The sequence below is a fragment of the Ferrovibrio sp. genome, assembly GCF_964218355.1.
Taxonomy (GTDB): Bacteria; Pseudomonadota; Alphaproteobacteria; order Ferrovibrionales; family Ferrovibrionaceae; genus Ferrovibrio.
Genome location: NZ_CAXPMC010000019.1, coordinates 57,672 through 169,835, shown reverse-complemented (window position 1 = coordinate 169,835; position 112,164 = coordinate 57,672). Strand labels below are relative to the sequence as shown.

The window sequence follows — 112,164 nt, the reverse complement described above, 5'->3', positions numbered from 1 at the left end:
TCGGACAGGGTCTGTGGATGAGTTTTTTGCGCGGCCGGAAATCGCTGCTGCAACACCGACTTAGACAGGCGACTTACCCCCAGCGAAAATCCGGTGGATAATGTCCCGTCAACAGAAATCTGGGACTGGAAGTGTGGCGCCGCTTGGCTGTTAATGCCGCCCCGCCACGTCGCGATGCCATAAAACTGTCGCCGCGCCGTCACGGACCGCCTGACACGAAGCTCGAACCGGGAAGAAATCCGCCATGGCCGTGGTGAGCCCTTTCTCAACACCCTCCGCCAACGACCAGGCCACCGCTTCCGGCACCCCCGAACCCAGCTTCCGCATCCAGCCCCATAACCTCGATGCCGAGCAGGAGCTGCTGGGCGCCATCCTCGTCAACAACGACGCGGCGATGAAGGTGTCGGGCTTCCTGCTGGCGACGCATTTCTTCCACGAGGCCCATCGCCGCATCTACGAGGCGGCCCTGACCCTGATCGAGCGCGGCGAAATCGCCAATCCGGTCACCCTGAAGGCCTATTTCGAGCGCGACGAGGTGATCGCCAAGGCCGGCGGCCCGGCCTATCTGGCCCGGCTGGCCGCCGCCGCCACCACGGTGATCAACGCCGAGGATTACGCCAAGGTGATCCATGACCTGGCGCTGCGCCGCGAACTGATCAGCATCGGCGAAGACATGGTCAACCGCGCCTACGACCCCAAGGTCGAGGAGCCCGCCACCGACCAGGTCGAGGAAACCGAGCAGCGGCTGTTCAAGCTGGCCGACGAGGGCCGCTCGGATGGCGGTTTCGTCTCGTTCCGCGATTCGATCCGCCAGTCGATCGAATCCGTGCAGTCGGCCTGGCAGAAAGGCGGCCTCAGCGGCGTGACCACCGGCCTGAAGGACATGGACCGCATGCTCGGCGGCATGCATGCCTCGGACCTGATCATCCTTGCCGGCCGCCCCTCGATGGGCAAGACGGCGCTGGTCACCAACATGGCCTTCAATGCCGCCAAGAAGTATTTCGAGACCGATGGCGCCGAGGGCGCGCCGGTTGCCTTCTTCAGCCTGGAAATGTCGGCCGAGCAGCTCGCCACCCGTATTCTCTCGGAGCAGACCCGCATCCAGTCGGAACGGCTGCGCCGCGGTGAGATCACCGACGACGAATTCACCCGCGAGATCGTGCCCAAGAGCCGGCTGCTGGAACAGATCCCCTTCTTCATCGACGATACCGGCGCGATTTCCATCGCGCTGCTGCGCAGCCGCGCCCGCCGGCTGAAACGCACCCACAATATCGGCATGATCGTGGTCGACTATCTGCAGCTGGTGCGCGGTGCCAATTCGCGCCGCAACGACAACCGCGTGCAGGAAATCTCCGAGGTCACCCAGGCGCTGAAGGCGCTGGCCAAGGACCTGAACGTGCCGGTGATCGCCCTCTCCCAGCTCAGCCGCGCGGTGGAAAGCCGCGACGACAAGCGGCCGCAGCTGTCGGACCTGCGTGAATCGGGCGCCATCGAGCAGGATGCCGACGTCGTCATGTTCGTGTTCCGCGAGGAGTATTACGAGATGCGCAAGCAGCCCTCCGAGGGCACGCCCGAGCATGTCGCCTGGCAGGAAAAGATGGACCGCATCCAGAACCTGGCCGAGGTGATCATCGGCAAGCAGCGTCACGGCCCGATCGGCCGCGTGGTCCTGCATTTCGAGAGCGCCTTCACCCGCTTCGGCGACCATGTCGCCGCCGACCACCTGCCGGAAGCCTACTGAGCCGGCACGCATCCCTCCGGTTGTTCCTGCCCTGCCCGACCGCCTGCCCCCTGCCGGAAGCCCCGTTTTCCCAAGGGTTTACATTTCATAAGGTTACCGGAAACACACTCCCGTAGGCGGCTGCGAAACAATACCAATTTGCTCATCCAACCAGCGGCGCCACACGGCGCCCCGAACCGGAGTGAGCGTCATGGGCATCCTGAACAACCTGAAAATCGGTACCCGCATCGCCATCGTGCTGCTGATTGCGGCGCTGGGCATCGGTGCCGTCGGTGCAATCGGCTACGATGCCGTCACCACCCTGTCGGCCAAGACCTACGAACTGAAGAGTGTGGCCCGGCGCTCGATCTACGCCCTGAAGATCGACGGGCTGGTCAACGCCGTGGTGATGGATTCCCGCGGCGTCTACATGTCGAAGGACAGCGAGGCCGCCGCCCGCTTCGCCAAGGGTATGACCGCCAGCCTCGCCGAGATGGAGAAGCTGATCCCGCAATACGAGGCCACCATCCCGCCCGAGCGCCGCGCCGCCTTTGCCGAGCGCCGCCAGGTCATGGAGGATTTCATCAAGTTCCGGCGCGAGACCGCCCGGCTCGGCACCGAGGTCAGCCCGGCCGCCGCCAACGAGCAGGGCAACAACGAAGCCAACCGCGCCAACCGCAAGGCACTGAACGACTCGCTGGAAGAGGCTGCCCGGCGCAACGATGCCGGCATTGACCGGATTTTCGCCGAGATCGAGGCCTTTGCTGCCTACGAGATTCCCCTGCTGATCACCCTGTCCGTCAGCGCCATCGCCATCTCGGTCGGCCTGGGTTTTGCCATCGCCTTCCTGACCATCAGCCGTCCGATCAACCGCCTGGCCGGCACCATGCAGAACCTTGCCGACGGCAACACTGCCACCGCCATCGACGGCACCGCCCGCAAGGACGAGATCGGCACCATGGCCAAGACCGTGCAGGTGTTCAAGGACAACATGATCGCCCGCGAGAAGGCCGAGGCCGATATTGCCGAGCAGCGCCGCACGGCCGAGGAGCAGCGCGCCGCCCGCGAGACGCGCGAGCGCAAGGCCATCGAGGAGATCTCCGCGCTCTGCGACAAGGCTGCCGCCGGCGATCTGGACACCCGCCTGAACGAAACCGACAAGGAAGGGTTCCTGCTGACCATCAGCCAGCGGCTGAACGGCCTGACCGGCATGCTGCAGAACATCACCGGCGAACTCGCCACGGTGACCGGCGGCATGGCCCAGGGCGACCTGACCCGCAAGGTCACCGGCAGCTACCAGGGCGTGTTCGGCAACCTGAAGGACGGCGTCAACGGCATGTCCGACAAGCTGCGTGACTTCGCCGGCAAGCTGAACGAGAGCGCCGCCGCGGTGCGCGATGCCTCGGCGGAAATCTCGACCGGCAGTCAGGACCTGGCGCAGCGCACGGAAAGCCAGGCTGCCTCGATCGAGGAGACGGCCGCCTCCATGCACGAGATCACCACCACGGTGAAGCAGAATGCCGACAACGCCCAGGCCGCCAGCCAGCTGGCAAGCGTGGCCCGCGACGCTGCCGACAAGGGCGGCCATGTGATGGGCGACGTGGTCACGGCGATGAACCAGATCGAGGGTTCGGCCGGCAAGATCAGCGACATCGTCGGCCTGATCGACGAAATCGCCTTCCAGACCAACCTGCTGGCGCTGAACGCCTCGGTCGAGGCAGCCCGTGCCGGCGAGGCCGGCAAGGGCTTTGCGGTGGTGGCCCAGGAAGTGCGGGCTCTCGCGCAGCGTTCGGCCAATGCGTCGAAGGACATCAAGGCGCTGATCACCCAGTCGAACGGCCAGGTCCGCGAGGGCGGCAAGCTGGTCGGCCAAGCCGGGGAGACACTCACCGAGATCGTCGGCGCCGTGAAAAAGGTCTCGGACATCGTCGCCGAGATCGCCGCGGCCAGCCGCGAGCAGGCCACCGGCCTCGAGCAGATCAACACCGCGGTCGGCTCGATGGACGAGATGACCCAGCGCAACGGCGCCCTGGTGGAAGAGACCTCGGCCTCGGCCCAGGCCTTGTCCGAACAGGCGGGCCAGTTGGCCCAGCTGGTCGGCTTCTTCCGCACCGGCAATACCGGCAAACCGGCTGCCGCGACCCGCACGGCCGAGGTCACGCCGCTGCGCCCCGGCCCGGCCAAGGCCCAGCCGCAGGGTGCGGCGAAGGCGAAACCGGCCCCGGCCATGAAGCAGACCGGCCAGACCGCGCCGGCCGCCGATGCCGACTGGCGGGAATTCTGAGCCATGGACCGCTACGACGCACTGCTGATCAATGTCGGCGACCAGAGTTACGCCCTGCCGCTGCTGAAGATCCAGGAAATCCGCGGCTGGTCGCCGGTATCGCCACTGCCGAACACCGATCCGAGCTGCCTCGGCATCATCAATCTGCGCGGCAATGTGCTGCCGGTCTTCGATGCCCGCCGCATCCTCGGCAAGCCGACCCCGGAACCGACGGCCCAGAACGTGATCGTGGTTGCCACCGTGCATGGCAAGCCGGTCGGCCTGCTGGTCGACAGCGTGTCGGACATCGTGTCGGTCGACGGCAGCACGGTCACCCGGCCGGACGAAACCGACAACTGGTCGTCGCGTCTGGTGGATGGCATCGCCAATGTCGACGACCGGCTGGTCCCGCTGCTGTCTCTGGACAGTATCGCCGGCGATTCCATGCCGGCCCTGCCCGACAGCACCGGCGACCTGCCCGAACTGACCGGCGACGGCGCCTAGGCCCTGCCGCGCAGGAAAGCCGGCCGCCTCCCGTGAGAATGTGGCGAGGGCGGTGCAGCAGCAGGCTGCACCGCCCCGCCGCCTCACCCGAAGGAGACCGCCATGATCAAATCCCGTCCGTTGCTTGCCGCCGCCCTGATGGCGACCTCGCTGGGCACTGCCGGCCTCGCCGCCGGCCTGCCCTCCGCCCAGGCCCAGCCCGCCCGGGCCCAGTCTTCGCCGGCCGCTGATGCGCAGCCCGGCCAGCCCGCACGCCCCCATGCGAACCGCGCCATGCCCGGGCAGTTCATCGAAGGCCGCATCGCCTTCCTGCAGACCGAACTGAAGCTGACCGCCACGCAGCAGCCGCTGTTCGACCGGCTGGCCGGCGAGATGCGCGCCGGCGCCAAAGACATGCAGGCGCGCATGACAGCCGTCCGCGCCGACCGGCCGGACAGCTCGGTCGAGCGGATGGAACGCCGCACCATGCTCATGAAGGCCGCCCTCGCCGACAGCGAGCGCTTTCTCGCCGCCTACAAGCCGCTCTACGGCGCCCTGTCGCCGGAGCAGCGGAAGACCGCCGACCTGCTTTTCGCCCGCATGGGCGGCGGCATGGGCAGCATGATGGGCGGCCCCGGCCACGACATGCGCAAGCACTGATCGCCGGCATCGACCGGCGGCGGGGCCGCGTCCCGCGTGGCCCCGCCTGTTCCGGCCTGCTAGCGCCGCCGCAATTCGGCCAGCAGGATGCCGCCGATCACCAGCACCAGCGCCACGACATGGAATGGTGCCAGCACCTCGCCGAGGATCAGCATGGCGAAGCCGGCACCGAACAGCGGCATCAGGTTGGTGAACAACCCGGCCCGGCCGGCGCCGATCAGCTCGACGGCACGGATGAAAAAGATCTGCGACAGCAGCGACGGAAAGATCGCCACGAAGACCAGCACCAGCCAGCCCTTCCAGCTCGGCCAGAAGAACTCGCCGGCAGCGATCTCGACGCCCAGCAGCAGGATCGACGAGATCGCCGCGGCCGGCGCCATCGCGGCGAAGAAGACCAGGCTGGGCACCGCCGGCCGGCTGCGCAGCAGCACCGAATAGCCGGCATAGAGAATGGTGGCGATCAGGATCAGGATGTCGCCGCGATTGACGCTGAGATTCACCAGCGTCGACAGATCGCCCTTCGCCGCCGTGATCACCACCCCGGCCATCGACACGATCATGCCGACCCATTGCAGCGGCAGCACGCGCTGGCCGAACATCAGCAGCGCGCCGGCGAAGATCAGCGCCGGCATGGCGGCGTTGATGATGCTGATATTGATGGCGGTGGTGGTATGCGCCGACCAGTAAAGCAGCGTGTTATAGGCCGTGTAGCCCAGCGTGCCCATCAGCGCCAGATAGCCGAGCCGCGGCCGCAGCACCGGCCAGTGCGCGCGCAGGCCGCGCCAGGTGAGCGAAAACATCAGGCTGGAGACCACCAGCCAGCGCAGGCAGGTCAGCGAGGCCGGCGAAATCTCGCCCACGGCCAGACGGCTGACCACCGAATGGCCGCCCCACATGGCCATGGTCAGCACCAGCAGCAGATAGGGGTTGCCGGACAGACGGCGGAATATCCTGCCGGTGGCGGGGGAAGAAACGGACTCGGACATCAAACCCTCGGACGAGTCGCCGTGGCTGCCTGCCGGCAGCCGCCGCAACGGTGACAATCGCCCTCTTCCGTGGCCTATCCCCACATGACCCCAATCTGGCGCCAAGGGCCGGAAACCGCAAGCCCGAAGGATTTCAGGCCTGTTCCTTTGCCGGCGGCTGGGCTAAACAGCGGCCATGACGGAATTCGGCGACCAGGCGATTCTCAGCATCGACCTCGACGCGCTGGTCGCCAACTGGCGCCGCCTTGCGGCGATGGCGCCGGGCAGTGAATGCGCCGGCATCCTGAAGGCCGATGCCTATGGCACCGGCGCGGCGATGGCCGGCCCCGCCCTCTGGCGGGCCGGATGCCGCCGGTTCTTCGTTGCCCATACCACCGAGGCGCTGGACCTGCGCAAGGTGCTGCCCGATGCCGCGATCCATATCCTGCATGGTCCGGCGCCCGGCGCGGAGCCCGACATCGCGGCGGCCGGCCTCAGCCCCGTCCTGTCCACGCCCGGCCAGATCGCCGCCTGGGCGGCGGAGGCCCGGCGGCTCGGCCGCGCCCTGCCCGCGGCCCTGCATATCGACACCGGCATGAACCGGCTCGGCCTGACCGATGCCGAGGCCGCAGCCGTCGCCGACGATCCGTCCCGCCTGGAAGGCATCGCGCTGGACTTCGTGATGACCCATCTCGCCTGCGCCGAGGAAGCGGACAACCCGCACAATCCCGCCCAGCGCGACCGCTTCGCGGCCTGGCGGGCCCGTTTCCCGGGACTGAAGGGCAGCCTGACCAACTCCGCCGGCATCTTCCTCGGCACCGGCTATCACCACGACATCCTGCGCCCGGGAATCGGGTTATACGGGGCCAATCCGCTGGGCCCGGGCGACACACCCCGCCACAGGGCCGCGCGGATGTCGGAAGTGGTTCACCTGCAAGGGAAAATCCTCCAGGTCCGTTCCGTTGACAGGGGCCAGACCGTTGGCTACGGTGCCGGCTATATCGTTGAAAAACCGAGCCGAATTGCCACCGTGGCGGTCGGTTACGCAGACGGGTTCTCTCGTGCGCTCTCCGGTCGGGGCAGCGCCGTCATCAGGGGTCGGCAGGGCCATGTCAGAGTTCCTCTCGCGGGTCGGGTCTCCATGGATCTGATCACGCTGGACGTCTCCGCGCTTGCGCCGGAAGACTGCCTGCCGGGCACCGCCGTCAGCCTGCTGGGCGGCGGCGTCGATATCGACGACCAGGCCGAAGCCGCACGCACCAACGCCTATGAGCTGCTGACCCAGCTCGGCCACCGCTACCGCCGCATCTATGCCGGTACGGGCGCCACGGGGGCCGGCGCATGAACCCGGTTGCCGTCGTCGGCCGCGTCTTCCTCGATTTCCTCGCCGCCATCGGCCGGGTCTCGCTGTTCACCTTCAACGGCGTGCGCCATGCCTTCGCGCCACCGGTCTATCTGCGGCTGATCGGCCGGCAGATGATGGTGATCGGCTATTACTCGCTGCCGGTGGTCGGCCTGACCGCGCTGTTCACCGGCATGGTGCTGGCGCTGCAGATCTATCTCGGCTCGTCGCGCCTGAATGCGGAAAGCGCGGTGGCGTGGATCGTCGTGCTGGGCATCACCCGCGAGCTCGGCCCGGTGCTGGGCGGCCTGATGGTCGCCGGCCGGGTTGCCTCGGCCATGGCCGCCGAAATCGGCACGATGCGGGTGACCGAACAGATCGACGCGCTGACCACCCTGTCGACCAACCCCTACAAATACCTGGTGGCGCCGCGCATGATTGCCGGCGTGGTCACCCTGCCGGCCCTGATCCTGGTGGCCGACATCATCGGCGTGATGGGCGGCTATCTGGTCAGCACCCAGAAGCTCGGTTTCAACCAGGCGATCTATCTGAAGAACACCTACGACTTCCTCGAGGCGACCGACGTGATCTCCGGCCTGGTGAAGGCTTCGGTTTTCGGCTTCATCATCGCACTGATGGGCTGCTATCACGGCTTCCATTCGAAGGGCGGCGCCCAGGGCGTCGGCCGCGCCACCACCGATGCCGTCGTCTCGGCCTCGATCCTGATCCTCGTGGCGAACTACTTCGTCACCGAACTCTTCTTCTCGGGCAAATGAGCAGCGACGCCAAGATAGCCCTGAAGGGCGTGCACAAGCGCTTCGGCAAGAAGGTGGTGCTGGACGGCATCGACCTCGAAGTGCCGCGCGGCAAATCGCTGGTGGTGATCGGCGGCTCGGGCACCGGCAAGTCGGTGATGCTGAAATGCGTGCTCGGCCTGATCCGCCCCGAACAGGGCCAGATCCTGATCGACGGTCAGGATTCGATGAAATTCAATGCCGGCCAGCGCGAGGCCGCCCTGCGCAAGTTCGGCATGCTGTTCCAGGGCTCTGCCCTGTTCGACAGCCTGAAGGTCTGGGAAAACGTCGCCTTCGGCCTGATCCAGGGCCGCAACATGGCACGCGACCAGGCCCGGCAGATCGCACTCGACAAACTGGGCCAGGTCGGGCTGGGCCCCGAGGTCGGCGAATTGTCGCCGGCCGAGCTGTCGGGTGGCATGCAGAAGCGCGTTGCCCTTGCCCGCGCCATCGCCGCCGAGCCGGAGATCATCTTCTTCGACGAGCCGACCACCGGCCTCGACCCGATCATGGCCGACGTCATCAACAACCTGATCGTCTCCTGCGTGCAGAAGCTGGGCGCCACCACGCTGAGCATCACCCACGACATGGCCAGCGCGCGCAAGATCGCCGACTACATCGCGATGATCTACAAGGGCCGCATCATCTGGCAGGGCCCGGCGGCCGATGTCGACCATTCCGGCAACGACTATGTCGACCAGTTCATTCATGGTCGCGCCGAGGGCCCGATCAAGATGGAAGTGCTGAAGCCGTAAATGGCACGGGAGTCGGCATCCTTTGTCTGCCAGTCCTGCGGCGCCGCCTACCGCAAATGGCAGGGCCGCTGCGATGCCTGCGGCGAGTGGAACACCCTGGCCGAGGAAGCCCCGAAGACCGCCGTTCCCAAGGGGCTGTCTTCCGGCAGGGGCAAGGCAATCAGTTTTGCCAGCCTCAGCGGCCAGCCCGACAGCGTGGCGCGGAATCTCACCGGCATTGCCGAATTCGACCGCGTGCTGGGCGGCGGGCTGGTGCCGGGCTCGGCCATCCTGATCGGCGGCGATCCCGGCATCGGCAAATCCACCCTGCTGCTGCAGGCGGTGGCCGTGCTGGCCCGCAAGGGCACCACGGCCCTCTATGTCTCCGGCGAAGAGGCCGTCGCCCAGATCGGCCTGCGCGCCCAGCGGCTGGGGCTCGCCGATGCGCCGGTCATGCTGGCAGCCGCCAATTCCCTGCGCGACATCCTCGCCGGTATCGATGCCGCCATGTCGCAGGCGAAAGGCGCCCCCTCGGTGATTGTGATCGATTCGATCCAGACCATTTTCGCCGACAATATCGAGAGCGCGCCCGGCACGGTGAACCAGGTGCGCGCCTGCGCCCATGAACTGATCCGGGTCGCCAAGCAGTCGAATGCCACCGTCTTCCTGGTCGGCCATGTCACCAAGGACGGCCAGATCGCCGGCCCGCGCGTGGTCGAGCATATGGTCGACACCGTGCTGTATTTCGAGGGCGAGCGCGGCCACCAGTTCCGCATCCTGCGCGCCGTGAAGAACCGCTTCGGCGCCACCGACGAGATCGGCGTGTTCAGCATGACCGATGGCGGCCTTTCGGAAGTGCCGAATCCCTCGGCCCTGTTCCTCGGCCGCTCCGACGCCGGAAAAGGCGAACCGGTGGCGGGCTCTGCCATTTTCGCGGGCATGGAAGGCACCCGGCCGCTGCTGGTCGAGATCCAGGCCCTGGTCGCCCCCTCGCCGCTGGCGACCCCGCGCCGCACCGTGGTCGGCTGGGATACCGGACGGCTGGCCATGGTGCTGGCCGTGCTGGACGCGCGCTGCGGGTTGCGCTACTCCGGCTGCGACGTCTACCTGAATGTCGCCGGGGGACTGAGAGTCGTCGAACCGGCCGCCGATCTGGCCGTTGCCGCCGCCCTGCTGTCGGCACTGGCCGATACCCCCGCCCCGGAGCGGACGGTGTTTTTCGGCGAGATCAGCCTCGCCGGCGAGGTGCGCCCGGTCAGCCAGGGCGAAGCGCGGCTGAAAGAGGCCGCCAAGCTGGGCTTCGAGCATGCGGTGATGCCGGCCGGGGCAAAGAGCAAGGTCAAGGGCATCGGAACGAGCGAGTTGATGCGCCTGAACGAACTGGTCGAACTGTTCCCCGCCGCCCGCGCCGCCGCGAAACGCGCCGCCGCCGGCCGCGACCGGTCCGGCTGGACCGGGGCGGAGGACTGAGGCATGTCCGCCCTGCCCGTCAACCCCGTCGACCTGGTGGTGATCGCCGTCCTGCTGCTGTCGGGCCTGCTGGCGCTGTTCCGCGGCTTCGTCAAGGAGGTGCTGGGCATCGCCGGCTGGGTGATCGCGGTGGCGGTGACCATCATGTTCTTCCCGGTTGCCGAAGGCATCGCCCGGTCCTATATCGACAACCTGTATCTGTACCTGATCGCGGCCGGCGCCGCCCTGTTCCTGCCGACCCTGATCCTGTGCTCGCTGGCAACCCACTGGATTTCCGAGCAGGTGCGTGCCTCGGCGGTTTCGGCCGTGGATCGCAGCCTCGGTTTCCTGTTCGGACTGGCCCGCGGTGCCCTGATCGTGGTGATCGCCTGGTGGGCGGCGGACCGCCTGATACCGCCGCCGACCCAGCCGGTCTGGCTGCTGGAGGCCCGCACCCGGCCGCTGGCGGTGCTGGGTTACACCTGGGGCATGGATCTGGTGATGCGGCAGCTCAGTCCCGGCCGGCCGGCGGAAAAGCCGGCGGTGCCGGCCCGCCAGACGGCCCCGGTGCCGACCTACCGGTCGCCGGACCAGCCGCAAAGACCGGCCGATGGCGCTGACTCGCCGCCGCAAACCGGCTATAAGACCGAGGAACGCCGGGGCATCGAAAGCCTGATCAAGGATCGGGACAAGCCTTGAAGCCGCAGCCGTCACCAGCCGGTTGCGCGATGGAGCCGCCAGGAATGCTGACCAATCCGTTCGACGACGACAAGCTGCATGAGGAATGCGGCATCTTCGGCATGTTCGGCTCGATCGATGCCGCCGCCAACACCGTGCTCGGCCTGCATGCCCTGCAGCATCGCGGCCAGGAGGCCGCCGGCATCGTCGCCTTCCACGAGGGCCGCTTCAACAGCCACCGGGCGCTGGGCCATGTGGCGCCGAACTTCTCGTCCGAGAAGGTGATCCGCGACCTGCCCGGCGACCGCGCCATCGGCCATGTGCGCTACTCCACCTCGGGCGGCACCCTGCTGCGCAACGTGCAGCCGATCTACGCCGATCTCGAGCTGGGCGGCATCGCGCTGGCCCATAACGGCAACCTGACCAATGCGCGGGCGATCCGCGACGACCTTGTTGCCAAGGGCAGCATCTTCCAGTCCACCATGGACACCGAGGTCATCACCCATCTGGTGGCACTGAGCCGCAAGACCAGCGTGGTCGACCGCATCGTCGACGCCCTGCTGCAGATCGAGGGCGCCTATGCGCTGGTGGCGCTGACGCCGAAGAAGCTGATCGGCGTGCGCGACCCCTGGGGCGTGCGGCCGCTGGTGCTGGGCAATCTCAAGGGGGCGCCGATCCTCGCCTCCGAAACCTGCGCACTCGATATCCTGGGGGCCGAGTTCGTGCGCGATGTCGAGCCTGGCGAACTGATCGTCATCGACGACGATGGCATCCATTCGCTGCATCCCTTCCCGAAGGTACCGCGCCGCTTCTGCATCTTCGAATACATCTATTTTGCCCGGCCGGATTCTCAGGTCGAGGGGCTCAGCGTCTACGAGGCGCGCAAGCGCATCGGTGCCGAACTGGCCCGCGAGAACGGCGTGCCGGCCGACGTGGTGATCCCGGTCCCCGACAGCGGCGTGCCGGCGGCCATCGGCTATGCCGCCGAGAGCGGCATCCCCTTCGAGCTCGGCATCATCCGCAACCACTATGTCGGCCGCACCTTCATCGAGCCGACCGACCAGATCCGCCATCTGGGCGTCAAGCTGAAGCACAATGCCAACCGCGCCTATATCGAGGGCAAGCGGGTGATCCTGGTGGACGATTCCATCGTGCGCGGCACCACCTCGACCAAGATCGTCGAGATGGTGCGCGAGGCCGGCGCAAAAGAGGTACACATGCGCATCGCCTCGCCGCCGACCACCCACAGCTGCTTCTACGGCGTCGACACGCCGGAGCGCAGCAAGCTGCTGGCAGCCACCCATACGGTCGAGGAGATGACAAAGTTCATCAAGGCCGACAGCCTTGCCTTCCTGTCCATGGACGGTCTCTACCGCGCCATGGGCCAGCCGGCCCGCGATGCAGCCAAACCGGCCTTCTGCGATGCCTGCTTCTCGGGCAGCTATCCGATCGGCCTGACCGACGAGGTGGCCCGCTCCACCCGCGGCCCGCGCCAGCTGACCCTGCTTGCCGAAACCGGCTAACAACACATACGGAAGTATCATGCGTCTGAAAGACCGGATTGCGCTGATCACCGGCGCCAGCCGCGGCATCGGTGCCGCCATCGCCAAGCGTTACGCTGCCGAGGGCGCCCATGTGGTCTGCGTTGCCCGCACCACCGGCGCGCTGGAGGAGCTGGACGACGAGATCAAGGCGCTGGGCGGCAGTGCCACGCTGGTGCCGCTCGACCTCGACAAGCCGCAGATGATCGACGGCCTTGCCGCGCCGCTGTTCGAGCGCTTCGGCCGCCTCGACATCGTGGTCGGCAATGCCGGCATGTTCGGCCGCATGACGCCGCTGCACCAGTTCCCGCCCGACCTGTGGGAGAAGGTGTTCCGCCTGAACGTGCATGCCAACCAGCGGCTGATCCGCGCGGTGCACCCGCTGCTGTTCGCCTCGCCGGCCGGCCGCGCCATCTTCGTCACCTCCACGGTGGCCCGCGACATCCGCGCCTACTGGGGTGCCTATGCCGCCTCGAAGGCGGCGCTGGAGGCCATGGTGCTGGGCTATGCCCGGGAATGCGAGCAGACCAGCATCCGGGTGAATCTGGTCAATCCGGGCGGCACCCGCACCAGGATGCGGGCCGAAGCCTTCCCGGGCGAGGACCCGGCCGCCCTGCCGGCACCGGAGGATATCGCCGAGGTCTTCGTCGCCCTGGCAGAGGCCGGCTGGCAGAAAAACGGCGAACTGGTGCAGGCCCGCACATTCTGCGGCATCGGGACCTGATCCGGGTCCGCGACCAGCCGCATGCGGATTAAAAACACCTGTGCAGTGTTGATTGTGGATTTTAACAAAATCATTTGCTGAACTGACGGCACCTGCCTATCCTGCCCGCAGGACTGATACGGGAGGAAGATCATGCCGCGTCGTGTCTCGCCCTGGGGCCTGGCCGCCATTCTGGCTGCAGCGACCCTGCCTGCCGCAGCCCAGCAGAAACCCACCACCCCCAGCGACACCGCCTTTGCGGCCCAGACCTGCAATGTCTGCCATGGCAGCCAGAGCTATGTCTCGCCGACCATGCCGCCGATCCATGGCGGCGACGCGGCGACGCTCCACCAGGCGCTGCTCGACTTCAAGACCGACAAACGCCCCTCCACCATCATGGGCCGCATTGCCCGCGGCTATTCCGACGAGCAGCTGAAGGCGCTCGCCGACTACCTGTCGAAGAACTGAAGGAGACGCGCCATGACCACGCCAACCTTCTCCCGCCGCCGCCTGCTGACCGCCGCCGCCTCCGGCGCTGCCGCCTTTGCACTGCCCCATATCGCCCGCGCCCAGACCCGCGGCCGGGTGGCGGTGATCGGCGGCGGCTTCGGCGGCGCCACCGCCGCCCGCTACATCAAGCAGTTCGACCCGTCGGTCGAGGTCACCCTGATCGACCGCGATGCCAGCTATATCACCTGCCCGTTCTCGAATTACGTGCTGGGCGGCATCCGCCAGATCGACGACATCACCCACCGCCGCACGCCGCTGCAGCAGCGCTACGGCGTCCGGCTGGTGCAGGCCGAGGCCGCCGCCATCGATGCCGCCCAGAAGCGCGTGCGCCTGCGCGATGGCAACCAGGTCAATTATGACCGGCTGGTGGTGGCTCCCGGCATCGAACTGAAATACGACGGCGTCCCGGGCTGGAGTGAGCAGGCCGCCAACACCGTGATGCCGCATGCCTGGAAGGCCGGGCCGCAGACCCTGCTGCTGCGTCGCCAGCTGGAAAGCATGGCCGATGGCGGCACGGTGATCGTCTGCCCGCCGGCCAATCCCTTCCGGTGTCCGCCCGGTCCTTATGAACGGGTCAGCATGATCGCCTGGTACCTGAAGACCCATAAGCCGAAATCGAAAATCCTGGTGCTCGACGCCAAGGACGCCTTCTCGAAACAGGGCCTGTTCATGCCCGGCTGGGAAAGCCAGTATCCCGGCATGATCACATGGATCGCCGGCAAGGATGGCGGCAGGGTCGAGAGCGTCGATCCGAAAGCCATGACCGTCACCACCGGCTTCGGCAAGGAGAAAGGCGCGGTGATCAACGTCATCCCGCCGCAATCGGCCGGCCGCATCGCGCTGGATGCCGGCCTCGCGGAAGCGAATGGCTGGTGTGCCGTCGAGCCAGACAGCTTCGCATCGAAGAAGGCCCGCGACGTCTATGTGCTGGGTGATGCCTCGATCGCCGGCGCGATGCCCAAATCCGGCACCGCGGCGAACAGCCAGGCCAAGGTGGTGGCAGCCAATGTCGTCGCCTCGCTGCGTGGCAGCACACCGCCGGCGGCGGTGTTCCACAATACCTGCTACAGTCTGGTGACGCCGGATTACGGCATTTCGGTCACCGACACCTACCGGGTCGGCCCGAACGGCGTTGCCGCCGTGCCCAATGCCGGCGGCGTGTCGCCCGCGAAAGCCGATGCCGCCCATCGCAAGGCCGAGGCCGAGCATACCGCCGGCTGGTATGCCGGCATCATCGCCGACAGTTTCGGCTGACCGGAGCCTGCCGCCCGCGACCAAGAAAAAACCCCGGAAGCCTTGCGGCTCCGGGGTGGGAGTTGGGGAACACGAGGGGTCGTCCCTCGACGCTGACCCCCGGTTTATGCCATGCCGCGGCGTTAACCGATGTGATCGCTGTCACAGGCCGCGCGAGAGATTACTTTCTGTTTTCCAATCATTTAGCTGACCCGTTCGACCGCCCTGACCGGCTCGTGTTCCAGCCGCCGGACCAGCCGGATCTGGAATCCGTCGGAGGGCCGCAGCCGCCGTTCCAGCTGCGCCTGGGCCGATTGCTGGGTGGTCGACTGGACCAGATAAAGCCTGCCTTTCTGCCATAATTCGGCGGGGTGGCCGTCTTCCGTCCCGGTCCCTTCAAAATCGTGGCGGACATGGAACTCCCAGACCGAGCCGCCCGGATCGAAATTCTCGGTGGGGGTGGCACGGAAGGCGAAAGGCAGGGGTTCGCCGGCATGCCGGCGGCGCATGGCTTCAAGATTGGCCTGCGCCCTGGCAAGGGTCTCCTTCGCCGCCGCGATCTCTTCCACCAGTTGCGCCGCCCGCTTCTCTGCCGATTCGATATTGTCCTGCATATACCGGTTGCCATCCGCGGCCTGCCGGGCGCGCGCTGCGGCGACCTGCCAGGCATCCCGGCCTTTCTCGTAAGCCAGGCCGCCCACCAGGGCGATCAGCGCAAAATTCGCTGCCAGCACCAGCAGATAGGCAAGAGATCCGAAATCAGGCATCGTCGATCTTCAGAAAACCGCGGAATTTCTGCAGCGACAGCAGCGATGCCTCATTGGAAAAGCGCTGGGCGCAAATCTGGCGGGCCGCGTCCTGGCTGACGCCCCAGATCACCAGCCGGGCGATGCGATAACCCTCGCTGTTGGTCGGCAGCGTGGCGAGGCCGCCGAACATCTCGTGGCCGCGATGCAGCAGGGCCTTGGCGTACCAGCCATCGCAATCGGCCGTCAGATGCCCGATCTCGAAGACCGTATGGTTTTCTGGATTCGCAAGGGCTGCCTCCGCCTTGCGCATGCGCTCATACTCGCGGGTGGCGGCAGACGCGCTGCTCTCGATGCTGGCCAGTTCCCTGGCCAGCCCCTCGGCCCGGCCGCCCCGCTCGTCATAAACCGCGCGGAGCGCCTGCTGGCGCTCGAGCAGTCCGTCGATGTTATGGCGGCGCGCACTGAACCGGCCGATGCCGCGGGCCGTCGCATCGCCCGCAATCCCGACAAACAGCATCAGCCCCAAGCCCGGCAGAATGGCAAAGGCCGCATCCAGAAAGGTCATGCGCACACGCCTCTGTTGCTAGTATCTCTTCTGAAATACTGCATCCGAGGATAGAGCAGTCCGCCCCGGGATGGAACCCCCGGCATGGGTTATTGTCGCAGCCGGCCATGGTCTTGCGCCAGATCAAGGCCATGGCCGGGAAAGCCTGCAGATTCCGGGGCATGAGCCCCGATGCCATCGCCCAGCCCTCCGCCTCCGTCGCGGAGCTTGCCGCCCTCGCCGCCGCGATCGGGCCGGTGCCGCGTTACACGTCCTACCCGACAGCTCCGCATTTCCGGCCGGTGGACCAGGATCGTCGCTGGCGCGAGTGGCTCGGCGCCGTCCCGGAAGGCAGCGCCTTCGCGCTGTATGTGCATGTACCCTTCTGCCGGCAGATGTGCTGGTACTGCGGCTGCCATACCCAGGTGACCAAGAGCGGCGAGACGCTGGCCCGCTACACCGAGCTGCTGACCCGCGAGATCGATCTGGTGGCTCAGTATCTGCCGGCGCGGGCGATGCTGAGCGGCCTGCATTTCGGCGGCGGTACGCCCGGCATCATCGGCGGCGACGGCCTGCAGCGCATCGCTGAACATCTTTACCGCCATTTCAGTCCCCGGCCCGGCGCCGAGATCGCCATCGAGCTGGACCCGCGTCATTGCGATGCCGGCCTGCTGCCCGGCCTGACCGCGCTCGGCATCAATCGCGCCAGCCTTGGCGTGCAGAGCCTCGATCCGCACGTGCAGGCCGCGATCAACCGCCGCCAGCCCTTCTCCGATCTGCAGCGCACCGCCGACCTGCTGCGCGATGCCGGCATTGCCTCGCTCAATCTCGACCTGATCTACGGCCTGCCACACCAGACGGTCGGCAACCTGCTGGAAACCGTCGAGCAGAGCCTGGTCCTCGATCCCGACCGGCTGGCGCTGTTCGGCTATGCCCATGTGCCATGGATGAAAGCGCATCAGGCCCGCATCGATGCTGCTGCCCTGCCCGGCACGCTGGATCGCTTCGGGCAGGAAGCTGCTGCCGCGCACTATCTGGTCAGTGCCGGGTTCCACCGCATCGGCCTCGACCACTTCGCTAGGGCCGGCGACCCGCTGGCGGTGAAAGCGGCCGCCGGCAGCCTGCACCGTAACTTCCAGGGCTACACCACCGAGACCGGCGAGGTGCTGCTGGGGTTCGGTCCGTCGGCGATCAGCACCCTGCCGCAGGGCTATGCCCAGAACACTCCTTCCGTCGCCTCCTGGCGCCAGGCAGTGCAGGCCGGGCGCCTGCCGGTGGCCCGCATGCGCGAACTGGATGGCAACGACCGGCTGCGCGGCAGCGTGATCGAACAGCTGATGTGCAATCTGACAGTCGATCTTGCCGCAGCCGCGCAGGTGGCCGGCGAAGATCCGGCCGTCTTCACCGAAGCCATCGGCAGGCTGGAACCGCTGCGGCAGCGGGGCCTGGTCGAGATCGGTCACTGGCGGGTGACCGTGCCGGAACGGGCACGCAGCCTGCTGCGGCAGGTCTGCGCTGCTTTCGATGCCTATCTCGGCCAGGCCGCGCCCGCGGCGCTGATCCCGCAGCATGCCGCTGCGTAAGCAGCATCACCGGGTTGCCTTCCGGCCCTGACTGCCCTTCATTGAGAGGTACGCCCCTTGCGGGCCGCCGTTTCCCGCATCCCTCCCGCCCACCAGACAGACGAGCCCATCATGACATCGCTGTTCGATCCCTGTCGCCTTGGCGACATCCCGCTGGCCAACCGTATCGTGATGGCGCCGCTGACCCGCAACCGTGCCGGCGCTGGCAACGTGCCGACCGCCCTGATGGCGGAGTATTACCGCCAGCGCGCCGATGCCGGCCTGATCGTTGCCGAAGCGACCCAGGTCTGCCCGGAAGGCCAGGGCTACCAGTCGACGCCGGGCATCCATTCACCGGAACAGGTCGAGGGCTGGAAGCCGGTGCCCCGTGCCGTACATGACCGCGGTGGCAGGATCTTCCTGCAGCTGTGGCATGTCGGCCGCATTTCCCATGTCGACCTGCAGCCGGGCGGCCAGGCGCCGGTGGCACCATCGGCGATCCGCGCGAAATCCAAGACCTTCGTCGGCGGCCAGTTCGTCGATGTCTCGGAACCGCGCGCGCTGGAACTCGACGAACTGCCTGGCATCGTCGCCGCTTACCGCAGGGGCGCGGCCAATGCGATTGCCGCCGGCTTCGACGGCGTCGAGATCCATGGCGCCAACGGCTACCTGCTGGACCAGTTCCTGCGCGACGGCACCAACCAGCGCACCGACGCCTATGGCGGCAGCATCGAGAACCGCGCCCGGCTGATGCTGGAAGTGGCGACCGCGATCACCGAGGAGATCGGCGCAGGCCGCACCGGCATCCGCCTGTCGCCGGTCACGCCCGCGAATGACGCCAGCGACAGCAACCCGCAGCCGGTGTTCAACCACGTGGTCGAACAGCTGGACCGCCTCAGCCTCGTCTATATCCATGTGATCGAGGGGGCCACCGGCGGCGACCGCAACATCGCCCCGTTCGATTACGGAGCTCTGCGCAGTCGCTTCCGCAATGCCTGGATGGTCAATAACGGCTATTCCCCGGAGATGGCCGAAGCGGCGCTGGCCGGTGGCCGGGCCGACCTTGTCGCTTTCGGCCGGCCTTTCATCAGCAATCCGGACCTGGTCGAGCGCCTGCGCCGCAAGGCCCCGCTGGCGGCCGGCAACCGCGCCACCTTCTACGGCGGTGGCGCCGAAGGCTATACGGACTACCCCACCCTGGAAGCGGCGGAATAACCATTCCCAGATCGGCGGTTGACAAGGATGGACACAACCCTGAAATAAAACGGTCACGATCCCGCGTTAAGGGATGCAGGCTGCTTTTACCGCCGTCCGTCGCCAGATCGCTCGAGTGTCCGCCGCAAAGGCCCAGCCCGTTCCCGTCCGGCAGGCGACCGGTTTTATGCCCGATCGGGAGGCCCCGCCGCATGGACTATTTCCGTCGTTTCAACTTCCTGATCTGTGCCCCCACCTTCGAGGCGGATGAACTGGAGGGCAACCGCCTCAAGCATATTGTCAGCGAGGTCGAGCGACTGGGTTTCGAGGTGGTCCGGGCCCGGCGCACCGAGGATGCCGAGCTGGCGATCCGCACCGATTCGGCCATCGGCTGCATGATCCTCGACTGGGGCAAGCGCGGCCCGGAAGGCCGGGCGGCGGCCCTGATCAATCTGGTGCGCCAGCGCGGCCTCGAGATGCCGATCGTCATCCTGGTCCGCCGCCAGCGCCTGGAAGACATCCCGGTCGAAGTGATGCGCGAGGTCGACGGCTACATCTTCCTGGCAGAAGAGACCCCGGAATTCATCGCCAAGAACCTGGTCAGCCGCCTCAAGCAGTATGCCGAGACCATGAAGACGCCGTTTTTCGGCGCCCTGGTGGATTATGCCGAGGAAGGCAACCAGCTGTGGACCTGCCCGGGCCACAATGGCGGCATCTTCTACGGCCGCAGCCCGATCGGCCGCATTTTCGTCGACCATCTCGGCGAGGCGATCTTCCGCGACGATCTCGACAATTCCGTGCTGGAACTCGGCGATCTTCTGACCCATGAGGGCCCGGCCCTGCAGGCCCAGAAGGAAGCCGCCAAGATTTTCGGCGCCGAACGCACCTACTTCGTGCTCAACGGCACCTCCGCATCGAACAAGATCGTGCTGCAGGCCCTGGTCGCCGAGGGCGATCTGGTGCTGTTCGACCGCAACAACCACAAGGCCGCCCATCATGGCGCCCTGCTGCTGGGCCAGGGTACCCCGATCTTCCTCGAAACCGACCGCAACGCCCATGGCCTGATCGGCCCGATCGACTACGAGGCGCTGGACGAAACGAAAATCCGCGAAAAGATCCGCAACCATCCGCTGGTCGCCGACAAGGATGCGTGGAAACGGGAACGCCCCTTCCGCGCCGCCGTCCTGCAGCAATGCACCTATGACGGCACCATCAACAACGCAAAGATGATCATCGAGCGGATCGGCCATCTCTGCGACTATATCGTGTTCGATGAGGCCTGGGCCGGCTTCATGAAATTCCACCCACTCTACCGCGACCGTTTTGCCATGGGACTGGAGGATCTCGGCGCCGGCCAGCCTGGCATCATTGCCACGCAATCGACCCACAAGCAGCTGGCCAGCTTCTCGCAGGCCTCGCAGATCCATGTGAAAGACAACCACATCAAGGGACAGGAACGGCGGATCGAGCATCGCCGCTTCAACGAATCCTTCCTGATCCACGCCTCGACCTCGCCCTTCTATCCCCTCTTCGCCTCGCTGGATGTGGGCGCGCAGATGATGAAAGGCCGATCCGGCATGGTGCTGTGGGACGACACCATCCGGCTCGGCATCGAGATCCGCAAGAAACTGCGGGCCATGCGCAAGGAATTCGAAACCAAGGAGGCCGATCCGGCACGCCAGTGGTTCTTCGACCCCTTCGTGCCTGACAGCGTGGCCCGCGCGGATGGCGAAACCCCGTGGGAAGACGTACCGACCGACGACCTGGCCCGCGATCCGGCCTGCTGGCGCCTGGAACCCGGCGCCGACTGGCATGGGTATCGCCATGTTGCTCCCGGTTATGCAATGACCGACCCGGCCAAGCTGACCGTGCTGACGCCGGGTTTCGACCGCCATACCGGCGCCTATGCGGATCACGGCATACCGGCGCCGGTGGTGGCGGAATTCCTGCGCGACTACCAGGTGGTGCCGGAGAAGAACGACCTCAACTCACTGCTGTTCCTGCTGACCCCGGGCGTGGAATCGAGCAAGGCCGGCACGCTGCTTTCGGCGCTGGCCTCGTTCAAGCGCTTCCATGACGACAATGTGCCGCTCGATGTGGCCATGCCGGAATTCGTTGCCCGCCGGCGCCAGCGCTACAGCGGGGTGCGTCTGCGTGATCTCTGCGCTGAAATGCACGCCTTCTACCGCGAGAATGCCGTCAGCACCCTGCAGCGCCAGCAGTTCCGTCCCGAGCATCTGCCGGCACCGGCGATGCTGCCCTACAAGGCGATGCAGCTGCTGACCCGCAACCGGGTGGATTACCTGCCGCTCAGCGAGATCGATGGCCGCATTGCCACCACGCTGATGCTGGTCTATCCGCCGGGCATCGCCACCATCCTGCCGGGCGAGCGCCTGGATGCGCGGGCAAAACCGATGCTGGATTACCTGAAGGTCTTCGAACGCGGCGCCAACCTCTTCCCCGGCTTCGAGAGCGAGGTCCAGGGCGTGTACCGCAAGGCCGAAGCCGATGGATCGGTGCGCTTCTACACCTATGTGGTGCGCGAATGAGCGCCGCTGCACCGGCCGCTCCGCAAAACCAGGCCGGTATCGTCATCCGGCCATCCACCGAACAGGATGTGCCGGCCATGCTGGACATCTACACCCACCATATCCGGCGCGGACTCGGTGATGTATCGCTGGAGGCCGCCGACCCCGACGACATCCGGAAACGGCGCAAGAACATGCTGGGCAAACGCCTGCCGCATCTGGCTGCCGAATGCGACGGCCGTATAGCGGGCTACGCTTATGCCGTACCCTTCCGCAAGCGGCCGGCCTACCGCTATACGGTCAAGCATTCCATCTATATCCACCCGGATTTTCTCGGCATCGGCATTGGCCGGCGCCTGCTGGCCGCATTGATGGAATCCTGCGCAGCCAGCGGCTATCGTCAGATGATCGGCTATGTCGACGCGTCCAATGCGCCGTCGATCCGCCTGCATGAATCGGCCGGTTTCCGCGAGGTCGGCCGGCTGCCGGCCGTCGGCTACAAGTTCGGGCGCTGGACCGACAGCATCCTGATGCAGATCGCCCTCGGTCCCGGCAGCAGCGAGCCGCCGGTTCCGCTGCCGCCGAAAAAGCCGGCGGCCCGGAATCCCTGACGCCTCAGTTGCCGTAGCGGTCGAGCGACAGCCCCTCGGTATCGACACCGGGCGTGCGGCCCGAAATGATGTCTGCGATCAGACGACCCGAGCCGGTCGACATCGTCCAGCCCAGCGTGCCATGGCCTGTATTGAGGAACAGGTTGTCAAAACGGGTGCGGCCGATGATCGGCGTGCCATCCGGAGTCATCGGCCGCAGACCGGCCCAGAACGTTGCCTGACCAAGATCGCCGCCCCCGGGGAACAGATCGCTCACCACGAAGTCCAGCGGTGCCTTGCGCCATTTGCGCAGGGTCAGGTCATAGCCGCTGAGTTCCGCCGTGCCGCCGACCCGGATCCGGTCGCCGAGCCGGGTGACCGCCACCTTGTAGGTCTCATCCATCACGGTCGATTCCGGGGCTCCCGCCGCGTCGGCCACCGGCACGGTGATCGAATAGCCCTTCACCGGATACACCGGCAGCCGCAGGCCGGCCGACTGCGCCAGCAGCGGCGAGTAGCTGCCCAGCGCCAGCAGATAGGCATCGGCGGTCAGCAGGCCGGCATCGGTGACCACGCCGGTGACGCCGGTACCGCCGCGCTGGATGGCGCGGATCGAGACGCCGAAGCGGAACTGGACGCCGAGCGCCTTCGCCATGTCGGCCAGTGCATTGGTGTATTTGAAACAGTCGCCGGTCTCGTCGCCCGGCAGCCGCAGACCACCGACAAACTTGTCGCGCACGCGGCCCAGTGCCGGCTCGGCGGCGATGCAGCCATCGCGGTCCAGGACGTCATAGGCAACGCCGAAACGGTCGAGCACGCGCGTATCCGCGCCGGCGCCGTCCAGCTGCTCCTGCCTGCGGAACAGCTGCAGCGTGCCCTTGCTGCGTTCATCATAGGCGATCCCCGTTTCGGCCCGCAATTCACGCAGGCAGTCGCGGCTGTATTCCGCCAGCCGCAACATGCGGCTCTTGTTCAGTTCGTAGCGGGCAGTGGTGCAGTTGGCCAGCACCTGCAGGCCCCAGATCCACATCGCGGGATCGATCTTCGGCCAGATCACCAGCGGCCGCCGTGCCATCATCAGCCACTTCAGTGCTTTCAGCGGCAGGCCGGGCGCGGCCCAGGGTGCCGAATAGCCGGGCGAGATCTCGCCGGCATTGCCGAAGCTGGTTTCCAGGGCCGGGCCGGGCTGGCGATCGATCACCGTCACATCGTGGCCGGCTTTCGCCAGGAAATAGGCGCTCGAGACACCGATGACGCCACTGCCGAGAACGAGAATCTTCACAGGCTGCTCCACGCGCTGGCCGACTGCCGGCAGAGCCGGCTGCAGCAACAGTTAGCCGGGATCACCGGCGTCAGCAAGGCGGGAGCCCCAGCCGGCCGGCAGCATGGCAGCCATGCACTGGCGGCAAGCTGTCCGACAGGCGCTCGGTGCACAGACCAATGACAGTGCGCCGCCTTTCGCGGCAGCCCCCTGCCCGTCTCGCGGGCATCTGGTCAGAAGCGGAAGAAACCGACCTGCTTGCGCAATTCGTCGGCCTGGGTCTCCATCGCATGGGCCGCTGCCGTGGTCTCCTCGACGAGGGCACCATTGCGCTGGGTCATCTCGTCCATGTCGGTGACGGCGCGGTTGACCTCGTCAAGGCTGACTGCCTGCTCGCTGCTGGCCGAGGCGATCTCGGCCACGATATCGGCCGCCTTCTTCACCGAGACAACGATATCCTCCAGCGCCTGGCCGGCAGACCGCACCAGTTCGGCACCGCTGCGTACCTTGGCATTGGATGTGGCGATCAGGGCCTTGATATCCCGCGAGGCATTGGCGCTGCGCTGGGCCAGTGCCCGCACCTCCTGCGCCACCACCGCAAAGCCCTTGCCGGCTTCGCCTGCGCGGGCGGCCTCGACGCTCGCATTCAGCGCCAGCAGATTGGTCTGGAAGGCAATCTCGTCGATCAGGCCGACGATATCGGCAATCTGCTGTGCGGAATTTTCGATCTCCCCGATTGCGGCGACCGCATCGGCAGTGATCCGTCCGCCGCTGTCGGCAGACTTGCGGGCCGCATCGGTCAGCTGGCTGGCCGAGCGGGCATTGTCGGCATTCTGTTTCACCGTTGCGGTGATCTCGTGCATCGAGGCAGCGGTTTCCTCGAGACTGGCGGCCTGCTGTTCGGTGCGGCTGGCCAAATCCGAGGCGCCGCTGGAAATCTCGCCGGCGGCGCCATGCACCACCTGTGCCGCCGAAGCGATCTGCCCCAGTATGTCCGACAGGCGCTCGGCGGTCTGGTTGGCGTTGGTCTGCATTTCGCGGAAGATTCCGGAAAAGTCGCCCTCCATGCGGCTGGCCAGGTCGCCATGCGCCAGCCCATCCAGCCTGGCATTCACGCGGTCGATCACCTGCGCAAAGGCATCCAGCAGGGTGTTCACCCCTTCGCCCAGGGTCTGCATCACCCCCTGCAGCGGCGCGGTATCGATACGGCGCGACAGGTCGCCATTGGCCGAGGCCGTCACCACCTGACCAACAGCGCGCTCGATCAGTTCTTCCTGGGCGGCGCGCTCGGCCTCGAAACGGCGACGCTCTTCCTCCACCTGCTGCTGCAGGCGTTCGTTCTGCCGGCCATTCTCGCGGAAGACCAGGATCGCTTCGGTCATGCGGCCGATCTCGTCACGACGCTTCGCCGCGGCCACTTCGACCTTCCAGTCGCGCTCCGACAGCCGGGCCATCACTTCGGTCAGCGAGAGAATCGGTTTCACCACCGTGCGGCCGACCACGGCCACCGCGACGAACCCCGCCCCGGCCAGGCTGGCCAGCGTGATGCAGACCAGCACGATCTGCGCCAGCGCCACCGCCTGCACCGCGGCAGCGGTGCCGGTGGCGGCGGTCGTGCGCATCTGCGCCACCAGTGCTTCGGCCTTGGTTTTCAGCTCGGCTGCCGCCGTACGGCTCTGTCCGAGCGCAGCATTGGCAATCAGCGAGGAACGCAGTTCACCGCGCCGCAGATCGAAAACGTTGTTCGAGCCTTGACCGAATTCGAGCAGAGCGGTTGCCGAAGCGGCCATATCCGCGATCGGCAGTTTCCGGCCGGCGCGGTCGAAATCCTGCCGGATCTGGCCATTGACCTTGACGAACTCGGCGCTGAGTGCGGCCAACTCCTCGTTACTGGCTGCCTGGGCCGCAACACTGAGAATGCCGACGACATGGTTGACCGCCGCAGATGCATCGAACAGGCTGCGGGCCGCCTCGCGCAACTCCTGGCCACCGCCCTGTCCGGACAACTGGTCGATGGCCTTGTCCAGCGCCGGGCCGGCCAGCTTCTCGAATTTCGCGAACTCGGTGGCGATATTCTTGCTGAGCGCCTGGCGCTGGTCCGCCCAGTTCAGCCGCGCCGTCACCGAGCGACCGATCTGCGCAATCCTTCCGGTCAGGAATTCCGCCGTCTCTTCAAGGCCGGCCATGGCCTGCGGATCGGCCTCGCGGGATTTCAGGTCCTCCAGCTTCTGCCGGAAGGCATCCTGGCTGGCCTTCAGCTCGGCAAGTACCTTGTCACGCTCCGCCTCGCTGCCCGAGGCGGCCAGCGCCGGCGCACCGGCCGCCAGTTCGGTGCTGCCGCCGGCCAGCGACAGGGCGGCGATAACGGCAGGAAAACTCCGGTCCGCAATCCCCGTGAATGTCTGCTGGGTCGAAATGAAGAAAGTGCCCGCAACGATATTGCTGGCGACCGTCATTGCGGTCAGCGCCAATACGGCGACTGTAAGCCTGCCCCGGATTCCCACGCCCCACCTGCTGGTTGTTATGGCCGTTTGCGTTTCCTCTTTGCCTTTTGTGCCATAAATCGCGCAGGGCGCCAACTGCGCGGCTAGCCGATATTCATCAGGCTGGCATTGCCGCCGGCTGCCGCGGTGTTGGTGCTGACGCTGCGTTCCGAGACCAGCCATTCCAGCGGATAGTCTTCCTCCCCCGCCTCCAGGCCGCCCGGACTGGCCCCGAAAACCGGCACGATCCTGCCCTCGGCTGCCGCCAGCTGGCCGGCCAGTTCCAGCAGCGCATCGCCATCGCCCTCGAACAGCACGGCTGCGGCCTCCGCGGCCGCTCCGGCGACACGGATATGCGGCTGCAGGACAGCCGGCAGGGCATCCAGCCGGCAGGGCAAAAGCGCGTCGCCATCGAGCAGCGCCTCATTGCCGGCGGCCAGGGCGGCACCGATCTGCAGCAGCAGTCCGGTCTGCGTCTGCGCGATGCAGCGCACCGGTCCGCGCGGACCGATGGCATACAGGTTCCGCTCGCCGGCCGGCCCCGGCAGTTCGGCAGTCATGCCACGGGGGCTGCGCTGCAGATAGGCACGACAGCGCGCGGCAATGGCATCATGGCCCTGTCCTTCCAGCCAGGCGATATAGGCGGTCGCCACAGGCTCTCCGGCGCCGATGCCCGTACGGGCCTCTCCAGGAAGCTCAAGGTCCGGCGGACAGGATGCCAGCAGACGCCGCAGGTAGAGCGGCCCGCCTGCCTTCGGTCCGGTGCCCGACAGGCCGTGGCCGCCGAAAGGCTGCACGCCCACCACGGCCCCGATCACGTTGCGGTTGACATAGATGTTGCCGGCCGAAATCCGCCGGGTGACTTCGGCAATCGTTTCATCGATGCGGCTGTGTACGCCGAAGGTGAGACCGTAGCCGGCCGCATTGATCTCTTCGACCAGCGCCCCGAGCCCGGTCCGTGAAAACCGGAGGATGTGCAGGACCGGGCCGAATATCTCGCGCCCGACATCAGCGAACCGCCCGACCTCGATCAGGGTCGGCGCCACGAAAGTCCCACGGCCTGTCTCCGGCGGCAGGTCCAGCTGCTCGACACGGAAGCCTTTCTCCTGCATCGCCGCGACATGGGCCTGGATCATGCGTTTCGCTTCGGCCGTGATCACCGGACCGATATCGACCGACAGCCGGTCGGGCGAACCGACCGACAATTCCCGCATGGCTCCCTTCAGCATTGCCAGCACGCGGTCGGCGACATCCGCCTGCAGGCACAGCACGCGCAAGGCCGAACAGCGCTGGCCAGCCGAGTCGAATGCCGATGCGATCACATCTGCCACCACCTGTTCGGGCAGGGCCGAGGAATCGACGATCATCGCGTTGAGGCCGCCGGTTTCGGCCACCAGCGGGATCGACCGCCCTCCGGGCGTGAGCCGGCCGGCAAGCCGGCGCTGGATCAGGCGGGCCACCGCCGTCGATCCTGTGAACAGCACGCCGCAGATACGTGCGTCGGCCACCAGCGCGGCACCGGTTTCCCCATCCCCCGGCAGCAGCTGGACGGCGCCGGGCGGGATACCGGCCTCGTGCAGGATTCGCACGGCCTGCGCGGCGATCAGCGGCGTCTCTTCCGCTGGCTTGGCCAGCACCACGTTGCCGGCCGCCAGTGCCGCAGCCACCTGGCCGGTGAAGATCGCCAGCGGAAAATTCCATGGACTGATGCAGGCGACGGGCCCGAGCGGCCGATGCGTGTCGTTGGAAAAACCTGCCGCCACCGCGCCGGCATAGTAGCGCAGGAAATCCACGGCCTCGCGCACTTCAGCAATCGCATTGGGCAGCGACTTTCCGGCCTCACGCACGATCAGGCCGAGCAGTCGCGGCATGCGGTCCTCCAGCAGATCGGCCGCACGCTGCAGGCAGGCCGCACGCTCCGCCGGCGGAGTTGCCTGCCAGATCGGGGCCTGGGCCACGGCCAGATCGACGGCCCTGCCCACCATCGCCGCATCGGCCGGCACCACATCGCCGACAATGTCGTCGTGCCGCGCCGGATTGCGGATCGGCAGTGCCGGACCCTCCGCCACGCCGTCGGCCAGCAGCGGGGCCGCCGAGAATGTCGTTTCGCCGGCCGTCAGCAGGGCGGCCGACAGCGAGGCCAGACGCTGCTCGTTCGAGAGGTCGAAACCGGCGGAATTCGGTCGGCCCCCGAGAATATCGCGTGGCAGGGCGATCTTCGGGTGCGGTGCCCCCAACGGCTGGATTGCCCGCGCCAGTTCGACCGGATCGGCCACCAGATCCTCCGGCGGCACATCCGGATCGGCAATCCGGTTGACGAAGGACGTATTGGCGCCGTTTTCCAGCAGACGCCGGACCAGATAGGCCAGCAGGGTCTCGTGGCTGCCGACCGGGGCGTAGATGCGGCAGGGCCGGTTCAGGTTCCCGCGGCCGACCACCTCTTCGTAGAGCGGTTCGCCCATGCCATGCAGGCACTGGAATTCGTACTGGCCGGCATAATAGTTGCCGCCGGCCATGGTATAGATGCTGGCTAGGGTCTGCGCGTTGTGGGTGGCGAATTGCGGATAGACCGCGTCCGGTGCCGCCAGCAGCTTGCGGGCGCAGGCCAGATACGACACGTCGGTATGCAGCTTGCGGGTGAAGACCGGGAATCCTTCCAGCCCGTCGACCTGGGCGCGCTTGATCTCGCTGTCCCAGTAGGCGCCCTTGACCAGGCGGATCATCAGGCGATGGCCGCTGCGCCGGGCCAGGTCGAGAAGCCAGTCGATCACGAAGGGGGCGCGCTTCTGGTAGGCCTGCACCACGAAACCGATGCCGTTCCAGCCGGCCAGGTCCGGATCGAAGCAGAGCGCTTCCAGCAGGTCGAGCGAGATTTCCAGCCGGTCGGCTTCCTCGGCATCGATATTGAGGCCGATATCATACTGCCGCGCCAGCAGGGTCAGGGCCTTCAGCCGCGGCAGCAATTCGCCCTGCACCCGTTCCAGGTTCGCCCGCGAATAACGCGGATGCAGGGCCGAGAGTTTCACGGAAATGCCCGGCCCCTCATAGATCCCGCGCCTTGCCGCCGCCTTGCCGATGGCGTGTATCGCCTGCTCGTATTCGCCGTAATACCGCGCGGCATCCGCAGCGGTGACCGCAGCCTCGCCCAGCATGTCGTAGGAATAGCGGAACCCCATCGCCTCGAAGCGGCGGCTGTTGGCCAGGGCCTCGGCGATGGTCTGTCCGGTGACGAACTGCTCCCCCATCATCCGCATGGCGATGTCGACGCCCCGGCGGATCAGCGGCTCGCCGCCTTTCGCGATCAGGCGGGTCAGCGCCGTGGACAGTCCGGCACCACTGCTGGTCGCCGCCAGCCGGCCGGTCACCAGCAGGCCCCAGGTGGCCGCATTGACGAACAGCGACGGGCTGTGGCCCAGATGCGCTTCCCAGTCGCCATGGCCGATCTTGTCGCGGATCAGGGCATCGCGGGTGGCGCGGTCGGGAATGCGCAGCAGGGCTTCGGCCAGGCACATCAGCGCCACGCCTTCCTGGCTGGACAGGGAATATTCATGGATCAGGCCTTCGACGCCGCCGCTCTGGCCCCTGGCCCGCAGCCGGCCGACCAGATCGAGGGCCAGCCGCCTGGCTTCCACCGCCTGCGCCGCCGGCAGCGCCGCCTGGGCCAGCAGCAGCGGCAGGCATTCCGGCTCCGGCCGGCGATAGGCCGCGGTGATCCTGGCCCGCAGCACGCTCTGCGGCTGGACACCCAGTGCGAAATCGAGAAAGGGGGCGGGCGGCCGGACAGGTTCCGGCAGCGGATTGGCCACACCGGCCGGGTCGCCGCGGCCCTCGTCCCCGGCGCCGGTAATATCCTCGCCGCGCTCGACCCGCTCCAGGATCGAAAAGATGCCCTGCTTGACCAGCCAGTGCGGGGTGCGTCCGAGCCGCTCGGCAGCAACCTTCAGCCGCCCCCGCAAGTCGTCGTCGATCTTCACGCCGATGGTAGTGGTGGCCATGGAATCCCTGCCCCGGGCTGCTGCCTCTGACAGCGGTGATACCCGGTTGCGCCAAAAGGCGCAACCCTATTCCCATAAAAGGCGCAACCCGTAGGATCACAACCGGCCGGCGCAGGCGCGCGGACCCGCCGGCGCTTCCGCGCAAGCAGGGCTAACTGACTGACCGGATGAGGGAATGGTGGGCGGTGAGAGGGTCGAACTCCCGACATCCTCGGTGTAAACGAGGCGCTCTACCACTGAGCTAACCGCCCGCGGCCGCATGCAGCGGCGAACCGGGGCTCTATAGCAGCCGCGCCCCTGCCGGGCAAGCCGGGCCGGCTTCAGGCAACCAGCGCCACGTCCAGCAGGATGGCACTGAAATGGCAGGCCGCGGCGGCCAGCACGAAGACATGCCAGATGGCGGTCTGGAAGGGCAGCCGCTCCCACAGATGGAAGATCACTCCGAGGCTGTAGAGCCCGCCGCCGGTCAGCAGCAGCACCAGCGCCGACAGCGATGCCCCCTCCAGCAGCGGATTGAAGGCGACCAGAATGGTCCAGCCGAGCAGCAGATAGACCGCCACCGACAGCCGTTCGAACCGGCCGGGCAGAAGCAGCTTCAGGGCTGCGCCGGCCAGCGCCACGCCCCAGACGAACAGGAATACGCCAAGGCCCCAGCCGCCACCGATCACGATCAGTGCGAAAGGCGAATAGGTGCCGGCGATCATCAGGAAGATCGCCGCATGGTCGAATCGTCGCAGCACCGCCTTCCAGCGGCCAGGGCCGGCCATGTTGTACCAGGCCGAGCAGCCCAGCATGGCCAGCAGGCCGAAACCGTACAGGCCGAGGCTGGTCAGACGCAGGCCATCCGCTTCCGGAATCGCGAAGATGGCGATGGCGATACAGGCGGCCAGACCGAAAGCGAGCCCGATGCCATGCACCACCGCATCGGCGATCCACTCGGCACGCCGCAGGACAGATTCAGGGCCGATTGGCGTCATGGCTTGCTCCGCATGTTTCCAGACCATCACGATCTGCCATGACGGCGTGGCCAAAACATGACAGCCACAGCCATGGGCCGTATATCCGCGTCAGTCCCGATGCTCGGAGGGGAAGCTGGCGCCCATCAGCCAGACCGCATGGCCATCGCGGGCCAGCACCGGCAGTGACATGGTTTCGAGGCTGCCGCTGAAATCCCCGGTGCGGAAACGGCCGGTCAGGAATAGCGGCCGCCCGCTCTGCGCCACCCGGTTGGACAGGCGGATGCAGAGCTCGGCCTCCTCGGGATCGAAATGCTGCGAGAAGGGCACATTGGTCACATCCTGGCCGAACAGCCAGGTGATCCGCGACCCCAGCAGGCGGTAGCGCCAGTCGCGACCGCCATCCAGAGGTTCGATCACGAAGCAATTGCCGAGGATACCGAGGCCGCCCAGGCGTTCGAAGCTGAAAAGATCGCGGGCCGGCAGCCCGTCGGCCGGCTTCAGGTCGAGCCAGAGCCGGTGCAGCGCGATGGCGCCTGCATGTACGGGCGCGGCGATCTCGACCAGCAGGTCACCCCCGGCCGGCTCGAGAACGGCCCGTGCGAACTGATCGAAACCGGACCCCATCTGCCTGTATCCCCGCCTGTCCGTGCGAACCGGATCAGATCATATTACGGTGCCCTGCGACACAAATATGACACCTGCGGCTGCCCGGCACCGGAAAACAGAGCGGCCGGCAGGAAATCTGCCGGCCGCCTGCATTCCGATACAGTTGCGGGTCAGCTGACGGCTTCCTTGAGCGTCTTGCCGGCCCGGAATTTCGGCTGTTTGGTCGGCGGCAGGTCGATGCGCTCGCCGGTGCGCGGATTGCGCCCCGGGCTGGCCGCACGGGTGCCGACAAAGAAACTGCCGAACCCAACGATGCGCACCTCGTCGCCGCGCCGCAGAGCCTCGGTGATCAGGCCGAAGACCGCCTCGACGGCACGCTCCGCCTGTTCCTTGCTGAGGCCGGTGGTATCGCGCACCTCGGCCATAAGGTCCTGTTTGTTCACGCCGCCATCCTCCGGAAAGCTGATCCGGTTGCCGTTATCAGTGTTTGACCACGCCTTCGCGGTCGGTTTCGCCCTCAGGCTCGACCACCGCCGGCTTTGTCAGATCGTCGACGTCATTCCACTCGATCGGGCTCAGTTCCGCCGTGAGGGCATGCTTGAGCACTTCCTCGCAGGTCGAGACCGGAATGATCTTCAGCCCCTTCTTCACATTGTCCGGGATCTCGACGAGATCCTTCTCGTTGTCCTTCGGGATCAGCACGGTCTTGATGCCGCCGCGATGGGCGGCCAGCAGCTTCTCCTTCAGGCCGCCGATCGGCAGCACGCGGCCACGCAGCGTGACCTCGCCGGTCATCGCCACATCCTTGCGCACCGGCACGCCGGTCAGCACCGACACGATCGAGGTGACCATGGCCACACCAGCCGAGGGGCCGTCCTTCGGCGTCGCCCCCTCGGGCACGTGGATATGGATGTCGCGCCGGTCGAACAGCGGCGGCTTGACGCCGAAGGCGACCGCGCGGCTGCGCACATAGGATCGTGCCGCCTGTACGGATTCCTGCATCACCTCGCCGAGCTTGCCGGTGATGGTCATGCGGCCCTTGCCCGGCAGCATCACCGCCTCGATCGACAGCAGTTCGCCGCCAACCTCGGTCCAGGCAAGGCCCGTGGTGGTGCCGACCAGGTCTTCCATCTCGGCTTCGCCGTAACGGAAGCGTCGCACGCCGGCATACTTGTCGAGATTCTTCGGCGTCACCTTGATCGACTTGACGCCCTTCGACAGGATTTCCTTCACCGCCTTGCGGGCCAGGTTGGCCAGTTCGCGCTCCAGCGAGCGCACGCCGGCCTCGCGGGTGTAATAGCGGACCAGATCGCGCAGGCCGTCGTCGGTGATCGACCACTCACCCTTCTTCAGACCGGCCGCCTTGATCTGCTTGTCGAGCAGGTGGCGCTTGCAGATTTCGATCTTCTCGTCCTCGGTGTAACCCGGGATGCGGATGATCTCCATGCGATCGAGCAGCGGCTGCGGCATGCGCAGGCTGTTCGCCGTGCAGATGAACATCACGTCCGACAGGTCGTAATCGACTTCGAGGTAATGATCGCTGAAGGTGCTGTTCTGCTCGGGGTCGAGCACTTCCAGCAGTGCCGAGGACGGATCGCCGCGGAAGTCCTGGCCCATCTTGTCGATCTCGTCGAGCAGGAAAAGCGGGTTGTTGGTCTTCGCCTTCTTCATCGACTGGACGACCTTACCGGGCATCGAGCCGATATAGGTGCGGCGATGACCGCGGATCTCGGCCTCGTCGCGCACGCCGCCCAGCGACACGCGCACGAAGTTGCGGCCGGTCGAGCGGGCAATCGACTTGCCGAGCGAGGTCTTGCCGACGCCGGGCGGGCCGACCAGGCACAGGATCGGCCCCTTCAGCTTGCCGGAGCGCTGCTGCACGGCGAGATATTCAAGGATGCGCTCCTTGACCTTCTCCAGACCGTAATGGTCGTCGTTCAGCACCTTCTCGGCGTTCCTGATATCCTTCTTGACCTTGCTGCGCTTGCCCCACGGAATCGACAGCATCCAGTCGAGATAGTTGCGGATGACCGTCGCCTCCGCCGACATCGGGCTCATCGAGCGCAGCTTCTTGACCTCGGCCAGCGCCTTCTCGCGCGCTTCCTTCGACAGCTTGGTCTTCTTGATGCGCAGTTCGATCTCGGCCACCTCGTCGCGGCCGTCCTCGCCCTCGCCCAGCTCCTTCTGGATCGCCTTGAGCTGTTCGTTGAGGTAATATTCGCGCTGGGTCTTCTCCATCTGGCGCTTCACGCGCGAGCGAATCTTCTTCTCGACCTGCAGCACGCCGATCTCGCCTTCCATCAGGGCGTAGACGCGCTCCAGCCGCTCGACCACCGAGGCGATCTCCAGCAGTTCCTGCTTGTCGCTGATCTTGATGGTCAGATGCGAGGCAACGGTATCCGCCAGCTTGGAGGGGTCGTCGATCTGGTTCAGCGAGACCAGCACCTCGGGCGGGATCTTCCGGTTCAGCTTCACATACTGCTCGAACTGGTTGATCACCGAGCGGGACAGCGCCTCCATCTCGCGCGCTTCGCCGGCATCCTCGTCGACCATCTCGGCCTGAACCTGGAAGAAATCCTGGTTCTCGACGAACTTGACGATCTTCGCACGCTGGCTGCCCTCGACCAGCACCTTGACGGTGCCATCGGGCAGGCGCAGCAGCTGCAGCACCGAGGCAACGGTGCCAACGGCGTGGATGTCATCAGGCTCCGGATTGTCCTGCCCGGCATTCTTCTGGGCGACCAGCAGGATCTGCTTGTCGTCCTTCATGACATCCTCGAGCGCCCGCACCGATTTCTCGCGGCCGACAAACAGCGGCACGATCATGTGCGGAAAGACGACGATGTCCCGCAGCGGCAGGACGGGGAAAGTCTGGGCACGGGGGGATGTGAACATGGCACTTTATCCTGGATGGGGCGCCGGAACCTGACATCAGCATTCCTTTGCCGCCTGATGCAATTAAGATGGGAATTCCGGGAAGGTCCGTCAAGGCATGCCCGGGCAACGCAAGGGCAACATCATGGGGCAAACCGAGTCGCAACCGGAGTCGCCGGGAAATATCACAGAGGCCGCGGGCATCCTGGAAATCGCCCTGCTCGACATCCGGCCGGGGCAGACCGCCAGGTTCACGCGAGCCATGGCCGAGGCGCTGCCGCTGATCCGCCGCCAGCCGGGCTGCCACGGCGCCAGCCTGCGGCCCTGTCTGGAAAACCCCCGGCGCTACCTGCTGCAGGTGTATTGGGCCAGATTAACCGATCATGATCCGGGTTTCCGCCAGTCGGCCGACTATCGCCGCTGGCGCGCATTACTGCACGGATTCTACGAGCCTTTTCCCACCGTCGAGCATTACGGGCCGCCCCTTTGAGCCGGGGCAGACCGCCGCTCTGGAAATCGCAGGAAATGTGACCGCCGTAACAGTGACGGCCGCAACAGCGACGTCAGGCCCTCAGGCGCTGACATCCTCCTGCTTGCGGTCGGCGTAGATATGCAGCGGCTTGGCCCGGCCCTCGACCACATCGGGCGAAATCACCACCTCCTCGACGCCGTTCATGTTCGGCAGATCGAACATCGGGTCGAGCAGGATGCTCTCCAGGATCGAGCGCAGGCCGCGGGCACCGGTCTTGCGGGCAATCGCCTTGCGGGCCACCGCGAAAACCGCCTCCTCCGAGAAGGTCAGCTTGACGTCTTCCATCTCGAACAGGCGCTGGTACTGCTTGATCAGGGCATTCTTCGGCTTGGTCAGGATGTCGACCAGCGCCGCCTCGTCCAGGTCATGCAGCGTCGCGATCACCGGCAGACGGCCGATGAATTCCGGGATCAGGCCGAATTTCAGCAGGTCATCCGGCTCGACCTCCGCCAGAATCTCGCCCGAGCGACGCTCGTCCGGGCCGCGCACATTGGCACCGAAGCCGATCGAGGTACCCTTGCCACGGCCGGCGATGATCTTCTCCAGCCCGGCAAAGGCGCCGCCGCAGATGAACAGGATGTTGGTGGTATCGACCTGCAGGAATTCCTGCTGCGGATGCTTGCGGCCGCCCTGCGGCGGCACGCTCGCCACCGTGCCTTCCATAATCTTCAGCAGAGCCTGCTGGACGCCCTCGCCCGACACGTCGCGGGTGATCGACGGGTTGTCGGACTTGCGGCTGATCTTGTCGACCTCGTCGATATAGACGATGCCGCGCTGCGCACGCTCGACATTGTAGTCGGCCGACTGCAGCAGCTTGAGAATGATGTTTTCGACATCCTCGCCCACGTAACCGGCTTCGGTCAGCGTGGTGGCGTCGGCCATCGTGAAAGGCACTTCGAGGATGCGGGCCAGCGTCTGTGCCAGCAAGGTCTTGCCGCAGCCGGTCGGGCCGATCAGCAGAATGTTGGACTTGGCGAGCTCGACCTCGTTGTTCTTGCCGCCCTGGCCGATGCGCTTGTAATGGTTGTGCACCGCTACCGACAGCACCTTCTTGGCGTGCTGCTGGCCGATCACGTAATCATCGAGAACCCGGCAGATTTCCTGCGGGGTCGGCACGCCGTCGCGGGTCTTCACCAGCGCCGATTTGTGCTCCTCGCGGATGATGTCCATACAAAGCTCGACGCACTCGTCGCAGATGAACACCGTCGGACCGGCGATCAGCTTGCGCACCTCGTGCTGGCTCTTGCCGCAGAACGAGCAGTACAGGGTATTCTTGGAGTCACCGCCACTCAGTTTGGTCATGCCTACTCCACTCAGCGGGCCGGCGCCGGGCGCCGCCAGCCCTGTTCCATCGAATCGTCATCATAAGGAAGCCCCGCCCCCGGCACAACGGACATGGGGCCGCAGGCGGTCACAACCGGATGACCCGCCACCCAGATATGGCGCCCCGCCGCCGGGGCAAGCCGCCATATCCCACAAGAGCTTACAGGCGCCGGAGGCCGCTGCGCCGCGATGCGGGCCGCGGCACAAGCCGGCCCGGATCAGGACTTGGCGGCCTCAGCCTGCTCCGGCCGCTTGAAGACCACTTCGTCGACCAGGCCGAAGGTCTTCGCCTCTTCGGGGGTCATGAAACGATCCCGTTCCATCGCCGTTTCGATCGCGGCAATATCCTGCCCGGTATGCTTGGCATAGATCGCGTTCAGCCGGCTGCGGAGGTCAAGAATCTCCTTGGCGTGGATCTCGATATCCGCCGCCTGGCCCTGGAAGCCGCCGGAGGGCTGGTGGATCATCACCCGGGCATTCGGCAACACATAGCGCATGCCCTTCTCGCCGGCGGTCAGCAGCAGCGAGCCCATCGAGGCCGCCTGGCCGATGCACAGGGTGGCGATCTTCGGCTTGATGTACTGCATGGTGTCGTAGATCGCCAGGCCGGAGGTGACGATGCCCCCCGGGCTGTTGATGTAGACGGCGATCTCCTTGTTCGGATTCTCGGCTTCCAGGAACAGCAGCTGGGCCGTGGCCAGCGCCGCCACGGCATCGTTGATCGGGCCGACCAGGAAGATGATGCGTTCCTTCAGCAGCCGGGAATAGATGTCATAGGCACGCTCCCCCCGGTTGGTCTGCTCGACCACCATGGGAACCAGCATGTTCATGTAGGTATCGACCATCTTGTCCATGACGCGCGCCTTCGGATTGCGAATTGCGGAATTGCCTTAATGTGGCGCAGCCGGGCCGTTCCGGCAATGGCCGGGGGGCCGCGGCAGGGCCGGAAAGCGAAAACGCCGGGCAATGCCCGGCGTTCCGTGACAGCGGACTGCAGTCCGCCGAATCAGCCGGGATCAGGAGGCGACGGCCTCCGCCTCCTTCTGCAGCTCTTCCTTGGTCACCGGTTTCTCGGTGACGTCGGCCATCTCGATGATGAAATCCACCACCTTGTCCTCGAAGATCGGCGCGCGCAGGCTCTGGGCAGCTTCCGGGTTCTTCTGAAAATACTCCATCACCTGGCGCTCCTGGCCGGGGAAACGGCGGGCCTGCTCGATCATCGCGCGGGTGATCTCGTCGGGCTTGACCTCGATGTTGTTGATCCGGCCGACTTCCGACAGCAGCAGGCCGAGGCGGATGCGGCGCTCGGCAATGCCCCGGTATTCCGCCTTCAGCTCGTCCTCGGACTTGCCCTCTTCCTTCAGTTCGGCGGCAAGCCGGTCCGCATCGGCGGCAATCTCGCCCCAGATCTGGCCGAATTCCATCTCGACCATCCCCTCGGGAACCGGGAAGCTGTGCTGGTCGGCCAGCTGGTCCAGCAGGCCGCGTTTCAGCTTCAGGCGGGCCATACCCTTGTACTCCTGACCGAGGTCCTTCTTGATGTTGTCCTTCAGCTCCTGCAGCGAGGCGAGACCGAAGCGCTTGGCGAACTCGTCATCCAGCGTGACGGCAGTGCCGCCGCGGACTTCCTTCATGGTGCAGGCGAATTCGGCGGCCTTGCCGGCCAGGTCGGTATTGCCGTAGGCCTCCGGGAAGGTCACCTTCACGGTGACCGCGTCGCCGGCCTTGGCGCCGATCAGCTGGTCCTCGAAGCCCGGGATGAAGCTGTTCGAGCCCAGTACCAGAGGATAATCGTCCGCCGCGCCGCCTTCGAATTTCACGCCATCGACGCTGCCGACGAAGTCGATCACCACCTGGTCGCCCTTCTCGGCAGCGCGCTCGACCTTCTCGTAGGTCTTCTGCTGCTCGGAGAGACGGGTCATGAATTCGTCGACCTCGGCATCGCCCGGCTCGACCACCAGACGCTCCAGCTTGATCTGCTTGAAGTCGCCGGGAACGATTTCCGGCAGCACCTCGAGGGCGATGGTACACTCGAAATCCTTGCCCTCGTCGAAGCTGACGATGTCGACCTTCGGCTGCATGGCCGGCCGCAGCTTGTTGTCGTCGATGGCTTTCTGCAGGGCGGTGTTGACCTGCTCTTCCATCACCTCGCCCAGCAGCGCCTTGCCATACTGCTTCTTGATGAGGGCCGCCGGCGCCTTGCCCGGACGGAAGCCCGGCATGTTGACGCGCTCGCGCAGGCCTTCGAGCTTCTCGTTGACCGTGCTTTCCAGCGCGGCGGCGGCGATCACCACCTTGTATTCGCGCTTCAGGCCCGACGCGCTGACTTCCGTGATCTGCATGACGAAAACACCTGTCCCTTGAGTAAATTCCGTGCCGCCATCCGCCCTTGCGGAGGCGCCGGCGCGATCCGCCTGGCCAAACTGGTGCGGGCGGAGGGACTTGAACCCACACGCCTTGCGGCACAGGAACCTAAATCCTGCGTGTCTGCCAGTTCCACCACGCCCGCGGCCAACAGCAACCACGCCGGCCGGTGGGCCTGCGTGAGCGGGCTTTCATACAAATATCGGCCTGCGGTGGCAAGCATTGCCGGGCCGCGGATGGCCCGGTTCGCGGGCGATTTCCGGACGGATGGGCGGCCGCGGGGATAAGCCCGCGAGATTGTTATATTATTGCGCCGACAGCCCTAGCTGGACTTGGCCACGGGCCGGGCCATCCGCTGGTCGCAGTGGAGCATCATCTCGCGCTCGGCCCGCCATTCCCCGCTATAGGCGCAATCCCGGTAATCGTCATAGAACGGCCCGCCCAGGGTGTAATGCACGATCGACACGTCCTTCACCGGTACCGACGGGTCGTAATCGGCCAGGTGGTTCCAGCGATGCGGAAGCTCTCCGATCAGGCCGTCATCGCCCAGCCATTTGAACTGGTGCAGCTCCAGCCCGGTGGCGCTGTTCACGTAATCCGGGGTCAGCGCCGTGCATCGGGCGCAGTTGAACAGCATCACGCTGGACCAGTTCTTCTTCTCGTATTTGGTCTGCACCCGGTCGAGGAATTTCACATCCTCCTTCGGCACATGGTCATGCTTGACCACCTGCACGGCATAGCGGTCGTCGCGCAGGTCCCACAGCCTGGCGATGTCGTCGAGGACCAGCATGTCGTCGTCCATGAAGATCGCCCAGTCCGTAAAACCGGCCAGATAGGGGGTCAGGAAGCGCGAGAAGGAAAAGTCGGTCGACTGCAGCTCGTGGCGCGGCCGGGTATAGATTCCCTCCAGCTGGTTCAGGGCCAGATGGGTGATCGCCACCGGGCGCGAGGCACGGCGGTTGATGCTGAGGGCGGCCACGCTGGAGGCCACCGGCGCGGACCGGCTGTAGCCGATAAAGACCCGGATCATCTGAGCTTCTCTCATGTTGCTGCTCCTGACCTAACAGTAGAGCAGCTACCGGAAAGTTAAGGCCGCGGCTTTGACCAGGCGCAAGGGGCGCGCGCATGGGGTTCGCTGCTCAGCCTATCCATATTGATGTTTTTTATATCATATTGACTATATAATAATACCATGTGAAAGTTAAGAATATCAGGAGAGATAGCCAGACCATGATCACCGGTCCCCAGATGCGCGCCGCCCGCGCCCTGCTCGGCATCGACCAGCGCCGCCTGGCCGAACTGGCCGGCCTGTCGCTGCCCACCATCCAGCGCATGGAGGCCGGTGCCGGCGTGGTGCGCGGCAATGTCGATTCCCTGATGAAGCTGGTTGCGGCCCTGGACGGGGCCGGCATCGAGCTGCTGGGGGACGCGGTCCCCAGCACCGGCGGCGGGCGCGGCGTGCGCCTGAAAACGCCGGCGGCCGGCTGAGGCGCGCGGAATGAACGCCGCCAGCCGCCAGCCCGGTTTCGCGGAACTGTTCACACCCAAGCTGGTCACCGTGCTGCGCGAAGGCTACGGCCTGGCCGCGCTGCGTGCTGATGCGCTGGCCGGCCTGACCGTCGCCATCGTCGCTATCCCGCTGTCGATGGCCATTGCCATCGCCTCGGGCACCACCCCGGACCGTGGCCTTTACACCGCCATCGTCGGCGGCTTCCTGATCTCGGCACTGGGCGGCAGCCGCTTCCAGATCGGCGGGCCGGCCGGCGCCTTCATCGTGCTGGTCGCCGCCACGGTATCAAAGCACGGCATCGACGGCCTGCTGCTGGCAACCCTGATGGCCGGTGGCATCCTGCTGCTGGCCGGCTTCCTCCGGCTCGGCACCTATATCAAGTTCATCCCCTACCCGGTCACGGTCGGCTTCACCGCCGGCATCGCGGTGATCATCTTCGCCAGCCAGATTCGGGATCTTCTGGGGCTGACACTGGCGGGCTCCGAGCCCGGCCCGCTGCTGCCGAAACTGACCGCACTCGGCCACGCCCTGCCAACCGCCAGCCCGGCCGCCATCGCCGTTGCCGTGCTGACCATTGCCGTCATCCTCGGGCTGAAACGCTGGCGGCCGCACTGGCCTGGGCTGCTGATCGCGGTGGCGCTGGCCTCCGTCGCTGCCGCCCTGTCCGGCCTGCCGGTGGAGACCATCGGTACGAAATTCGGCGGCATCCCGCGCAGCCTGCCGCTGCCGTCGCTGCCGCCGGTTTCGATTGAGCGTATCGTCACGCTGCTGCCGGATGCCGCCGCCTTCGCTCTGCTCGGCGCCATTGAATCGCTGCTGTCCGCCATTGTTGCCGACGGCATGACCGGCCGCCGCCATCGTTCCAACTGCGAACTGGTCGCCCAGGGCGCCGGCAACATCGCCGCGGCCCTGTTCGGCGGCATCTGCGTCACCGGCACCATCGCCCGCACCGCCACCAATGTGCGGGCCGGCGCCCATGGCCCGGTTTCCGGCATGCTGCATGCGGTCTTCGTGCTGCTGTTCATGCTGGTGGCGGCGCCGCTGGCCAGCTACATCCCGCTGGCGGCGCTGGCCGGGGTGCTGGCCGTGGTGGCCTGGAACATGGCCGAACGGCATGCCTTTGCCACCCTGCTGCGATCGTCCTGGGGCGATGCGGCCGTGCTGCTGACCACTTTCCTGCTGACCATCTTCCGCGACCTCACCGAAGGGATTCTGGTCGGCTTCGGCCTCGGTACCCTGCTGTTCCTCAACCGCATGGCGCAGGCCACCACCATCGACAGCCACCGGCCGGTGATGCCGGTTGACAAGGCCGACGATGCCAATGGCGACCGCGAACGCTACGACCCGGCGCTGGCGGCCGACCGCGACCTGCTGGTCTACCGCATCTCGGGGGCCTTCTTCTTCGGCGCCGCTTCCACCGTGGGCGCCGTGCTCGACCGCATCGCCGACCGGCCGAAAACCTTCATCCTCGATTTCGCCGCCGTACCCTTCCTCGACTCAACCGCGGCCAACACCATCGAGGGTGTCGCCCGCAAGGCGGAACGCAACGGCACGATCCTGATCCTGACCGGGACCACGCCGCCAGTACGGCAGATGCTGGAAACCCATGGCCTGCGCCATCCGCGCGTGCGCTTCGATGCCAGCGTCGAGGCCGCACTCGCCGGCCTCAGCCCCGCAGTTCCGCCAGCGGTTTCCTGACGGCACCGGGCAGGTCGTCGGCGATCAGCCCCGGCCCGGCCGCCTGCCCGGCTGCGCCATGCAGCCAGACGGCGGCACAGGCCGCCTCGAAAGCCGGCATGCCCTCTGCCTGACCGCCCGGCGCAAGAAGCCCGGCGCAGAAGCCTGCCAGCACATCGCCGGTGCCGGCCGTGGCCAGATCGGCCGGTGCATTCGTGTTGATCGCCGCGCGACCATCGGGCGCGGCAATCACGGTATCGGCGCCTTTCAGCACGACCACCGCCCGGCTGCGCGCCGCCGCCGCCCGTGCGCGCTGCAGCTTTCCCCCGGCGGCAAGATCGGGGAACAGGCGCGCAAATTCACCATCATGCGGCGTCAGGATCGCCGGGCCTTTCACGGCGGCGAACAAAGCCGCCGGATGATCCGCGAATACCGTCAGCGCATCGGCATCCAGCACCACCCCACGCCGGGTTGTCAGCGCATCCAGCACAGCCTGCCGCGTGGCACGGCCAGCGCCGTTGCCCGGACCCAGCAGCAGCACGTTGCGGCGCGGATCGGCAATGGCACGCCGCCAGTCCGGAATGCCCGCACAGGCCTGCCGCATCAGCGCATCGGGCCCGCCGCCCTGCCGCAGGGCTTCCGCCGGCTGCGCCAGCGTCACCAGTCCGGCACCGATGCGCAGGGCGGCATGGCCGGCCAGCCGCGCGGCGCCGGCCAGCGCGCCGCCGCGCACCAGCACGTGGCCGCGGGCATATTTGTGACCATCCGCCTGCGGGTGCGGAAGCCGGCGGCGCCACAGGGCCGGATCGTTCTGCCATTGCCGCGGCGCGATCCCGGCCAGCACCGCATCGGGAATCCCGATATCAGCCACATGCAGCGCGCCGCAATGCAGCCGGCCGGGCAGCAGCAGATGGCCGGGCTTCGGCCGGAAGAATGTCACGCTGCGCTCGGCCCGGATCGCCGCGCCGCGCGGCTGGCCGTCGTCGCCATGGATGCCGCTCGGCAGATCGACCGCCACCACCGGCCGGCCGGTGGCATTCACCGCGTCCACCAGCATCTTCGCCGCACCGGCCAGCGGTTTGCCGAGGCCGGCCCCGAACAGGGCATCGACGATCACGGCGGCTGCAGCCGGTTTTGCCATATCGGCGGGCAGCACGGCGCCGGTCCAGCGCGCAGCCATGGCGGCCGCATCGCCTTTCAGCGCAGCACGGTCGCCCAGCAGAGCCAGCGACACGGCGCGCCCCGCACCAGCCAGCAGCCGCGCCGCAACGAAGCCATCGCCGCCATTGTTGCCCGGCCCGCACAGCACCAGCACCGGTCCCTGTGGATGAAACCGCTGCACCACGCGCGCCACCGCCGCCCCCGCCGCCTCCATCAGGTCGAGGCCCGCCACGCCGCCGGCGATGGCGCGGCGGTCGGCCTCGGCCATCTCGGCGACGGTCAGCAGGGCGGCGTGGTCGCTCATGGCATCACAGGGCCGGCCGCCGCCTGTGCCAGTCGGTGGCCGCCTCATAAGCCGCCGCCGCCCGCAGCACCAGGTCGTCGCGATGCATGGGCCCGACCAGCTGCAGGCCGATCGGCAGGCCGGATTGCGAGAAGCCGCAGGGCACCGACATGGCCGGCTGCTGGGTCAGGTTGAACGGGTAGCTGAACGGCGTCCATGCCGTCCAGTAGGCATCGCCCATGTTCTCCGGCGCCAGCCTGCCGGCCGTGAATGCCAGCACGGCAAGGCTCGGGGTCAGCAGCAGGTCATACGTCTCATGGAAGCGCTTCATGCGTACGCCCAGCGCACCGCGCGCGTTGGCGGCCTGCAGATACTGCTGCAGCGTGATGGCGGCGCCGCGCTCGAAAGTCTGTACCAGTCCCGGATCGACCAGCCTGAACTGCTCGGGTGTCAGCGCCATCAGCGCGTTGTAGGCACCGGCGAACCAGTGGGTGTGGAACACGTCGACCGGATCGTCGAAGCCCGGATCGACCCGTTCGACCACCGCGCCGAGATCGGCAAAGAGTTTTGCCGCGACATCGACCACGGCGGCGATCTCCGGATCGACCTTTGCATAACCCAGCGTCGGACTGTAGGCGATCTTCAGCCCCTTCACCCCGGCCGGCAGCGCGGCGGCATAGTCGGTGTCGGCATAGGGCAGCGCGAACCAGTCGCGCGCATCCGGCTTCGCCATCTCGCGCAGCATCAGGGCAGCATCGCGCACCGTGCGGGTCATCGGGCCGAGATGCGCCACGGTTCCGAAGGGACTGAGCGGTGCCGCCGGCACCCGGCCGAAACTCGGCTTCAGGCCGGGAATGCCGGTGAAGCCGGCCGGAATGCGGATCGAGCCGCCGCCATCGGTGCCGACGGCGAACTGGCCGAGGCCAGCCGCCACCTGCGCAGAGGCCCCGCCGGACGAGCCGCCCGGCGTGGTATCGAGATTCCACGGGTTGCGGGTGATGCCGGTCAGCGGCGAATCCGTCACGCCTTTCCAGCCCATTTCCGGCGAGGTGGTCTTGCCGAGGATGACGCAGCCGGCCTCGCGCAGCCGCGCGGTCACCGGCGCATCCTCGGTCCAGCTCTGGTTCGGATCGACCGTCTTCGAGCCGCGCAGGGTTGGCCAGCCTCTGGTGAGGATGATGTCCTTGATCGAGGCCGGCACACCGTCGACCGGGCCGAGCGGCTTGCCCGCCTGCCAGCGGGCCTCCGAGGCTTGGGCGTCGCGCAGCGCGGACTCTTCGTCGACCAGGCAATAGGCGTTGACCTTCGGGTTGACGGCGGCGATGCGGGTCAGCAGTGCCTGCGTCACCTCCACCGGCGACAGGCTGCGGCCGCGATAGGCATCGACCAGATCGGCCGCGGAAGCAAAGCAGAGATCGTCACTCATCGAAGCCTTCTCTTTTCTTTTCCCGGGGAGGGAATTCAGGCCGCGCGCGGTGCCACCAGCATCGGCACGCCGGGCATCGGGCGCAGGGTGATCTTGCCCACCGGCCGCACCACGGCGCCCGGCAGCATGCGGGCCGCGATCCGCTGGGCCAGTGTCGCCAGGATCAGCACCGCCTCGATCATGGCAAAGCCCTGGCCGATGCAGATGCGCGGGCCGGCGCCGAACGGCAGGTACGTATAGCGACGGCGCTGGGCGGTGCGTTCGGGCGCAAAATTCTCCGGATCGAACACATCCGGCCGCGTCCAGTACAGCCGGTGACGATGCATCAGCCACGGCGAGACGATCACATTGGCGCCGGCCGGAATTTCCAGATCGCCGAAGCGGTCGGCGGCAACTGCCTGCCGTGCCGTGGTATGGGCCGGCGGATAGAGGCGCATCGCCTCTTCCACCACCATCCGCGTATAGGCCAGTTTTTCATAATCGCCATATTCCGCCGGACGCCCGCCCAGCACGGCATCCAGTTCGGCCTGCAGCTTCGCTTCCACTGCCGGGTCATGGGCCAGCAGATACCAGGTCCAGGCCAGCGCGGTGGCGGTGGTCTCGTGCCCGGCGAGGAAGAAAGTCGCCATCTGGTCGCGCACTTCCGTGTCGGACATGGCGCCGCCGCCTTCCTCGTCGACTGCCGCCAGCAGCAGCCCGAGCAGATCCCCGCCCAGTTCGCCGCCGGCCGCCGCCCGGTCGCGCCGGCGGCGGATCAGGTCGCGGATGATTGCATCCATGTCGGCCATCGCGGCGCGCCCCTCGCGGGCCGAGGGACGCGGCACCCAGCGCGGCAGGCCCAGCAGATCCGGAATATTCGGCCGCACCGTCACCTGGTAGCGGTCCATCGCCCGGCCGACCGCCGAAACATCGGTCGCCGCATCGGCACCGAACATGGTGCGGGCGATGATCTCCAGCGTCACCAGCATCATCTGTTCGGCCATGTCGACGCTCTGCCCCGCCGGCAGAACCGCCAGGCGCTCCGCCAGCGCGGCGCTGCTGTCGGTCATGATGGCGGCGAAACCGGACAGCCGGCGCGGCTGGAAGATCGGCGCCATCATGCGGCGCTGGCGTTTCCAGTCGGTGCCTTCGCTGGTCAGCAGGCCGTTGCCGAGGCCGGGCTCCAGCATTCTCTTGCCGACCGGGTCGCGCGTGTAATTGGCGGCATTGTCGAGCATGACATGGCGGATCAGTTCGGGGTGGTTGGCCACCACGAATGTCTTGAAGCCGAGCCGGTAGGCAATGATGTCGCGCTCGTAGGATTCCCGCGTCCAGGTGCCGATGGCGTTTTCACGCAGGGTGCGCAGCAATGTGACCAGCGGCAGCCGGCCGTCATGCCGTTCCGGATAGGCAGGAATAAAGCCGGGTTCCGCTGCCGCCGCATCCATCGCAGACACTCCGTCAGAAGGTGGTGGTCATGCCGCCATCCACCGTCAGCAGATGGCCGTTCACATAGGATGCCGCCGGCGAGGCAAGAAACAGTGCCGCACCGGCCAGTTCCTCGGGCCGGCCCCAGCGCCGCAGCGGCGTGCGTTCGTTGACGAAGCGGACGAAATCCGGGTTCTTCATCAGTTCGGCATTGATCTCGGTCTCGAAATAGCCCGGGGCGATGGCGTTGCAGGTGACGCCCGAGGGGCCCAGCTCGGCGGCCAGCGATTTGGTCAGGCCGAGGATGCCATGCTTGGCCGCGGTATAGGCCGGAATGCTGGCCCGCCCCTTGACCGAAAGAACCGAGCCGACATTGACGATGCGGCCGAACCCGCGCGTCACCATGCCCGGCGCCGCCGCCCGCGACAGGGCGAAAGCCGCCGTCAGGTCCACATCCAGCACCTGCCGCCAGTCATCCAGCGTGAAGGCGTCGAGGGGCTTGCGGATATTGACGCCGGCATTGTTGATCAGGATGTCGAGGCGGCCATGGGTCTTCTCGATCGCCGCGATGGCCGCCTCGCCGGCCGGCGCATCGGCCACGTCGAAGGCGGCGGTCTCGACCAGGCCATGGGGCCGCACCGTTTCCGCCGCCGCCTGCAGGGTTTCCTGATGGCGGCCGTTGATCACCACCAGCGCGCCGGCCTCGGCAAACAGTTTCGCGATCTCGACCCCGAAACCGCGCGACGCGCCGGTGACCAGCGCCACGCGGCCGGTCAGGTCGAACAATTGCTGCAGCATACCCATGACTGTACCTCCGCGGCGAGTTTAGCGGCTCCGGCGCTGGACACCAGCCTGCCGGCCTCTTTACCATTGCAGGAACAGAGAAAAATCACCGGAGGATGACCGCCATGCTGCGCTGCTACCAGGTCGCCGAATTCGGCCAGCCGCTGGTCGCCGCCGACAAGCCGCTGCCCGTGCCCGAAGGCCGCGAAGTGCTGGTGAAGGTGGCACATTGCGGCGTCTGCCACAGCGACCTGCATATCTGGGAAGGATTCTTCGATCTCGGCGGCGGCAAACGCGTGGTGGCGGCCAGCAACGGCGCCCTGCTGCCGCTGACGCCGGGGCACGAGATCGTGGGTGTCGTTGCGGCAACCGGCCCGGAAGCCCGGGCCGCAAAGACCGGCCAGCGCCGGCTGGTCTTCCCGTGGATCGGCTGCGGCACCTGCCCGCCCTGCCGTGACGGCAACGAGCATCTCTGCGGCGGCGCCCAGAAATCCATCGGCATCTTTGCCGATGGCGGCTATGCCACGCATCTGCTGGTGCCTGACGAACGCTATCTGGTCGATATCGGCGACCTCGACCCGGCGCTGGCCTGCACCTATGCCTGCTCGGGGCTGACGGCCTATTCCGCCCTGAAGAAGATCGGACATCTGCAGGACGGCCATGACCTTCTGATTGTCGGCGCCGGCGGTGTCGGCCTGAATGCCGTGGCACTGGCAAAGGCGATGACCGGCGTCGCGCCGATCGTGGCCGATCTCGATCCGGCCAAGCGCGAGGCCGCCATGCAGCTAGGCGCAAGGGATGCCATCGATCCCCGCGCCGAGGGTGCGCAGAAGGCGCTGATGAAAGCCACCGGCGGCGTGATGGCGGCGGTGGATTTCGCCGGCACCGAAGCCAGCTTCGGCTTTGCCTATGGCAGCCTGCGCAAGGGTGGCCATCTGGTGTCGGTCGGCCTGCTGGGCGGTGTCGCCACCATTTCCATCGGCCTGCATGTGATGAAGGGCGTTCGTTTCAGCGGCTCGTATGTCGGCAGCCTGGCCGAACTGAAGGAGATGATCGCGCTGGCGCAGACTGCGGCACTGCCCGCCCTGCCGATCAGCCACCGGCCGCTGGCCGAAGCGACCGCGTCTCTCGCCGCCCTGAAGGCCGGCCAGGTGATCGGCCGGATCGTGCTGGACGCCTGAGCGTCAGACGGCCGGCCGCGTGCCGATATCCTGCGCCACCATGATCAGGTAACCGTCCGGGTCCTGGACGAAGATTTCGCGCTGGCCGGCTTCCTGCGGGCCGACGCGGCGCCAGACCTCGCGCGGGCCGGCATGCAATGCCCAGCCGGCCGCACGCAGGGGCACCTGTACGGCATCGAGATCGTCGACATAGATCTGGAACATCACGCCGCGGCCATAGGGCAGATCGAGCCGGCCGGTTTCCCAGCTGCCGTTGCGCCGGCACAGCATGATCTGGGCACCGTCCGGACGCTCCAGATAGGCAAAACCTTCTGCATCCCGGCTATAGGCGATGCGGAAGCCGAGCAGGCCACACCAGAATTCGAGGCTGCGGGCCGGGTCGCGAACCAGCAGCTCCGGCACCAGCCGGGCCCAGCCGCTGCGCGGTGGCGCACCATCGTGATCCGTCATGGCCGTCTCCTTCAGGAGAGACCATGCCTGTGAAGTGTTACAGGAACAGCGCGAGCACGCCGGTATACCCGTAGAGCCGCGACTGTGCGATCTCGCCGCCGCAATACATGCCGACCAGCGGCAGGTCCGGAAATACCGTCTGGATGCGGGCCAGCTCGCCCGGTTCCTGCACGAACTGGTCCTGGCAGCGTGCCATGCAGGAGAACCACAGGGCGCCGCGCGGCGTGGCATCGCCGCAGCGCCGCTTGAGATCGGCCAGCATGCGGTCCATGTCGCGACCGGCACTGTCGACATCGCGGCGGCAGAAGAACAGGCTGTCGCCCTCCTCCACCATGGCGCCGATGGCGATGCCTCCGGCCTGCGGATCGATGCCGGTGATGTTGCGCACCAGATAGTCCGGACGGTCGGTACCGCTGACCGGCAGGCCGATCATCAGGCCGCTGCCCAGCTTGCGCAAATCCTGCAGGGAATCGATGCCGAAACTGTCGCGCAGCACGTCATAAGCCGGACGGCCGTCCAGTTCGAGCAGCACATTGCCGTCCGCTGCCGTCACCTGGTGCATGGCGCCGACCTGGGCGCAACCCTGGGTCATGCCGGTCAGCACCGGCTGGCTTTCGCTGAAGATCACGCCGGACAGGCTGCTTTCGGCGGCCCGCCCGGCCCATTGCGGCCGGCCGCCGCGACCGGCAACCAGGCCACCCACCAGGTAGGCGCCGCAGGCTTCGGAAAAATCCTCGATCAGTTCCGGCAGTGCCGGAATCTGCGGATCGGCATGCACGACGCCGAACCAGCCCTGCGGCCGCTCGGCCGGGGAGCGGAACAGCATGGCGCTGTCTGCCGGCACCTCGCCAACCAGACAGGCCACCACGGGTTCGTCGCAGTATTCGGTATCGCCGGCGGCGATGCTGTAGCCGCAGGCGGCGATGATCATCTCGATGCCGGTGGCCGCCGACAGCCGCCGGGCGATCTTGGGCAGCCGGTCGGCCAGCCGGTCGCTGACATAGACAAAGCCGATATTGGCGCCATCCGACAGGGGCATCAGCTGCAGCAAACAGCCATCCACCGCCATCCGCCAGTCATCCGCCGCCCCGACACCAAGCCGGAATCGTGAACCTGCGGTCTGTTCGGACATGACGCATCTCCTGTGCTTCTGCTTCCGGCTGCGCTTCCATTCTGGAGTATAGTATTCTCGTCTCGTTGTCGAAGCCCGAAAAGGGTCCGGAAGGATCGGAAGATGCGACGTACCGCCCTGTCTGTGATGTTTGCCGCCCTGATGCTTGGGCCCGCCAACAATCTCCATGCCGCCGATGCCGCCTCTCCGCTCGGCCGCTGGACCACCATCGACGACGAGACCGGGCAGCCGCGCAGCATCGTCGAGATCTCCGCGGTGAACGGCGAATTGCAGGGCCGCGTGGTGGAAATTTTCTACCGCCCTGACGAGAAGCCCGACCCGGTATGCGAGAAATGCGAAGGCGACCGCAAGGACCGGCCGGTGATCGGCATGACCTTCCTCTGGGGCCTGAAACCGGACGGCGACGGCTGGGCCGACGGGCACATCCTCGATCCGAAAAACGGCAAGACCTACAATGCCAAGCTGGCCCTGCAGGAAGGCGGCCAGGCCCTGCGGGTGCGCGGCTTCCTCGGTACGCCGCTTTTCGGTCGCAGCCAGACCTGGCTGCGCCGGTAGGGGCCAATGCGGAAGGCGTCGCGGCCTGTTTTTTCGGCCGCCGCCGGATATTCCCTGACTGAAACCTGAGCAGCCCCGGCTCCGGCATTTGCCGGGGCCTTGGAATCATTGGTCAATCCGGCTGGCACGCTCCTTGTATAAGATAGACTGTTCTGTCTATTTGATCCCATCCCAGATACAGGAGCGAGCCATGAGCGGAAGTGTGCTGATTTCCCCGGAGGAGCTCTCCGCCGAGATGAGCGCGGGCGGTGCGGTGCTGATCGACACCCGGGCACCCGATGCCTATGCCGCCGGCCATCTGCCCGGCGCGGTGAATATCCATGACATCTTCACCTATCTTGCCACCTCCACCCCCGAGGGCGTGGCGGCCATGCGCGAGAAATTCGCCGCCGTCTTCGGTGCGGCCGGCCTGTCGGGTGCGGAAACCGCCGTGGTGTACGAGCAGTCGATGAATACCGGTTTCGGCCAGTCCTGCCGCGGCTATGTGCTGCTCAGCTATCTCGGCTATCCGAAGGTGAAAATCCTGCATGGCGGCTTCGCCGCCTGGGCCGCGGCCGAACTGCCGGTCACCACCGACCCGGCAGCGCCGCAGCCGAAAGCCTTCCCGCTCTCGGCATCCGGCGCCGGCATCCTGCTCGACCTCGAAGGCATGAAGGCCGCCGTCGCCGACACCAGGATCGCCATTCTCGACACCCGCGATGTCGACGAATGGATCGGCGACAGCTCGTCGCCCTACGGCAAGGATTTCTGCCCGCGCAAGGGCCGCATCCCGCGCGCCGTGTGGATCGAATGGTACCGGATGATGAAGCCCGGCGCCGCCGGCCCGATGTTCAAGAGCCGGGGCGAGATCCTCGCCGAATGCGCCACGGTCGGCATCACGGCGAAGACACCGGTGGTGCTGTACTGCTTCAAGGGCGCGCGGGCGTCGAATACCCTGGTCGCCCTGAAGGAGGCCGGCATCGACAATGTCCGGCTGTATTTCGGCTCGTGGAACGAATGGTCGCGCGACCCGGCTCTGCCGATCGAGACCGGCTTCCCCGGCCCCGCCGGGCTGGCGGCAGCGGCCGAATAAGCCCGGAACGGAAACGGCCGGTCATGGCTAAACCATTGACCGGCCGTTGAAATTTTGGGGCGAGGAACGGGACTTGAACCCGCGACCCCCAGAGCCACAATCTGGTGCTCTAACCAACTGAGCTACCCCCGCCACAGGCAGCGTTTCTTTAACGGTCCGGCCTGTCACGGTCAAGCTTTCCCTGCCAAAAGCCGGTCGCGGCGGCATTTTTCCCCGCCCCAACAGTTTTGCCGCTTTTTCAGCACCTTGCCGGCGGTTTCCCACTCGTTTAAACAGCAATTATGTCTGCCTTCTGGCTCATCCTCGCCGCCCTGCTGATCGGTATCCCCGGTGCCGCCTTCATCGTGCTGCAGCTTGTCTCGCAGCATAAGCGGCAGGTCATGGCCTATGAATGGAGCGCGCAGGAGGTGGTCCGTCGCGGCCAGCGGCTGGACGAGATGGAAAAGCTGAGCCGCGGCGCCCAGCAGAAAATCGCCGAACTGACCAAGCAGAAATTCGAACTGGAAGCCCAGGTCGCCAAGCTGGAGAAAATGGCCAGCGAGGTGGTCGCCAAGGAAACGAATTCGAAGACCTTCAGCGTCGGCATCTACAACCAGGAAGTCCGGCGCGCCCATATGATGGGCGAGAAGCACCGCCAGCTCGACGACAAATGGGGCGAGATCAACTATGTCGAGCTGCAGGCCACGTCCGACGACGAGGTGCGCCGGGTGATGATGCGGAAATTCCCGCCCGAGCGCGGTTTCGTCATCGAATCCGTGCAGGAAGTGAAAGACAAGACCTGACCGTTCAGGCCGGCGCCGCCGTCACATGCGCGGCCGCCACCTGCAGTTCCAGCGCCAGTTCCGGATCAATCTCGCCGCGCGGTGCCAGCGGCCAGGTCCATTCGGCGATGGCTGTCGGCAGCGTCACCCCCAGCAGCGCGCTTTCCTTCAGCACCGCCTCGCCGGCACGGTTGCGCCACAGCCGCGTGCGGTCGGCGACCAGCCCGGCCTGGCAGCCGAGCACGGCCAGGCCGTCGAGATGCGCCTGCAGCATGGCGCGGCCGAAACCCTCCGCCTCGATGCGGGGCACGCCCTGCTTCTGCAGCCAGGCCATCGGCTGCAGCGGCAGCTGTGACAGCAGGTTGACCGACAGCACGCAATCCGGCGGCACCGGATCGAGGTCGCGCAGGGCCTCCGCCGAGGCGATCGGCAGCGGCAGGCCCGGCCGCCACTCATTCAGCGCCGCCGCCATCCCGGTGACATCGGCCGCCCGCAATTCCACATTGGGCCAGCGCCGCGCCAGCCGCCGGGCACCGGGCAGCAGCGCGATATCGAAAACCAGGATGCGCTGGTACAGCGCGCCGAGCTCGGCCAGCGGCAGGTCGGCCAGGGTGCCGCCACCCAGCAGCCACAGCGTGCCGCGGCGGCGGCAGGATTCGGCCACGCTCTGCACGAAGGCGCGCGTGCGCATTTCGTGATCGCCCCAGACTTTTGCGCAGCGCCGCCGGCGCGACCACAGGCTGACGGCGGCTTTCGCATAGCCGAGCCGGCGGGCCTCGGGCGCGGCGGCAACGCCGGCCCAGACCACCAGCTCGGCCAGCATGGCAGCGCCGCCCCTACTCGGCGGCGCTTTTCACGACCGGCGGCTGGATGCCGAACCGGCTGCGGATCTGCTCGGGCGTGTAATAGCCGCGCTCGATATCCCGGGCCACCAGCGCCGGATCGCGCCGTTTCGGATCGCCGAAACCACCGCCGCCGGGTGTCGAGACGCGCACGCGGTCGCCGGCCCTGATCTCGATATCCTGGTCCTTGGACAGATGCGGCGGAATATACGAGCCCTGCGCGGTCTCGATCGACACGGTGTTGATGCCGCCGTCTTCCCCGCCCAGCGCGCCCTGCGGCCCGGTGCGGCCATGGTCCATCACCATCGAGGCGCGCGCCTCGCCCCGGCGCAGGCGGATCGTGTAGTTGACGCCGAAGCCGCCGCGATGCTCACCGGCACCGCCCGAGCCTTCATGCAGCGAGTATTCCTCGAACAGCACGGGATAATACTGTTCCATCACCTCGATCGGCGTCGTCTTGGAAATGCCGATGGTGCTGCAGCCGTTGGTGAGGCCGTCGCCGCCATGCCAGCCGCCATAGCCGCCGCCCGAGATCACATACATCACGTAGGACCGGTCGCGCTTGGGATCGTAGCCGCCAAGCGCGAGGTTGCCGGAGGTGCCGGCCGGCGCGGCGAACAGCCGGTCCGGCATCGCCGGCACCAGTGCGTTGAACACGGCCTCGGCAATGCGCTGGCTGACTTCCGCCGCACAGCCCGAGACCGGCCGCGGATATTTCGCATAGAGGAACGTGTCATGCGGATCGGTGATCTTCAGCGGTTCGAAGGTGCCGGCATTGATCGGCACATCCGGAAAGATATGTTTCACCGCGAGGTAGATCGACGAATAGGTGGTGGCGATCACGCTGTTCATCGGGCCACGGCAGGGCGGGCTGGAGCCCGTCATGTCGAAATGCAGTTCCTCGCCCGCCTTCGTCACCTTCATGCGGATCAGCAGCGGCGCATCCACCACCCCGTCGGAATCGACCACCGCCGAACCCTCGTAGACGCCGTCCGGGATGGTGGCGATGCGGGCGCGCATCTGCTGGCTGGCACGCTGCTTCAGTTCCTCGATGGCCTGTTCGACCACATCGGCGCCGTAGCGGTCGAGCAGAGCGGTCAGGCGCTTCTCGCCGATGGCCAGCGCCGCCGCCTGCGCCTTGATGTCGCCGATACGCTGGTCGGCGATGCGGATGTTGCTGAGGATGATCGACAGGATTTCCTCGTCCAGCACGCCTTCCTTGTACAGCTTCACCGGCGGCAGCCGCAGGCCTTCCTGCTCCACCTCGGTGGCATTGGCCGAGAAACCACCCGGCACCATGCCGCCGATATCCGGCCAGTGGCCGGTATTGGCCAGCCACGAGAACAGCTTGCCCTTGTAGAAGAACGGCTTGACGAAGCGCACATCCATCAGGTGGGTGCCGCCGAGATAGGGATCATTGACGATGTAGACATCGCCGGGCCTGGGCGCCAGCAGCGGCGTCTTCCGCGCGCGTTCGATCACCGCCTGGGTCGAGAACTGCATGGTCCCGACGAAGACCGGCAGGCCCAGCTCGCCCTGGGCGATCAGCTCGCCTGTCTCGCCGTGATAAATACCGTCGGACCGGTCCAGCGCCTCGGAAATCACCGGCGAGAAGGCCGCCCGGCAGAAGGCAAGGTCCATTTCATTGCAGACCTGCTGCAGGCCGTTCTGGATCACGACCAGAGTGACGGGGTCGATGGGTTGCTTGGCCATGGTCCCTACTCCGCAGCAATGGCAACGATCAGGTTGCCGAGTTTGTCCACGCTGACCTGATTGCCCGGCTCGATCACGATGGTGGTGTCGAGCTGTTCGAGAATCGCCGGTCCGGCAAAGCTGGCGCCGCGTGGCAGCCGCTCGCGGTCATAGACCGGGGTATCCTGCCAGCCGCCGGCATCGTACCACACTTTCCGGCTGCCCTTCCTTGCCCCGGCCACGTCCTTTGCCGGCTCGGCCGCCAGCAGGCGGTCGAGCGACAGGTCGGGCCGGCGGCCGATCACGGCGGTGTGCAGGTTGACCAGCACCGCGCGGATTTCCGGCAGTTCGACCTCGAACCGCTGCCAGTAGGCCGCCTCGAAAGCCTTCTGCAATGCATCGCGGCCGATATCCGGGTCCGGCACCGCGACGGTCAGCAGATGGCTCTGGCCCTGGAACTGCATGTCGGCGGTATGCAGCACCTGGATCTCGTCGACCGCCACGCCGTCGCGCTCCAGCGTCGCCCGGCCTTCCGCAACCTGCCCGGCCAGCACTTCGGCCACCAGTCCGTCCGGCAGGTCGGAAAGCGGCCGGTTCACGGTGCGCACATAGTCATGGCGCAGATCCGCCACCACGCAGCCCAGCGCATTGGTGATGCCCGGCCGCGCCGGGATCAGCAGCTTGGGAATGCCAAGCTCGCGGGCAAGCGCCGCGGCATGCAGCGGCCCGGCCCCGCCGAAGGCGAACAGGGCGAAGTCGCGCGGATCGTGGCCGCGGCTGAGGCTGACCATGCGGACGGCACCGGCCATCTTGTCATTGGCGATGCGCAGGATCGCGGCGGCGGCGGCATCGGTATCGAGGCCGAGCGGCCGGCCGACCTCGCGGTCGACGGCATCCTTCACATCCTGCAGCGACACCTTGCTGTCGACCGACAGCAGGCCATCGGGATCGAGCCGACCGAGCACCAGATTGGCATCGGTGATGGTCGGCCGGGTGCCGCCGCGGCCATAGCAGATCGGGCCCGGCCGGGCACCGGCGCTTTCCGGCCCCACCTGCAGCATGCCGGCCTCGTTGATATGGGCGATCGAGCCGCCGCCGGCGCCGATGGTATGCACATCCACCATCGGCACGTGGATCGGCATGGCGTATTCGATCTCGAGTTCCGACGAAACCTGCGGCACGCCATCCTGGATCAGGCCGACATCCGAAGACGTGCCGCCCATATCGTAGGTGATCACGTTGGGCAGGCCGGCGGCACGGGCAGTATAGGCTGCCGCCATCACGCCCGAAGCCGGCCCGGACATCACGGTGTTGACAGCCGCCTCCGAGACGATACCGGCGGCAATCGTGCCACCGTTGCCCTGCATGACCAGCAGGTCACGCCCGAAGCCCTTGCCCTTCAGTTCGCCGTTCAGCCGCTCGATATAGCGGTGCAGCACCGGCTGCACGGCGGCATTGACGCTGGCCGTGGTGCCGCGTTCGTATTCGCGGTATTCCGACAGCAGCTGGTGGCCGGCGGTGATGTAGTGATTCGGCCAGACCGCGGCCGCGATTTCCAGCGCACGCTTTTCATGGGCCGGGTTGATGTAGCTGTGCAGGAAATGGATCACCAGCGCCTCGCAGCCGGCAGCCTTCAGCTGCTCGGCGGCCCTGCGCACGGCATCCTCGTCCAGCGGCACCACCACGCCGCCATCGGCATCCATGCGTTCGGGCACTTCCAGCCGCCACTGCCGCGGCACCAGCGGCTCGAAACCGCCGGTCAGGCCGTAGGGCTGCGGCCGGGTGCGGCGGCCGAGTTCCAGGCTGTCGCGGAAACCCTTGGTGGTGATCAGGCCGACCCGCGCCACCTTGCGCTCCAGCAGCGCGTTGGTGGTGGTGGTGGTGCCATGCACGATGGTATCGGTCTGCGGCAGGGCAATGCCGCCCTTTTCCAGCGCGCCCAGCACGCCGAAAGCCTGGTTGTCCAGCGTGGTGGGAACCTTGGCCAGCGCCACCCTGCCGCTGGCAGGCTCGATGCCGATCAGGTCGGTGAAGGTGCCGCCCACATCGATTCCGACAATCCAGCCCATTATCCGGTCCTCATACCGAAAGATACTGTTCGCGCACGGCCGCATCGGCCGACAGCTCCGCCATCGTTCCCTGATAGCGGATACGCCCCTTCTCGATGATGTAGGCGCGGTCGGCCACCATCTGCGAGAAATGGAGATTCTGTTCCGACAGCAGCACGGTCAGGCCTTCCGCCTTCAGCTGCAGGATGGTTTTTGCCATCTGCTCGACGATCACCGGGGCCAGGCCTTCCGATGGCTCGTCCAGCAGGATCAGCTGCGGATTGCCCATCAGCGTGCGGGCGATAGTCAGCATCTGCTGCTCGCCGCCCGACATCCGCCCGCCGGGGCGATCCTTCATGCGGCCGAGATTGGGAAACAGCTCGAACAGGCGGTCCGGCGTCCAGGTCGGCGCACCGTCGCGCACCGGCTGGCGGCCGACTTCCAGATTTTCCATCACGGTCAGTTCCGTGAAGACGCGGCGGTCTTCCGGCACATAGCCCAGCCCCATGCGGGCAATGCGATACGGCGACAGCCGGTCGATGCGCTTGCCCGCAAAGGCGACCTGGCCGCTGGCGGCGCCGACCAGGCCGATCACCGATTTCATGGTGGTCGACTTGCCGGCACCGTTGCGGCCCAGCAGCACCACCACCTCGCCGCGGCCTGCCTGCAGGGCAAGATCGGCGAGGATATGGGCGCGCCCGTAATAGGTGTTCAGGCCGTCGACCTGCAGCAGGATTTCGCCAGCCATGTCAGTGAGCCTCCGCGAAAACGGCGCCCGAGCCGAGATAGACCGCCTGCACTTCCGCATTGCCGCGCACCTCGTCGGGCGATCCCTCCGCGATCAGGCGACCGCGGTTCAGCACGATGATGCGGTCGGCCTGGGCGAAAACCACGTCCATGTCATGCTCGGTGAACAGCACGGCAATGTCGTCCTGCCGGGCCAGCTTCGCCGTCAGGTCCATCAGCGAGATGCGCTCGCTGGGCGCCATGCCGGCGGTCGGCTCGTCCATCAGCAGCAGCTTCGGGCTGTTGGCCAGGGCCACCGCCAGTTCCACCCGCTTCAGGTCGCCATAGGCCAGGATGCCGCAGGGCCGTTCGCTCTGGGCCGCCATGCCCACCCGCTCCAGCAGCGCCATCGCCTCGTCGCGATACAGGCCGTTGGCCTGCTGCCACAGCGACAGCAGGCGGTTGTGGTGCGACAGCAGCGCCATCTGCACATTCTCGCGCACGGTCATCGAATTGAAGGTTGCGGTGATCTGGAAGGTGCGCCCCACGCCCAGCCGCCAGATCTGGCGCGGCGCCATACCGATCAGGCTGCGCCCCAGCAGGGTGACATGGCCGGCATCGGGCTTCAGCTGGCCGTTCAGCATGTTGAAGCAGGTGCTTTTGCCGGCGCCGTTGGGGCCGATCAGCGCCAGCAGCTCGCCCGCCGCCACCTGGAAATGGACATCCTGCACCGCCTGCACGCCGCCGAAGGATTTGTGCAGGCCCTGGACCGAGAGCACCGTCATGACAGTGCCTCCTTCCGCCAGCCAAGCCTGGTGGCGATATCCTTGGCAAAGCCGGCAACGCCCTGCGGGAAAGCCAGCACGATGACCAGGATGGCCAGCCCGAGAATCGCCCGCCAGTATTCGGTGTTGCGCGCTATGGTGTCCTGCAGCCAGGTGAAGATCGCCGCGCCGGCCACCGGGCCGGTCAGGGTCTGCACGCCGCCCAGCAGCACCATGACGAGGCCGTCCACCGAGCGCGACACCGCCATCTGCTCGGGCGAGATGCTGCCCTTCGAGAAGGCGAACAGGCCGCCAGCCAGGCCCGCGAAAATCCCGGCGATGACGAAGCCGTACCACTGGATGCGCCTGGTATCGATGCCGATGGCATCGGCACGCAGGACGGAATCGCGCGCCGCCCGCAGCGCATAGCCAAAGGGCGCATGCACGATCCGCCACAGCAGCACCACGCCGCCGATGCACAGGACCAGCGTGAAGAAGTAGAAGGCGGTGCGGTCCTTCAGCCATTCGCTGGGCCACAGGCCGACCAGGCCGTTCGATCCGCCGGTGAAATCGTCCCACTGGAACGTTACCGACCAGGCGATCTGGGCGAAGGCCAGCGTCAGCATCGCGAGATACACGCCCGACAGCCGCACGCAGAACCAGCCGAAGACCAGCGCGCCAAAACCGCCGGCCAGCGGCGCCGCCAGCAGGGCCGCCTCCATCGGCAGGTTCAGCTTCAGCATGGCCAGCGCCGCGCCGTAACAGCCGAGTCCGAAATAGGCGGCATGGCCGAAGGAGACCATGCCCGCCGGCCCCATCAGGAAATGCAGGGTGGCGGCGAACAGGGCGAAGACGGCCACATCGATCAGCAGCACCAGGCGGTAGTCGTCGCCGCCGAGCGGCATCAGCCCCAGCAGGATGACGATGCCGAGCGTGATGCCCCAGAAGGTCCGGCCCAGCGGATACAGGGCCGGTTCGACCATCGACGCGCCACGCTGCGGCGCCTGCGCCTTGCCCATCAGGCCCCAGGGCCGCACCACCAGGACGATGGCCATGATCACGAACTCGACCACCAGGGTGAACTTGGTGAAGGACAGGGTGACGCCCAGGAAGGAAACATCGCCCAGTGCGATACAGAGCGCCTTGGCCTGGGCGATCAGCAGCGCGGCGAGGAAGGCACCGCCGATCGAGCCCATGCCGCCGACCACGACGATGACGAAGGCATCGGAGATCACGGTGATGTCGAGCATCAGCTGGGCCGGCTCGCGCGGGATCTGGATGGCGCCGCCCAGGCCGGCGAGGAAGGCGCCGAGGAAGAAGACTCCGGTGAACAGCGCGCTCTGGTTGACGCCGAGCGCGCCGACCATCTCGCGGTCCTGGGTGGCGGCGCGGACCAGCGTGCCCCAGCGGGTGCGGTTCATCAGCAGCCACAGCAGGCCCAGCACCGCCGGGCCGATCACGATCAGCAGCAGGTCGTATTCGGGGAAACGCTTGCCCATGATCTCGACGGCACCGCGCAGGCCGGGGGCGCGCGGCCCCAGCAGGTCCTCGGCACCCCAGATCCACAGGGCGGCATCCTTGATCACCAGCACGAGGGCGAAGGTGGCCAGCAGCTGGAACAGTTCCGGCGCCCGGTAGATGCGGCGCAGCACCAGCACCTCGATCGCCACGCCGATCAGGCCGACGATCACCGCGCTGAGCAGCACCCCGGTCCAGAAGCCGAGGATCGAGCCGCGCCCGAACACCTCCATCAGGCTGTAGGCGACGTAGATGCCCAGCATGTAGAGCGAGCCATGGGCGAAATTGACGATCCGGCTGACGCCGAAAATGATCGACAGGCCCGCCGCGACCAGGAACAGCGACGACGTGCCGGCCAGGCCGTTGAGAAACTGGATGACGATATTGGCGAGCACCGGCTGCCCCAGGAAAGAGAAGTCAGGAAGAAAGGCACCCTCCCGCCCGCCGGGCGGGAGGGGCCGTCACGAAAGCGATGCGCGACTTACTCAGCCGGCCGCATCTTGGCCACATCCGCATCCGACGGCAGATACTTCTCGCCGGGCGCGTAATGCCAGTTCTTCATGGTGCCCTTGCCGTCCTTCACGGTGATCTGGCCGACATAGGCACCCATGGTCGACTGGTGGTCCTGCGGGCGGTAGGTGACGTTGCCCAGCGGAGTGCTGTGGGTCAGGCCGCTCATCGCCGCCACCAGCTTCTCGGTATCCAGCGTGCCCGCCTTCTTGATCACGGCGGCGGCGCTCTGCACCATCGCATAGCCGACGATGGAACCGAGGCGCGGATAGTCGCCGAACTTCTTCATGTAGGCCTCGCGGAACGCCTTGTGCTCGGGCGTGTTGATCTGCTCCCACGGATAACCGGTGACATACCAGCCTTCCGGCGCCTCGTCCTTCAGCGGGTCGAGATACTCCGGTTCGCCGGCCAGCAGGTTGAACACCTCGACGCCCTTGAACAGGCCGCGGGTGCTGCCCTCGCGCACGAACTTGGCGAGGTCGCCGCCGAACAGCGACGAGAAGATCGCATCCGGCTTGGCGGCGGCAATGGCATCGACCACCGCGCCGGCCTCGATCTTGCCCAGCGGCGGCGCCTGCTCGATGACGAATTCGACGTCCGGCTGCTGCTCCTTCATCAGCTTCTTGAAGGCTGCGGTGGCCGACTGGCCGTATTCATAGTTCGGATAGACGATCGCCCACTTCTTCTTCTTCAGCTTGACCGCATCCGGCACCAGCATGGCCGTCTGCATGTAGGTCGATGCGCGCAGGCGGAAGGTGTACTTGTTGCCCTGGTCCCAGACGATCTTGTCGGTCAGCGGCTCGGCGGCGATGAACAGGGTCTTCTTTTCCTTGGCGAAGCTCGCCACCGCCAGGCCGACATGCGACGGGAAGGTGCCGATCAGGAAGGAAACCTTCTCGCGCGAGACCAGTTCCTCGGCCACGCGCACGGCGTCGCCCGGATTGCCGTTGTCGTCGCGGCTGACGATCTCCAGCTTCTTGCCCAGCAGGCCGCCCGAGGCATTGACCTGCTCGACCGCCAGCTCCCAGCCCTTCTTGTAGGGCTCGAGGAAGGCGGCGAAATTCTTGTAGGAATTCAGCTCGCCGATCTTGATGGTATCCTGCGCCTGGGCGCCCCCCGCCATCATGCCGGCAACCGCGACGCCGAATGCTGCACTCCACTTCAACCAGGTCCTGCGATCCATAATCAGCCTCCTTGGTGTTTGTCTGTGGATCCCCCGAAACGCGGGTACGCTTACCCCTATCGCAGCCCGTCCTCACCCTTGATCTGGTGGGTCTGCAGGCCGCCGACGCGCGCATGCACGCGCCCGCCGGTGCTCATCGCGAGGATGAACGCGATCTCGTTGTCGCGCGGCCCGTCGGGCGCGCAGAATTCGATGGCATCGAAATGGCTGCGGACATAGGCCGCGTTGATGTGATGCAGCGGGATGTCGATGCGGGCACCCACGCCGGCCAGCTTGGTGGCCGAAGGCACGATCGCCTTGGCCTCGCCCAGCACCTCGCGCATGGAATAACCGCCCGGCACATGCCACAACGCGCCATGCTCCAGTTCGCCGGCGGCGCCGACGATGGCGCCCTTGCCATAGGCCTCGACGGCTTTCGCATCGCCGCCCAGCGCCGCCACCAGCCGCTGCGTCAGCTCCATGCCCAGCGGCTTCAGCGCCTCCATCATCGGCGTGATGTCGGCCTCGTAATGGCCGGCATAGGGATTCTTCACCAGCGCGCCGATCACGCCGCGCCGCGGCGGCCTGGCGGACCGGGGACCGCCGTCATGGAAGATTTCCTCGGTGATCATCACGATCCGGCGCATGTCGACCAGACTCATCCCCTACCCCACTGCTTGCTGGCTGATGCCGGCGGGCAGGTCGCCGCCGGCGGTCTCGGTTTCACCCTGCAGCGACAGAAACGCGGCCTGAATCAGGCCGCGGCGCCGCAGATCATGGGCGCGCCGCACGCCATGCGACAAGGCCTCGCGCACCGCAAAAATCGGCAGTACACCAACGGACACCGTTACCGGAAGTGCGCCCAGGTCGCTGTCGTCGCGCACCAGTTGCGCCGGCTGCCGCTGCACCGCCGGATGCTCGACGCTGACCGCATTGGCGATCATGGTCGCCGCCGCATCGGCCAGCGCCGCGTTTTCCGCGAGAACCGTAACGGCATCGGCGATCCCCAGCGACAGCGAACGGCCGCGCCAGCCCGACGTGGCGATGCCGCGCGCGGGCTGCGCGGCATCCAGCACGGCGATGGCATCGCCATGGGGATGATCGGGATTGCAGACGATGCCAGCCCGGAAGCTCTGGCCCGGCGCCAGATGCAGGGCGATGTCGCCGCCATTGTTGACATAGGCGCGGTCGAGCGCGGCGGCTTGCGTCATCGCCTGCAGAATCTCGTCGGCGACGCTGCCCGCCACGGCGGCCATGGGCGTGATGAAGGCGTCGCGATGGGGCCAGCAGGCCGCCGCCATGCGCCGGGCGACGGGACCGCGCAGCAGCGGATGCGCCTGCCCCAGCGGCTGGCGCAGCAGCGCCAGTTCGCCGACCAGGGTGACCAGGATGTCCTGGAACCGTGCCCAGGCCGCGTCATAGGCCGCTGCCGTTGCCGCCGGCGCGCCATCGGCGCCGATGACGAGATCGATCGGGCCATGCTGCAGATGCAGCCGGCGCGCGCCGCCGGGGCTTGCCAGCCAGGCTGCCTGGGGCGCGCTCACGGCTGGCTCTCCGCATCGGGCCGCGCCACCGGCCAGGGATTGTCCGGCCGCTGGCCCTGCCGGCTGAGACGGCCGCCCTGCAGCACGTCGTCGAGCTGCACGACGAAATCCATGTGGCCGCCGAGCGCCGCGTAATCGGCGCGGCTGAGAGTGAACTCGATCGGCGCCACCAGCGCCGGGGTCGGCACATAGCCGAAGGAATTGTCCGGCATGCGCGCGACATCCACCATGTAGGTGATGCCGCCGCCCGGCCAGACATAGACCGGCGCGCCGCCCGCGGTGACGCGGGTCAGCCGGTCCTTCACCGACAGGGTCAGCCGCACCGGATTTTCGGTCACCCCGGCCCGCAGGCTGCCGCCGGCACCGGCCATGAACAGCACGGTGCACAGCGACGGCTCGCAATTCTCGGCGATGCGCTCGACCGCGGCCACCACGGCGGCCGGCATCGGTGCCGGCTGCGGCTTCAGGGCATCGTCCAGCACATACCAGGCACTGTGCTCGCCGGTGGTCGAGACCATCAGCAGCCGCAGGCCGGGCCAGGCCGTCTTCGCATCGATGCTCTCGATGATCTCGAGCGGATCGGAAATATTGGTGCCGCCCCAGCCGAGGCCGGGTTCGGCCACCTGGAAATAGCGGCCGGGTGTGGATTTGCGGCCGCGCACCCGGATGCCCGACAGCCGCATGTCGAGGAAACGGCCGGCCTGGTGTTCGGTCAGCACGCCGGTGATGTGGTCGTCGACCACGATCACCTCGTCGGCATGGTCCAGCCACTGCTTGGCGAAGATGCCGATGGTGGCCGAGCCGCAGCCGACCCGCATGCGCGCTTCCGGCACGCCGTTGACGATGGGCGGGCGGCCGGACTGGATCACCAGTTCGGCGCCGCCATCGATCTGCACGGTTACCGGCTGCTTGTTGCAGAGCGCCAGCATGGCATCGCAGGTGACGGTGCCTTCCTTCTTGCTGCCGCCGGTCAGGTGATGCACGCCGCCCAACGACAGCATCTGCGAGCCGTATTCCGCGGTGGTGACATGGCCGATCGCCTCGCCATTCACCCGCACGGCCGCCTGTTCGGGGCCGAGATGGCGGTCGGTGTCGATCTTCACCTTGACGCCGCAATAGCTGAAGATGCCTTCGGTGACGACCGTGACCATGTCGACGCCGTCATACTGCGACGAGACGATGAAGGGCGCCGGCTTGTAGTCGGGATAGGTGGTGCCGGCGCCGATGCCGGTGACGAAGGCGGCGGGCTTCACGGCTTCCGGCGGCGGCGCGGCCACCGAACCGTTCCAGCCCTCGCTGCCGGCCAGGAAGGGGATCACGCTCTCGCCCTTGGCGGCAGCGCGCTCGGTGATCACCAGCGGATCGACGCGGGTCAGCACGCCCTCGACATTGGCATAGCGGTCGCAGGCGCCGGCCCGGCCCGGCCGGATCCGGCACAGCACCGGACAGGCATCGCAGCGGACGACCGCGTCCTTCGGGTTTTCAGTGGTGGCGACGGCCTGGTTCATGGCGCCCCTCCCCTTACTCGGCCGCCTGCGGCAGGGCCTGCAGCCCGGCGAACAGGCGATGCGGCAGCACCGGCACCTCGGTGACACGCACGCCGGTGGCATGGCGGATCGCACCGAGAATCGCCGGCGCGGTCGGCACCAGACCCGGCTCGCCGACGCCTTTGGCGCCGAACGGCCCGAGCGGCTCGGCATCCTCGATCATGATCACGTCGATCTCCGGGATGTCGCCCACGGTCGGGATCAGGTAGTCATGCAGGTTCTCGGTGCGGCCGGGCAGGAATTCCTCCATCAGCGCGAGGCCGAGGCCCTGCGCGATGCCGCCATGGATCTGGCCTTCCACCTGGGTCGGGTTCACCGCGCGGCCGACATCATGGGCGGCGATGATCTTCCTCACCTTGACGGTGGCGAGTTCCGTATCGACTTCCACCAGCGCCATCTGCGCGGCGAAGCCGTAGGTGGCATAGGGCACGCCCTGGCCATTCTCGTCCAGCATGGTGGTGGGCGGATCGAAACGGCCCTCGCCCAGCAGCACGTCGCCATCGGCATTCAGCTTCGGCAGGGCGGCCAGTTCGATGCGGCGCACCGTACCGCCCTCGTTCACCGTCAGTGCGGTGCCTTCGAAAGCCAGCCGCGCGTCCTCGCCGGCATTGGCTAGCCGCAGGATCTGGCCGCGCAGGTCGCGGCCGGCCAGCTCCACCGCCTTGCCCGACACGAAGGTCTGGCGCGAGGCCGAGGTCTTGCCGGCATCCAGCGTGCGGTCGGTATCGCCCATCACATAGTCGATGCGGTCCATCGCGACGCCGAGCGCATCGGCCAGGATCTGCACGAAAATGGTGTTCGAGCCCTGCCCGATATCGACGGCGCCGTTGTAGAAGAACACCCGGCCGTCGGCACGCAGGGCGGCACGCATGGTCGACGGATTCGAGATCGAGGTGTTGCCGAGGCCATACCACATGCAGCCGATGCCGATGCCGCGGCGCAGGTTCCTGCGTCGGGCATTGAAGCTCTCGACCTCGGCGCCCAGCTTCTGCCAGTGCGGGCGCAGGGCGGCGATGCAGTCGGCAAGCCCGGCCGAATGTTCCAGCTTCTGGCCCGTCGCGGTCAGGTCGCCGGCGCGGATCGCATTCACGAACCGCATTTCCAGCCGGTCGATCCCCAGCTTCGCGGCCAGATCGTCCATCAGCGTCTCGTGGGCGATGGCGGCCTGCGGCACGCCGAAGCCGCGGAAGGCCCCCGAGGGCGGCGCATTGGTGAACCAGGCACAGGAGCGGTTCTTCACATGCGGCACGCTGTAGGGCCCGCTGGCATGCACCGGCACGCGGTTGGCCACGGTCGGGCCCCAGCTGGCATAGGCCCCGGTATCGAAATCGGCATGGGTCTCCACGGCAACCAGCCGGCCGTCCTGCGCAGCGGCGAATTTCGCCTGCACCCGCGCCGGATGGCGCTTGGTGCTCGACGCCATGCTTTCCGGGCGCGTGTAGACGCAGGCCACCGGCCGGCCCAGCAGCCAGGCGGCCAGCGCGATCAGCGGCTGCACGGAGACGTCGAGCTTGCCGCCGAAGCCGCCGCCGCAGGCGGTCGGCACGATGCGCACGCGGTCGGGCGGCAGCTGCAGGATGCCGGCCACCTCGTCGCGGTCCATATAGGGCGCCTGGGTCGAGGCATGGATCTCGATGCGGTCGCCGACGCGCTGCGCCCAGCCGGCTTCCGGCTCGATATAGGCATGCTCGACGAAGCTGGTGCGGAAGCTGCCTTCCGCCACGGCGGCGGCCTGTGCGAATCCCGCGGCGACATCGCCGCGGGTGACATTGCCGCGGATCAGCACGTTGCCGGGCTTGTTCGCCTGCACCAGCCGGGCACCGGGCGCCGAGGCGCCGGCGATGCCGGTGACGGCCTCTTCCGGCTGATATGCGATCGGCAGCTCGTCCGGCCGCACGGCTTCCACCGCCGCCCGCGGGCCGACCAGCGCCACCACGCCCTCGCCGCGATAGCGCACGATGCCGTCGGCCAGTACCGGCTGGTCCTTGTCGTCGAAGATGGCAAAGCCGTTGCGCGGCACGTCGGCCGCGGTGAGCACGCGCTCCAGCCCGTATTGCCGGATCACACCGGAGAAATCGCCCAGCGTGAAACCGGCGCGGGCATGCGGGCTGCGGATGATGCGCAGCCACAGGGCATCGGCCGGGATGTAGTCGGCGCCGTATTTCTCGGTGCCGATCACCTTGGGCAGGCCGTCCACCTTGGCGCTGCGGGCACCGACGGCGGCGCCTTCGCCCGGATGCTGCGGCAGTTTCGGATTGCGGGCGGCATCGATCACCGCCTCGACGATCTTGCGATAGCCGGTGCAGCGGCACAGCACGCCGCCGATGGCATCCATCACCTGTTCTTCGCTTGGCGCCGAGACTTCCGCCAGCAGGTCGGTCGCCGCCATCAGCATGCCCGGCGTGCAGATGCCGCATTGCGCCGCGCCATGCTTGAGGAAGGATGTCTGCAGGCGCGACAGGGTGCCATGGGCCTGCAGGCCCTCCACCGTCACCACGGGTTTGCCGGCGGCCTGCGCCACCGGGGTCAGGCAGGCGCAGACCTGCCTGCCCGCCAGCATCACCGTGCAGGCGCCGCAATCGCCGGCATTGCAGCCGACCTTGGTGCCGGTCAGCCCGAGATCGTCGCGCAGCACGTCGCTGAGCCGGCGGTTCGCCTCGCCATGATAGGTGTGCTGCTTGCCGTTCACCACCAGACGCATGGCATCAGTTCCGCTTCTGCTGCTTCGCCAGCGCCAGGATCGCGCGCCGGACCAGGGTCAGGGCCGCCGCCCGCCGGTAGGCGGCGTCGGCCCGGATATCGTCGATGGGCGCCAGCGCGTCGAGATGCGCGGCCTTCACCCGGTTGGCCAGCGCCTCGTTCAGGCGACGGCCGGTCAGCTCGGATTCGATCCAGGGCAGCCGCATCGCCGCCGCCGAGCAGGCGCCGACGGCCAGTCCGGCACCGGCAACGATGCCGTCCTCGACCTCCAGCACCAGGCCGACCATGGCGATGGAAATCACCAGGTATTCGCGGGCGCCGAGCTTGAGGAACACGCTGGCTGAAGCCTTTTTCGGCTTCGGCACCAGGATGGCGGTGACCAGTTCGCCGGGCAGCAGGGTGGTGCGGCGGTTGCCGGTGATGAAATCGGCCAGCGGCAGTTCGCGCCGGCCGGCGGCGCTGCGCAGTTCCACGCGGGCGCGCATCGCCATCAGTACCGGCGCGCCATCGGCGGCCGGCGAGGCATTGCACAGGTTGCCGGCCACCGTGCCGGCATTCTGGATCTGCACGCCGCCGACGGCCCGCGCCGCCTGTTTCAGGCCGTCGAAATGAGCCGGCAGTTCGGCGGCGGCGATGTCGCCCCAGGTGGTGGTGGCGCCGATGCGCCAGTGATCGCCGTTTTCAGCCAGGCCGCGCAGGTCGGGAATCGCGGTGATGTCGAGGATGTCATCGTCCAGCGCGCGGCCGACCCGGGCGGGATAGTAATCGGTGCCGCCGGCCAGGATCACCGGCAGGCGACCGCCTGAACTCGTGCCCGCGGCGGCATGGGCCGCCTGCAGGCTGGCCAGCGCCTCGTCGAGGCTGGTGGGACGCAAGTAACTCGACGCCATGGGTGTTTGGGGCCTCCCCGCCGGCATCCACGCGCGGCCCACCCCCTGCAGGCCGCATCGTTTGTATGCATATGATGCTGCGGTCCTGCCTCCAAAGAGTCAACGTCAAAATTTCAGCAAATGCTGCCTGCAAATGCGGCAGTGCAGCATGAGGGCGCCTGCTGGCTTTGGCTGCCCCAAGGCGTAACTTAACAACCAAGACCATGAGCCACCGGTTTTCCTGGCCATCCAGAAGGTAACGGTGCAGATGAGATCCACCGGAACAGTGCGCGTGCTGATCGACCGATCTGTGCGTGTAGATGCAATAACAACCAAGATCGGGAATCTACCTCAGCAAGTGCGTTGGGGCCCGACACTCCAAGCAGTCGCAACTGAAGTGGAGGAACCCAAAGCCGAACCGGAGGCTACAGCGACGTGGAAGCGTCAGCAGATCGCCGCTCTTCCCAAGATCGGCGATCTGATGCGAAGCGGTAGGATAGAGGCCTTCACATACTTTGGCCTTAAGCTTGAAGACTGGCTCGGAAGTCCCGGACTTATAGATGGCGCAGGCAACGCGCTGAGGGGCGTCAATATTCAGAAAGTCGAGCCTGCCTTTGATCCAACCTACCTGTTTCCGATGGCATTCGACCGCGCTTCCCTCGAAAGTGCCATCATTCAGTTTGTTGGCCTGATTGTTCGCGCGCCAGTGTCATGCTGGGACACACCAAAGATCAGAACGGCACTAGCTGAGCCCCCCCGCAAGCCAACAACGAAACTTCGAGAACCGCCACCGGCTTATTGAACTTGCGAAAGGACTGACTGACAAACAATACAAGGATGCATTCCACATATGGACAGCCGAAGTGAATCAACTCGACTACTTCCTGACTGACGACAAAACGATCACGAACTTCTTTTGTAAAACATCTAGAGCGAAACCTGAGGCTCCGCCTGTCAGCCCTTACATGCTGCTCAATATCCTTGGTGTGGAGTAGATGCGGTACTTAAGGGATGCGAAGGCGGACTCGCTGGAATCGTCCCTGGGTTCGACCATGCCGACATAGTCTTTGTATTCGAGCATCGCCGTTACCCGGCCTCGTCCAGCCGGTCAGCCTCGTCCGGCGGCAGATCCGGCGCCGCCTCCAGGAAGGCCAGCATGCCGGCCGGCTTCGCATCGCCCGCGCGCTGGCGCAGGAAGGCGGCGGCGGTTTCGACGCTGCCGACCTTCTCGGCCACCGCTGCCGCGATCCATTGGTTGAGCGACACGCCGTCCTGCCGGGCGAGACGCGCCGCCGCGCCCTTGACCGAGGCCGGCAGCTTGAGGGGATAGGTTGCCTTGCTCATGACATGCTCTCCTTCAGCATCGCGGCCGGCGGCAGGACCCGCAGTCCGAAGCGCGCGGCAGCGGCAGAGAAATGCCGCTGGTTGTGAGTCACAATACCATCCGCCCGGCCGTTCACCGCAGCCTCCAGCACCATTTCATCGGCTGCGTCCTGCAGCTGCGGCCGCCACAGGAAATGAACCTCGACCGCTTCGGCGGCGCTGGCAAAGGCCGCCAGGAACTGCTGCAGCGCCGCCTCGTCCAGCCCGTGCACGATCCTGTGCTCCGCCCGGCACAGAACCGCCTCGTATTCAAGAAACAGCGTCGTCGTGCACAGCGGCACCAGCTGCTGCCGGGCAACCCGCCGCAGCAGCATATTGCTCGCCCCATGACGACTGCGCAGACCGGCCACCAGGACCGTTGTATCCAGCACCACCCGATACATATTCTATATGATATGACATCCCATGGGATGTGCAATGTTAATCACGACCGCATTCTCCGCTCTTGACTTTACTTGTATGTTCCTATATTGTTCTGTACCTGTCAAGGATTTTCCGCTGTTTTCCATCGTGAATACGACTTCATGCCCAAAGCGGCCGGACTGCCGCGCATGGCCGGGGCGGCCGTTCAACCGGATGGCGTAATAAGACGGATCGGTCGGAAACGGTCACCGGCGGTCACGGACGGACCGGAACGGTCCGCGGCGGTCACAGACGGTCCGCAGCGGTCTCAGACGGTCACCAGCGGTCCGCAGCGGTCAGAAACGGGCACTGCCGGTGCGCAGCGGTCAAAACCGGAATGCGACGGATGGGCGGCGCGGCGCCTCAGCCCATGCGCTTGAGCAGGTCGACCACCTGCTGCTGCTCGGCCGGGCTGAGCGGATCCAGCGTGGCCTGGCTGACCTTCGGGCCGTTGGCCAGCAGGCGGGCCACCAGGTCGCGGCCGGCAGCGGTGAGGCTGAGACAGCGGCGCCGCTTGTCGTTCTTGTCCGGCCGGTGCGAGATCAGCTTGCGCCCGGTCAGGCGGCGGATCACGCCCTGGATGGTGGCCGGGTCCATGGCGGTCAGCCGGCCGAGATGGTTCTGCGACAGCTCGCCCGCCTCGTACAGCTTCACCAGCGCGGCATATTGCGTGGGGGTGACCTGGGCATCGCCGATCATCGCCATGAACAGGGCCGTGTGGCGCTGGTGGGCGCGGCGGATCAGGTGGCCGATCTGGTCTTCCAGCACATAGCCGGACGGCATCGCGGCCGGCGCGGCCTTGCCCGGCGCTGTGCTTGCGGAGTCGGGATTGGCCGGTGTCCGGATTTCTGGCTTGGCATTCATTACGGCATCCCCGGCATCACAAGCTCCGGCGTCACGAGCTTCGGCTTCACAACGTCCCCGGCACAGTCCCGGCCGCTGCATGCCGCCGGGGTTGCAGCCAGCTTACCCGTTCGGACCGCTGCCGGCCAAGCCATTCGCCGCAGCAATTGCCGCCTAGAGGACGGCGGTCACCGCTTCCGGCCCGCGGCTGACCAGGGTCAGGCTGCGGCCGTTGCTTTCCAGCACCGTGCAGGAGCAGTAATCGGGCTGGGCGATCACCAGCCGGTCGTCGCCCAGCGCGGCGCCGATGGCCGCGTTGATCACCATGAAATGGGTGAAGATCACCGAATCGTAGCGGCCGGTGCGCAGCATGCCGACCAGGCCCTCGCGCCAGGCGCGGATGATCGGCGGCTGGGTCGGATAGCGCTGGCCGGCCAGCTGCTGCAGCCAGGGGCCGCGGGCGGTGATGCCCTGCTGCGCCACGTCCGGCGGCGTGGGGATTTCGCTGAAGGCCGGGCTGACCTCCGGCTGGATGCCCCAGCGGTTGGCCAGCGGCAGCGCGCTTTCGCGGGCCCGTTCCAGCGGCGAGGTCAGGATCTGGCAGGGCCCGATCTTTTCCAGCTCCAGCGCCAGATCGACCGCCGCCGCCTTGCCCTCATCCGACAGGCCGGGATCCGGATCCTCGTCGAACCGGGCCGCCGCCTGCGCATGCCGCACGAGATACAGCCGTGCCATCCCGAACTCCCCCTAGAGCAGATTGATCCGCATATTTTCCCGGGCCACCAGGGCACCGGACCACAGCTGGCGGGCTTCCGCCTCCAGCGCCTCCATGAACAGATCCTCATGATCGGGATCATGGTGGAAAATCGCAAGGGTCCGGACCCCGGCCATGCGGCAGAGCCGCACCCCCTCCTGCCAGGTCGAATGGCCCCAGCCGACATGGGCCGGGAATTCGGCATCGGTATAGGTGCTGTCGTAGATGACGAGATCGGCCCCCTCGATCAGGCCGAGGATGTTCTGGTCCGGCCGGCCCGGCACATGCTCGGTATCGGTCACGTAGCACATGGCCTTGCCGCCGAATTCGACCCGGTAGGCGGTGGCGCCGCCGGGATGGTTCAGCGGTGCGGTGCGGATGCGGATCTGCGGGGCGAGGCTGAAACTGTCGCCGGCCCGGAAGTCGACGCTTTCGAGGTTGGCGCCCATCTTTTCCAGCGGCACCGGGAAGAAGGGCTGCGCCATCTGCGAGGCCAGAGCACTGCCGATACCGCCCTTGTCGATCAGGTGGCCGGCATGGATCAGGAAATGCCGGTCGGCCTTGAAAGCAGGCGAGAAGAACGGGAAACCGTTGATGTGGTCCCAGTGGGTGTGCGACAGCAGCAGCGAGCCACGCTTGATGTTGCGCTTCAGCAGCCAGTGGCCGAGATTGCGGATGCCGGTGCCGGCATCGAAGATGATGGTGTGGCCGCCGGCCTTCACCTCGACGCAGGAGGTGTTGCCGCCGAAGCCGATATGGCGCGACGAGGGCGTGGCAATGCTGCCCCGCACCCCCCAGAACTTCACCTTGAAGCTCATCGCCGCGCCCTCCCTGCGCCGGCCGGCTGCCTGCAGGCGGTCAGCCCGCCGGCAGTGCCATCTCCGCCAGCCGCGCCCAGTAGCTCGCGCCCACCGGCAGCGCGTCGTCGTTGAAATCGTAGCGCGGATTGTGGACCATGCAGCTGCCCTCGCCGGCGCCGTTGCCGACCCAGACATAGGAACCCGGCTTCTCGCGCAGCATCCAGGCGAAATCCTCCGCGCCCATGCTGGGATTGAGGTTGCGCAGCACATTGTCGGCGCCCACCACCTGCGCGGCCGCCGCGGCGGCCAGCTCGGTTTCGTCGGCGGTGTTGATGGTCGGCGGATAGCGGCGCTGATAGTCGATGGTGGCGCTGCCGCCATGGGCCGCCGCGATGCCGGTGGCGACCTGCTTCAGCCGGCTCTCGATCATGTCCTGCACCTCGGGCAGGAAGGCGCGCGTGGTGCCGGCGATCATCACCTCTTCCGGGATCACGTTGGTGGTGTGGCCGCCCTGGATCTGGCAGCAGCTGACCACCGCGCTCTGCAGCGGGTCGGTGTTGCGGGCGACGATGTTCTGCAGCGCCAGCACGATCTCGGCGGCGATCACCACCGGGTCAACACCGCGATGCGGATAGGCGCCATGGGCGCCGACGCCCTTCACCCTGATCCAGAACATGTCGGCCGAGGCCATCATCGGGCCGGTGCGCACGGCGAACTTGCCGACATCGATGCCGGGCATGTTGTGCATGCCGAACACCGCTTCGCAGGGGAACTTCTCGAACAGGCCGTCATCGACCATCACCTTGCCGCCGGCGAGGTTTTCCTCGGCCGGCTGGAAGATGAAATGCACGGTGCCGTCGAAATTCTTCGTCTGCGACAGATACTGCGCGGCGCCCAGCAGCATGATGGTGTGACCGTCATGGCCACAGCCATGCATCTTGCCCTGATGGGTCGACTTGTGGGCGAATTCGTTCATCTCGACCAGGTCGAGGGCATCCATGTCGGCACGCAGCCCGATGGCGCGGTTGCCCTTGCCCGCCTTCAGGGTGCCGACCACCCCGGTCTTCGCCAGGCCGCGATGCACCGGCATGCCGAAGGATTCGAGCGTCTTCGCCACGAAATCGGCGGTGCGGTGCTCCTCGAAGGCGGTTTCGGGATGCATGTGGAGATCGCGGCGCCACGCGGTCAGCTGCGCCTTGTTGGCAACGATCTCGTCGATCAGCTTCATGGGATGGACACTCCGGCTACGGAAAAAACAGGGAAAACAGACGATAACCGATTGATTTTGCTATTTCCAGCAGCATCAAGAGGTGTTGACACACCGAGGCGCCTGTGGTCTTTTCCCACCCCGCGGACGCAGTGCATCTTGCGCAGCCTGTCCAGAACACGCGGAAATCCATGGATTTTGAAAGTTTGGGCTTGAGCGAGCCGGTCCTCAAGGCCGTCGCCGATGCCGGGTATAACAAGCCAACACCGATCCAGGCCCAGGCCATCCCGATCGTGCTGATGGGGCGTGACGTGCTGGGCACCGCGCAGACCGGCACCGGCAAGACCGCGGGCTTCACCCTGCCGCTGATCGACATCCTGGCCGGCGGCCGTGCCCGCGCCCGCATGCCGCGCGCCCTGATCCTGGAACCGACCCGCGAACTGGCCGACCAGGTCGCCCAGAGTTTCGACAAATACGGCAAGAACTCGCCGCTCTCGATGGCGCTGCTGATCGGCGGCGTCAACTACACCGACCAGGAAAAGCTGCTCGACCGCGGCGTCGACGTCCTCATCGCCACGCCCGGCCGCCTGATCGACCATTTCGAGCGTGGCCGCGTCATGCTGACCGGCGTGCAGATTTTCGTCATCGACGAGGCCGACCGCATGCTCGACATGGGCTTCATGCCCGATATCGAGCGCATTGCGAAGATGCTGCCCCCGCTGCGCCAGACGCTGTTCTTCTCGGCCACCATGGCGCCCGAGATGCGCCGCCTGGCCGACAAGTTCCTCAGCAACCCGAAGGAAATCGAGGTTGCCCGCCAGGCCACCACGGCGGAATCGATCGCCCAGTTTGCCATCAACGTGCCGCACAAGCTGAAGCGCGAGGCCCTGCGCACGCTGATCCGCAGCGAGGATGTGAAGAACGCCATCATCTTCTGCAACCGCAAGCGCGATGTGGACATGCTGGCAAAGTCGCTGATCAAGCACGGCTTCGACGCCCAGCCGCTGCATGGCGACATGGACCAGTCGGTGCGTACCGCGACGCTGGAGAAGTTCAAGAAGGGCGAGATCGGCCTGCTGGTCGCCTCCGACGTGGCCGCCCGCGGCCTCGACGTCCAAGGCCTGACCCATGTGTTCAATTTCGACGTGCCGACCCATCCGGAGGACTATGTCCACCGCATCGGCCGCACCGGTCGCGCCGGCATGAACGGCCGCGCCTTCACCCTGGTCTCGGGCGAGGACGGCAAGTATCTCGCGCAGATCAAGAGCCTGATCGCCCGCGATATCCCGGTGATGGAGCTGCATGGCTTCGCCGTCGATGCCGGCGACCTGCCGGTCGAGGAAGCGCCGGAGCGCGACAGCCGCCGCGGCCGCCGTGGCGGCAGCAAGGAACGCGGCGAGCGCAAGGAACGCGGCAGCCGCAAGCGTGGCAGCGCGGCCGCCGACGGGAAGGCTGCCGAGAAGGCCGCCGAGGCACCCCGCCCGACCCGCCTCGAGCCGGTTCGCGCCGAACACGCCCAGAGCGACCAGCCGCGCGAGCGCGTCGCCCACGAGCAGCCACGCCAGGATACCGGCCGCCGTCTCCGCGACGACCGCGAACCGCCGGTGGTCGGCATGGGCGACCATGTGCCGGATTTCCTGCTGCGCCCCGTGCGCCGCGCCGCCACCTCCTGAACCGCCCCGCCGCGGCCGGGCCGGTTGGACCCGGGCGGCGGTTTCGATTACAGTCCGGGCAGGACAGGATGACGGAGCCGGCGATGCAGACGATTTTCGTGATGGTGAAATGCGACCTCGGCCGCGCCTATGACGTGGCGGTGAAGGCCGTCGAGGAAATCGAGCAGGTCTCCGAGGTGCATTCGATCTCCGGCCAGTACGACCTGATGATGAAATGCTACCTGCCCGATGGCCAGGATATCGGGCATTTCGTGGTCAACAAGCTGCAGACCATCACCGGCGTGAAGGACACCTTCACCCTGATCACCTTCAAGGCCTTCAACTGAAAAACAGATTATGCGCCGCCTCAGCGGCGCTGTACCGGCGCGCGGCCCGACGAGATGGTGCCGCTGCCCGATGACGGCGAGACGGTCATGTCGACCTTGGAGCCGTAGAGCGTGCTGCGGCTGATCAGGATCGAGGCAACGCGGTCAGCGTCACCCGACAGGTAGGTCAGCTGGCTGGTCTCGGCGCGCACCACCGCCACCTCTTTCCAGCCGTGATTGGCCATCTGGGCGCGGATGAAGTCGAACATCGCATCGGCCGAGGAATTGATGCTGTAGGACAGCCGGCCGATCCAGCGGTCGCCCTCGCCCAGAATGATGGTGCGATCGGCATCCAGCGAATAGCCCTCCGGCAGTGCGATGCCGGAAATCTGCGGCGGCGGCCCTCCGCTTGACTTGCCGTCAGCCTTCGAGGTGCTGCCGCCGATATTCATGGAATTGCAGCCGGCCAGCGCAAGCGCGGCAGCAACGGCAAGTCCCGTGAATCGTACGAATTGCGCCTTGCTCATTGCGCCTGCGGTCCCCCACGAATCGGCCTGCTCCTATTTACCATACCAGACCCTCCGTCGTCGCCTTTTGACTGCAGCTGTTCCCGTCTGGGTTCTGCCGCAGGGTGGCCTTGTCTGCCGCGGTGAATTATTTTATACTTAAAATATAATTCGGGAGGCTGATCCATGGCCGCAAACAAGCGCAAGTCCGCGCCGCCTGCCCAGACTACTGCCGGACCGGCGATCACGGCGCCGGCGGAGGCCGGCCCGCTGGCCGGCCGCCACGCACTGGTCACCGGCGCCAGCCGCGGCATCGGCTGGGCTGTGGCACAGCGGCTGGCCGCTGCCGGCGCCGCCGTCAGCCTGATCGGCCGCGACGCTGCCCTGCTGGAAAGCCGGGCCGCGGAACTCGATGACAGCCATGGCTGCAGTGCCGGCGCCTTCCCTGCCGATGTGACCGATCCGGCCGCCATCGCCGGCGCCCTGCAGCGGGCCGCCGGCCTGCTCGGGCCGGTCGACATCCTCGTCAACAATGCCGGCTTCGGTGCCAGCCAGCCCTTTGCGAAAATGACCGCGGAACACTGGGACGGCATGCTGTCGGTCAATCTTTCCGGCGTGTTCCACACGACGCGGGCGGCCATCGGCGGCATGCTGGAACGCCGCCGGGGCCGCATCATCAACGTCGCCTCCACCGCCGGCATCACCGGCTATGCCTATGTCGCCGCCTACTGCGCCGCCAAGCATGGCGTGGTCGGACTGACCCGCGCGCTGGCCCGCGAATATGCAAAGACCGGCATCACCGTGAACGCCGTCTGCCCCGGCTATGTCGATACCGACATGACCGCCACCACCATCGAGACGATCGTGAAGAAAACCGGCCGCTCGGCCGAGGCGGCGCGCGCCGAACTGGCCGCCGGCAATCCGCAGGGCCGCCTGGTCACGCCGGACGAGGTGGCCGATGCCGTGCTGTGGCTGGCCGGCGATGGCGCCGCATCCGTGACCGGGCAATGCATCGCCGTGGCCGGCGGAGAGGTCATGCCATGAGCCGCGGCGGGAGAGAACAGCATGAGTGAACAACGCCAGGTCGCACCCCTGCCGGCCAATGACCGCGAAACCGGCACCACCCGGGACGACAAGCTGGAACTGCGGCTGTGGCTGCGGCTGCTGACCTGCTCGAACCTGATCGAGGGCAAGGTGCGCGGCGCCCTGCGCACGCGGTTCGACACCACCCTGCCCCGCTTCGACCTGCTGGCCCAGCTCGACCGCAGCCCGGACGGCCTGACCATGAGCGAGCTGTCGGCCCGCATGATGGTCTCCAACGGCAACATCACCGGCCTGACCGACCGCCTGGTCGAGGAAGGCCTGGTGAAACGCACCCCATCGGCCCGCGACCGGCGCAGCAGCCAGGTCAGCCTGACGGCAGCTGGCAAGAAGGCCTTCGACGCCATGACGCCGGAACACGAGCTGTGGATCGACGAGATGATGGCCGGCCTGAGCCGGCAGGACATGCAGCAGCTGTTGCAGCTGCTCGGCAAGCTGAAGCAGTCGGTGCACCGGAACGCCGCCGACGCGGATAAGGGAGAGAACGGTGAGTGATCTGGCAAAGGATTTCCGGCCGCAGCATTTCGGCTGGTCGGTCGACGGCAGGGTGGCGACGGTGACGCTGAACCGGCCGGAGCGCAAGAACCCGCTGACCTTCGAATCCTATGCCGAGCTGCGCGACACGTTCCGTGCCCTTGGCCATGTGACCGACGTCAAGACCGTGGTGATCACCGGCGCGGGCGGCAATTTCTGCTCGGGCGGTGACGTGCACGAGATCATCGGCCCGCTGGTGAAGATGAAAGAGGCCGGCGACATGCAGGGCCTGCTGGCCTTCACCCGCATGACCGGCGACCTGGTCAAGGCGATGCGCCACTGCCCGCAGCCCGTCATCGCCGCCATCGACGGCATCTGCGCCGGCGCCGGCGCGATCCTTGCCATGGCCTCCGACCTGCGCATCGCCACGCCGCGCACCAAGACCGCCTTCCTGTTCACCCGCGTCGGTCTTGCCGGCGCCGATATGGGGGCCTGCAACATCCTGCCGCGCATCATCGGCGCCGGTCGTGCCGCCGAGCTGCTCTATACCGGCCGCAGCATGTCGGCCGAGGAAGGCGAGCGCTGGGGCTTTTTCAACCGGCTGGTCGCGCCCGAACAGGTGCTGCAGGATGCACAGGCACTGGCCGCCGAACTGGCCGCCGGCCCCACCTTCGCCCATGGCATCACCAAGACCTGCCTGCACCAGGAATGGTCGATGGACCTCGATGCCGCCATCGAGGCCGAGGCGCAGGCACAGGCGATCTGCATGCAGACCCGGGATTTCGAGCGCGCCTATCACGCATTCGTCGCCAGGCAGAAGCCGGTCTTCGAGGGCAACTGAGATGGCGGACAAGAGCTACCTGCACTGGCCGTTTTTCGAGGATCGCCACCGCCGCCTTGCCGACAGCCTTGATGCCTGGGCCCGGCAGCATGCCGCCCATCACGACGAAGACGGCGATATCGACGCACAATGCCGCGGCTTCGTGCGCCAGCTGGGCAGGGACGGTTTCCTCGGCCTGACCGTGCCAAAGGATGGCGGCGGCCTGCATGACCGGCTGGAAGTCCGCTCGCTGGCGCTGGCCCGCGAGACGCTGGCCTATCACCACGGGCTGGCCGACTTCTCTTTCGTCATGCAGGGGCTGGGCTCCGGCCCGATCAGCCAGTTCGGCACGCCCGAGCAGAAAAAGCGCTGGCTGCCCGGCGTGGCCGACGGCACCAGGATCGCCGCGCTGGCCATGTCGGAACCCGATGCCGGTTCCGATGTCGCCAATGTCAGCACCGTTGCCGTCCCTGACGGCCAGGGATTCCGTCTCAACGGCGTGAAGACCTGGATTTCCAATGGCGGCATTGCCGACCAGTATACCGTGGTGGCGCGCATGGGCGATGCGCCAAGCGCCAAAGGCCTGGCCATCTTCGTGGTCGAGGCCGGCACGCCGGGCTTCAGCGTGCCCGAACGCATCGACGTGATGGCACCGCATCCGCTCGGCCGCCTCGAATTCCGCGACTGTGTGATCCCGGAAGGCAACCTGATCGGCAAGCCCGGCGAAGGCTTCAAGATCGCCATGAGCAACCTCGACGTCTTCCGCTCCACCGTCGGCGCGGCTGCGCTGGGCTTCGCGCGGCGGGCGCTGGACGAGGCGCTGGCCCGGGTGCATGCGCGCAAGGTGTTCAACCAGCAACTCGCCGATTACCAGCTGACCCAGGCCAAGATCGCCGACATGGCCACCGAAATCGATGCCGCGGCACTGCTGGTCTACCGCGCCGCCTGGACCAAGGACATGGGCGCCGCCCGGGTCACCCGCGAGGCCTCGATGGCGAAGATGTACGCAACCGAAGCGGCACAACGGGTGATCGATGCCGCCGTGCAGCTGTGGGGCGGCCTCGGCGTGACCCGCGGCAACATGGTGGAAAGCCTGTACCGCGAGGTTCGCGCCCTGCGCATCTACGAAGGCACCACCGAGATCAACAAGCTGGTGATCGCCGGCCAGACCTATGCCGCCTGGCAGGCGGAAGGCACGGCACCATGAAGCTGCTGCAGCCGCTCGACATCAACGGCATGCTGCTGCCCAACCGGGTGGCGGTGCCGGCCATGGTAACGCGGCTGTCCGGTGAGGACGGCTTCGTCAACCAGGACATCATCGACCGCTATGTGCGCTATGCCCAGGGCCATGTCGGCCTGATCGTGGTCGAGGCCACCGCCGTGCATGGCAGCAAATCCGGTCCGCTGCTGCGGCTGTCGTCGGACGAGTTCATTGCCGGACATCGCGACCTGACCCGGCAGATCCACGACACCTCCGGCAGCAGGGTGGTGCCGCAGATCATCCATTTCATGAAAGTGGCGCGGTCCGGCTGGCGCCAAACCATCGACAGCCTGTCGGAAGCCGATATCGAGCGCATCATCGGGGAATTCGGTGCCGCCGCTGCCCGCGCCCGCGATGCCGGCTATGACGGCGTCGAGCTGCATTCGGCCCATGCCTATACGCTGTCGTCCTTCCTGTCGCGCCGCAATCCGCGCCGCGACCGCTATGACGGCCGCACCCTGGAAGGCCGGCTCGCCATGTTCGGCCGGGTGATGGCGGAAGTACGCCGCCAGGTCGGCAGCGACTGGCCGGTCGGCGTGCGCTTCCTGGCCGAGGAGGCCATCAAGGACGGCTACACGGTCGAGGAAGCCAAACTGATCGCCCTGCGCATGGCCCAGCTCGGCGTCGACTACATCTCGCTGTCGGTGGGCGGCAAGTTCGAGGATGCCGTGCATCGCGACGGCCAGCCGCTATATCCCTATACCGGCTATTCCGGCGACCGCTGCATGCCCGGCGACTGGTATCCGGCCCTCCCCCATGCCCATCTGGCGGCGGCGGTGAAGCAGTACATCAATGCCAAGGGCTTCACCGTGCCGGTGATCTCGGTCGGCAAGATCAGCGACCCGGCCGAGGCGGAAACCCTGCTGCAGGAAGGCCGCGCCGACATGATCGGCATGGCCCGCCAGCTGCTGGCCGATCCGGACTGGGTGAAGAAGGTCGCAGACGGCCGGCAGGACCGCATCGTGCGCTGCATCTACTGCAACGTCTGCAAGCAGCTGGACGAGAATTTCAAGGAGGTGAACTGCTTCCTGTGGCCGAAGGGCCTGCGCCAGGCACCGCCCGACAGCCTCGACGGCGACGCCCCGCGCTGGCCCGAGGGCGGCGCGCAGCTGGCCGCCACCGTCGACAAGGGGCAGGTGAAACTCGCCTGGAAGGCCGCGCAGCCCGGCGCCGCACCGATTGCCGGCTACAATGTCTACCGTGCCGAGGATGACGGCACCGCCCGCGTCACCGAGGCAGTGAAGTCGGTCAAGCATACCGACCGCGTCGTGCTCGGCGGCCTGCGCTACACCTATTACGTCCGTGCCCATGATGCGGCCGGCCGTGCAACACCGCCGTCAGATGCGGTGCGTATCGACCTCCCCGTCCCGATCGCCGAACCCGCCTCCCATCCTTCCGAGGTGCATCATGCATAGGTTCGAACCTTCCGCCCATGTCGACACGTTTCCCCGCGACCAACTGCCGCCGCAGGAGCAGTGGCCGGTGATGCTGTGGGACACCCTGCCCGAGCTGCGTGCCTATCCGAAACGGATGAACTGCGCCCGCGAGCTGCTGGACAAACAGGCGGAGACATACGGCGACCGGCCGGCCTTCCATTACAACGATGAGGTCTGGACCTACCGCCAGCTGCTGGAGACCGCCAACCGCATCGCCCATGTGCTGGTCGACGACCTGGGCGTGAAGCCGGGCAACCGCGTGCTGCTGCGGGCACCGAACAATCCGATGTATGTCGCCTGCTGGTTCGCGGTGATGAAGGTGGGGGCCGTGGCGGTGGCGACCATGCCGCTCTACCGCTGGCGCGAGCTGACCTTCATGACCGAGAAGGCGGAGATCGGCCTTGCCCTGTGCGACTGGCGCCTGCGCGACGAGATGGAAACCACGCTGAAGGAATCGAAACACCTGCAGCGGGCGGTGTATTTCCACGCCGAAGGGCCGGAGTCGCTGGAAAGCCGGATGGCCGGCAAGCCGGCACATTTCGAGACGCTGGATACCGCCTGGGACGATGTCTGCCTGATCGCCTTCACCTCCGGCACGACGGGGCCGGCCAAGGGCTGCATGCATTTCCATCGCGACGTGATGGCGATCTGCGACACCTTCAGCCGCTATGTGCTGAAGCCGACCAAGGATGACATCTTCACCGGCTCGCCGCCGCTGGCATTCACCTTCGGGCTGGGCGCGCTGGTCACCTTTCCGATGCATGCCGGCGCCTCCACCGTTCTGGTCGAGCAGTACAATCCGCAGAGGATGCTGCAGACCATCCAGGAGAAGAAGGTCACCATCCTGTTCACGGCCCCCACCGCCTACCGGGCGATGACCGACATGGTGAAGGATTACGACATCTCGTCCCTGAAAAAGGGCGTCTCCGCCGGCGAGACCCTGCCGAAACCGGTCTGGCAGGGCTGGCATGATGCCACCGGCATCAAGCTGATCGACGGGCTGGGCGGCACCGAGATCCTGCATATCTTCATCACCTCGGAAGGCGACGGCATCCGCCCCGGCGCCACCGGCAAGCCGATCCCCGGCTTCGAGGCGGCGATCTTCGATGCCGAGGGCAAACCGGTGCCGCCGGGAACGGTCGGCCGCCTGGCGATCCGCGGCCCCGTCGGCTGCCGCTATCTCGACAATCCGGACCGGCAGACGACCTACGTGCAGAATGGCTGGAACTTCACCGGCGATGCCTATCTGTGCGATGCGGACGGCTACTACTGGTACCAGGCGCGGGCCGACGACATGATCGTCTCGGCCGGCTACAACATCTCCGGCCCCGAGGTGGAAGCGATCCTGCTGCTGCATCCGCTGGTGCAGGAATGCGCCGTGGTGGCGGCGCCGGACGGCCAGCGCGGCAGCGTCGTGAAGGCCTATGTGGTGCTGCGCGACAAGGGCAAGGCATCGCCCGAGACGGTCAAGGCGCTGCAGGATTTCGTGAAAGCCGAGATCGCGCCCTACAAATATCCCCGCGCCATCGAATTCATCGACGCCCTGCCGCGCACCGAAAGCGGCAAGGTGCAGCGGTTCGCCCTGCGCGCCCGGGCCAGCCAAGCGGCCTGACCGGGTGCCGGGCGCGGCCGGGTATGTTTGCACTTGCAATTACAGCACATTGCATGCAAGGCTTGATGCAAGATATTTCTTGCCGCTCAGGAAAGCTGCAATATAATACCACAAACAAAAAAGGGAGGGACTCTGCAGTCAGGGTGGGCTGGGCCGTTGCCACAAGAATAATTCCGTCACGGCATCAACCCGTTAACCGACAACCAGACGACCGGCTGACAGGATGCGCCGCATCCGGACTTTGTCCGTAGGCGTCGTGGACTCGGCCCGTCGGCGTGGACTACAGTCGGAGCACACAGGGTAAGGCACGGCGCCAGGCGGCGTTGGGGGCCAGAGGACAACTCAAGAGGGATGTGACCGGTCCGGCTGCCAGACGGGCTGCCGGCCCCACATTAGGGAAAGGAAACAGGATGAAGATTTCTACGCTGCTGTATCTGAGCACCGGGCTGGCGCTGGCCGCCGCCCCGCTGGTCGCCCAGCCGGCCGCCGCCCAGGCCAAGAAGATCAAGATCGGCTTCGTCACCACCCTGTCGGGCCCCAATGCGGCCTATGGCAAGGACATGCGCAACAGCGTCGAGCTGGCCCTGCAGCATATGGGCGGCAAGATGGGCGGCATCCCGGTCGAGGTGATCTACGAGGATGACGAGCAGAAGCCGGAAGTCGGCAAGCAGAAGACCGACAAGCTGCTGCAGCGCGACCGCGTCGACTTCATCGCCGGCTATATCTGGTCGAACGTGCTGCTGGCCTCCTACAAGCCGGTGGTCGACAGCAAGACCTTCCTGATCAGCGCCAATGCCGGCCCCTCGCAGCTGGCCGGCGAGCAGTGCAATCCGTATTTCTTCGCCGCCTCCTGGAACAACGACCAGAACCCGATGGGCGTCGGCGAACTGCTGAACCAGAAGAAGGTGCAGAACCTCTACATCGTGGCACCGAACTACGCCGCCGGCCAGGACATGGCCAACGGCGTGAAGTCCACCTTCAAGGGCAAGGTGGTCGGCCAGGACATGACCACCTGGCCGAGCCAGCTCGATTTCTCGGCCGAGATTTCGAAGATCCGCGCCGCCAAGCCGGATGCCGTCTATGTCTTCTATCCGAGCCGCTGGGGCGTGCAGTTCCTGACCCAGTACAGCCAGGCCGGCCTGAAGAAGGACATCCCGCTGTATTCGGTGTTCACCATCGACGCGGTGACCCTGAAGCTGCAGAAGGACCTGGCGCTGGACACCTATTTCGGCCTGTTCTGGGCGCCCGACCTGCCCTATGCCGCCAACACCAAGTTCGTCAACGATTACAAGAAGGCGCATGGCGACACGCCGACCTTCTACGGCGCCCAGTCGTATGATGCGATCAACCTGATCGCTTCGGCGGTGGCCGCCACCAAGGGCGACCTGAAGAACAAGGACGCCGTGCGCAAGGCGCTGGAAGCGGCGAAGTTCGATTCCGTGCGCGGACCGATGAAGTTCAACACCAACCACTTCCCGGTCCACGCGATCTACCAGCAGGAAGCCTACAAGGTGTCGGACAGCGAGTACGACATCCGCACCATCAGCACCATCGTGAAGGATCTGGAGGATCCGCACGCCTCCAAGTGCAAGATGTAAGACGGCCCGACGGGCGCCGTGCCACGGCACGGCGCCCGTTTTGCTGCCCGGCAGCCGGGCTGGCGCAAAAACCCGGATTGCCTGACGAATTATTTTATGTCTAAAGTATCTGTAACGGGGGACTCCTTGGAAGGCATGCAACGCCGGTCAGCATCCGGCCATCGCACAGGGCGCATGTGCCGGTGTCGCTGCATGTCCAGACAGGAGACCTCCATGACGCTTTCCCGCCTTGTCCTGCTTTCCGGCGCCGCCCTCCTCGCGCTCGGCGCCGCGCTTGCCCTCCCCGCCACGGCCCAGGCCCAGTCCGCGGCCAGGAAGATCAAGATCGGCTTCGTCACCACCCTGTCGGGCCCCAATGCGGCCTACGGCCAGGACATGAAGAATGCCTTCGACCTGGCCCTGCAGCATATGGGCGGCAAGATGGGCGGCATCCCGGTCGAGGTGATCTACGAGGATGACGAGCAGAAGCCGGAAGTCGGCAAGCAGAAGACCGAAAAGCTGCTTCAGCGCGACAAGGTCGACTTCATCGCCGGCTATATCTGGTCGAACGTGCTGCTGGCCTCCTACAAGCCTGCCATCGACAGCAAGACCTTCCTGATCAGCGCCAATGCCGGCCCCTCGCAGCTGGCCGGCGAGCAGTGCAGCCCGTATTTCTTCGCCGCCTCCTGGCAGAACGACCAGAACCACATGGCAGTCGGCGAGCTGCTGAACCAGAAGGGCGCCCGGCGCCTGTACATGGTGGCGCCGAACTATGCCGCCGGCCAGGATGCCACCAATGGCGTCAAGTCGCTGTTCAAGGGCGAGGTGGTCGGCCAGGACATGACCACCTGGCCGAGCCAGCTCGATTTCTCGGCCGAGATCTCGAAGATCCGCGCCGCCAAGCCGGATGCCGTCTATGTCTTCTTCCCCTCGCGCTGGGGCGTGCAGTTCTACACCCAGTACAGCCAGGCCGGCCTGAAGAAGGACATCCCGCTCTATTCCGCCTTCACGGTCGATGCGGTGACGCTGAAGCTGCAGAAGGACCTGGCGCTGGATACCTATCTGACCATGACCTGGGGCACCGACCTGCCCTACCCGGCCAACCAGAAATTCGTCGACGGCTTCCGCAGCAAGCACAAGGACAGCCCGACCTTCTACGCCGCCCAGAGCTATGACGCCGCCAACCTGATCGCCAGCGCGGTGGCCGCCACCAGGGGCGACCTGAAGAACAAGGACGCCGTGCGCAAGGCGCTGAAAGCGGCGAAGTTCGATTCCGTGCGCGGACCGTTCAGGTTCGGCCCCAACCATTTTCCGATCCAGAACATCTACCAGCAGGAAGCCTACAGGACGGCAGACGGCGACTATGATCTGCGTACGGTCAGCACCGTGCTGACCGCGCATCAGGATCCGCATGCCGCCAAATGCAAGATGTGATGTACTGACCCGCCTTTGCCGCATCCCGGTCCGCCGGGATGCGGTTCTCAGCTGACGAGTGCCCCGCCGCCATGACGCTTCTCCTGATCGAGCAATTTCTCAACGGCCTGCAGATCGGCCTGCTGCTGTTCCTGCTGGCCGCCGGCCTGACCCTGGTCTTCGGCATCATGGACCTGGTCAACCTGGCGCATGGCTCGCTGTACATGATGGGCGCCTATTTCGCCGCCGTGTTCACCGAGTGGACCGGCAGCTTCGTGCTCGGCGCGCTGCTGGCGCTGCCGGCCGGCGCCCTGCTCGGCATCGTCACCGAGGTGATCGCGCTCCGGAATCTCTATGCCCGCGACCATCTCGACCAGGTGCTGGCCACCTTCGGCCTGATCCTGTTCTTCAACGAGCTGGCCCGCCTGGTCTTCGGCGTCGGCGGCATGGCGATCGAGCTGCCGCCGCTGCTGGAGGGCCAGATCGAGATCCTGCCCGGCCTGCCCTACCCGGCCTTCCGCTTCCTCATCATCGCCGTTGGTCTCGCCTGCGCCTTTTTCCTCTACTACCTGGTGCAGCGCACCCGGCTCGGCATGCTGATCCGCGCCGGCGCCTCCAACCGCGAGATGATCGGCGCGCTCGGCATCGACATCAAGCTGCTGTTCACCCTCGTCTTCGGACTGGGCTCGGCGCTGGCGGCGCTGGCCGGCCTGATGTCGGGGCCGATCACCACGGTGCAGATCGGCATGGGTGACGACATCCTGATCCTGGCGCTGGTGGTGATCGTGATCGGCGGCATCGGCTCGATCCGCGGCGCCTTCATCGCCGCCGTGCTGATCGGCATCATCGACACCATGGGCCGCGCCTTCCTGCCCAACCTGCTGGGGCATTTCCTCAGCCCCTCCGAGGCCGGCACCCTGGCCCAGGCGCTGTCGTCCATGCTGATCTACCTGCTGATGGCCGGTGTGCTGGTGCTGCGCCCGGCCGGCCTGTTCCCTGCTCCGGGCCGCTGAGGATTACCGTCGATGTCGCTGCTCTCCCTGCGGATCCGCCCGCTGCCCGTCACCACCATCGTCGCCCTGGCCCTGCTGACCGCGCTGGCCCTCGTGCCGCTGGCCGCCGAGGTGTTCGACGATCCCTTCCTGCTGACCCTGTTCACCCGCATCGTGGTGATGGCGCTGGCCGCCGTCAGCCTGAACCTGATCCTCGGCTATGGCGGCATGGTCAGCTTCGGCCACGCCGCCTATATCGGCATCGGCGGCTATACCGTGGGCATCATGGCCCATCACGGCATCACCGAGGCCTGGCTGCAATGGCCGGTGGCGATCCTGCTGTCGGGCCTGGTCGCCCTGCTGATCGGCCTGCTGTCGCTGCGCACCAAGGGCATTTTCTTCATCATGATCACGCTGGCGCTGGCCCAGCTGATCTTCTATCTCGGCAACGGCGCCTATGCCTATGGCGGCGACGACGGCCTGACCATCCTCAAGCGCTCGGATTTCGGCGGCCTGATCGACCTCAACGACCGCACCAGCCTGTATTACCTGTGCTGGGCCCTGCTGGTGCTGGCACTGTATGGCAGCCACCGCATCGTCAACTCGCGGTTCGGCATGGTGATCCGCGGCGCCAGGTCGAACGACCGCCGCATGGCCACCATCGGCTATCCGGTCTTCCGCTACCGCCTGACCGCCTTCGTGATCGCCGGCATGGTCTGCGGCCTGGCCGGCGTGCTGACCGCCACCTATACCGACTTCATCAGCCCGGCGATGATGCACTGGAGCCGCTCGGGCGACCTGATCGTCATGGTGGTGCTGGGCGGCATGGGCAACCTGTTCGGGCCGCTGTTCGGCGCCGTCAGCTTCCTGCTGCTGGAGGAAATCCTCGCCGGCTGGACCGAATACTGGAAGATCGTGTTCGGCCCGATCCTGCTGCTGGTGGTGATCTTCGCCCGCGGCGGCATCGCCGGCGCCATGCTGAGCGGTGCCTCCGGCGTGCTGATGGCCGGGGTGGCCGGCCTGTTCCTGATCTACGGCGTGCATCTCGTCTACGAGGATGCCTGGCTGCTGCCCACGGCGATCCTGCTGGCTGCCTGGGGCATCCTGCTGTGGCTGTGGCGCCGCCGCCTGCGCGACACCGCCGCCACCATTTCCACGGGAGGCCCCCATGCTTGAGCCGGTCCTGCAGGTCGACGGCCTCGTCAAACGCTTCGGCGGCCTGGTCGCCACCGACAACCTGTCGCTCGACATCCGCCCGGGCGAGATCCATGCCGTGATCGGCCCGAACGGCGCCGGCAAGACCACCATGGTCGGCCAGCTGATCGGCGAGCTGCGCCCCGATGCCGGCACGATCCGCTTCATGGGCACGGACATCACCGCCCTGCCGGTGCATGCCCGCGCCCGGCTGGGCATCGCCCGCTCGTTCCAGATCACCTCGATCTTCCACGACTTCACCGCGCTCGACAACGTGGCGCTGGCCGTGCAGGCGCATCAGGGGCATTCCTTCCGCTTCTGGTCTCCGGCCGCGGACGATGACGGCCTGCGCCGGCCGGCCCTCGCCGCCCTCGAACAGGTCGGCCTCGGCCATCGCGCCGGGGTGGTTGCCAGCGCGCTGAGCCATGGCGAGCACCGCCAGCTCGAAATCGCCATGGCGCTGGCGACCGAGCCGAAGCTGCTGCTGCTCGACGAACCGATGGCCGGGATGGGCCCCGAGGATTCGGCCCGCATGGTGCAGATGCTGAAAGGCATCAAGGGCAGCATTCCGATGCTGCTGATCGAGCATGACATGGATGCCGTCTTCGCGCTGGCCGACCGCATCACCGTGCTGGTCTACGGCCGTAACATCGCCACCGACGAACCGGCCGCCATCCGCAGCAACGAGGCGGTCCGCCAGGCCTATCTCGGCGACGAAGTGCCGGCCTGAGACATCTGGAGCAAGACATGGCCAGCCTGCTTGAAATCGACGCCATCGACACCTTCTACGGCCGCAGCCAGGTGCTGTTCGGCATGGGCCTCGCCATCGAGGCCGGCGAGGTGATCACGCTGATGGGCCGCAACGGCATGGGCAAGACCACCACCATCCGCTCGATCATGGGCATGACCCCGGCCGCCAGCGGCGCCATCCGTTTCCGCGGCAGCGACATCCGCGGCCTGCCCTCCTACCGGGTCGCCAAGGTCGGCATCGGCCTGGTGCCGGAAGGCCGGCAGATTTTCCCCAATCTCTCGGTGCGCGAGAATCTGGTGGCCACGGCATCCAACCGCCGCGGCGCCGACCAGCCCTGGACCTACGAGCGCGTGGTCGAACTGTTCCCCCGCCTTGCCGAACGCGCGAACAACATGGGCAACCAGCTTTCCGGCGGCGAACAGCAGATGCTGGCCGTCGGCCGCGCCCTGATGACCAACCCGCATCTGCTGATCCTCGACGAAGCCACCGAGGGCCTCGCCCCGCTGGTCCGGCAGGAAATCTGGAACTGCCTCGACCGCCTGAAACAGGCCGGCCAGTCGATCCTGGTTGTGGATAAGAATGTCGATGCCCTGACCCGGCTGGCCAACCGCCACTATATCATTGAGAAAGGCCGGGTTGTCTGGCAGGGCAATTCCGCCGAGCTGCTGGCCGCGCCCGAGATCCAGCACCGCTATCTCGGGATCTGACCGGCACCGGCGGCGCGCCGCCGGGAATTTTCATCCAACCCCATTGCCAGCGCCGCCGCTTGGCCCCAGAGTATGGCCATCGCTGCCGGCGCCCCGGGCGCCGGACCATGCGTTCGGGGAAGCGTTTCGCAGAAGAGCCTAGCTGGGGCCGGCCGGATGTATCACGACGACCTGCATCATGCAGCCGAACTCGCCCATGCGGCGGTGACCAGCATGACGCGTTTCGCGATCCCGCCCACCCCGATCAATTTCACCATCTGGTACGAATACCATGCCGGCCGCGACCCGGCGCTCAGCCGCGCCATCGACGGGCTGCTGGCGGCCAAGGCCGCTTTCACGCCGGAAACCACCCTGCAGCTCTACGAGGAATTCCTCAACCCGGCCCGCCTGCTGCGCGCTTCGCGGGAGACCAGCGAGAAGCTGCAGGAAACCATGGACAACCTGCGCAGTTTCGTCGGCGCCGCCGAGGAAACCGCCCGTGCCTATGGCGACAAGCTGGAACATTTCTCCGGCCGTCTGGACAGCAGCGAACCGGCGCCGGCGCTCGGCGCGCTGGTCAGCGGCATGCTGCAGGAAACCCGCAGCATGGAAGAGCGCAACCGCTCGCTGGAAGAGCGGCTGGCCGAGACCACCGCGGAAGTGAAGCTGCTGCGCGAGCATTTCGAACAGGCCCGCCGCGAGGCGCTGTCGGACTCGCTGACCGGGCTGGCCAACCGCAAGAATTTCGAACAGACCCTGACCCTGCTGGCCAAGGCCGCGCAGGACGAGGACGAGCCACTGTCGCTGATGCTGGTCGATATCGATCATTTCAAGACTTTCAACGACCGCTACGGCCACCAGACCGGCGATACCGTGCTGCAGCTGGTGGCGCGCACGCTCAGCGACAACGTGAAGGGCCAGGACCTGGCCGCCCGCTATGGCGGCGAGGAATTCGCCCTGCTGCTGCCGCGCACCCGCGCCGACCAGGCGGTCAAGCTCGGCAACAACATCCGCGTGCTGGTCTCGGGCCGCAAGCTGGTGCTGCGCAAGACCAGCGAGGATCTCGGCCGCATCACCATCTCGGCCGGCATCGCCCAGTACCGCCCCGGCGAGGCGCTCAGCGCCTTCGTGCAGCGGGCCGACGGCGCCCTCTATGCCGCCAAGCGCGAGGGCCGCAACACGGTGGTTGCCGCAGCGGAAGCCCCGGCCGAAACCGGCGTCTGATCCTTTCTTACGCCCGGTGAAATCGGCTAGCCTGCCCGCAGAACATCCCGCGGGAGGGAACCCATGAGCAAGACTGCGAGCAGGACTGCGGCGGCCTACGCCACACTGCTGGTCGACAAGACCGACGGCATTGCCACCATCACCCTGAACCGGCCCGAGCGGCTGAATGCGCTGAGCAGCGAGCTGATGCGCGAGCTGCTGGCCGCGCTCGACGAGATCGATGCCGATGCGTCGATCCGCTGCCTGCTGCTGACCGGGGCTGGCCGCGGCTTCTGTTCCGGCGCCGACCTTGCCAGCGGCGACCTCAACAACGAGGGCGGCATGCCCGATCTGGGCAAGGCCCTGCACGAGCGCTATCACCCGGTGATCCGCCGGCTGGCCGGCTACCGCATGCCGGTGGTCTGCGCGGTGAACGGCCCCGCCGCCGGCGCCGGCATGTCGCTGGCTTTGTGCGGCGATATCGTCATCGCCGCGAAATCCGCCACCTTCCTGCAGGCATTCGGCAATCTCGGCCTGGTGCCCGATGCCGGCAGCACCTTCTTCCTGCCGCGGCTGGCCGGCACCGCACGCGCACTCGGTCTGACCATGCTGGCGGAAAAACTGCCGGCCGAAACCGCCGCCGAATGGGGCCTGATCTGGCAATGCGTGGACGATGCCGAGCTGATGCCGGCGGCGATGAAGGTTGCCGCCAAATTTGCCAACGGGCCCACCGTGGGTCTGGCGCAGATCCGCAAGCTGATCCGCCAGTCGGCCACCAACGGGCTGGATGCCCAGCTTGAAGCCGAGCGTGAGGCGCAGGTGATCGCCGGCCGTACCCGCGACTTCATCGAAGGTGTGTCCGCCTTCCTGCAGAAGCGGCCGGCGAAGTTCAGCGGCAAATGACCCCGCAGGAGATCGCCGGGATCGTCGGCAGACGCGTCGCCGAGCTCGACCTGGCCGGCCGCAAGCTCGGCATGGAGCTGGTCTCCGTGTCGCCGGGCCGCTGCGAGCTGCGCATGACGGTGCAGCCGGATATGGTGAACAGCGGTGGCACCTGCCATGGCGGCATGATCTTCACGCTGGCCGATTCCGCCTTCGGCTATGCCTGCAACAGCTTCAACCGCGCCGCCGTCGCACAGCAATGCGACATCACCTTCCTCAGGCCCGTCGCGGTCGGCACCGTGCTGACCGCCACCGCCGAGCTGCGCGAGACGGCCGGCCGCAGCAGCATCTATGACATGACGGTGCGCAATGCGGCCGGCGAGACCGTGGCCCTGTTCCGCGGCCTGTCGCGCGAGATCGGTGGCGCGATCATTCCCGGCCTCGATGCCGGGCCGCAGGGAGGCTGAGCATGGGCAGGCTGATCACCGAGAGCAATCTGGCCGATCCCGATGCCGTCTACGCCGCGCTGGTTGCCATGACCGAGGGACTGGACGATGCGGCCGCCCAGGCGGCAACCGCCCGGCTGGTGCTGCTGCTGGCCAACCATGTCGGCGACGAGGCCGTGCTGCGCGAGGCCATCGCCATCGCGCGCGGCGAGGCAGAGAAAAAGTCCTAATACCGCCGGCGCACCGGCTGGCGCCGCGTGGGTGGTGGCGCGGCGGCCCTGGCCGTGCGGGCGACGCCCAGCGCGGTCTTCGCCCAGGTCACGGCCCCGTCCGGGTCGTCGATCAGTTCGGCCGGCATCTGCCAGTAACTCATCTGCACAGGCTTGCCCTTGCCATCATAGATGAAGGGGCCGCAGCCGCGCGCCTCGAAGGCCTTTGCGGTCTCGGCATCGGCCTTCAGGTAGATGGTGTCGTCATGGATCAGGCCGAACATCAGTCCCCGGCAGTAGATGCCGGCACCGCCGAACATGCGGCGGGTGCTGACCCCGCCCAGCGGGGCGAACAGTTCCTGGGCAAACTCGATGAACTCGGGACTCGCGGCCATGCGCCGCAGACTAGATGGGCGCCCGGGAACAGCCAAGAGAGAGGCTTTGACCGCCATCAAAAAAAGGCTAACATCCGGGCCGATGGGGATGGAGTCCCCCGACAACCGCCGCCGGCCCGATGCCGGTCGCTGATGGCTCCTACCGCGGTGTGATGGCGGTAGGATTCTGTCTGAAAATCCCCCCTCCACCACCGGGAACTTTTTTTGGCTCTGGCCGGGATGCCGGTCGTGTGAGGGATGTGATGATCGGATACGTGCTTGTCGCCGCCGGCGGCGCCCTGGGCAGCATCGTTCGATACTGGATCAGCGAACGCCTCGACGATCGCCTGAATGCGGCCCTGCCTCAGCTGATGTTTCCCGTCGGCACCCTGCTGGTGAACGTGCTGGGCAGTTTCGCGATCGGCCTGCTGGCCGGCATGGCGGAAGGCGGCAGCCGCCTTGGCATGACCGATGGCAGCCGGCTGCTGCTGATGGTCGGTCTGTGCGGCGGCTTCACGACGTTTTCCAGCTTCAGCCTGCAGACGCTGGGCCTGCTGCGCGAGGGGCTGCTGCTGCGCGCCGGCGGCAACGCCGCCCTGTCGGTGCTGCTCTGCCTGCTGGCCACCTGGGCCGGCCTGGCCCTGGTGCAGGCAATCGGCCGGCCAGTTCCCTGAGCGCGGTTACCTGAGCGCGGTTACCTGAGGTGGTTCCCTGAGGGCGGCCGGCCGCACGGCCTTACTGCTCGACGAAGGCCTTTTCGATCACATACTGGCCGGCGCCGGTGGTGGAGCCTTCCTGCCAGCCCTTCTCGTCCAGCATGGTACGCATGTCGGCCAGCATGGCCGGGCTGCCGCACAGCATGATGCGGTCGGTCTCGATGTTCAGCGGCGGCAGGCCGAGATCGGCGAACAGCTTGCCCGACGCGATCAGGTCGGTGACGCGGCCCTTGTTGCGGAAATCCTCGCGGGTGACGGTCGGGTAATAGACCAGCTTCTTCTTCACGTCCTCGCCGAAGAATTCGTTCTCCGGCAGCTCCTTCGTGATGAAGTCCTCATAGGCCAGTTCGCCCACGGTGCGCACGCCGTGCACCAGCACGATCTTCTCGAACCGTTCATAGGCATCCGGGTCCTTGATCACCGACATGAACGGCGCAAGGCCGGTGCCGGTCGACAGCAGATAGAGCGTCCTGCCCGGGGTCAGGTTGTCCTGCAGCAGGGTGCCGGTCGCCTTGCGGCCGACGATGATGCGGTCGCCCACCTTGATATGCTGCAGCCGCGAGGTCAGCGGGCCGTCCTGCACCTTGATCGACAGGAATTCGAGGAACTCTTCGTAGTTCGCGCTGACCATCGAATAGGCGCGCAGCAGCGGCTTGTCGTTGACGATCAGGCCGATCATCGCGAACTGGCCGTTGATGAAACGGAAGCTCGGGTCGCGCGTCGTCCTGAAGGTGAACAGCGTATCGGTCCAGTGATGGACATGGGTCACCGTCTCCTCGCGCAGATTGCCACCCGGCTTGATCAGCGGGTGCGACGGCGCGGTTTCGACGGGGGAAGCAACGGCGGCAGCAGCAGTCTGGGTCATGATTTCGCTCGACAGGTCAGGGACAGCTTAGGCGGGGCTGACCGGAAAACGTCGCGGCCTATTCATATGTGTACATATAATACATTTCGGCCGCCGACGCATCCCCAAATATACATTCTCCACAAAATATCAAGCCTTCTTCATTATTCACACATAAAGTACGTTTATTCTCCGGTCCCGCACTTCCCGGCCCTTTCCAGCCAGCCGCCGCCCCGAGCATCCGCCGGCGCCGACAGGCTGGCAAGGAAAGCGGCAAGATCGGCAGCCTCCCGCGGACTGAAATGCTGCGCCCGCAGGATCGCCTCGCCGTCGCTGTGCAGCCGGTCCGGATCGAGGTCGGAATAATGCCCGATCACGGCCGCCTGAGTCGGCAGGCTGCCATTGTGCATGTAGGGCGCCGTATGGGCCAGATTGCGCAGGGAGGGCGTCTTGAATTCGCCCCAGTTGCGGTGCTGGCGCTCGGCATGCCGCACGGCAAAGGCGCTGGTGCCCGACGCATCGTCGCTGTGCCGCGACAGCCGGTTCCACGGGCTTTCCCGCACCTGCCGGATGCCCTCGAAACGGCCCGGATCGGGCCGGCCGGACGCCGTGAAGAATGGCAGGCCGGTATCGTGGAACTCGCCATTGGTGAAAGCCGGGCCGGCATGGCACATCACGCAGTTGCCGCGGCCGAGAAACAGCGTCAGGCCGCGCCGGGCATCCTCCGGATACTCCGACGCCCGGCCCTGCAGCAGTGCGTCACGGAACTCGTCGAAGGGCGCGCGGGCCGAGACGATGGTCTCCTGGAAGGCCGCCAGCGCCTTGGCTGCCAGCACCAGCACCTCTTCATCCGCCAGCGCATCCGCCTCCTGCCCGGCGGCGGCGGCAAAGCAGCGCGACAGCGCATCGTCGCCGCGGATCACGGCAGCCGTCTGCGCCGCGCTGCCGCCCATCTCGGCCGCTGAAAGCACCGGCCGGATCGCGGCGGCCCACAGGCTGTCGGATGCCCCGTCCCAGCCGAACCAGCGCAGCAGCCGCGCATTCCACAGGCCCGGCGTATGCCGCACCAGATCGCCCTGCCGGCCTTTGGCCAGCGCACGGCCATCGCCCCAGCCCTGTTCCGGCCGGTGGCAGGATGCGCAACTCATGTCGCCGGCCGCCGACAGCCGCGGCTCGGTGAACAGGGCCGCGCCGAAGGCGATGGCGGCCGGCTGCCCGGACAGCCGGTTGCCCGGATCGGGTGTGAAGGCCGGCGGCCAGGGGCCCAGGCGTTCGATCTGCGCGCGTTCGGCCGGCGTGAATTCCACGGCGGCCGCCGGTGCCGCCAGCAGAACTACCAGCAGCGGCAGCAGCCGGATCATTGGACCGTGACGGTATGCGTCAGCCGTTCGCGCCGGCCATCGGCATGGGTGACGTCGAAGACGAATTCCCAGTCGCCCGGCATGTGGAACAGCAGGCCGTCGGCGCGGAAACCGTCACCGGTCTTGGTCACCGCCGGCCGGTAATTCATGCCGTGCCTGTGCGCCGGCATCGTCGCATCGACCGCCAGCGCCTGCGGCACCGCCCCGCAGGGCGCGATGGCCAGCGCGAAAGGCGCATTCACCGGCAGCGGCGCCGGCTGCGGTGTCACGGCGAGCGACCCGGCGACGAAACCGCCGGCCGGCATCGTGCAGGCCCAGGCCGGCGACGCCGCCAGCAGCAGCAGCAGGATGGCAGCAGCCAGAAACCTCACTGCGCCGCCCCGAAGCCGGTGCGGGCGAACAGGGCCTCGGCATTTTTATGGGCGATGCGGGCGGCGAGATCGGGCGGCAGGCTGCCGAGCCAGGCGCGCGACCAGGCGGCATGTTCGGCGATGTAATACCAGCGTTCCGGCGTGAAGGTATCCGTGCCGACCATGAAGCGGTCGGGATAATCGGCAAACAGCCTGCCCCAGTCGGGATCGACCTTGCCGTCGCGGGCATGCTCGCTGCGGAAGGCGAGATCGGCCCAGAGGTTTTTATGCTTCGCCAGCATCGCCCGCACGGCATCGGGCCGGTCGAAACCCGAATGCGCCCACAGCACCAGCGCATCCGGATCCTGGGCGAAGATGCGGTCGACGGCCTCGGCATCGGAATGGGCGTGCAGGAACAGCCTGTACTGCTTGGCCAGCTGCACCATGCGGCGCGGCACCGGCAGATCGGCGGCGGCGCCGTAGAGATGGAACTCGCCGATGCCGACATAGCGGTGGCGTTTCAGGCGGTCTTCCAGATGGGCGATCACGGTCTCGTCGCGGAACCAGGTCGACAGCTCGCCGCGGCTGCGGTAGGGCCGCAGCTCCGGCACGATCAGGTCGGGCGCGACCGCATAGAGCTTCTGGGTGCCGTCATCCGACGAGCTGGAGACCAGCACTTTCGCCAGCCGCGCCTCGCTGCGCAGGATTGCCACGGCCTTTTCCGCCGGCAGCATGTCCCAGGCATCGTGGCTGTAATGCACATGGGCATCGATCAGCGGCCCCGTATAGCCCTGCGCCGATACCGGCCCGGCGGCGGCCACAGCCGCCAGCAGACCCAGACCAAAAAGCCCCTGTTTCATTCCCGCCTCCCCGGCAGATCGTGACGGAGAGAAGATAGGGCTGCCGCGGACGAAAGCCCAGAGCGAGTCCGGGCAGACGTCAGCGGCCCTTCTGCTTGCGCCAGGCCTCGAAATCCACCTTGGTCTGCGGGTCGGTGGCGGGATAGAGGCCGCGGATCGAGCGGCCGCCCAGCACCTGTTCGGTGACGAAATCCTCGAAGGCGGTCATCTCGACGGCCTCGGCGGCGATCTCGTCGGCGATGCCGGCCGGGATCACCATCACCCCGTCGCCATCGCCCACGACCACGTCGCCCGGGAAGACCGGGGCATCGCCGCAGCCGATCGGCACGTTGATGTCGATGGCCTGGTGCAGGGTCAGGTTGGTCGGCGCCGAGGGCCGGCTGTGGAAGGCCGGAATCTTCAGCTGCGCGATCTCGGCGGCATCGCGGAAGCCACCATCGGTGACCACGCCGGCGACACCGCGCATCATCAGGCGGGAAATCAGGATCGAACCGGCGGAGGCCGCCCGGGCATCCTTGCGGCTGTCCATCACCAGCACCGCGCCGGCCGGGCAGATCTCGATCGCCTTGCGCTGCGGGTGTTCCGGGTCCTGGAACACCGTGATCGGGTTCAGGTCCTCGCGGGCCGGCATGTAGCGCAGGGTGAAGGCCTCGCCGACCATGGTCGGCAGCGCCGGGTTCAGCGGCTTGACGTCCTGGATGAACTGGTTGCGCAGGCCGCGCTTGTACAGGGCGGTGGCGAGCGTGGCGGTGCTGACGGTCTTCAGCTTGTCGCGGGTCGCGGGACTCAGGGCCATGATGCGGGTTTCCTCCGGGGGCCGGCTTGTCGTTGCGCCGGCCGTCGGGAGGGCCGGGTTCAGCCCATCATGTTGCGCGTCGCGGTCGGCAGCGCAACCGTCAGGCCGTCCAGTTCCGGGGTCATGATCAGCTGGCAGCCCAGCCGCGAGGTGCGGGTCAGGCCGAAGGCGAGGTCGAGCATGTCTTCCTCGTCGGGCCGGGCGGCCGGCAGCCGGCCGTACCAGTCGGCATCGACGATGACATGGCAGGTCGAGCAGGCCAGCGAACCCTCGCAGGCCCCCTCGATGTCGATGCCGTGCTTGTGGGCGATCTCCAGCACCGAGAGGCCGACCGGGGCCTCCACGTCGAGGCGTTTGCCGTCGGGCTGGATGAAGGTCATCTTGGGCATGGGACGCGGGTTCTCCTTGGGGGGCCGGGAGGATATATCGTCCGCCCCCGTCCGCTGCAACCGGCCTCCCGCAGCCGGCCCCCCGCAGCGGCCCTCTGCAGCCGGCCCTCTGCAGCCGGGGCCGCCGCCCGGGATCAGTCCTGCTGCTGGCGGGCCTGCCACTGGCGCAGGCGGCCGTTCAGGGCATCGGCGATGGCCAGCGCCCGGCCGGCCGCCGCCGCCGGCAGGGTGACCGCCACGCTGCGCCGGAACAGCGCCGTCCAGCGGTCGAAATGCTCCGGCCCCAGCCGCAGCCGGCCATGGGCCCCGATCACGCAGCCGCCATAGCGGGCGGTGCCCAGCAGCACGGCGGACCAGAAATCGGTCACAACCCTGAGATGGTCCTCCCAGTCCGGGACCACCGCCCGGAACATCGGCCCGAGCAGGGCGTCGTCATCGATGCGGCCGTAGAAATCCCGCACCAGCGCCGCCACCATCTCCTCCGTCAGGGCGCCATCCTGCTGTTCCGGCCGCCCCTCCGGCGGCAGCGCCGCGCGGCTGCCATCGACCTGTCCCATGCCCGCCTCTGCATCCGGTTCCATCCCGGGAATCCTAGCAGCCGGCCGCCATGGTGCCTTGCGCAGGATCAAGACCGGCGGCCGGCACCGTGCCGCCGGAGTCCTGAAGATTTCACTTCAAAAAGACATAATTACCTATATAAAACAATATAATATATCTATTATATGAACAGAAAAATCACTTGATGCTGCGCCCCTGCAGGGCGATCCAGGCCGCCGCCGCGCGCTCGACATCCGCCGCCGTGCTGGCCCAGCCGAGACTGAAGCGCAGGGCCTCGCGCGCCGCCTGATCCGGCAGGCCCATGGCGGTCAGCACATGGCTGGGCGTCACCTTGCCCGACGAGCAGGCCGAGCCGGCGGACACCGCCACCCCGGCCAGGTCCAGCGCCATCACCTGGGTCTCGGCCGGCACCCCGGGCATGCCGATGCAGAGCGTGTTCGGCAACCTTTCCGCGTGGCCGGCATGGACCGGCGCGGCCGGGCAGGCCGCCGTCAGCAGCCCCTGCAGGCGGTTGCGCAGGCCGGCCAGCCGGGCGGCTTCCGCCGCCAGCCCGGCCCGGGCGGCATCGGCCGCGGCCCCGAAGGCGGCGATGCCGGACAGGTTCTCGGTGCCGGCCCGCTGGCCCAGTTCCTGCCCGCCGCCCAGCAGCAGCGGCGCCGGGGTCCAGTCGTCGCGGCAGACCAGCGCCCCCGTCCCGGCCGCCCCGCCCAGCTTGTGGGCCGAGAGGGTGAGGAAGTCGCAGCCCAGCGCCGCGAGGTCGAGCGGGATCTTGCCGGCGGCCTGCACGGCATCGCACAGCACCAGCGCGCCGCGCGCATGCGCCAGTCGGGTGACTTCGGCCACCGGCTGGACTGCCCCGGTCTCGTTGTTGGCCAGCATCAGGCAGACCAGCGCCGGGCCTTCCCCACCATCCAGTGCCGCGACAATGGCGGCCGGATCGACAATGCCGTCCGGCCCGGCCGGCACTTCCACAAGCGGCAGGCCGGCGGCCCGGGCCGGGCGCAGCACGGAATCATGCTCGATGGCGGCGACCACCAGCCGGGTCACCCCGGCCTGCCGGATCGCCAGCCGCAGCGCGAGGTTGTTGGCCTCGGTGCCGCCGGAGGTGAAGACCACCCGTTTCGGCGCGGCGCCGGCCAGCGCGGCGACCGATTCCCGGGCCGACTCGGCGATCTTCCGGGCCGCCCGGCCGAAGCCATGCACCGAAGATGGGTTGGCCGGCGCCGCCAGGGCGGCCAGCAGGGCCTCGCGCGCCACCGGCCGCAGGGGTGCCGTAGCGTTATAATCGAGGTAAACCGGCAAAGATTCTGCGGACTTGAACATGACGGCTGCATTTCAGGCTTGAATTCGCGACTGCCGATTATGGTAAAATTGGCCCGCAATCAAACGAAACCAGCTTCCGACCGTTGGTCCAGACGCCGCAATCCGGGGTGATTGTCCCGGAAATCCGGCGAAAAGTGACGAGCCGCAATGCCAGAAATCATTTTCCCGGGTCCCGATGGCCGGCTGGAAGGCCGGTACAGCCACGGCCCCGCGGCCAATGCCCCGATCGCCCTGATCCTGCATCCGCATCCGCTGTATGGCGGGACGATGAACAACAAGGTGGCCTACACCCTGTTTCACGTCTTCGCCAAACGCGGCTTTTCGGTGATGCGCTTCAATTTCCGTGGCGTCGGCCGCAGCCAGGGCAGCTTCGACAACGGCGTCGGCGAATTGTCGGATGCCGCCTCGGCGCTCGACTACCTGCAGACCCACAACCCGAATGCCGCCGCCGTCTGGATCGCCGGCTTTTCCTTCGGCGCCTGGATCGCCATGCAGCTGCTGATGCGCCGCCCGGAGATCGACGGCTTCATCGCGGTGGCGCCGCCGGCCAACATGTATGATTTCGGCTTCCTCGCCCCCTGCCCGTCTTCCGGCCTGATCGTGCAGGGTTCAGACGACAAGATCGTGCCCGAGAATGACAGCGCCAAGCTGGCCCAGCGGCTGTCGCTGCAGAAGGGCATCAAGATCGACTACAAGAAGGTGACCGGCGCCGACCATTTCTTCGAGGGCAAGCTCGACGAGCTGACGCTGGCGGCCGACAAATACATCAAGGCCTCGCTGGTGCCGACCTCGGCCCGCGCCGGCAAGGGTGCCGCCGAAAAGGCCGCCACGCCGCCGACGGAATAGCCGCCTCACGGCGTGGCCGGATGCCCGCTTTCGCGGGCATGACGGGAGAGGGAGGACCGATTTTCCTCATCGTCTTTCCCGCGCGTGCGGGAAGCCGGCATGTCCCCGCCACTGCCGCCGGGCCTGCCGGCTGCCAGATCCTGCTGTTCCGGCCCCGGCAGATCGCTGGGCGGATCGCCCGGAAGATTGCCGCCGGCATCCGTTGATGGCGGCAGGTCGACGATCGCACCCGAGCGGTAGGGCCGCACGATGCTGTAATCCCAGTCTTCTTTCTCAGTATTCTCTGTCGGCGGGCTCACCGGTGTCTCTGCCGGCGCAGACCGCTGCGCACCGCCGGTGACCGCTGCGGACCGTTCGGGTCCGCTGGTGACCGCTGCGGACCGTTCAGGTCCGCTGGTGACCGCTGCGGACCGTTCAGGTCCGCTGGTGACCGTTTCTGACCGTTCCGGACCGCCACGGTCCGGTACGGACCGCTCTGAACCACCGGTGACCGCCGCGGACCGTCCGGGTCCGGCTGTGGCAGGTGCGACATCATCACCCGGGCGCGGATCGAGCTGGCCGGCGGCCACCAGCCGCCGCCGGGTGGCTTCCAGCTCCACCTGCGCCGCCGCCATCAGGCCGTCCATCTCCCGCTTCTCGGCCACGAAGGCCTCGTAGCGGGCCCGCACCGGCGGCCGGTCGCCGGTATCGGCCAGCTTCTGCACCAGATCGTCGCCATCCCGCCGGTCGCGCTCGGCCGCGCGCCGCGCGCCGCAGCCGGCCAGCCCGCTTTCGGCCACCAGCCATTGCAGGCTGTCGCCGTCCAGACCCAGCGGGTCGCGGCTGCAGGCCAGCACGGTGTCGCGGGCGGCGGCGGCCAGATGCAGCTCGGCCTGCAGGCGCTGCCGCTCGACCGCCTGGCGGATAAAGAAGCGGAAACGCAGGGACCGGTTCAGGTGGCGCCAGATCCGCTCGGCCGGCAGGTCCAGCAGGCCGGCGGCCTCCTCCACCGTGCGGCCGCCGGCGATCAGCGCGGCAGCGCATTTCCAGTCGATCTTCGTGTAGGGCCGCTGTTTCGGCGTGCGTCCGGGGGCGGTACTCCCCGCCATGGATGCATCATTCGCGGATTTTCCGTTCGCGGACGAGGTTTCGGGGGTCATGGCTTTGCTCCTTTTCCTGTGGATCGCGCTATTCACAGGGAAATAGGAGGTACGGAGCAGATTTCAATACAAAAGAAGAACAAATATGATATAATGCCTGCCTGTGTATGCAGGCCAGCGGATTTCCTGCCCGGCCCCGGTACCCTGCCGCCATGCGCTGGCGCGACTGGATCGTCCTTGCCGTCATCGCCGCCGCCGGCTGGAGCATTGCCGGGCTGGTGGCGCTGACCCTGCTGTCGCGGGTTGACTGGCTGCACAGACCGAAGCGCCACGTGAGGCAGAGACAAAACTGGCGCGGCTGGCCGAGCGCATGGCGCGCCATCGCGCGCTTTACGTGGCGCGCCCCTTCGGCCTCGCGCTGGTGATGCTGGGCGGCGGCATGACGCTGCTGCATGTGACATGAACACCGCGATCCATGCCGCTACCTTTCCTCGCGTGCATGCCACAGGCGCAGCACATGGATCGCATCGCCGCGCAACTCGTAGCGCAGTTCGTAGGGGCCGACCAGAATGCGGCGCACCTCGCGCGGCAGGAATTCGTCCAGTTGCTCGCCGAGGCGCGGATGCGGCATCAGGCGTTCCGGCGCGGCGACGATCGCCTGCACGGCTCTGGCTGCCGCGGCCGGATTCACTGCCGCCAGAAAGTCATGCAGCCGGGCGATATCGGCCACTGCCGCCGCGCTCCAGTGCAGCGATCTCATTCCGGCAGACTCAGCGGCGCGTCGTCCTGCGGCCTGTATCCGCTGCCGGGACCGGCAGTGGACGGCCGGTGCCGAGGCTGTCAGCCCAGCGCCGCATCGCCTCATGGCCGACGACGCGGCCGGCCTCGGTGTCGGCCAGCGCCTCCAGGGTCAGGCGGTGCCGCTCCTCCTCCTGGTCGATCCAGGCGGACAGGGCCTGCTTGACGATCCAGCCGCGCGGACGTTCCAGCCGCGCGGCCAGTTCATCGACCTTTTCCGCCAGATCAAGCGGGACATGGGCAGTGAGAACCCGGGTGGTCATGGCAGCCTCCGATCCGTCAGGATTAATCATAATGATTAAGTCTGATTAGGCAATCGGATTGCGCCCCTGTATCAAGGCGCCGCCGTATCGTCCTTGTGCAGATGCAGGAAGCGGGCGATGGCGGTTTTCAGGGCCGGGTCCTGGCTGTCGCGGGCGGCCGCCGCGCAGCGGAACAGTTCGCGCTGCAGCGGCACGGGCAGGTCGTTCCACTGCAGCACCACGGCGGAGCCGAGGCATTCCAGCACCTGACGTTCGTCGGCACTGAGCATGGGGCTGTCGGTCATGGCATCCTCCCGCCGGTTTCCCTGCCGGAGGATATAGGCCGCGGCCGCCCGCCTGTTACCCCTGCCCGCCTGTTACCCCTGCCCGGCCAGCCGCGCCAGCAGGGCGGCCTGCCGCTGCGGCCATCCGGTTTCGCGTTCCAGCACGGCGCCCAGCGCGAACAGCAGGTCCTCGCGCCCGGCATGGGCGACGAACTGCATGCCCAGCGGCAGGCCGTCGTCGCTCCAGGCCACCGGCAGGCTGATGGCCGGCAGGCCGGCGCCGTTCCACAGCGAGGTGAAGGGTGCATAGGTGAAGACGCCGGCCAGGAAGCGGCCGAAATCCTCCGTCGCCGTGTCGAGCCGGCCGAGCGGCAGCGCCGGCAGCGCCACGGTGGGCGACAGCAGCAGGTCGATCTCCGCCATCTGCGCCTGCGCCGCGCCGGCCACCAGATGGATATCGGCGATGGCGCGGTTGAGCGCCGCGCCATCGGCGGCGCGGGCCATCCGGATCGCCTGCCAGACCGCGGGTTCGAAATCCTCCGCCCCCGCCCTGCGCCCGGTCGCCTCCTCATGGGCGGCCACCGTCGCCGCCACCGAGGAGGCCAGCACCAGGGTGAAGGCGCGGGCATAGCGCGGCACGTCGATGGCGATGCGCAGCGGCCGCGTCTCGTGGCCGAGGCGCCGGCAGAGATCGGCCGTGCGTTCCAGCGCCGCCAGGCAGGCCGGATCGACCGCCACGCCCGAAGGCGGCGCCGCCATCACGCCGATGCGCAGCCGCGGCGGCGCCCGGTCGCAGGCGGCGAGGAAACTGCCGGCATCGGGGGCGCGATAGGGCGCCGGCGCGTCGCGGTTGGCGGTGGCATCGAGGATGCCGGCACTGTCGCGCAGGCTGCGCGTCACCGCATGGGCATTGAACTGGTCACTCCAGCCCTCGCCCTCATCAAGGCCGGCGAAATTGCGGCCGCGGCTGGGCTTGAGGCCGACCAGCCCGCAGGCCGCCGCCGGGATGCGGGTGGAACCGCCGCTGTCGGTGGCATGGGCGGCCGGCACCATGCCGCTGGCCACCGCGGCGGCGGCGCCGCCGCTGGACCCGCCGGGCGACAGCGCCATGTTCCACGGATTGCGGGTCGGGCCGTGCAGCCGCGGCTCGGTGGTGGCGTTGAGGCCGAATTCCGGCGTGTTGGTGCGGCCGATGATGATGAAGCCGGCGCGACGCAGGCGGCGCACCAGATCGCTGTCATGGCCGGAGCGGTGGCCGGCCAGGAAGGCCGAACCCTGGGTGAGATGCGAGCCCTGCACCAGCGTGTGCAGGTCCTTCACCAGATAGGGCACGCCGGCAAAGGGCGCCGCCGGATCGAGCGCCGCAAGCTGCGCGTCGATGCCGCCATACAGGGTTTCGACCACCGCGTTGATGCGCGGGTTCAGCGCGTCGATGCGGTCGACCGCCGCCTGCACCGCCTCGGCCGCGCTGACATGGCCGGCGCGGATCGCGGCGGCCAGCGCCGTCGCGTCCGCCGCGAGGTAATCCGCAGCCTGCACCCTCAGTCCCTCGCCGCCTGCAGGATCGCCTGGGCGGCGCGCTCGGGAGCCGAGAACATCACCTCGTGGCTGCCCTCGATATCGATCAGGCGGCACAGGCCGAGCCGGTTGTAGAACCGCGGGAAGAAGCCCCATTCGCCCGGCGGGAACGCCGTGTCGCCGCGGCAGTTGATGAAACTGCGCGGGGTTTCCAGCGTCTCGAAGCCGTTGCTGTCGATCACCTCGGTGACCGGCCGGAAGGGTTCCGGGCAGAGCCCGTCGAAGGCGCGCTGCGCCACCGCGGTTTCGGCATCGCCGATGAAGGCCTCGCGCCAGACCGGCCAGGGCAGCGTGATGGCATTGTCGGGCGAGGCTGCCGCCATGGCGGCGAAGGCCTCGGCGCTGGCCGGCGGCAGCACGTCGAGCAGGCGCTCGCCATGGGCCGGGATGATGGCGGCCAGGAAGACCAGCCGTTCCAGCCGCTCGCGCACCAGGCCGGCGGCGGCGGCCACCACGGCACCGCCCAGGCTGTGGCCGACCAGCACCACCCGCTCCTCCTTCGCCGCGCGCACCGCATCGGCGACGGCGGCGACATAATCGGCGAAGCCGACATCGGGCGAGGCGCCGCGGCCATGGCCCGGCAGGGTCGGCGCCGTCACGCTGTGGCCGGCCTTGCGCAGATGGGCGGCCACGGCATCCCAGCCGCTGCCGTCATGCCAGGATCCGTGGACGAGTACGAAGGCGGTCATGCTGCATCTCCCCTGATGGCGGGGCGACGGCCCCGGCGGATGCGGGGCAGGCTAGCGATGACGGCGGCGGATGTTTTTGGCCGGCGGCACGGAGTTTTTGGCTGCCGTCACAAATCCGGTCACCCGGCGGCAGCCGGAACCGGGACCGCTGCCGGCGCCGGCGCGTGCCGGCGGCCGCGCACCTCGCGCGGGGCGATGCCGAAATGGCCGCGAAATGCCGTGGTGAAACTGGCCTGGTGCTGGTAGCCGACGGCATAGGCGACCTCGGCCACCGAGCGGTCGCCGCGGGCCAGCATGTCCCAGGCGGCGCTCAGGCGGCGGCCGAGCTGGTAATCGTAGACGCTGGTGCCGTACAGCAGGCGGAAGCCGTAGGCGAGCTGGTTGCGGTTCAGTCCGACCCGGCGCGCCAGCTGGCCTGCCGGCAGCGCCGCATCGAGGCTGGCCTCCAGCAGGTCGCGCGCCTCGGCAACGCGGCGGCGCTGCTCGTCGGTCAGGCGCAGCGGCGGCACCGGCGCCGCCCCCGCCGCCGCCTCCCAGGCATGGCAGACCAGCTCATGCGCCTTGGTGCCCAGATGCAGGCGGCGCAGCGGCCCGGCAAAGGGACTGTCGACCATCTCGTGCACGGCCCGCGCCATCACCCCGGTCATCGGCAGGCGGTCGAAAAAGAAATCCGGGCAGTCCTCGCCGACGAAAGCGGCCAGGCCGCCCTGCCCGCCGCTGCCGGCCAGCGCCAGCTCGCGGGCGAAATAGGCGCGCTTGGCCGACAGCGTGACGCAGAGCGACTGCGCGCGGTGGCGGATGTCGTGCCGGCATTCGATGCCTTCGGGCTGGTGGAAGACCCGGCATTCGGCACCGGTCAGCGTATAGGCGGCAATGTCGTCGAAGGCGAAGACGGCGGTGGCGTCGAGGCAGAAATTCATCCGCAGCCAGCCCTCGCCGCGATAGCGGATCTGCATGTCGTCGCGCCAGTCGCAGCGGCTGACGATCAGGTTGCAGTCGGGTGCCAGTTCGACGAATTCGAGGATGCCGGCGCCGTGGCCGGCATCCAGGCGGATGCGGTCGGCGGCGGCGGGATCGGCCGGCAGCGGTCCGAACAGCGCCCGCAACTCGGCGGAATTGTTCTCCAGCGACACGGCGCCGCCCGATACGGCCTGCGGTTCCATCGGCCTCTCCCCCGGCAATGCCGGGCCAGCTTAGGACCGCCCTGCCGGCGCGGCAACCCGGTGCCGCCCAGACCGCCACAGCCGGCCGCCGGTGACGGGCCTGCGCACGCCGGTCGTGCCGGGCAGGCTGAGCGGCAGCCCGCGCACGGCCCGCGCGGCGAGGAAGGCGAAAGCCTCGGCCTCCAGATGGTCGCCATGCCAGCCGGCCCGTTCGGCCGCCTCCACCGGCATGTTCAGCGCGCGGGTCAGCATCCCCATCAGGGTCGCATTATGCCGGCCGCCGCCGGCCACCAGGCAGCGTGTCGGGCGTTGCGGCAGCTGGGCAAGACCACGGGCCACGCTGGCCGCCGTGAAGGCCGTCAGCGTGGCGGCACCGTCGGCCGGCGGCAAGGCTGCCGTGATGCCGGCGGCATGGGCGGCGAAATCGTCGCGGTCGAGCGACTTCGGCGGCGGCGCCGCGAAATACGGATGCGCCATCAGCGCGGCCAGCGCCGCCTCGTCAACCGCGCCCTGCGCCGCCAGCGCGCCGGCCGCGTCATGGGCGGCGCCGGTATGCCGCAGCAGCCAGTCGTCGATCAGCGCATTGCCCGGGCCGGTATCGAAAGCCAGCAGGTCGTCGGGCCCGGCGCCGCCGACCCAGGTGACATTGCCGACGCCGCCGAGATTGAGCACCAGCAGCGGCAGCCGAAGCCCGGCATGGCGTGCCAGCGCCGCATGATACAGCGGCACCAGCGGCGCCCCCTGCCCGCCCATGGCGACATCGGCCGCGCGGAAGTCGCTGACCGTGGCGATGCCGGTCAGCCGCGCCAGCAGGCCGCCATCGCCGAGCTGCCAGGTCCGCCGCGGCCGTGCATCCGGGCGGTGCAGCAGGGTCTGGCCGTGGAAGCCGAGCCAGGCCACGTCGGCCGCCGCCATGCCGGCCTGCCGCAGCAGGGCCGCCACCGCTTCCGCATGGGCCTCGGTCAGGGCGCGGGAAACGGCCGCAATGGCCCCGCCCCCGCCCAGGCAGGCGCGGATGCGCGCGCGCAGGCCGGGCTCGTAGGGCAGGGTCAGGCCGGGGCCGAAATCCGCGATGGTCTCGCCATCGGTGCGCAGCAGCGCGGCATCGATGCCGTCCAGCGAGGTGCCGCTCATCAGGCCTATGATCCAGGCGGGTTCGGTCAGGGACAAGGCGGGAACACCGGCAGGGGTTGGGGCCCGGGGGGCGGGGGCTGGGAGAATCGGGACCCGTATGTTAGATCATCGGGCCCCTTTTGGCACAGACCACACCTCCAGGCCCGCGATGACCGAGTACAGCTACCAATCCGACTTCCTGCAGACCCTGGCCCGGCGCGGCTTCATCCACCAGTGCACCGATGCGGCGGCACTGGACGGGAAGGCCATGCAGCCCGGCGGCATCGTCTGCTATGTCGGCTATGACTGCACCGGGCCCAGCCTGCATGTCGGCCACCTGCTGTCGATCATGATGCTGCGCCGCCTGCAGCAGGCCGGCCACAAGCCGATCGTGCTCATGGGCGGCGGCACCACCAAGGTGGGCGATCCGTCCGGCAAGGACGAGAGCCGCAGGCTGCTGACCGCCGACGACATCGCCGCCAACATGGCGAGCATCAAGACGGCCTTCTCGCGCTTCGTGACCTTCGGCGACGGGCCGAGCGATGCGGTGATGGCCAACAATGCCGAATGGCTGGACCGGCTGCAGTATATCGACTTTCTGCGCGATTACGGCCGCCACTTCTCGGTCAACCGCATGCTGTCGTTCGACAGCGTGAAGCTGCGGCTGGAACGCGAGCAGCCGCTCAGCTTCCTCGAATTCAACTACATGATCCTGCAGGCCTACGATTTCGTCGAGCTGGCGCGCCGCTATGGCTGCAACCTGCAGATGGGCGGCTCGGACCAGTGGGGCAACATCGTCAACGGCGTCGAGCTCGGCCGCCGCGTGCACGACCTGTCGCTGTTCGGCCTGACCTGCCCGCTGCTGACCACGGCGGCCGGCCACAAGATGGGCAAGACCGCCTCGGGCGCCGTGTGGCTGAACGACGACATGCTGCCGACCTACGACTACTGGCAGTACTGGCGCAACTGCGAGGATGCCGATGTCGGCCGCTTCCTGCGCCTGTTCACCGACCTGCCCGACGACGAGATCGCGCGGCTGGAAAAGCTGCAGGGCGCCGAGCTGAACGAGGCCAAGAAGATCCTGGCTACCGAGGCGACGGCTTTGTGCCGCGGCCGCGAGGCGGCGGAAGCGGCGGCCGAGACGGCGCGCAAGGCCTTCGAGGAAGGCAGCTTCGGCGGCGCGCTGCCGGTGATCCGCATCGCCCGCGCGCGGCTCGATGCCGGCATCGAGGCCTTTGCGCTGGTGCTGGAAGCCGGACTGGCCAAATCCGGCGGCGAGGCGCGCCGGCATATCCGCGGCAATGCCGTGAAGCTGAACGACCAGCCGGTGAAGGAAGAGACCCAGAAGATCGGCAGCGCCGACCTGGGCAGCGACGGCCGCCTGCGCCTCAGCTTCGGCAAGAAGCAGCATGTGCTGGTCGAGGCGGAATAGCCGCGCCATCCTGAAACCGGCCCCGGCCGGCCCGGTACGCCACAGGCTTCTGGCACACGCCATGCCTCTGGCACGGTCCATGCAAGGCTGATTCCGTCTGCCCTGGCCTGCCGTCCGTTCCCGCGGGCGGCAGCCGGAAAGGAGGGTATCGCCCTGGCCGCACCCGCCCTGCTCCGCTGCCTGGCCGCGCTCGCCGCGGCGCTGTCCGTGCTGCTGCCGGCCGCCGCCCCGGCCATGGACGGCCATGTCGGCCGCGACGGCACCGTGCTGCTGGTCGACGGCCCGTTCAGCACCGGCCTGTCGAAATCCTTCCGCCTGCGCCTGATCGAGGCGGTGGTGGCCGCCGGTGACGACCTGCCGGTGATCCTGCTGCTGAACAGCGAAGGCGGCCTCGAACGCGAGGCTGCCGATATCCGCGCCGTGATCGCCCTGTTCCGCGCCAGCGGCGTCGTCTTCGAGGCGCGGGTCAACTACCTGCAGCGCTGCGATGCGCTCTGCCTCGGCATTGCCGACGCCGCCAACCACCGCCGCATCGATCTCGGCGCCGCCAGCCCACTGCCGCCCGCGCGCTGATCGCGCAGTGGCGCCGGGTCTACTGCGCGGGCGCCGGGAACGGCGAGACCTGCGGCACCGGCGGTTCGGCCGGCTTCTCCTCCGGCCTGGCCGCCGGGTCCGGCACCTTTTCCTGCGGCGCCTGGAAAATCTTGCGCAGGAAGCCCGGCGCGATCGCCGACAGCGGATTGACGGTGAATTGCGGATCGGCCTTCGGGCCCGACACAGCGAAATTCACCCCGATGATGCCGTCGCCCACGAACAGGTCGCCGAGGATCGGGATCTTGCCGAGGATGGTGTTCAGCACGAAGGCGGGCACGGCGGTGCCGCTGACATTCACCGCCTTCGTCCGGTTGTTGATGGTGCCGCCAAAGGTGATGCCGAGCTGCGGCCCCTGCAGGCGGCTGTCGCCGATGGTGACGATGGCATCCTTCTGGCTGAACGGCACCTCGCCGGTCTCGAACAGGATGCCCTGCTCGGAATTCAGCACCGCCGACAGGCCGGTGAAGGACCCGATGCCCAGCAGCCGGGCAAGAAACGGCGCGCGGATCGCCCGCACGTTCTTCATCTCCATCTTTCCGGCCAGCAGGCCGCCCGGCTTCGTGTCGTCGAACTGGCCCTTCACCAGCATGGTGCCGCCCTGCATGTCGGTGACGCCGAGGAAATGCAGCACCGCGCCGGCATTGTCGGATACCAGGTCAAGCTGGCGGCCGCCCAGCCGCGGCGCGATCTGCAGGGTGACGCCGCCAGCCTTCTCGAAGCCGCCGGTCAGCGTCACCTGTTCCAGCCGCGTCGGCTCGCGGCGCAGCTGCAGCGACAGGTTGCGCATCTCCAGCCCGTCATCGGCCACCGCCTCGTCCAGCCGCAGGGCCGCCACCAGCCGCGGCTTGCGCGCCGGTTCCGCGCCGGGGCCGGCCGCGGCCGCATCGTCCCCGAACATCTCCTTCACGAAGGGCCTCAGGTCCCAGCGCCGGCCATGCAGGTCGATCTCGGCATCGCCCGCCGCATTGAAGGCGATGCGGCCGGCGATCTCGCCGTTGCCATACTGCAGCCGCGCGATCTCGGCCGACCAGCCGCCGCCCGGCGGCAGCACCGCGCGCGCCTGCAGCGCCAGCCCGTCGCCGCTGATCGCGATGCGCTCGAACTGCACCGGCTGGCCGGTTCTGGTGCGCACCAGGATCTGGCCCCTGGCCGGAATGCCGGCCGGCTTGGCGATATGGGCTTCGGCCAGGTCGATCACCGCCGCGGTCAGGTCGAATTCGCCGCCCACCGCCACCTCGCCGCCGCGCCGCTCCTCGATTTCCAGCACGGCCTGGGCCGGGCCGTCGATCCACGGGGCCAGCGGATAGCCCAGCGCCTTGCGCTGGGCCTCGTCGAAACGGCCTTCGAGATGATAGCGCGCCTGCACGGCGGCCTTGCCGTCGAAGGTCTGCCGCCAGCCGATCTGCGCCGGCACGCCGTTCAGGGCCGCATCGCCCTTTGCTTCCAGTCCCCTGTTGTCGACCTTCAGCGTCATGCTGCCGTCGCTGAGGCCGTAGCGGCCCTGCATCAGCCCGGGGATTGCCAGCCCGGTCAGCGAGGCCTCGGCACTGACGGTCAGGTCGTCGAGCCTGAGATTGCTTTCCAGCGGAAATTTCAGGCGCCATTTCACGCGGCCCTCGCCTTCCACCACCGCCGGCCGGATGCCGAGCTTCGAGGGGAAACCGAGCGGCTTCTGGTCGATCAGCGCCAGCAGGTCGCGGCTGCTGCCCTGCGCCGTGCTGGTGATGTTGGCGACCTGGTCCCTGTCCTGCAGGCCGGTGATGACGACATCGCCGCCGGCCACCATCAGCGGCCCGACCTTCGCCTCCTCCACCGTCAGGCTGAAACTGTCGGCATCGAGGCTGGCGACGCCCTTGCCGCCGGTCAGCCTGGTCATCGGCGCCAGATAATCGACATTGAGTCCCTCGAAGGCGAAACCGAGCCGCACCGCATCGGCCGGCAGCCGGGCCGTGCCGGCCACCATCTCGGGCGACAGCCTGGCCGAGAAACGGCCGGCGGTGACGGCGCCGCCCTGCAGATGGCCGGTGACCCAGTCGCGGGCATTCCTGGCCATGTTCAGCGGCCAGTAATGCGGCAGCGAGTCGGTCGGCATGTCGAAGAACTGGCCGCCGATCTCGATCCCGATCCGCTCGGGCCGGCCATCGACGGCCGGCTCGCGGGTGACGCTGCCCGACAGGGTGAGATGGAAATCGTCGGCAAAGGACAGGCTGGCCTCGTCCAGCCGCAGCAGCCGGCCGCTCTGCTCGATGACGCCGCGGAAGCTGGCATCGCGCAGCTGCAGCGGCGCCGCCAGCTCGCCCGGCGCCTGGATGGTGCCGGTGCCGGCGGCGAGGTCGAAGCCGAGATCGAGCTGCTCGCCATTCTCGTTCAGCCGCATGGTCACGCTGCCGCCCAGCGGTGTCTGCAGATAGGACAGCGGCGAAAGTTCCGGCACCACGTCGGCGAAATCCGACGGCTCGATATTGTCGAAATTGACCACCACCCGCGCTGCCCGTTCGGCCAGCACGTAATCGGCGCTGACATTCAGGCTGACCCGGCGGCTGCGCCAGTCGAGGTTGCCCGATGCATTGGCAAAGACATGGCCGTCGCCGCGCTGGAAGGTGATCTGCGCGCCGGGCACGATCCAGCGCTGGTCGAGCTTCCAGTCCTCGATCACCAGGCGGTCGGCCAGCACCGACACCGTTTCCAGCTGGCCGAGCGCATTGCCGGGGCCACGCGGTTCCGACATCTCCTGGAACAGCGCGCCCAGCAGCATCTGGCCGAGATCGCCCGGCGGCGTGCCTTCGGCCACCGGAAGCGGCGCATCCGGGCCGGCCGATGGCTGGCTGTCGCCAGTCGTCTCGCCGACCGGCACGCCGATCAGGAAGCGGCCCTCGCGGTCGCGGA

General features: G+C 67.3%; 104 protein-coding genes, 3 tRNA genes and 1 riboswitch (1 of these 108 cut by a window edge). Of the genes, 47 read left to right on the top strand and 60 right to left on the bottom strand.

Annotated elements, in window-relative coordinates; genetic code table 11:
- Positions 1-244 precede the first annotated feature (244 nt).
- The 4 genes from ACEQZY_RS13390 to ACEQZY_RS13375 all read left to right on the top strand — a co-directional run bounded on the left by ACEQZY_RS13390 (position 245) and on the right by ACEQZY_RS13375 (position 5,126).
- On the top strand, positions 245-1,741 hold the full coding sequence (locus ACEQZY_RS13390; protein WP_341704401.1) for a replicative DNA helicase: 1,497 nt from the start codon (positions 245-247) through the stop codon (positions 1,739-1,741).
- A gap of 190 nt (positions 1,742-1,931) precedes the next feature.
- Positions 1,932-4,004 (top strand): methyl-accepting chemotaxis protein, encoded by a 2,073-nt coding sequence (locus ACEQZY_RS13385; protein WP_370155116.1) that lies wholly within the window; start codon positions 1,932-1,934, stop codon positions 4,002-4,004.
- A 3-nt stretch (positions 4,005-4,007) separates the two neighbouring features.
- A complete protein-coding gene (locus ACEQZY_RS13380; RefSeq protein ID WP_341704403.1) occupies positions 4,008-4,487 on the top strand; it encodes a chemotaxis protein CheW in 480 nt (159 codons plus the stop codon).
- 102 nt (positions 4,488-4,589) lie between these two features.
- Entirely contained in the window at positions 4,590-5,126 is a 537-nt protein-coding gene (locus ACEQZY_RS13375) for a Spy/CpxP family protein refolding chaperone (RefSeq protein ID WP_370155114.1), read from the top strand.
- Between the two features lie 59 nt (positions 5,127-5,185).
- On the opposite strand, the gene ACEQZY_RS13370 is transcribed toward ACEQZY_RS13375, so the two are convergent.
- A complete protein-coding gene (locus ACEQZY_RS13370; protein ID WP_341703614.1) occupies positions 5,186-6,112 on the bottom strand; it encodes a DMT family transporter in 927 nt (308 codons plus the stop codon).
- Positions 6,113-6,287: 175 nt separating this feature from the next.
- On the opposite strand from ACEQZY_RS13370, the gene alr reads away from it, so the two are divergent.
- From alr to ACEQZY_RS13325, 9 genes are all read left to right on the top strand, one after another.
- Positions 6,288-7,436 carry an alanine racemase gene (gene alr, locus ACEQZY_RS13365; protein WP_370155112.1) on the top strand — a complete coding sequence of 383 codons (1,149 nt, stop codon included), beginning with the start codon at positions 6,288-6,290 and terminating at the stop codon, positions 7,434-7,436.
- Entirely contained in the window at positions 7,433-8,209 is a 777-nt protein-coding gene (locus ACEQZY_RS13360) for an MlaE family ABC transporter permease (RefSeq protein WP_370155111.1), read from the top strand. The genes alr and ACEQZY_RS13360 overlap by 4 nt, the downstream gene beginning before the upstream one ends.
- Positions 8,206-8,982 carry an ATP-binding cassette domain-containing protein gene (locus ACEQZY_RS13355; protein ID WP_341703611.1) on the top strand — a complete coding sequence of 259 codons (777 nt, stop codon included), beginning with the start codon at positions 8,206-8,208 and terminating at the stop codon, positions 8,980-8,982. The genes ACEQZY_RS13360 and ACEQZY_RS13355 overlap by 4 nt, the downstream gene beginning before the upstream one ends.
- Positions 8,983-10,431, top strand: a complete 1,449-nt coding sequence (radA, locus tag ACEQZY_RS13350) for a DNA repair protein RadA (RefSeq protein WP_370155109.1) — start codon at positions 8,983-8,985, stop codon at positions 10,429-10,431. It abuts the gene before it with no gap.
- A 3-nt stretch (positions 10,432-10,434) separates the two neighbouring features.
- The gene (locus tag ACEQZY_RS13345) at positions 10,435-11,109 is read left to right on the top strand and encodes a CvpA family protein (RefSeq protein ID WP_370155107.1); all 675 of its coding nucleotides are present in this window, start codon (positions 10,435-10,437) and stop codon (positions 11,107-11,109) included.
- Positions 11,110-11,153: 44 nt separating this feature from the next.
- The gene (gene purF, locus ACEQZY_RS13340; protein WP_370155105.1) at positions 11,154-12,611 is read left to right on the top strand and encodes an amidophosphoribosyltransferase; all 1,458 of its coding nucleotides are present in this window, start codon (positions 11,154-11,156) and stop codon (positions 12,609-12,611) included.
- Positions 12,612-12,630: 19 nt separating this feature from the next.
- A complete protein-coding gene (locus ACEQZY_RS13335; protein ID WP_341703607.1) occupies positions 12,631-13,353 on the top strand; it encodes an SDR family NAD(P)-dependent oxidoreductase in 723 nt (240 codons plus the stop codon).
- Between the two features lie 132 nt (positions 13,354-13,485).
- A complete protein-coding gene (locus ACEQZY_RS13330) occupies positions 13,486-13,800 on the top strand; it encodes a cytochrome c (protein ID WP_370155102.1) in 315 nt (104 codons plus the stop codon).
- 12 nt (positions 13,801-13,812) lie between these two features.
- A complete protein-coding gene (locus ACEQZY_RS13325) occupies positions 13,813-15,096 on the top strand; it encodes an FCSD flavin-binding domain-containing protein (RefSeq protein WP_370155100.1) in 1,284 nt (427 codons plus the stop codon).
- A 182-nt stretch (positions 15,097-15,278) separates the two neighbouring features.
- Here ACEQZY_RS13325 and ACEQZY_RS13320 read toward each other — a convergent pair whose 3' ends face one another.
- A complete protein-coding gene (locus tag ACEQZY_RS13320; RefSeq protein WP_341703604.1) occupies positions 15,279-15,842 on the bottom strand; it encodes a hypothetical protein in 564 nt (187 codons plus the stop codon).
- On the bottom strand, positions 15,835-16,389 hold the full coding sequence (locus tag ACEQZY_RS13315) for a hypothetical protein (RefSeq protein WP_341703603.1): 555 nt from the start codon (positions 16,387-16,389) through the stop codon (positions 15,835-15,837). The genes ACEQZY_RS13320 and ACEQZY_RS13315 overlap by 8 nt, the downstream gene beginning before the upstream one ends.
- A gap of 161 nt (positions 16,390-16,550) precedes the next feature.
- On the opposite strand from ACEQZY_RS13315, the gene hemN reads away from it, so the two are divergent.
- The 4 genes from hemN (at position 16,551) to ACEQZY_RS13295 (ending at position 22,263) form a co-directional block, all read left to right on the top strand.
- Complete coding sequence (hemN, locus tag ACEQZY_RS13310) at positions 16,551-17,951, top strand: oxygen-independent coproporphyrinogen III oxidase (protein WP_370155096.1); 1,401 nt, start codon at positions 16,551-16,553, stop codon at positions 17,949-17,951.
- 111 nt (positions 17,952-18,062) lie between these two features.
- Entirely contained in the window at positions 18,063-19,145 is a 1,083-nt protein-coding gene (locus ACEQZY_RS13305; protein ID WP_370155094.1) for an alkene reductase, read from the top strand.
- 191 nt (positions 19,146-19,336) lie between these two features.
- Positions 19,337-21,673: an Orn/Lys/Arg decarboxylase N-terminal domain-containing protein gene (locus ACEQZY_RS13300; protein WP_341703600.1), complete on the top strand. Its 2,337-nt coding sequence runs from the start codon at positions 19,337-19,339 to the stop codon at positions 21,671-21,673.
- Positions 21,670-22,263, top strand: a complete 594-nt coding sequence (locus ACEQZY_RS13295; protein ID WP_341703599.1) for an N-acetyltransferase family protein — start codon at positions 21,670-21,672, stop codon at positions 22,261-22,263. Before ACEQZY_RS13300 ends, ACEQZY_RS13295 begins: the two co-directional genes overlap by 4 nt.
- 4 nt (positions 22,264-22,267) lie before the next feature.
- Here the strand turns inward: ACEQZY_RS13295 and ACEQZY_RS13290 are convergent, their stop codons facing one another.
- From ACEQZY_RS13290 to lon, 8 genes are all read right to left on the bottom strand, one after another.
- Positions 22,268-23,524 carry a D-amino acid dehydrogenase gene (locus ACEQZY_RS13290; RefSeq protein ID WP_370155091.1) on the bottom strand — a complete coding sequence of 419 codons (1,257 nt, stop codon included), beginning with the start codon at positions 23,522-23,524 and terminating at the stop codon, positions 22,268-22,270.
- Between the two features lie 212 nt (positions 23,525-23,736).
- Complete coding sequence (locus tag ACEQZY_RS13285) at positions 23,737-25,959, bottom strand: methyl-accepting chemotaxis protein (protein WP_341703597.1); 2,223 nt, start codon at positions 25,957-25,959, stop codon at positions 23,737-23,739.
- Positions 25,960-26,090: 131 nt separating this feature from the next.
- Positions 26,091-29,981 (bottom strand): trifunctional transcriptional regulator/proline dehydrogenase/L-glutamate gamma-semialdehyde dehydrogenase, encoded by a 3,891-nt coding sequence (gene putA, locus ACEQZY_RS13280; protein ID WP_370155086.1) that lies wholly within the window; start codon positions 29,979-29,981, stop codon positions 26,091-26,093.
- A 176-nt stretch (positions 29,982-30,157) separates the two neighbouring features.
- Positions 30,158-30,232: transfer RNA gene (locus ACEQZY_RS13275), tRNA-Val, on the bottom strand.
- A 69-nt stretch (positions 30,233-30,301) separates the two neighbouring features.
- Positions 30,302-30,958 carry a hemolysin III family protein gene (locus ACEQZY_RS13270; protein ID WP_341704349.1) on the bottom strand — a complete coding sequence of 219 codons (657 nt, stop codon included), beginning with the start codon at positions 30,956-30,958 and terminating at the stop codon, positions 30,302-30,304.
- 90 nt (positions 30,959-31,048) lie between these two features.
- Positions 31,049-31,564 carry a PAS domain-containing protein gene (locus tag ACEQZY_RS13265; RefSeq protein WP_341704348.1) on the bottom strand — a complete coding sequence of 172 codons (516 nt, stop codon included), beginning with the start codon at positions 31,562-31,564 and terminating at the stop codon, positions 31,049-31,051.
- Positions 31,565-31,716: 152 nt separating this feature from the next.
- Positions 31,717-31,989: an HU family DNA-binding protein gene (locus ACEQZY_RS13260; RefSeq protein ID WP_341704347.1), complete on the bottom strand. Its 273-nt coding sequence runs from the start codon at positions 31,987-31,989 to the stop codon at positions 31,717-31,719.
- 37 nt (positions 31,990-32,026) lie between these two features.
- On the bottom strand, positions 32,027-34,441 hold the full coding sequence (lon, locus tag ACEQZY_RS13255; protein WP_370155081.1) for an endopeptidase La: 2,415 nt from the start codon (positions 34,439-34,441) through the stop codon (positions 32,027-32,029).
- A gap of 97 nt (positions 34,442-34,538) precedes the next feature.
- Between lon and ACEQZY_RS13250 the strand changes: the two genes are divergently transcribed.
- Complete coding sequence (locus tag ACEQZY_RS13250; protein WP_341704346.1) at positions 34,539-34,910, top strand: antibiotic biosynthesis monooxygenase family protein; 372 nt, start codon at positions 34,539-34,541, stop codon at positions 34,908-34,910.
- 81 nt (positions 34,911-34,991) lie between these two features.
- On the opposite strand, the gene clpX is transcribed toward ACEQZY_RS13250, so the two are convergent.
- The 5 genes from clpX to ACEQZY_RS13225 form a co-directional block, all read right to left on the bottom strand.
- On the bottom strand, positions 34,992-36,254 hold the full coding sequence (clpX, locus tag ACEQZY_RS13245; protein WP_341704345.1) for an ATP-dependent Clp protease ATP-binding subunit ClpX: 1,263 nt from the start codon (positions 36,252-36,254) through the stop codon (positions 34,992-34,994).
- 239 nt (positions 36,255-36,493) lie between these two features.
- Positions 36,494-37,120 carry an ATP-dependent Clp endopeptidase proteolytic subunit ClpP gene (clpP, locus tag ACEQZY_RS13240; protein WP_341704351.1) on the bottom strand — a complete coding sequence of 209 codons (627 nt, stop codon included), beginning with the start codon at positions 37,118-37,120 and terminating at the stop codon, positions 36,494-36,496.
- A 171-nt stretch (positions 37,121-37,291) separates the two neighbouring features.
- Positions 37,292-38,617 carry a trigger factor gene (tig, locus tag ACEQZY_RS13235; RefSeq protein WP_341704344.1) on the bottom strand — a complete coding sequence of 442 codons (1,326 nt, stop codon included), beginning with the start codon at positions 38,615-38,617 and terminating at the stop codon, positions 37,292-37,294.
- An 82-nt stretch (positions 38,618-38,699) separates the two neighbouring features.
- Positions 38,700-38,784: transfer RNA gene (locus ACEQZY_RS13230), tRNA-Leu, on the bottom strand.
- Positions 38,785-38,961: 177 nt separating this feature from the next.
- Positions 38,962-39,684 (bottom strand): glycosyltransferase, encoded by a 723-nt coding sequence (locus ACEQZY_RS13225; RefSeq protein ID WP_370155078.1) that lies wholly within the window; start codon positions 39,682-39,684, stop codon positions 38,962-38,964.
- Positions 39,685-39,869: 185 nt separating this feature from the next.
- Between ACEQZY_RS13225 and ACEQZY_RS13220 the strand changes: the two genes are divergently transcribed.
- Positions 39,870-40,127, top strand: coding sequence for a helix-turn-helix transcriptional regulator (locus ACEQZY_RS13220; RefSeq protein WP_341704342.1), 258 nt, complete (start codon positions 39,870-39,872; stop codon positions 40,125-40,127).
- 10 nt (positions 40,128-40,137) lie between these two features.
- Entirely contained in the window at positions 40,138-41,847 is a 1,710-nt protein-coding gene (locus tag ACEQZY_RS13215; protein WP_370155075.1) for a SulP family inorganic anion transporter, read from the top strand.
- Here the strand turns inward: ACEQZY_RS13215 and ACEQZY_RS13210 are convergent.
- The 4 genes from ACEQZY_RS13210 to ACEQZY_RS13195 are packed head-to-tail and all read right to left on the bottom strand — an operon-like array spanning position 41,816 to position 46,907.
- A complete protein-coding gene (locus tag ACEQZY_RS13210; RefSeq protein WP_370155073.1) occupies positions 41,816-43,291 on the bottom strand; it encodes an NAD(P)H-hydrate dehydratase in 1,476 nt (491 codons plus the stop codon). The genes ACEQZY_RS13215 and ACEQZY_RS13210 overlap by 32 nt on opposite strands.
- 4 nt (positions 43,292-43,295) lie before the next feature.
- The gene (locus tag ACEQZY_RS13205) at positions 43,296-44,696 is read right to left on the bottom strand and encodes an amidase (RefSeq protein ID WP_370155071.1); all 1,401 of its coding nucleotides are present in this window, start codon (positions 44,694-44,696) and stop codon (positions 43,296-43,298) included.
- A 35-nt stretch (positions 44,697-44,731) separates the two neighbouring features.
- Complete coding sequence (locus tag ACEQZY_RS13200) at positions 44,732-46,123, bottom strand: cytochrome P450 (protein WP_370155068.1); 1,392 nt, start codon at positions 46,121-46,123, stop codon at positions 44,732-44,734.
- Between the two features lie 13 nt (positions 46,124-46,136).
- Positions 46,137-46,907 (bottom strand): SDR family oxidoreductase, encoded by a 771-nt coding sequence (locus ACEQZY_RS13195; RefSeq protein WP_370155066.1) that lies wholly within the window; start codon positions 46,905-46,907, stop codon positions 46,137-46,139.
- 104 nt (positions 46,908-47,011) lie between these two features.
- Here ACEQZY_RS13195 and ACEQZY_RS13190 point away from each other — a divergent pair, with 104 nt between their 5' ends.
- Positions 47,012-48,067, top strand: a complete 1,056-nt coding sequence (locus ACEQZY_RS13190) for an alcohol dehydrogenase (protein ID WP_370155064.1) — start codon at positions 47,012-47,014, stop codon at positions 48,065-48,067.
- Between the two features lie 3 nt (positions 48,068-48,070).
- Here ACEQZY_RS13190 and ACEQZY_RS13185 read toward each other — a convergent pair whose 3' ends face one another.
- Both ACEQZY_RS13185 and ACEQZY_RS13180 read right to left on the bottom strand, forming a co-directional pair.
- Complete coding sequence (locus ACEQZY_RS13185) at positions 48,071-48,517, bottom strand: VOC family protein (RefSeq protein WP_341703244.1); 447 nt, start codon at positions 48,515-48,517, stop codon at positions 48,071-48,073.
- Positions 48,518-48,554: 37 nt separating this feature from the next.
- Positions 48,555-49,649 carry an FIST C-terminal domain-containing protein gene (locus ACEQZY_RS13180; protein WP_341703245.1) on the bottom strand — a complete coding sequence of 365 codons (1,095 nt, stop codon included), beginning with the start codon at positions 49,647-49,649 and terminating at the stop codon, positions 48,555-48,557.
- A gap of 102 nt (positions 49,650-49,751) precedes the next feature.
- Between ACEQZY_RS13180 and ACEQZY_RS13175 the strand changes: the two genes are divergently transcribed.
- Entirely contained in the window at positions 49,752-50,204 is a 453-nt protein-coding gene (locus ACEQZY_RS13175; protein ID WP_341703246.1) for a DUF2147 domain-containing protein, read from the top strand.
- Between the two features lie 190 nt (positions 50,205-50,394).
- The gene (locus ACEQZY_RS13170; RefSeq protein WP_370155061.1) at positions 50,395-51,276 is read left to right on the top strand and encodes a sulfurtransferase; all 882 of its coding nucleotides are present in this window, start codon (positions 50,395-50,397) and stop codon (positions 51,274-51,276) included.
- A gap of 55 nt (positions 51,277-51,331) precedes the next feature.
- Here ACEQZY_RS13170 and ACEQZY_RS13165 read toward each other — a convergent pair.
- Positions 51,332-51,408: transfer RNA gene (locus tag ACEQZY_RS13165), tRNA-His, on the bottom strand.
- Positions 51,409-51,557: 149 nt separating this feature from the next.
- On the opposite strand from ACEQZY_RS13165, the gene ACEQZY_RS13160 reads away from it, so the two are divergent.
- Positions 51,558-52,058, top strand: a complete 501-nt coding sequence (locus ACEQZY_RS13160) for a hypothetical protein (RefSeq protein WP_341703248.1) — start codon at positions 51,558-51,560, stop codon at positions 52,056-52,058.
- Between the two features lie 4 nt (positions 52,059-52,062).
- Here the strand turns inward: ACEQZY_RS13160 and ACEQZY_RS13155 are convergent, their stop codons facing one another.
- The 12 genes from ACEQZY_RS13155 to ACEQZY_RS13100 form a co-directional block, all read right to left on the bottom strand.
- Positions 52,063-52,860, bottom strand: coding sequence for a hypothetical protein (locus ACEQZY_RS13155; RefSeq protein ID WP_341703249.1), 798 nt, complete (start codon positions 52,858-52,860; stop codon positions 52,063-52,065).
- A 13-nt stretch (positions 52,861-52,873) separates the two neighbouring features.
- Positions 52,874-54,592, bottom strand: a complete 1,719-nt coding sequence (locus tag ACEQZY_RS13150) for a hydantoinase B/oxoprolinase family protein (RefSeq protein ID WP_341703250.1) — start codon at positions 54,590-54,592, stop codon at positions 52,874-52,876.
- A gap of 5 nt (positions 54,593-54,597) precedes the next feature.
- Positions 54,598-56,640, bottom strand: a complete 2,043-nt coding sequence (locus ACEQZY_RS13145) for a hydantoinase/oxoprolinase family protein (RefSeq protein ID WP_370155058.1) — start codon at positions 56,638-56,640, stop codon at positions 54,598-54,600.
- 10 nt (positions 56,641-56,650) lie between these two features.
- Positions 56,651-57,367, bottom strand: coding sequence for an ABC transporter ATP-binding protein (locus tag ACEQZY_RS13140; protein ID WP_370155055.1), 717 nt, complete (start codon positions 57,365-57,367; stop codon positions 56,651-56,653).
- Between the two features lies 1 nt (position 57,368).
- Positions 57,369-58,130 (bottom strand): ABC transporter ATP-binding protein, encoded by a 762-nt coding sequence (locus ACEQZY_RS13135; protein WP_370155053.1) that lies wholly within the window; start codon positions 58,128-58,130, stop codon positions 57,369-57,371.
- On the bottom strand, positions 58,127-60,022 hold the full coding sequence (locus ACEQZY_RS13130) for an ABC transporter permease (protein WP_370155051.1): 1,896 nt from the start codon (positions 60,020-60,022) through the stop codon (positions 58,127-58,129). The genes ACEQZY_RS13135 and ACEQZY_RS13130 overlap by 4 nt, the downstream gene beginning before the upstream one ends.
- Positions 60,023-60,108: 86 nt before the next feature.
- Complete coding sequence (locus ACEQZY_RS13125; protein WP_341703255.1) at positions 60,109-61,320, bottom strand: ABC transporter substrate-binding protein; 1,212 nt, start codon at positions 61,318-61,320, stop codon at positions 60,109-60,111.
- A 56-nt stretch (positions 61,321-61,376) separates the two neighbouring features.
- A complete protein-coding gene (locus ACEQZY_RS13120) occupies positions 61,377-61,961 on the bottom strand; it encodes an amino acid synthesis family protein (protein WP_341703256.1) in 585 nt (194 codons plus the stop codon).
- 3 nt (positions 61,962-61,964) lie between these two features.
- Positions 61,965-62,843: a UPF0280 family protein gene (locus ACEQZY_RS13115; protein ID WP_370155049.1), complete on the bottom strand. Its 879-nt coding sequence runs from the start codon at positions 62,841-62,843 to the stop codon at positions 61,965-61,967.
- Complete coding sequence (locus ACEQZY_RS13110) at positions 62,840-64,351, bottom strand: 6-hydroxynicotinate reductase (RefSeq protein WP_341703258.1); 1,512 nt, start codon at positions 64,349-64,351, stop codon at positions 62,840-62,842. The genes ACEQZY_RS13115 and ACEQZY_RS13110 overlap by 4 nt, the downstream gene beginning before the upstream one ends.
- 13 nt (positions 64,352-64,364) lie before the next feature.
- Complete coding sequence (locus ACEQZY_RS13105) at positions 64,365-67,091, bottom strand: molybdopterin-dependent oxidoreductase (protein WP_370155046.1); 2,727 nt, start codon at positions 67,089-67,091, stop codon at positions 64,365-64,367.
- Positions 67,092-67,095: 4 nt separating this feature from the next.
- On the bottom strand, positions 67,096-67,980 hold the full coding sequence (locus tag ACEQZY_RS13100; protein ID WP_370155044.1) for a xanthine dehydrogenase family protein subunit M: 885 nt from the start codon (positions 67,978-67,980) through the stop codon (positions 67,096-67,098).
- A 271-nt stretch (positions 67,981-68,251) separates the two neighbouring features.
- Here ACEQZY_RS13100 and ACEQZY_RS13095 point away from each other — a divergent pair, with 271 nt between their 5' ends.
- Positions 68,252-68,761 carry a hypothetical protein gene (locus tag ACEQZY_RS13095; protein WP_370155042.1) on the top strand — a complete coding sequence of 170 codons (510 nt, stop codon included), beginning with the start codon at positions 68,252-68,254 and terminating at the stop codon, positions 68,759-68,761.
- Between the two features lie 284 nt (positions 68,762-69,045).
- Here ACEQZY_RS13095 and ACEQZY_RS13090 read toward each other — a convergent pair whose 3' ends face one another.
- The 6 genes from ACEQZY_RS13090 to ACEQZY_RS13065 form a co-directional block, all read right to left on the bottom strand.
- A complete protein-coding gene (locus ACEQZY_RS13090) occupies positions 69,046-69,303 on the bottom strand; it encodes a pilus assembly protein HicB (protein WP_341703263.1) in 258 nt (85 codons plus the stop codon).
- On the bottom strand, positions 69,300-69,725 hold the full coding sequence (locus ACEQZY_RS13085; protein WP_370155039.1) for a putative toxin-antitoxin system toxin component, PIN family: 426 nt from the start codon (positions 69,723-69,725) through the stop codon (positions 69,300-69,302). The genes ACEQZY_RS13090 and ACEQZY_RS13085 overlap by 4 nt, the downstream gene beginning before the upstream one ends.
- A 382-nt stretch (positions 69,726-70,107) precedes the next feature.
- Positions 70,108-70,608, bottom strand: a complete 501-nt coding sequence (locus tag ACEQZY_RS13080) for a MarR family winged helix-turn-helix transcriptional regulator (protein WP_341703265.1) — start codon at positions 70,606-70,608, stop codon at positions 70,108-70,110.
- A 153-nt stretch (positions 70,609-70,761) separates the two neighbouring features.
- Positions 70,762-71,322, bottom strand: coding sequence for a histidine phosphatase family protein (locus tag ACEQZY_RS13075; RefSeq protein ID WP_341703266.1), 561 nt, complete (start codon positions 71,320-71,322; stop codon positions 70,762-70,764).
- Between the two features lie 12 nt (positions 71,323-71,334).
- On the bottom strand, positions 71,335-72,159 hold the full coding sequence (locus ACEQZY_RS13070) for an MBL fold metallo-hydrolase (RefSeq protein ID WP_341703267.1): 825 nt from the start codon (positions 72,157-72,159) through the stop codon (positions 71,335-71,337).
- A gap of 40 nt (positions 72,160-72,199) precedes the next feature.
- Positions 72,200-73,369 carry a M20 aminoacylase family protein gene (locus ACEQZY_RS13065; RefSeq protein WP_370155035.1) on the bottom strand — a complete coding sequence of 390 codons (1,170 nt, stop codon included), beginning with the start codon at positions 73,367-73,369 and terminating at the stop codon, positions 72,200-72,202.
- A gap of 191 nt (positions 73,370-73,560) precedes the next feature.
- On the opposite strand from ACEQZY_RS13065, the gene ACEQZY_RS13060 reads away from it, so the two are divergent.
- Both ACEQZY_RS13060 and ACEQZY_RS13055 read left to right on the top strand, forming a co-directional pair.
- Positions 73,561-75,021 carry a DEAD/DEAH box helicase gene (locus ACEQZY_RS13060; RefSeq protein ID WP_370155033.1) on the top strand — a complete coding sequence of 487 codons (1,461 nt, stop codon included), beginning with the start codon at positions 73,561-73,563 and terminating at the stop codon, positions 75,019-75,021.
- Positions 75,022-75,104: 83 nt separating this feature from the next.
- Entirely contained in the window at positions 75,105-75,347 is a 243-nt protein-coding gene (locus tag ACEQZY_RS13055; protein WP_370155031.1) for an Lrp/AsnC ligand binding domain-containing protein, read from the top strand.
- A gap of 20 nt (positions 75,348-75,367) precedes the next feature.
- Here ACEQZY_RS13055 and ACEQZY_RS13050 read toward each other — a convergent pair whose 3' ends face one another.
- A complete protein-coding gene (locus tag ACEQZY_RS13050; protein ID WP_370155028.1) occupies positions 75,368-75,853 on the bottom strand; it encodes a hypothetical protein in 486 nt (161 codons plus the stop codon).
- Between the two features lie 165 nt (positions 75,854-76,018).
- Between ACEQZY_RS13050 and ACEQZY_RS13045 the strand changes: the two genes are divergently transcribed.
- The 16 genes from ACEQZY_RS13045 (at position 76,019) to ACEQZY_RS12970 (ending at position 91,910) form a co-directional block, all read left to right on the top strand.
- Positions 76,019-76,876: an SDR family NAD(P)-dependent oxidoreductase gene (locus tag ACEQZY_RS13045; RefSeq protein WP_370155026.1), complete on the top strand. Its 858-nt coding sequence runs from the start codon at positions 76,019-76,021 to the stop codon at positions 76,874-76,876.
- Between the two features lie 21 nt (positions 76,877-76,897).
- Positions 76,898-77,428 (top strand): MarR family transcriptional regulator, encoded by a 531-nt coding sequence (locus ACEQZY_RS13040; protein WP_341703783.1) that lies wholly within the window; start codon positions 76,898-76,900, stop codon positions 77,426-77,428.
- Positions 77,421-78,248 (top strand): enoyl-CoA hydratase family protein, encoded by an 828-nt coding sequence (locus ACEQZY_RS13035; protein WP_341703784.1) that lies wholly within the window; start codon positions 77,421-77,423, stop codon positions 78,246-78,248. Before ACEQZY_RS13040 ends, ACEQZY_RS13035 begins: the two co-directional genes overlap by 8 nt.
- 1 nt (position 78,249) lies before the next feature.
- Positions 78,250-79,434: an acyl-CoA dehydrogenase family protein gene (locus ACEQZY_RS13030; protein WP_370155023.1), complete on the top strand. Its 1,185-nt coding sequence runs from the start codon at positions 78,250-78,252 to the stop codon at positions 79,432-79,434.
- Positions 79,431-80,903 (top strand): NADH:flavin oxidoreductase, encoded by a 1,473-nt coding sequence (locus tag ACEQZY_RS13025; protein ID WP_370155021.1) that lies wholly within the window; start codon positions 79,431-79,433, stop codon positions 80,901-80,903. Before ACEQZY_RS13030 ends, ACEQZY_RS13025 begins: the two co-directional genes overlap by 4 nt.
- The gene (locus tag ACEQZY_RS13020; protein ID WP_370155019.1) at positions 80,896-82,536 is read left to right on the top strand and encodes an AMP-binding protein; all 1,641 of its coding nucleotides are present in this window, start codon (positions 80,896-80,898) and stop codon (positions 82,534-82,536) included. The genes ACEQZY_RS13025 and ACEQZY_RS13020 overlap by 8 nt, the downstream gene beginning before the upstream one ends.
- Positions 82,537-82,946: 410 nt before the next feature.
- Positions 82,947-84,134, top strand: a complete 1,188-nt coding sequence (locus tag ACEQZY_RS13015; RefSeq protein ID WP_370155018.1) for an ABC transporter substrate-binding protein — start codon at positions 82,947-82,949, stop codon at positions 84,132-84,134.
- Between the two features lie 213 nt (positions 84,135-84,347).
- The gene (locus ACEQZY_RS13010) at positions 84,348-85,547 is read left to right on the top strand and encodes an ABC transporter substrate-binding protein (protein WP_370155016.1); all 1,200 of its coding nucleotides are present in this window, start codon (positions 84,348-84,350) and stop codon (positions 85,545-85,547) included.
- A gap of 71 nt (positions 85,548-85,618) precedes the next feature.
- The gene (locus tag ACEQZY_RS13005) at positions 85,619-86,539 is read left to right on the top strand and encodes a branched-chain amino acid ABC transporter permease (protein ID WP_341703791.1); all 921 of its coding nucleotides are present in this window, start codon (positions 85,619-85,621) and stop codon (positions 86,537-86,539) included.
- A gap of 12 nt (positions 86,540-86,551) precedes the next feature.
- Positions 86,552-87,694, top strand: coding sequence for a branched-chain amino acid ABC transporter permease (locus ACEQZY_RS13000; protein ID WP_370155014.1), 1,143 nt, complete (start codon positions 86,552-86,554; stop codon positions 87,692-87,694).
- Positions 87,687-88,442: an ABC transporter ATP-binding protein gene (locus ACEQZY_RS12995; protein ID WP_341703793.1), complete on the top strand. Its 756-nt coding sequence runs from the start codon at positions 87,687-87,689 to the stop codon at positions 88,440-88,442. Before ACEQZY_RS13000 ends, ACEQZY_RS12995 begins: the two co-directional genes overlap by 8 nt.
- A 17-nt stretch (positions 88,443-88,459) precedes the next feature.
- The gene (locus tag ACEQZY_RS12990; protein WP_370155012.1) at positions 88,460-89,170 is read left to right on the top strand and encodes an ABC transporter ATP-binding protein; all 711 of its coding nucleotides are present in this window, start codon (positions 88,460-88,462) and stop codon (positions 89,168-89,170) included.
- Between the two features lie 156 nt (positions 89,171-89,326).
- The gene (locus ACEQZY_RS12985; protein WP_341703794.1) at positions 89,327-90,373 is read left to right on the top strand and encodes a diguanylate cyclase; all 1,047 of its coding nucleotides are present in this window, start codon (positions 89,327-89,329) and stop codon (positions 90,371-90,373) included.
- Positions 90,374-90,436: 63 nt separating this feature from the next.
- On the top strand, positions 90,437-91,255 hold the full coding sequence (locus ACEQZY_RS12980) for an enoyl-CoA hydratase-related protein (RefSeq protein WP_370155009.1): 819 nt from the start codon (positions 90,437-90,439) through the stop codon (positions 91,253-91,255).
- A complete protein-coding gene (paaI, locus tag ACEQZY_RS12975; RefSeq protein ID WP_341703796.1) occupies positions 91,252-91,701 on the top strand; it encodes a hydroxyphenylacetyl-CoA thioesterase PaaI in 450 nt (149 codons plus the stop codon). Before ACEQZY_RS12980 ends, paaI begins: the two co-directional genes overlap by 4 nt.
- Before the next feature lie 2 nt (positions 91,702-91,703).
- Positions 91,704-91,910 (top strand): DUF2783 domain-containing protein, encoded by a 207-nt coding sequence (locus ACEQZY_RS12970; protein ID WP_341703797.1) that lies wholly within the window; start codon positions 91,704-91,706, stop codon positions 91,908-91,910.
- Here the strand turns inward: ACEQZY_RS12970 and ACEQZY_RS12965 are convergent.
- Positions 91,907-92,284 (bottom strand): TfoX/Sxy family protein, encoded by a 378-nt coding sequence (locus tag ACEQZY_RS12965; RefSeq protein ID WP_341703798.1) that lies wholly within the window; start codon positions 92,282-92,284, stop codon positions 91,907-91,909. The genes ACEQZY_RS12970 and ACEQZY_RS12965 overlap by 4 nt on opposite strands.
- Before the next feature lie 75 nt (positions 92,285-92,359).
- Positions 92,360-92,433, top strand: a riboswitch (Fluoride riboswitch).
- 93 nt (positions 92,434-92,526) lie between these two features.
- Between ACEQZY_RS12965 and crcB the strand changes: the two genes are divergently transcribed.
- Positions 92,527-92,937, top strand: a complete 411-nt coding sequence (gene crcB, locus ACEQZY_RS12960) for a fluoride efflux transporter CrcB (protein WP_341703799.1) — start codon at positions 92,527-92,529, stop codon at positions 92,935-92,937.
- Positions 92,938-92,998: 61 nt separating this feature from the next.
- Here the strand turns inward: crcB and ACEQZY_RS12955 are convergent, their stop codons facing one another.
- The 8 genes from ACEQZY_RS12955 to ACEQZY_RS12920 form a co-directional block, all read right to left on the bottom strand.
- Positions 92,999-93,844 carry a ferredoxin--NADP reductase gene (locus ACEQZY_RS12955; protein ID WP_370155005.1) on the bottom strand — a complete coding sequence of 282 codons (846 nt, stop codon included), beginning with the start codon at positions 93,842-93,844 and terminating at the stop codon, positions 92,999-93,001.
- A 164-nt stretch (positions 93,845-94,008) separates the two neighbouring features.
- Entirely contained in the window at positions 94,009-95,184 is a 1,176-nt protein-coding gene (locus ACEQZY_RS12950; protein WP_370155003.1) for a cytochrome-c peroxidase, read from the bottom strand.
- Complete coding sequence (locus ACEQZY_RS12945; RefSeq protein ID WP_341703801.1) at positions 95,181-95,555, bottom strand: hypothetical protein; 375 nt, start codon at positions 95,553-95,555, stop codon at positions 95,181-95,183. The genes ACEQZY_RS12950 and ACEQZY_RS12945 overlap by 4 nt, the downstream gene beginning before the upstream one ends.
- Positions 95,552-96,394 (bottom strand): amidohydrolase family protein, encoded by an 843-nt coding sequence (locus ACEQZY_RS12940; RefSeq protein ID WP_370155000.1) that lies wholly within the window; start codon positions 96,392-96,394, stop codon positions 95,552-95,554. Before ACEQZY_RS12940 ends, ACEQZY_RS12945 begins: the two co-directional genes overlap by 4 nt.
- Before the next feature lie 79 nt (positions 96,395-96,473).
- The gene (locus ACEQZY_RS12935) at positions 96,474-97,190 is read right to left on the bottom strand and encodes a ribonuclease activity regulator RraA (protein ID WP_341703804.1); all 717 of its coding nucleotides are present in this window, start codon (positions 97,188-97,190) and stop codon (positions 96,474-96,476) included.
- A 59-nt stretch (positions 97,191-97,249) separates the two neighbouring features.
- Positions 97,250-97,579, bottom strand: a complete 330-nt coding sequence (locus ACEQZY_RS12930; protein WP_370154998.1) for a ferredoxin family 2Fe-2S iron-sulfur cluster binding protein — start codon at positions 97,577-97,579, stop codon at positions 97,250-97,252.
- 134 nt (positions 97,580-97,713) lie between these two features.
- Positions 97,714-98,160 carry a group III truncated hemoglobin gene (locus ACEQZY_RS12925; protein ID WP_370154995.1) on the bottom strand — a complete coding sequence of 149 codons (447 nt, stop codon included), beginning with the start codon at positions 98,158-98,160 and terminating at the stop codon, positions 97,714-97,716.
- A gap of 154 nt (positions 98,161-98,314) precedes the next feature.
- A complete protein-coding gene (locus ACEQZY_RS12920; protein ID WP_370154993.1) occupies positions 98,315-99,460 on the bottom strand; it encodes a cysteine desulfurase family protein in 1,146 nt (381 codons plus the stop codon).
- Positions 99,461-99,607: 147 nt separating this feature from the next.
- Between ACEQZY_RS12920 and ACEQZY_RS12915 the strand changes: the two genes are divergently transcribed.
- The gene (locus ACEQZY_RS12915) at positions 99,608-100,306 is read left to right on the top strand and encodes an alpha/beta hydrolase (RefSeq protein ID WP_341705372.1); all 699 of its coding nucleotides are present in this window, start codon (positions 99,608-99,610) and stop codon (positions 100,304-100,306) included.
- Between the two features lie 5 nt (positions 100,307-100,311).
- Here ACEQZY_RS12915 and ACEQZY_RS12910 read toward each other — a convergent pair whose 3' ends face one another.
- The 8 genes from ACEQZY_RS12910 to ACEQZY_RS12875 all read right to left on the bottom strand — a co-directional run bounded on the left by ACEQZY_RS12910 (position 100,312) and on the right by ACEQZY_RS12875 (position 107,309).
- Positions 100,312-101,394 carry a hypothetical protein gene (locus tag ACEQZY_RS12910; RefSeq protein WP_370154990.1) on the bottom strand — a complete coding sequence of 361 codons (1,083 nt, stop codon included), beginning with the start codon at positions 101,392-101,394 and terminating at the stop codon, positions 100,312-100,314.
- Positions 101,395-101,866: 472 nt separating this feature from the next.
- Positions 101,867-102,145, bottom strand: a complete 279-nt coding sequence (locus ACEQZY_RS12905; RefSeq protein ID WP_370154988.1) for a type II toxin-antitoxin system RelE/ParE family toxin — start codon at positions 102,143-102,145, stop codon at positions 101,867-101,869.
- Positions 102,146-102,155: 10 nt separating this feature from the next.
- Complete coding sequence (locus tag ACEQZY_RS12900) at positions 102,156-102,446, bottom strand: CopG family ribbon-helix-helix protein (RefSeq protein ID WP_370154986.1); 291 nt, start codon at positions 102,444-102,446, stop codon at positions 102,156-102,158.
- Positions 102,447-102,517: 71 nt separating this feature from the next.
- Complete coding sequence (locus tag ACEQZY_RS12895) at positions 102,518-102,730, bottom strand: hypothetical protein (protein ID WP_370154983.1); 213 nt, start codon at positions 102,728-102,730, stop codon at positions 102,518-102,520.
- A 72-nt stretch (positions 102,731-102,802) separates the two neighbouring features.
- Positions 102,803-104,248 carry an amidase gene (locus ACEQZY_RS12890; protein WP_370154980.1) on the bottom strand — a complete coding sequence of 482 codons (1,446 nt, stop codon included), beginning with the start codon at positions 104,246-104,248 and terminating at the stop codon, positions 102,803-102,805.
- Positions 104,249-104,250: 2 nt separating this feature from the next.
- Positions 104,251-104,976, bottom strand: a complete 726-nt coding sequence (locus ACEQZY_RS12885) for an alpha/beta fold hydrolase (RefSeq protein ID WP_370154978.1) — start codon at positions 104,974-104,976, stop codon at positions 104,251-104,253.
- A gap of 119 nt (positions 104,977-105,095) precedes the next feature.
- Positions 105,096-106,139 carry a helix-turn-helix domain-containing protein gene (locus ACEQZY_RS12880; protein WP_370154975.1) on the bottom strand — a complete coding sequence of 348 codons (1,044 nt, stop codon included), beginning with the start codon at positions 106,137-106,139 and terminating at the stop codon, positions 105,096-105,098.
- A 30-nt stretch (positions 106,140-106,169) separates the two neighbouring features.
- On the bottom strand, positions 106,170-107,309 hold the full coding sequence (locus ACEQZY_RS12875; protein ID WP_370154972.1) for an anhydro-N-acetylmuramic acid kinase: 1,140 nt from the start codon (positions 107,307-107,309) through the stop codon (positions 106,170-106,172).
- A 112-nt stretch (positions 107,310-107,421) separates the two neighbouring features.
- Here ACEQZY_RS12875 and tyrS point away from each other — a divergent pair, with 112 nt between their 5' ends.
- Positions 107,422-108,684, top strand: coding sequence for a tyrosine--tRNA ligase (gene tyrS, locus ACEQZY_RS12870; RefSeq protein ID WP_341705665.1), 1,263 nt, complete (start codon positions 107,422-107,424; stop codon positions 108,682-108,684).
- A 207-nt stretch (positions 108,685-108,891) separates the two neighbouring features.
- Positions 108,892-109,257 (top strand): hypothetical protein, encoded by a 366-nt coding sequence (locus ACEQZY_RS12865; protein ID WP_341705664.1) that lies wholly within the window; start codon positions 108,892-108,894, stop codon positions 109,255-109,257.
- A gap of 19 nt (positions 109,258-109,276) precedes the next feature.
- Here the strand turns inward: ACEQZY_RS12865 and ACEQZY_RS12860 are convergent, their stop codons facing one another.
- Positions 109,277-112,164, bottom strand: the 3' portion of a protein-coding gene (locus ACEQZY_RS12860) for an AsmA-like C-terminal domain-containing protein (RefSeq protein WP_370154968.1). Its footprint extends 388 nt past the window's final position; 2,888 of the gene's 3,276 nt are visible here — the last part of the coding sequence; the start codon falls outside the window, past its right edge — the gene reads right to left on this strand; its stop codon occupies positions 109,277-109,279.

What these genes read in the sequence shown, in the direction of transcription:
- ACEQZY_RS13390 (WP_341704401.1), top strand. Translation starts at nt 245, where the DNA reads ATGGCCGTGGTGAGCCCTTTCTCAACACCCTCCGCCAACGACCAGGCC.
- ACEQZY_RS13385 (WP_370155116.1), top strand. Translation starts at nt 1,932, where the DNA reads ATGGGCATCCTGAACAACCTGAAAATCGGTACCCGCATCGCCATCGTG.
- ACEQZY_RS13380 (WP_341704403.1), top strand. Translation starts at nt 4,008, where the DNA reads ATGGACCGCTACGACGCACTGCTGATCAATGTCGGCGACCAGAGTTAC.
- ACEQZY_RS13375 (WP_370155114.1), top strand. Translation starts at nt 4,590, where the DNA reads ATGATCAAATCCCGTCCGTTGCTTGCCGCCGCCCTGATGGCGACCTCG.
- ACEQZY_RS13370 (WP_341703614.1), bottom strand. Translation starts at nt 6,112, where the DNA reads ATGTCCGAGTCCGTTTCTTCCCCCGCCACCGGCAGGATATTCCGCCGT.
- alr (WP_370155112.1), top strand. Translation starts at nt 6,288, where the DNA reads ATGACGGAATTCGGCGACCAGGCGATTCTCAGCATCGACCTCGACGCG.
- ACEQZY_RS13360 (WP_370155111.1), top strand. Translation starts at nt 7,433, where the DNA reads ATGAACCCGGTTGCCGTCGTCGGCCGCGTCTTCCTCGATTTCCTCGCC.
- ACEQZY_RS13355 (WP_341703611.1), top strand. Translation starts at nt 8,206, where the DNA reads ATGAGCAGCGACGCCAAGATAGCCCTGAAGGGCGTGCACAAGCGCTTC.
- radA (WP_370155109.1), top strand. Translation starts at nt 8,983, where the DNA reads ATGGCACGGGAGTCGGCATCCTTTGTCTGCCAGTCCTGCGGCGCCGCC.
- ACEQZY_RS13345 (WP_370155107.1), top strand. Translation starts at nt 10,435, where the DNA reads ATGTCCGCCCTGCCCGTCAACCCCGTCGACCTGGTGGTGATCGCCGTC.
- purF (WP_370155105.1), top strand. Translation starts at nt 11,154, where the DNA reads ATGCTGACCAATCCGTTCGACGACGACAAGCTGCATGAGGAATGCGGC.
- ACEQZY_RS13335 (WP_341703607.1), top strand. Translation starts at nt 12,631, where the DNA reads ATGCGTCTGAAAGACCGGATTGCGCTGATCACCGGCGCCAGCCGCGGC.
- ACEQZY_RS13330 (WP_370155102.1), top strand. Translation starts at nt 13,486, where the DNA reads ATGCCGCGTCGTGTCTCGCCCTGGGGCCTGGCCGCCATTCTGGCTGCA.
- ACEQZY_RS13325 (WP_370155100.1), top strand. Translation starts at nt 13,813, where the DNA reads ATGACCACGCCAACCTTCTCCCGCCGCCGCCTGCTGACCGCCGCCGCC.
- ACEQZY_RS13320 (WP_341703604.1), bottom strand. Translation starts at nt 15,842, where the DNA reads ATGCCTGATTTCGGATCTCTTGCCTATCTGCTGGTGCTGGCAGCGAAT.
- ACEQZY_RS13315 (WP_341703603.1), bottom strand. Translation starts at nt 16,389, where the DNA reads ATGACCTTTCTGGATGCGGCCTTTGCCATTCTGCCGGGCTTGGGGCTG.
- hemN (WP_370155096.1), top strand. Translation starts at nt 16,551, where the DNA reads ATGAGCCCCGATGCCATCGCCCAGCCCTCCGCCTCCGTCGCGGAGCTT.
- ACEQZY_RS13305 (WP_370155094.1), top strand. Translation starts at nt 18,063, where the DNA reads ATGACATCGCTGTTCGATCCCTGTCGCCTTGGCGACATCCCGCTGGCC.
- ACEQZY_RS13300 (WP_341703600.1), top strand. Translation starts at nt 19,337, where the DNA reads ATGGACTATTTCCGTCGTTTCAACTTCCTGATCTGTGCCCCCACCTTC.
- ACEQZY_RS13295 (WP_341703599.1), top strand. Translation starts at nt 21,670, where the DNA reads ATGAGCGCCGCTGCACCGGCCGCTCCGCAAAACCAGGCCGGTATCGTC.
- ACEQZY_RS13285 (WP_341703597.1), bottom strand. Translation starts at nt 25,959, where the DNA reads ATGACGGTCGCCAGCAATATCGTTGCGGGCACTTTCTTCATTTCGACC.
- putA (WP_370155086.1), bottom strand. Translation starts at nt 29,981, where the DNA reads ATGGCCACCACTACCATCGGCGTGAAGATCGACGACGACTTGCGGGGG.
- ACEQZY_RS13270 (WP_341704349.1), bottom strand. Translation starts at nt 30,958, where the DNA reads ATGACGCCAATCGGCCCTGAATCTGTCCTGCGGCGTGCCGAGTGGATC.
- ACEQZY_RS13265 (WP_341704348.1), bottom strand. Translation starts at nt 31,564, where the DNA reads ATGGGGTCCGGTTTCGATCAGTTCGCACGGGCCGTTCTCGAGCCGGCC.
- lon (WP_370155081.1), bottom strand. Translation starts at nt 34,441, where the DNA reads ATGTTCACATCCCCCCGTGCCCAGACTTTCCCCGTCCTGCCGCTGCGG.
- ACEQZY_RS13250 (WP_341704346.1), top strand. Translation starts at nt 34,539, where the DNA reads ATGCCCGGGCAACGCAAGGGCAACATCATGGGGCAAACCGAGTCGCAA.
- clpX (WP_341704345.1), bottom strand. Translation starts at nt 36,254, where the DNA reads ATGACCAAACTGAGTGGCGGTGACTCCAAGAATACCCTGTACTGCTCG.
- clpP (WP_341704351.1), bottom strand. Translation starts at nt 37,120, where the DNA reads ATGGTCGATACCTACATGAACATGCTGGTTCCCATGGTGGTCGAGCAG.
- tig (WP_341704344.1), bottom strand. Translation starts at nt 38,617, where the DNA reads ATGCAGATCACGGAAGTCAGCGCGTCGGGCCTGAAGCGCGAATACAAG.
- ACEQZY_RS13225 (WP_370155078.1), bottom strand. Translation starts at nt 39,684, where the DNA reads ATGAGAGAAGCTCAGATGATCCGGGTCTTTATCGGCTACAGCCGGTCC.
- ACEQZY_RS13220 (WP_341704342.1), top strand. Translation starts at nt 39,870, where the DNA reads ATGATCACCGGTCCCCAGATGCGCGCCGCCCGCGCCCTGCTCGGCATC.
- ACEQZY_RS13215 (WP_370155075.1), top strand. Translation starts at nt 40,138, where the DNA reads ATGAACGCCGCCAGCCGCCAGCCCGGTTTCGCGGAACTGTTCACACCC.
- ACEQZY_RS13210 (WP_370155073.1), bottom strand. Translation starts at nt 43,291, where the DNA reads ATGAGCGACCACGCCGCCCTGCTGACCGTCGCCGAGATGGCCGAGGCC.
- ACEQZY_RS13205 (WP_370155071.1), bottom strand. Translation starts at nt 44,696, where the DNA reads ATGAGTGACGATCTCTGCTTTGCTTCCGCGGCCGATCTGGTCGATGCC.
- ACEQZY_RS13200 (WP_370155068.1), bottom strand. Translation starts at nt 46,123, where the DNA reads ATGGATGCGGCGGCAGCGGAACCCGGCTTTATTCCTGCCTATCCGGAA.
- ACEQZY_RS13195 (WP_370155066.1), bottom strand. Translation starts at nt 46,907, where the DNA reads ATGGGTATGCTGCAGCAATTGTTCGACCTGACCGGCCGCGTGGCGCTG.
- ACEQZY_RS13190 (WP_370155064.1), top strand. Translation starts at nt 47,012, where the DNA reads ATGCTGCGCTGCTACCAGGTCGCCGAATTCGGCCAGCCGCTGGTCGCC.
- ACEQZY_RS13185 (WP_341703244.1), bottom strand. Translation starts at nt 48,517, where the DNA reads ATGACGGATCACGATGGTGCGCCACCGCGCAGCGGCTGGGCCCGGCTG.
- ACEQZY_RS13180 (WP_341703245.1), bottom strand. Translation starts at nt 49,649, where the DNA reads ATGTCCGAACAGACCGCAGGTTCACGATTCCGGCTTGGTGTCGGGGCG.
- ACEQZY_RS13175 (WP_341703246.1), top strand. Translation starts at nt 49,752, where the DNA reads ATGCGACGTACCGCCCTGTCTGTGATGTTTGCCGCCCTGATGCTTGGG.
- ACEQZY_RS13170 (WP_370155061.1), top strand. Translation starts at nt 50,395, where the DNA reads ATGAGCGGAAGTGTGCTGATTTCCCCGGAGGAGCTCTCCGCCGAGATG.
- ACEQZY_RS13160 (WP_341703248.1), top strand. Translation starts at nt 51,558, where the DNA reads ATGTCTGCCTTCTGGCTCATCCTCGCCGCCCTGCTGATCGGTATCCCC.
- ACEQZY_RS13155 (WP_341703249.1), bottom strand. Translation starts at nt 52,860, where the DNA reads ATGCTGGCCGAGCTGGTGGTCTGGGCCGGCGTTGCCGCCGCGCCCGAG.
- ACEQZY_RS13150 (WP_341703250.1), bottom strand. Translation starts at nt 54,592, where the DNA reads ATGGCCAAGCAACCCATCGACCCCGTCACTCTGGTCGTGATCCAGAAC.
- ACEQZY_RS13145 (WP_370155058.1), bottom strand. Translation starts at nt 56,640, where the DNA reads ATGGGCTGGATTGTCGGAATCGATGTGGGCGGCACCTTCACCGACCTG.
- ACEQZY_RS13140 (WP_370155055.1), bottom strand. Translation starts at nt 57,367, where the DNA reads ATGGCTGGCGAAATCCTGCTGCAGGTCGACGGCCTGAACACCTATTAC.
- ACEQZY_RS13135 (WP_370155053.1), bottom strand. Translation starts at nt 58,130, where the DNA reads ATGACGGTGCTCTCGGTCCAGGGCCTGCACAAATCCTTCGGCGGCGTG.
- ACEQZY_RS13125 (WP_341703255.1), bottom strand. Translation starts at nt 61,320, where the DNA reads ATGGATCGCAGGACCTGGTTGAAGTGGAGTGCAGCATTCGGCGTCGCG.
- ACEQZY_RS13120 (WP_341703256.1), bottom strand. Translation starts at nt 61,961, where the DNA reads ATGAGTCTGGTCGACATGCGCCGGATCGTGATGATCACCGAGGAAATC.
- ACEQZY_RS13110 (WP_341703258.1), bottom strand. Translation starts at nt 64,351, where the DNA reads ATGAACCAGGCCGTCGCCACCACTGAAAACCCGAAGGACGCGGTCGTC.
- ACEQZY_RS13105 (WP_370155046.1), bottom strand. Translation starts at nt 67,091, where the DNA reads ATGCGTCTGGTGGTGAACGGCAAGCAGCACACCTATCATGGCGAGGCG.
- ACEQZY_RS13100 (WP_370155044.1), bottom strand. Translation starts at nt 67,980, where the DNA reads ATGGCGTCGAGTTACTTGCGTCCCACCAGCCTCGACGAGGCGCTGGCC.
- ACEQZY_RS13090 (WP_341703263.1), bottom strand. Translation starts at nt 69,303, where the DNA reads ATGAGCAAGGCAACCTATCCCCTCAAGCTGCCGGCCTCGGTCAAGGGC.
- ACEQZY_RS13085 (WP_370155039.1), bottom strand. Translation starts at nt 69,725, where the DNA reads ATGTATCGGGTGGTGCTGGATACAACGGTCCTGGTGGCCGGTCTGCGC.
- ACEQZY_RS13080 (WP_341703265.1), bottom strand. Translation starts at nt 70,608, where the DNA reads ATGAATGCCAAGCCAGAAATCCGGACACCGGCCAATCCCGACTCCGCA.
- ACEQZY_RS13075 (WP_341703266.1), bottom strand. Translation starts at nt 71,322, where the DNA reads ATGGCACGGCTGTATCTCGTGCGGCATGCGCAGGCGGCGGCCCGGTTC.
- ACEQZY_RS13070 (WP_341703267.1), bottom strand. Translation starts at nt 72,159, where the DNA reads ATGAGCTTCAAGGTGAAGTTCTGGGGGGTGCGGGGCAGCATTGCCACG.
- ACEQZY_RS13065 (WP_370155035.1), bottom strand. Translation starts at nt 73,369, where the DNA reads ATGAAGCTGATCGACGAGATCGTTGCCAACAAGGCGCAGCTGACCGCG.
- ACEQZY_RS13055 (WP_370155031.1), top strand. Translation starts at nt 75,105, where the DNA reads ATGCAGACGATTTTCGTGATGGTGAAATGCGACCTCGGCCGCGCCTAT.
- ACEQZY_RS13050 (WP_370155028.1), bottom strand. Translation starts at nt 75,853, where the DNA reads ATGAGCAAGGCGCAATTCGTACGATTCACGGGACTTGCCGTTGCTGCC.
- ACEQZY_RS13045 (WP_370155026.1), top strand. Translation starts at nt 76,019, where the DNA reads ATGGCCGCAAACAAGCGCAAGTCCGCGCCGCCTGCCCAGACTACTGCC.
- ACEQZY_RS13040 (WP_341703783.1), top strand. Translation starts at nt 76,898, where the DNA reads ATGAGTGAACAACGCCAGGTCGCACCCCTGCCGGCCAATGACCGCGAA.
- ACEQZY_RS13030 (WP_370155023.1), top strand. Translation starts at nt 78,250, where the DNA reads ATGGCGGACAAGAGCTACCTGCACTGGCCGTTTTTCGAGGATCGCCAC.
- ACEQZY_RS13025 (WP_370155021.1), top strand. Translation starts at nt 79,431, where the DNA reads ATGAAGCTGCTGCAGCCGCTCGACATCAACGGCATGCTGCTGCCCAAC.
- ACEQZY_RS13020 (WP_370155019.1), top strand. Translation starts at nt 80,896, where the DNA reads ATGCATAGGTTCGAACCTTCCGCCCATGTCGACACGTTTCCCCGCGAC.
- ACEQZY_RS13015 (WP_370155018.1), top strand. Translation starts at nt 82,947, where the DNA reads ATGAAGATTTCTACGCTGCTGTATCTGAGCACCGGGCTGGCGCTGGCC.
- ACEQZY_RS13010 (WP_370155016.1), top strand. Translation starts at nt 84,348, where the DNA reads ATGACGCTTTCCCGCCTTGTCCTGCTTTCCGGCGCCGCCCTCCTCGCG.
- ACEQZY_RS13005 (WP_341703791.1), top strand. Translation starts at nt 85,619, where the DNA reads ATGACGCTTCTCCTGATCGAGCAATTTCTCAACGGCCTGCAGATCGGC.
- ACEQZY_RS13000 (WP_370155014.1), top strand. Translation starts at nt 86,552, where the DNA reads ATGTCGCTGCTCTCCCTGCGGATCCGCCCGCTGCCCGTCACCACCATC.
- ACEQZY_RS12995 (WP_341703793.1), top strand. Translation starts at nt 87,687, where the DNA reads ATGCTTGAGCCGGTCCTGCAGGTCGACGGCCTCGTCAAACGCTTCGGC.
- ACEQZY_RS12990 (WP_370155012.1), top strand. Translation starts at nt 88,460, where the DNA reads ATGGCCAGCCTGCTTGAAATCGACGCCATCGACACCTTCTACGGCCGC.
- ACEQZY_RS12985 (WP_341703794.1), top strand. Translation starts at nt 89,327, where the DNA reads ATGTATCACGACGACCTGCATCATGCAGCCGAACTCGCCCATGCGGCG.
- ACEQZY_RS12980 (WP_370155009.1), top strand. Translation starts at nt 90,437, where the DNA reads ATGAGCAAGACTGCGAGCAGGACTGCGGCGGCCTACGCCACACTGCTG.
- paaI (WP_341703796.1), top strand. Translation starts at nt 91,252, where the DNA reads ATGACCCCGCAGGAGATCGCCGGGATCGTCGGCAGACGCGTCGCCGAG.
- ACEQZY_RS12970 (WP_341703797.1), top strand. Translation starts at nt 91,704, where the DNA reads ATGGGCAGGCTGATCACCGAGAGCAATCTGGCCGATCCCGATGCCGTC.
- ACEQZY_RS12965 (WP_341703798.1), bottom strand. Translation starts at nt 92,284, where the DNA reads ATGGCCGCGAGTCCCGAGTTCATCGAGTTTGCCCAGGAACTGTTCGCC.
- crcB (WP_341703799.1), top strand. Translation starts at nt 92,527, where the DNA reads ATGATCGGATACGTGCTTGTCGCCGCCGGCGGCGCCCTGGGCAGCATC.
- ACEQZY_RS12955 (WP_370155005.1), bottom strand. Translation starts at nt 93,844, where the DNA reads ATGACCCAGACTGCTGCTGCCGCCGTTGCTTCCCCCGTCGAAACCGCG.
- ACEQZY_RS12950 (WP_370155003.1), bottom strand. Translation starts at nt 95,184, where the DNA reads ATGATCCGGCTGCTGCCGCTGCTGGTAGTTCTGCTGGCGGCACCGGCG.
- ACEQZY_RS12940 (WP_370155000.1), bottom strand. Translation starts at nt 96,394, where the DNA reads ATGAAACAGGGGCTTTTTGGTCTGGGTCTGCTGGCGGCTGTGGCCGCC.
- ACEQZY_RS12935 (WP_341703804.1), bottom strand. Translation starts at nt 97,190, where the DNA reads ATGGCCCTGAGTCCCGCGACCCGCGACAAGCTGAAGACCGTCAGCACC.
- ACEQZY_RS12930 (WP_370154998.1), bottom strand. Translation starts at nt 97,579, where the DNA reads ATGCCCAAGATGACCTTCATCCAGCCCGACGGCAAACGCCTCGACGTG.
- ACEQZY_RS12925 (WP_370154995.1), bottom strand. Translation starts at nt 98,160, where the DNA reads ATGGAACCGGATGCAGAGGCGGGCATGGGACAGGTCGATGGCAGCCGC.
- ACEQZY_RS12920 (WP_370154993.1), bottom strand. Translation starts at nt 99,460, where the DNA reads ATGTTCAAGTCCGCAGAATCTTTGCCGGTTTACCTCGATTATAACGCT.
- ACEQZY_RS12915 (WP_341705372.1), top strand. Translation starts at nt 99,608, where the DNA reads ATGCCAGAAATCATTTTCCCGGGTCCCGATGGCCGGCTGGAAGGCCGG.
- ACEQZY_RS12910 (WP_370154990.1), bottom strand. Translation starts at nt 101,394, where the DNA reads ATGGCGGGGAGTACCGCCCCCGGACGCACGCCGAAACAGCGGCCCTAC.
- ACEQZY_RS12905 (WP_370154988.1), bottom strand. Translation starts at nt 102,145, where the DNA reads ATGAGATCGCTGCACTGGAGCGCGGCGGCAGTGGCCGATATCGCCCGG.
- ACEQZY_RS12900 (WP_370154986.1), bottom strand. Translation starts at nt 102,446, where the DNA reads ATGACCACCCGGGTTCTCACTGCCCATGTCCCGCTTGATCTGGCGGAA.
- ACEQZY_RS12895 (WP_370154983.1), bottom strand. Translation starts at nt 102,730, where the DNA reads ATGACCGACAGCCCCATGCTCAGTGCCGACGAACGTCAGGTGCTGGAA.
- ACEQZY_RS12885 (WP_370154978.1), bottom strand. Translation starts at nt 104,976, where the DNA reads ATGACCGCCTTCGTACTCGTCCACGGATCCTGGCATGACGGCAGCGGC.
- ACEQZY_RS12880 (WP_370154975.1), bottom strand. Translation starts at nt 106,139, where the DNA reads ATGGAACCGCAGGCCGTATCGGGCGGCGCCGTGTCGCTGGAGAACAAT.
- tyrS (WP_341705665.1), top strand. Translation starts at nt 107,422, where the DNA reads ATGACCGAGTACAGCTACCAATCCGACTTCCTGCAGACCCTGGCCCGG.